General features: G+C 52.4%; 113 protein-coding genes, 1 tRNA gene, 1 other RNA gene and 1 pseudogene (2 of these 116 cut by a window edge). 37 read left to right on the top strand and 79 right to left on the bottom strand.

Going from position 1 to position 115343, the window contains the following annotated elements; translation table 11 throughout:
- Together CJO09_RS00895 and CJO09_RS00900 are read right to left on the bottom strand one after the other, a co-directional pair.
- Positions 1–1649, bottom strand: partial view of a methyl-accepting chemotaxis protein gene (locus tag CJO09_RS00895; protein WP_119440687.1) — the 5' portion only. 49 nt of this gene lie to the left of the window's left edge; the window shows 1649 of its 1698 coding nt (coding positions 1–1649); it begins with the start codon at positions 1647–1649; the stop codon falls past the left edge of the window.
- 146 nt (positions 1650–1795) lie between these two features.
- Entirely contained in the window at positions 1796–2542 is a 747-nt protein-coding gene (locus CJO09_RS00900; RefSeq protein ID WP_119441335.1) for a TOBE domain-containing protein, read from the bottom strand.
- 77 nt (positions 2543–2619) lie between these two features.
- Between CJO09_RS00900 and modA the strand changes: the two genes are divergently transcribed.
- Genes modA through modC form a run of 3 tightly spaced genes read left to right on the top strand, consistent with a single transcriptional unit; the run spans position 2620 to position 5187 of the window.
- Positions 2620–3390 carry a molybdate ABC transporter substrate-binding protein gene (modA, locus tag CJO09_RS00905; RefSeq protein ID WP_119440688.1) on the top strand — a complete coding sequence of 257 codons (771 nt, stop codon included), beginning with the start codon at positions 2620–2622 and terminating at the stop codon, positions 3388–3390.
- A 34-nt stretch (positions 3391–3424) separates the two neighbouring features.
- On the top strand, positions 3425–4108 hold the full coding sequence (gene modB, locus CJO09_RS00910) for a molybdate ABC transporter permease subunit (RefSeq protein ID WP_119440689.1): 684 nt from the start codon (positions 3425–3427) through the stop codon (positions 4106–4108).
- Entirely contained in the window at positions 4105–5187 is a 1083-nt protein-coding gene (gene modC / locus CJO09_RS00915; RefSeq protein WP_119440690.1) for a molybdenum ABC transporter ATP-binding protein, read from the top strand. The genes modB and modC overlap by 4 nt, the downstream gene beginning before the upstream one ends.
- A gap of 26 nt (positions 5188–5213) precedes the next feature.
- Here modC and CJO09_RS00920 read toward each other — a convergent pair whose 3' ends face one another.
- From CJO09_RS00920 to CJO09_RS00930, 3 genes are all read right to left on the bottom strand, one after another.
- Positions 5214–5657 carry a GNAT family N-acetyltransferase gene (locus CJO09_RS00920; protein ID WP_119440691.1) on the bottom strand — a complete coding sequence of 148 codons (444 nt, stop codon included), beginning with the start codon at positions 5655–5657 and terminating at the stop codon, positions 5214–5216.
- Positions 5635–8079 carry a mechanosensitive ion channel family protein gene (locus tag CJO09_RS00925; protein ID WP_119440692.1) on the bottom strand — a complete coding sequence of 815 codons (2445 nt, stop codon included), beginning with the start codon at positions 8077–8079 and terminating at the stop codon, positions 5635–5637. Before CJO09_RS00925 ends, CJO09_RS00920 begins: the two co-directional genes overlap by 23 nt.
- Positions 8080–8190: 111 nt before the next feature.
- A complete protein-coding gene (locus CJO09_RS00930; protein WP_119440693.1) occupies positions 8191–8388 on the bottom strand; it encodes a hypothetical protein in 198 nt (65 codons plus the stop codon).
- A gap of 144 nt (positions 8389–8532) precedes the next feature.
- Here CJO09_RS00930 and CJO09_RS00935 point away from each other — a divergent pair, with 144 nt between their 5' ends.
- The 3 genes from CJO09_RS00935 to CJO09_RS00945 all read left to right on the top strand — a co-directional run bounded on the left by CJO09_RS00935 (position 8533) and on the right by CJO09_RS00945 (position 11826).
- On the top strand, positions 8533–10182 hold the full coding sequence (locus CJO09_RS00935) for an FMN-binding glutamate synthase family protein (protein ID WP_119440694.1): 1650 nt from the start codon (positions 8533–8535) through the stop codon (positions 10180–10182).
- Between the two features lie 289 nt (positions 10183–10471).
- A tRNA-Met gene (locus tag CJO09_RS00940) sits at positions 10472–10548 on the top strand.
- Between the two features lie 144 nt (positions 10549–10692).
- A complete protein-coding gene (locus CJO09_RS00945; RefSeq protein WP_119440695.1) occupies positions 10693–11826 on the top strand; it encodes a tyrosine-type recombinase/integrase in 1134 nt (377 codons plus the stop codon).
- 109 nt (positions 11827–11935) lie between these two features.
- Here CJO09_RS00945 and CJO09_RS00950 read toward each other — a convergent pair whose 3' ends face one another.
- The 3 genes from CJO09_RS00950 to CJO09_RS00960 all read right to left on the bottom strand — a co-directional run bounded on the left by CJO09_RS00950 (position 11936) and on the right by CJO09_RS00960 (position 14587).
- Positions 11936–12193: a helix-turn-helix domain-containing protein gene (locus tag CJO09_RS00950; protein ID WP_245961192.1), complete on the bottom strand. Its 258-nt coding sequence runs from the start codon at positions 12191–12193 to the stop codon at positions 11936–11938.
- Between the two features lie 80 nt (positions 12194–12273).
- Positions 12274–12600, bottom strand: a complete 327-nt coding sequence (locus CJO09_RS00955; RefSeq protein WP_147404874.1) for a hypothetical protein — start codon at positions 12598–12600, stop codon at positions 12274–12276.
- Positions 12539–14587, bottom strand: coding sequence for a MobA/MobL family protein (locus CJO09_RS00960; protein ID WP_147404876.1), 2049 nt, complete (start codon positions 14585–14587; stop codon positions 12539–12541). Before CJO09_RS00960 ends, CJO09_RS00955 begins: the two co-directional genes overlap by 62 nt.
- Before the next feature lie 311 nt (positions 14588–14898).
- Between CJO09_RS00960 and CJO09_RS00965 the strand changes: the two genes are divergently transcribed.
- The 8 genes from CJO09_RS00965 to CJO09_RS01000 all read left to right on the top strand — a co-directional run bounded on the left by CJO09_RS00965 (position 14899) and on the right by CJO09_RS01000 (position 21134).
- Positions 14899–15195 (top strand): hypothetical protein, encoded by a 297-nt coding sequence (locus CJO09_RS00965; protein ID WP_119440699.1) that lies wholly within the window; start codon positions 14899–14901, stop codon positions 15193–15195.
- The gene (locus CJO09_RS00970; RefSeq protein ID WP_119440700.1) at positions 15192–15488 is read left to right on the top strand and encodes a hypothetical protein; all 297 of its coding nucleotides are present in this window, start codon (positions 15192–15194) and stop codon (positions 15486–15488) included. Before CJO09_RS00965 ends, CJO09_RS00970 begins: the two co-directional genes overlap by 4 nt.
- On the top strand, positions 15485–15994 hold the full coding sequence (locus CJO09_RS00975) for a hypothetical protein (RefSeq protein WP_119440701.1): 510 nt from the start codon (positions 15485–15487) through the stop codon (positions 15992–15994). Before CJO09_RS00970 ends, CJO09_RS00975 begins: the two co-directional genes overlap by 4 nt.
- A gap of 21 nt (positions 15995–16015) precedes the next feature.
- Positions 16016–17296, top strand: a complete 1281-nt coding sequence (locus CJO09_RS00980) for a hypothetical protein (protein WP_147404878.1) — start codon at positions 16016–16018, stop codon at positions 17294–17296.
- 17 nt (positions 17297–17313) lie between these two features.
- Positions 17314–19551, top strand: a complete 2238-nt coding sequence (locus CJO09_RS00985) for a DotA/TraY family protein (RefSeq protein ID WP_119440703.1) — start codon at positions 17314–17316, stop codon at positions 19549–19551.
- A complete protein-coding gene (locus CJO09_RS00990) occupies positions 19548–19799 on the top strand; it encodes a hypothetical protein (protein WP_119440704.1) in 252 nt (83 codons plus the stop codon). The genes CJO09_RS00985 and CJO09_RS00990 overlap by 4 nt, the downstream gene beginning before the upstream one ends.
- A 199-nt stretch (positions 19800–19998) precedes the next feature.
- Positions 19999–20349, top strand: coding sequence for a hypothetical protein (locus CJO09_RS00995; protein WP_119440705.1), 351 nt, complete (start codon positions 19999–20001; stop codon positions 20347–20349).
- Positions 20350–20366: 17 nt separating this feature from the next.
- The gene (locus CJO09_RS01000; protein ID WP_158582692.1) at positions 20367–21134 is read left to right on the top strand and encodes a DsbC family protein; all 768 of its coding nucleotides are present in this window, start codon (positions 20367–20369) and stop codon (positions 21132–21134) included.
- Positions 21135–21254: 120 nt separating this feature from the next.
- Here the strand turns inward: CJO09_RS01000 and CJO09_RS15580 are convergent, their stop codons facing one another.
- The 9 genes from CJO09_RS15580 to CJO09_RS01040 form a co-directional block, all read right to left on the bottom strand.
- Positions 21255–21416, bottom strand: a complete 162-nt coding sequence (locus CJO09_RS15580; protein WP_158582693.1) for a hypothetical protein — start codon at positions 21414–21416, stop codon at positions 21255–21257.
- A gap of 145 nt (positions 21417–21561) precedes the next feature.
- Positions 21562–22281, bottom strand: a complete 720-nt coding sequence (locus CJO09_RS01005; RefSeq protein WP_245961193.1) for a hypothetical protein — start codon at positions 22279–22281, stop codon at positions 21562–21564.
- Positions 22282–22546: 265 nt separating this feature from the next.
- The gene (locus tag CJO09_RS01010; protein WP_119440708.1) at positions 22547–23860 is read right to left on the bottom strand and encodes an ATP-dependent nuclease; all 1314 of its coding nucleotides are present in this window, start codon (positions 23858–23860) and stop codon (positions 22547–22549) included.
- Positions 23861–24351: 491 nt separating this feature from the next.
- Positions 24352–24825, bottom strand: a complete 474-nt coding sequence (locus CJO09_RS01015) for a hypothetical protein (protein WP_119440709.1) — start codon at positions 24823–24825, stop codon at positions 24352–24354.
- Between the two features lie 289 nt (positions 24826–25114).
- On the bottom strand, positions 25115–25321 hold the full coding sequence (locus CJO09_RS01020) for a hypothetical protein (protein ID WP_119440710.1): 207 nt from the start codon (positions 25319–25321) through the stop codon (positions 25115–25117).
- A 52-nt stretch (positions 25322–25373) separates the two neighbouring features.
- The gene (locus CJO09_RS01025; protein WP_119440711.1) at positions 25374–27182 is read right to left on the bottom strand and encodes an AAA family ATPase; all 1809 of its coding nucleotides are present in this window, start codon (positions 27180–27182) and stop codon (positions 25374–25376) included.
- A 99-nt stretch (positions 27183–27281) separates the two neighbouring features.
- Complete coding sequence (locus tag CJO09_RS01030) at positions 27282–27899, bottom strand: thioredoxin domain-containing protein (RefSeq protein ID WP_147404880.1); 618 nt, start codon at positions 27897–27899, stop codon at positions 27282–27284.
- A 424-nt stretch (positions 27900–28323) separates the two neighbouring features.
- A complete protein-coding gene (locus CJO09_RS01035; protein ID WP_119440713.1) occupies positions 28324–29340 on the bottom strand; it encodes a replication initiator protein A in 1017 nt (338 codons plus the stop codon).
- Between the two features lie 18 nt (positions 29341–29358).
- Positions 29359–29691 (bottom strand): MerR family transcriptional regulator, encoded by a 333-nt coding sequence (locus tag CJO09_RS01040; protein WP_119440714.1) that lies wholly within the window; start codon positions 29689–29691, stop codon positions 29359–29361.
- Positions 29692–29960: 269 nt separating this feature from the next.
- Between CJO09_RS01040 and CJO09_RS01045 the strand changes: the two genes are divergently transcribed.
- Positions 29961–30452, top strand: a complete 492-nt coding sequence (locus CJO09_RS01045; RefSeq protein WP_147404881.1) for a hypothetical protein — start codon at positions 29961–29963, stop codon at positions 30450–30452.
- A gap of 136 nt (positions 30453–30588) precedes the next feature.
- Here the strand turns inward: CJO09_RS01045 and CJO09_RS01050 are convergent, their stop codons facing one another.
- The 15 genes from CJO09_RS01050 to CJO09_RS01120 form a co-directional block, all read right to left on the bottom strand.
- Positions 30589–32253, bottom strand: coding sequence for an AlwI family type II restriction endonuclease (locus CJO09_RS01050; protein WP_218961004.1), 1665 nt, complete (start codon positions 32251–32253; stop codon positions 30589–30591).
- 72 nt (positions 32254–32325) lie between these two features.
- A complete protein-coding gene (locus CJO09_RS01055) occupies positions 32326–33351 on the bottom strand; it encodes a DUF7226 domain-containing protein (RefSeq protein ID WP_119440717.1) in 1026 nt (341 codons plus the stop codon).
- 5 nt (positions 33352–33356) lie between these two features.
- Positions 33357–35261: a Dam family site-specific DNA-(adenine-N6)-methyltransferase gene (locus CJO09_RS01060; RefSeq protein WP_119440718.1), complete on the bottom strand. Its 1905-nt coding sequence runs from the start codon at positions 35259–35261 to the stop codon at positions 33357–33359.
- Positions 35262–35265: 4 nt separating this feature from the next.
- Complete coding sequence (locus tag CJO09_RS01065; protein WP_245961194.1) at positions 35266–35577, bottom strand: XRE family transcriptional regulator; 312 nt, start codon at positions 35575–35577, stop codon at positions 35266–35268.
- 533 nt (positions 35578–36110) lie between these two features.
- Complete coding sequence (locus tag CJO09_RS01070) at positions 36111–36395, bottom strand: helix-turn-helix domain-containing protein (RefSeq protein WP_119441337.1); 285 nt, start codon at positions 36393–36395, stop codon at positions 36111–36113.
- 5 nt (positions 36396–36400) lie between these two features.
- A complete protein-coding gene (locus CJO09_RS01075) occupies positions 36401–36751 on the bottom strand; it encodes a type II toxin-antitoxin system RelE/ParE family toxin (RefSeq protein ID WP_119440719.1) in 351 nt (116 codons plus the stop codon).
- Positions 36752–36969: 218 nt separating this feature from the next.
- Positions 36970–37674, bottom strand: a complete 705-nt coding sequence (locus CJO09_RS01080; RefSeq protein WP_119440720.1) for an ion channel — start codon at positions 37672–37674, stop codon at positions 36970–36972.
- 142 nt (positions 37675–37816) lie between these two features.
- Positions 37817–38017 (bottom strand): YjfB family protein, encoded by a 201-nt coding sequence (locus tag CJO09_RS01085; protein WP_114420537.1) that lies wholly within the window; start codon positions 38015–38017, stop codon positions 37817–37819.
- Between the two features lie 93 nt (positions 38018–38110).
- On the bottom strand, positions 38111–38725 hold the full coding sequence (locus CJO09_RS01090; protein ID WP_119440721.1) for a trimeric intracellular cation channel family protein: 615 nt from the start codon (positions 38723–38725) through the stop codon (positions 38111–38113).
- Positions 38725–39033 (bottom strand): PepSY domain-containing protein, encoded by a 309-nt coding sequence (locus tag CJO09_RS01095; RefSeq protein WP_147404883.1) that lies wholly within the window; start codon positions 39031–39033, stop codon positions 38725–38727. Before CJO09_RS01095 ends, CJO09_RS01090 begins: the two co-directional genes overlap by 1 nt.
- Positions 39034–39097: 64 nt before the next feature.
- Entirely contained in the window at positions 39098–40423 is a 1326-nt protein-coding gene (locus CJO09_RS01100) for an extracellular solute-binding protein (RefSeq protein WP_119440723.1), read from the bottom strand.
- Positions 40424–40431: 8 nt separating this feature from the next.
- The gene (locus CJO09_RS01105) at positions 40432–41685 is read right to left on the bottom strand and encodes a D-amino acid dehydrogenase (RefSeq protein WP_119440724.1); all 1254 of its coding nucleotides are present in this window, start codon (positions 41683–41685) and stop codon (positions 40432–40434) included.
- Positions 41686–41752: 67 nt separating this feature from the next.
- A complete protein-coding gene (locus tag CJO09_RS01110) occupies positions 41753–42790 on the bottom strand; it encodes a CDP-6-deoxy-delta-3,4-glucoseen reductase (RefSeq protein WP_114420532.1) in 1038 nt (345 codons plus the stop codon).
- Between the two features lie 27 nt (positions 42791–42817).
- Complete coding sequence (gene parC / locus CJO09_RS01115; RefSeq protein ID WP_119440725.1) at positions 42818–45124, bottom strand: DNA topoisomerase IV subunit A; 2307 nt, start codon at positions 45122–45124, stop codon at positions 42818–42820.
- A 40-nt stretch (positions 45125–45164) separates the two neighbouring features.
- Positions 45165–47129 (bottom strand): DNA topoisomerase IV subunit B, encoded by a 1965-nt coding sequence (locus tag CJO09_RS01120; protein WP_449289819.1) that lies wholly within the window; start codon positions 47127–47129, stop codon positions 45165–45167.
- A gap of 131 nt (positions 47130–47260) precedes the next feature.
- Between CJO09_RS01120 and trxA the strand changes: the two genes are divergently transcribed.
- From trxA to gdhA, 3 genes are all read left to right on the top strand, one after another.
- Positions 47261–47587: a thioredoxin TrxA gene (trxA, locus tag CJO09_RS01125; RefSeq protein ID WP_119440727.1), complete on the top strand. Its 327-nt coding sequence runs from the start codon at positions 47261–47263 to the stop codon at positions 47585–47587.
- Positions 47588–47666: 79 nt separating this feature from the next.
- Positions 47667–48923: a transcription termination factor Rho gene (gene rho, locus CJO09_RS01130; protein WP_114420528.1), complete on the top strand. Its 1257-nt coding sequence runs from the start codon at positions 47667–47669 to the stop codon at positions 48921–48923.
- 140 nt (positions 48924–49063) lie between these two features.
- Positions 49064–50404 (top strand): NADP-specific glutamate dehydrogenase, encoded by a 1341-nt coding sequence (gene gdhA / locus CJO09_RS01135; protein ID WP_119440728.1) that lies wholly within the window; start codon positions 49064–49066, stop codon positions 50402–50404.
- Positions 50405–50479: 75 nt separating this feature from the next.
- Here the strand turns inward: gdhA and CJO09_RS01140 are convergent, their stop codons facing one another.
- Positions 50480–54031, bottom strand: a complete 3552-nt coding sequence (locus tag CJO09_RS01140; protein WP_119440729.1) for a YhdP family protein — start codon at positions 54029–54031, stop codon at positions 50480–50482.
- 97 nt (positions 54032–54128) lie between these two features.
- Between CJO09_RS01140 and glnE the strand changes: the two genes are divergently transcribed.
- Complete coding sequence (gene glnE / locus CJO09_RS01145) at positions 54129–56906, top strand: bifunctional [glutamate--ammonia ligase]-adenylyl-L-tyrosine phosphorylase/[glutamate--ammonia-ligase] adenylyltransferase (protein ID WP_119440730.1); 2778 nt, start codon at positions 54129–54131, stop codon at positions 56904–56906.
- Positions 56907–56916: 10 nt separating this feature from the next.
- Positions 56917–57576 carry an epoxyqueuosine reductase QueH gene (locus CJO09_RS01150; protein WP_114420524.1) on the top strand — a complete coding sequence of 220 codons (660 nt, stop codon included), beginning with the start codon at positions 56917–56919 and terminating at the stop codon, positions 57574–57576.
- A 34-nt stretch (positions 57577–57610) separates the two neighbouring features.
- Here CJO09_RS01150 and clpB read toward each other — a convergent pair whose 3' ends face one another.
- A complete protein-coding gene (gene clpB / locus CJO09_RS01155) occupies positions 57611–60208 on the bottom strand; it encodes an ATP-dependent chaperone ClpB (RefSeq protein ID WP_119440731.1) in 2598 nt (865 codons plus the stop codon).
- Between the two features lie 83 nt (positions 60209–60291).
- On the opposite strand from clpB, the gene CJO09_RS01160 reads away from it, so the two are divergent.
- A complete protein-coding gene (locus CJO09_RS01160; protein ID WP_119440732.1) occupies positions 60292–61200 on the top strand; it encodes a LysR family transcriptional regulator in 909 nt (302 codons plus the stop codon).
- A gap of 157 nt (positions 61201–61357) precedes the next feature.
- Positions 61358–62086, top strand: a complete 729-nt coding sequence (locus CJO09_RS01165) for a helix-turn-helix domain-containing protein (protein WP_119441338.1) — start codon at positions 61358–61360, stop codon at positions 62084–62086.
- Between the two features lie 13 nt (positions 62087–62099).
- On the opposite strand, the gene CJO09_RS01170 is transcribed toward CJO09_RS01165, so the two are convergent.
- The 9 genes from CJO09_RS01170 to CJO09_RS01210 form a co-directional block, all read right to left on the bottom strand.
- Positions 62100–62342, bottom strand: coding sequence for a hypothetical protein (locus CJO09_RS01170; protein ID WP_119440733.1), 243 nt, complete (start codon positions 62340–62342; stop codon positions 62100–62102).
- Positions 62339–62608, bottom strand: coding sequence for a lipoprotein (locus CJO09_RS01175; protein ID WP_119440734.1), 270 nt, complete (start codon positions 62606–62608; stop codon positions 62339–62341). Before CJO09_RS01175 ends, CJO09_RS01170 begins: the two co-directional genes overlap by 4 nt.
- On the bottom strand, positions 62605–64122 hold the full coding sequence (gene ccoG / locus CJO09_RS01180; RefSeq protein WP_119440735.1) for a cytochrome c oxidase accessory protein CcoG: 1518 nt from the start codon (positions 64120–64122) through the stop codon (positions 62605–62607). Before ccoG ends, CJO09_RS01175 begins: the two co-directional genes overlap by 4 nt.
- Positions 64123–64161: 39 nt before the next feature.
- Positions 64162–65070 (bottom strand): cytochrome-c oxidase, cbb3-type subunit III, encoded by a 909-nt coding sequence (gene ccoP, locus CJO09_RS01185; RefSeq protein WP_119440736.1) that lies wholly within the window; start codon positions 65068–65070, stop codon positions 64162–64164.
- The gene (locus CJO09_RS01190) at positions 65063–65263 is read right to left on the bottom strand and encodes a cbb3-type cytochrome oxidase subunit 3 (RefSeq protein ID WP_114421936.1); all 201 of its coding nucleotides are present in this window, start codon (positions 65261–65263) and stop codon (positions 65063–65065) included. Before CJO09_RS01190 ends, ccoP begins: the two co-directional genes overlap by 8 nt.
- 2 nt (positions 65264–65265) lie before the next feature.
- Positions 65266–65925 (bottom strand): cytochrome-c oxidase, cbb3-type subunit II, encoded by a 660-nt coding sequence (ccoO, locus tag CJO09_RS01195; protein WP_119440737.1) that lies wholly within the window; start codon positions 65923–65925, stop codon positions 65266–65268.
- Positions 65926–65936: 11 nt separating this feature from the next.
- The gene (gene ccoN, locus CJO09_RS01200) at positions 65937–67442 is read right to left on the bottom strand and encodes a cytochrome-c oxidase, cbb3-type subunit I (protein ID WP_119440738.1); all 1506 of its coding nucleotides are present in this window, start codon (positions 67440–67442) and stop codon (positions 65937–65939) included.
- Between the two features lie 61 nt (positions 67443–67503).
- Positions 67504–67707: a cbb3-type cytochrome oxidase assembly protein CcoS gene (gene ccoS / locus CJO09_RS01205; RefSeq protein WP_119440739.1), complete on the bottom strand. Its 204-nt coding sequence runs from the start codon at positions 67705–67707 to the stop codon at positions 67504–67506.
- Positions 67708–67711: 4 nt separating this feature from the next.
- Positions 67712–68677: a P-type ATPase actuator domain-containing protein gene (locus tag CJO09_RS01210; RefSeq protein WP_119440740.1), complete on the bottom strand. Its 966-nt coding sequence runs from the start codon at positions 68675–68677 to the stop codon at positions 67712–67714.
- Between the two features lie 104 nt (positions 68678–68781).
- On the opposite strand from CJO09_RS01210, the gene queF reads away from it, so the two are divergent.
- Positions 68782–69606 carry an NADPH-dependent 7-cyano-7-deazaguanine reductase QueF gene (queF, locus tag CJO09_RS01215; RefSeq protein ID WP_119440741.1) on the top strand — a complete coding sequence of 275 codons (825 nt, stop codon included), beginning with the start codon at positions 68782–68784 and terminating at the stop codon, positions 69604–69606.
- Positions 69607–69631: 25 nt separating this feature from the next.
- Here the strand turns inward: queF and CJO09_RS01220 are convergent, their stop codons facing one another.
- Genes CJO09_RS01220 through orn form a run of 7 tightly spaced genes read right to left on the bottom strand, consistent with a single transcriptional unit; the run spans position 69632 to position 76207 of the window.
- The gene (locus CJO09_RS01220; RefSeq protein ID WP_119440742.1) at positions 69632–70924 is read right to left on the bottom strand and encodes an MFS transporter; all 1293 of its coding nucleotides are present in this window, start codon (positions 70922–70924) and stop codon (positions 69632–69634) included.
- A 48-nt stretch (positions 70925–70972) separates the two neighbouring features.
- Positions 70973–71548 carry a CDP-diacylglycerol--glycerol-3-phosphate 3-phosphatidyltransferase gene (pgsA, locus tag CJO09_RS01225; protein WP_119440743.1) on the bottom strand — a complete coding sequence of 192 codons (576 nt, stop codon included), beginning with the start codon at positions 71546–71548 and terminating at the stop codon, positions 70973–70975.
- A 15-nt stretch (positions 71549–71563) separates the two neighbouring features.
- Entirely contained in the window at positions 71564–73387 is a 1824-nt protein-coding gene (uvrC, locus tag CJO09_RS01230; RefSeq protein ID WP_119440744.1) for an excinuclease ABC subunit UvrC, read from the bottom strand.
- Positions 73350–74396, bottom strand: coding sequence for a beta-N-acetylhexosaminidase (gene nagZ, locus CJO09_RS01235; protein ID WP_119440745.1), 1047 nt, complete (start codon positions 74394–74396; stop codon positions 73350–73352). The genes uvrC and nagZ overlap by 38 nt, the downstream gene beginning before the upstream one ends.
- A gap of 17 nt (positions 74397–74413) precedes the next feature.
- Positions 74414–74833, bottom strand: coding sequence for a holo-ACP synthase (gene acpS / locus CJO09_RS01240; protein WP_119440746.1), 420 nt, complete (start codon positions 74831–74833; stop codon positions 74414–74416).
- Position 74834: 1 nt separating this feature from the next.
- Positions 74835–75644 (bottom strand): 2-(1,2-epoxy-1,2-dihydrophenyl)acetyl-CoA isomerase PaaG, encoded by an 810-nt coding sequence (gene paaG, locus CJO09_RS01245; protein WP_119440747.1) that lies wholly within the window; start codon positions 75642–75644, stop codon positions 74835–74837.
- Positions 75641–76207 carry an oligoribonuclease gene (gene orn, locus CJO09_RS01250; protein WP_119440748.1) on the bottom strand — a complete coding sequence of 189 codons (567 nt, stop codon included), beginning with the start codon at positions 76205–76207 and terminating at the stop codon, positions 75641–75643. Before orn ends, paaG begins: the two co-directional genes overlap by 4 nt.
- 47 nt (positions 76208–76254) lie before the next feature.
- On the opposite strand from orn, the gene CJO09_RS01255 reads away from it, so the two are divergent.
- Both CJO09_RS01255 and rsgA read left to right on the top strand, forming a co-directional pair.
- Positions 76255–77502 carry a M48 family metallopeptidase gene (locus CJO09_RS01255; RefSeq protein WP_119440749.1) on the top strand — a complete coding sequence of 416 codons (1248 nt, stop codon included), beginning with the start codon at positions 76255–76257 and terminating at the stop codon, positions 77500–77502.
- Positions 77503–77520: 18 nt separating this feature from the next.
- Positions 77521–78423: a ribosome small subunit-dependent GTPase A gene (gene rsgA / locus CJO09_RS01260; protein WP_119440750.1), complete on the top strand. Its 903-nt coding sequence runs from the start codon at positions 77521–77523 to the stop codon at positions 78421–78423.
- A gap of 19 nt (positions 78424–78442) precedes the next feature.
- On the opposite strand, the gene CJO09_RS01265 is transcribed toward rsgA, so the two are convergent.
- From CJO09_RS01265 to CJO09_RS01290, 6 genes are all read right to left on the bottom strand, one after another.
- The gene (locus tag CJO09_RS01265; RefSeq protein WP_245961195.1) at positions 78443–79126 is read right to left on the bottom strand and encodes a CoA pyrophosphatase; all 684 of its coding nucleotides are present in this window, start codon (positions 79124–79126) and stop codon (positions 78443–78445) included.
- A 141-nt stretch (positions 79127–79267) separates the two neighbouring features.
- Positions 79268–79654 carry a 50S ribosomal protein L19 gene (gene rplS / locus CJO09_RS01270; protein ID WP_114421945.1) on the bottom strand — a complete coding sequence of 129 codons (387 nt, stop codon included), beginning with the start codon at positions 79652–79654 and terminating at the stop codon, positions 79268–79270.
- Between the two features lie 221 nt (positions 79655–79875).
- Positions 79876–80169: a hypothetical protein gene (locus tag CJO09_RS01275; protein WP_119440752.1), complete on the bottom strand. Its 294-nt coding sequence runs from the start codon at positions 80167–80169 to the stop codon at positions 79876–79878.
- Between the two features lie 183 nt (positions 80170–80352).
- Positions 80353–81282, bottom strand: a complete 930-nt coding sequence (locus tag CJO09_RS01280) for an electron transfer flavoprotein subunit alpha/FixB family protein (RefSeq protein ID WP_119440753.1) — start codon at positions 81280–81282, stop codon at positions 80353–80355.
- A 2-nt stretch (positions 81283–81284) separates the two neighbouring features.
- A complete protein-coding gene (locus CJO09_RS01285; RefSeq protein ID WP_119440754.1) occupies positions 81285–82034 on the bottom strand; it encodes an electron transfer flavoprotein subunit beta/FixA family protein in 750 nt (249 codons plus the stop codon).
- A 36-nt stretch (positions 82035–82070) separates the two neighbouring features.
- Positions 82071–82994, bottom strand: coding sequence for a histone deacetylase family protein (locus CJO09_RS01290; RefSeq protein ID WP_119440755.1), 924 nt, complete (start codon positions 82992–82994; stop codon positions 82071–82073).
- 10 nt (positions 82995–83004) lie between these two features.
- On the opposite strand from CJO09_RS01290, the gene mltB reads away from it, so the two are divergent.
- Positions 83005–84213, top strand: a complete 1209-nt coding sequence (gene mltB, locus CJO09_RS01295) for a lytic murein transglycosylase B (protein ID WP_119440756.1) — start codon at positions 83005–83007, stop codon at positions 84211–84213.
- A gap of 1 nt (position 84214) precedes the next feature.
- On the opposite strand, the gene cysM is transcribed toward mltB, so the two are convergent.
- The 14 genes from cysM to gyrA all read right to left on the bottom strand — a co-directional run bounded on the left by cysM (position 84215) and on the right by gyrA (position 99394).
- Positions 84215–85129, bottom strand: a complete 915-nt coding sequence (cysM, locus tag CJO09_RS01300) for a cysteine synthase CysM (protein WP_119440757.1) — start codon at positions 85127–85129, stop codon at positions 84215–84217.
- Positions 85107–85517 carry a ComEA family DNA-binding protein gene (locus CJO09_RS01305; protein WP_245961196.1) on the bottom strand — a complete coding sequence of 137 codons (411 nt, stop codon included), beginning with the start codon at positions 85515–85517 and terminating at the stop codon, positions 85107–85109. Before CJO09_RS01305 ends, cysM begins: the two co-directional genes overlap by 23 nt.
- 150 nt (positions 85518–85667) lie before the next feature.
- Positions 85668–86663: an ADP-glyceromanno-heptose 6-epimerase gene (gene rfaD / locus CJO09_RS01310; protein ID WP_119440758.1), complete on the bottom strand. Its 996-nt coding sequence runs from the start codon at positions 86661–86663 to the stop codon at positions 85668–85670.
- Complete coding sequence (rfaE1, locus tag CJO09_RS01315) at positions 86660–87589, bottom strand: D-glycero-beta-D-manno-heptose-7-phosphate kinase (protein WP_119440759.1); 930 nt, start codon at positions 87587–87589, stop codon at positions 86660–86662. Before rfaE1 ends, rfaD begins: the two co-directional genes overlap by 4 nt.
- Positions 87586–88815 (bottom strand): lipopolysaccharide assembly protein LapB, encoded by a 1230-nt coding sequence (lapB, locus tag CJO09_RS01320; RefSeq protein ID WP_119440760.1) that lies wholly within the window; start codon positions 88813–88815, stop codon positions 87586–87588. Before lapB ends, rfaE1 begins: the two co-directional genes overlap by 4 nt.
- A 41-nt stretch (positions 88816–88856) precedes the next feature.
- On the bottom strand, positions 88857–89177 hold the full coding sequence (locus tag CJO09_RS01325; protein WP_119440761.1) for a LapA family protein: 321 nt from the start codon (positions 89175–89177) through the stop codon (positions 88857–88859).
- 148 nt (positions 89178–89325) lie between these two features.
- The gene (locus CJO09_RS01330) at positions 89326–89688 is read right to left on the bottom strand and encodes an integration host factor subunit beta (RefSeq protein ID WP_114421909.1); all 363 of its coding nucleotides are present in this window, start codon (positions 89686–89688) and stop codon (positions 89326–89328) included.
- A gap of 5 nt (positions 89689–89693) precedes the next feature.
- Positions 89694–91412, bottom strand: a complete 1719-nt coding sequence (gene rpsA, locus CJO09_RS01335) for a 30S ribosomal protein S1 (protein WP_114421908.1) — start codon at positions 91410–91412, stop codon at positions 89694–89696.
- Between the two features lie 121 nt (positions 91413–91533).
- The gene (gene cmk, locus CJO09_RS01340) at positions 91534–92208 is read right to left on the bottom strand and encodes a (d)CMP kinase (protein WP_119440762.1); all 675 of its coding nucleotides are present in this window, start codon (positions 92206–92208) and stop codon (positions 91534–91536) included.
- Positions 92205–93545, bottom strand: coding sequence for a 3-phosphoshikimate 1-carboxyvinyltransferase (aroA, locus tag CJO09_RS01345; RefSeq protein WP_119440763.1), 1341 nt, complete (start codon positions 93543–93545; stop codon positions 92205–92207). The genes cmk and aroA overlap by 4 nt, the downstream gene beginning before the upstream one ends.
- On the bottom strand, positions 93542–94435 hold the full coding sequence (locus CJO09_RS01350; protein ID WP_119440764.1) for a prephenate dehydrogenase: 894 nt from the start codon (positions 94433–94435) through the stop codon (positions 93542–93544). Before CJO09_RS01350 ends, aroA begins: the two co-directional genes overlap by 4 nt.
- A 13-nt stretch (positions 94436–94448) precedes the next feature.
- Positions 94449–95534: a prephenate dehydratase gene (gene pheA / locus CJO09_RS01355; RefSeq protein WP_119440765.1), complete on the bottom strand. Its 1086-nt coding sequence runs from the start codon at positions 95532–95534 to the stop codon at positions 94449–94451.
- Between the two features lie 12 nt (positions 95535–95546).
- Positions 95547–96674: a 3-phosphoserine/phosphohydroxythreonine transaminase gene (serC, locus tag CJO09_RS01360; RefSeq protein WP_119440766.1), complete on the bottom strand. Its 1128-nt coding sequence runs from the start codon at positions 96672–96674 to the stop codon at positions 95547–95549.
- Complete coding sequence (gyrA, locus tag CJO09_RS01365; protein ID WP_119440767.1) at positions 96674–99394, bottom strand: DNA gyrase subunit A; 2721 nt, start codon at positions 99392–99394, stop codon at positions 96674–96676. The genes serC and gyrA overlap by 1 nt, the downstream gene beginning before the upstream one ends.
- 328 nt (positions 99395–99722) lie before the next feature.
- Here gyrA and ompA point away from each other — a divergent pair, with 328 nt between their 5' ends.
- The 4 genes from ompA to ssrA all read left to right on the top strand — a co-directional run bounded on the left by ompA (position 99723) and on the right by ssrA (position 102231).
- Complete coding sequence (gene ompA, locus CJO09_RS01370; protein ID WP_119440768.1) at positions 99723–100304, top strand: outer membrane protein OmpA; 582 nt, start codon at positions 99723–99725, stop codon at positions 100302–100304.
- Positions 100305–100371: 67 nt separating this feature from the next.
- On the top strand, positions 100372–101121 hold the full coding sequence (gene ubiG / locus CJO09_RS01375) for a bifunctional 2-polyprenyl-6-hydroxyphenol methylase/3-demethylubiquinol 3-O-methyltransferase UbiG (RefSeq protein ID WP_119440769.1): 750 nt from the start codon (positions 100372–100374) through the stop codon (positions 101119–101121).
- Entirely contained in the window at positions 101121–101789 is a 669-nt protein-coding gene (gene gph / locus CJO09_RS01380) for a phosphoglycolate phosphatase (RefSeq protein WP_119440770.1), read from the top strand. Before ubiG ends, gph begins: the two co-directional genes overlap by 1 nt.
- A 77-nt stretch (positions 101790–101866) precedes the next feature.
- Positions 101867–102231: a transfer-messenger RNA gene (gene ssrA, locus CJO09_RS01385) on the top strand.
- Between the two features lie 107 nt (positions 102232–102338).
- Here the strand turns inward: ssrA and CJO09_RS01390 are convergent.
- The 4 genes from CJO09_RS01390 to CJO09_RS01410 all read right to left on the bottom strand — a co-directional run bounded on the left by CJO09_RS01390 (position 102339) and on the right by CJO09_RS01410 (position 105677).
- Positions 102339–102554 (bottom strand): transposase, encoded by a 216-nt coding sequence (locus CJO09_RS01390; protein WP_425454084.1) that lies wholly within the window; start codon positions 102552–102554, stop codon positions 102339–102341.
- On the bottom strand, positions 102547–103788 hold the full coding sequence (locus CJO09_RS15665; protein ID WP_218961005.1) for an ISL3 family transposase: 1242 nt from the start codon (positions 103786–103788) through the stop codon (positions 102547–102549). The genes CJO09_RS01390 and CJO09_RS15665 overlap by 8 nt, the downstream gene beginning before the upstream one ends.
- A gap of 80 nt (positions 103789–103868) precedes the next feature.
- Positions 103869–104933 (bottom strand): alkene reductase, encoded by a 1065-nt coding sequence (locus CJO09_RS01405; RefSeq protein WP_058880599.1) that lies wholly within the window; start codon positions 104931–104933, stop codon positions 103869–103871.
- A 441-nt stretch (positions 104934–105374) separates the two neighbouring features.
- Positions 105375–105677, bottom strand: a complete 303-nt coding sequence (locus CJO09_RS01410) for a putative quinol monooxygenase (protein WP_007182542.1) — start codon at positions 105675–105677, stop codon at positions 105375–105377.
- A gap of 63 nt (positions 105678–105740) precedes the next feature.
- Here CJO09_RS01410 and CJO09_RS01415 point away from each other — a divergent pair, with 63 nt between their 5' ends.
- Together CJO09_RS01415 and CJO09_RS15910 are read left to right on the top strand one after the other, a co-directional pair.
- The gene (locus tag CJO09_RS01415) at positions 105741–106754 is read left to right on the top strand and encodes a GlxA family transcriptional regulator (protein WP_119440771.1); all 1014 of its coding nucleotides are present in this window, start codon (positions 105741–105743) and stop codon (positions 106752–106754) included.
- An 18-nt stretch (positions 106755–106772) separates the two neighbouring features.
- Positions 106773–107228: pseudogene (locus CJO09_RS15910) on the top strand (hypothetical protein); the annotation flags it as partial.
- On the opposite strand, the gene CJO09_RS01425 reads toward CJO09_RS15910, so the two are convergent.
- Genes CJO09_RS01425 through CJO09_RS01435 form a run of 3 tightly spaced genes read right to left on the bottom strand, consistent with a single transcriptional unit; the run spans position 107117 to position 108048 of the window.
- Positions 107117–107488 (bottom strand): helix-turn-helix domain-containing protein, encoded by a 372-nt coding sequence (locus CJO09_RS01425; protein WP_119440773.1) that lies wholly within the window; start codon positions 107486–107488, stop codon positions 107117–107119. The pseudogene CJO09_RS15910 and the gene CJO09_RS01425 overlap by 112 nt on opposite strands.
- A 19-nt stretch (positions 107489–107507) precedes the next feature.
- Entirely contained in the window at positions 107508–107798 is a 291-nt protein-coding gene (locus CJO09_RS01430; protein ID WP_119440774.1) for a type II toxin-antitoxin system HigB family toxin, read from the bottom strand.
- Entirely contained in the window at positions 107782–108048 is a 267-nt protein-coding gene (locus CJO09_RS01435; RefSeq protein ID WP_114419620.1) for a hypothetical protein, read from the bottom strand. Before CJO09_RS01435 ends, CJO09_RS01430 begins: the two co-directional genes overlap by 17 nt.
- 104 nt (positions 108049–108152) lie before the next feature.
- Between CJO09_RS01435 and CJO09_RS01440 the strand changes: the two genes are divergently transcribed.
- From CJO09_RS01440 to CJO09_RS01450, 3 genes are read left to right on the top strand one after another with little or no spacing between them, the layout of a single operon-like run.
- Positions 108153–109112, top strand: coding sequence for a TAXI family TRAP transporter solute-binding subunit (locus CJO09_RS01440; RefSeq protein ID WP_119440775.1), 960 nt, complete (start codon positions 108153–108155; stop codon positions 109110–109112).
- Between the two features lie 20 nt (positions 109113–109132).
- Entirely contained in the window at positions 109133–111157 is a 2025-nt protein-coding gene (locus CJO09_RS01445) for a TRAP transporter permease (protein ID WP_119440776.1), read from the top strand.
- Positions 111157–111594, top strand: coding sequence for a DUF1850 domain-containing protein (locus CJO09_RS01450; protein WP_119440777.1), 438 nt, complete (start codon positions 111157–111159; stop codon positions 111592–111594). The genes CJO09_RS01445 and CJO09_RS01450 overlap by 1 nt, the downstream gene beginning before the upstream one ends.
- 7 nt (positions 111595–111601) lie before the next feature.
- Here CJO09_RS01450 and clcA read toward each other — a convergent pair whose 3' ends face one another.
- Positions 111602–112924: a H(+)/Cl(-) exchange transporter ClcA gene (gene clcA / locus CJO09_RS01455; protein ID WP_119440778.1), complete on the bottom strand. Its 1323-nt coding sequence runs from the start codon at positions 112922–112924 to the stop codon at positions 111602–111604.
- A gap of 86 nt (positions 112925–113010) precedes the next feature.
- On the bottom strand, positions 113011–113760 hold the full coding sequence (locus tag CJO09_RS01460; RefSeq protein ID WP_218961006.1) for a TRAP transporter large permease subunit: 750 nt from the start codon (positions 113758–113760) through the stop codon (positions 113011–113013).
- A 213-nt stretch (positions 113761–113973) separates the two neighbouring features.
- Between CJO09_RS01460 and CJO09_RS01465 the strand changes: the two genes are divergently transcribed.
- Together CJO09_RS01465 and CJO09_RS01470 are read left to right on the top strand one after the other, a co-directional pair.
- The gene (locus CJO09_RS01465) at positions 113974–115197 is read left to right on the top strand and encodes an ATP-grasp domain-containing protein (RefSeq protein ID WP_119440779.1); all 1224 of its coding nucleotides are present in this window, start codon (positions 113974–113976) and stop codon (positions 115195–115197) included.
- A 17-nt stretch (positions 115198–115214) separates the two neighbouring features.
- Positions 115215–115343: the beginning of a hypothetical protein gene (locus CJO09_RS01470; RefSeq protein ID WP_218961007.1), read on the top strand. It continues 1905 nt past the right edge of the window; 129 of the gene's 2034 nt are visible here — the first part of the coding sequence; the start codon lies at positions 115215–115217; its stop codon lies off the right edge, out of view.

A 115343-nucleotide genomic window follows, 5' to 3' on the forward strand; every position in this document is an offset into this window, starting at 1 on the left:
CGCTCCTGTAATCGAGCCGCCTGCTCTTTCATTGACTGGCTCGCTGCGGCGGTCTGTTCTACAAGCGACGCGTTTTGTTGCGTGACTTCATCCATTTGCATCATTGCATGGTTAATTTGTTCTACACCGGAAGCTTGTTCGTTCGACGCCGCGGCAATTTCCGACACAAGTTCGGTGATTCGCTGTACATTCCCCACAATACCTTGCAATGTATCGCCCGATTTCTCAACCAACTGCGAGCCGTTTTTCACCTTTCCAACGCTGTCGGTAATTAACGCCTTGATTTCCTCGGCGGCAGTGGCACTGCGTTGAGCCAAATTCCTGACCTCGGTTGCAACTACGGCAAAGCCCCTCCCCTGATCACCCGCTCTGGCTGCCTCGACTGCCGCATTCAAAGCCAGCAGGTTGGTTTGAAAGGCAATGCCGTCAATAACCGAGATAATCTCCAGAATGCGCTCACTGCTTTTGTCAATTTCACGCATGGCCGACACCGCCTGCTGAACCACTTGCCCACCTTCCTGTGCGTTGTCGCGGGTTCCAAACACAAGCTGATTCGCCTCCTGGGCATTATCAGCATTATTTTTTACTGTTGACGTCATTTCCTCCATGCTGGAGGCTATTTGCTCGATGGAAGATGCCTGCTCAAGTGTGCGTTGCGACAAATCGCTACTGCCACTGGCGATCTGGCCAGACGCCGTACCAACTGAAAGCGCGCTGCTGCGTACATCTCCAATAATTTCAATGAGTTTAAGTCTCATTCCATCCATGGCGCGCAAAAGGTCGCCGCCCTCATCCTGGGTCTTCACCTGAATATCAACCGACAAATCACCCTGAGCCAGGCGCCGTGCTACTTCGCGCGCCTGACTCAAAGCGCCTCCCAGGCGCCGGTAGACAAATATCAGCGACAACGCCACCAACAGCACCATTGCACCCAATGCGATCAGCGCCCAGATATACGCCAAACGCTGTTGCGCCTCAGCCTCATCAATATATGCCTGCGTTCGATCTTCAACCATGACATAGAACGCATCAAGCGGCTGCATCACGCGCGCTGCTTGCTGATAGTAATCTTCGCTGAATAGCATCGCTTGCGCTTTCACCAGATCGGTTCTTGCGCTGCCGCTAAGGTCGTTATCGGTACCGTTCACTTCGGAGCCCAATCCTTCAACCAAGGCAATGGCCTCTGTTTCAAGCTCTGCCAAAGCGTTCGATAATGCGAGCGCTTTATTCAGCTCATCAAACTCCTTTTCCACGAAACCCGCATCACGAAACATATCGAGCAATGCAACCTGTGAGTCGGAATTGGGGCGCGGTTGCTCTCCCGCCGCCACGAACTCCCAGTAAATACGGTGATACTCTTGCGGACGCGGCTTGTTGCCATTACGAATCGCAATAACATCGTTGTACATTTGAAGAAATTTTGGATCTGCTGTTACCACATAGGCCTGTGCAAATCGTGTGAGATTCACCGAGCTTTCACGCATCTCATCGGCCAGCATAAGCGATTCGCGTTGCTGCTCCTGGGCGGCACGAAGTTCGGTCGACACTGCGCCGTAGTAAGTCAGCGCAAAAAAAGTTACTAATGCCAAGCCTAGATTGATTACAACCAAGACAATGAAAATGGTCTTGATACGAAGATTTTGCAACATAAAAACACCTGCGATTCCGGTCGGTTATTAATCGTTGCAAAGCAAAACAAGCCTCTTACTTCCAACGTCTTAACCGGTTATCGTCTGCCAGCAAGAAAAATTTATGGCAAAACGCAGGTAACAAAATGAAACTGTTTAAAACATGTTCAAGGTAAGGCCACAACAACTGCCGCCGGGTCAACCCGGGCCCACGCAGTTTGCCCAACCTGCAATGCTGGCCCCCCACTCTGAAAGCCAACCAAAATGGCGCCGCTGCCCAAACGCATCGATACTTCCGCTTTCTTGGTCGTAGCAGATACGACCTCGATCCGCCCGGCCAATATATTCTGCGTGTCATCGGCTGGGTACGCCGTTTGAACCGGCACTGCTGTTGCTTTACACAATGCCAATACCCTTAAACCCGGCTCCAGACCGAGTAGCTGCGCACTCTCGTGCGTTATCAGAGCGTGCATTAACATACCGTCGGACAGCGCCAACTGAACGCTTTGGCCCTGCTCACCTGGCACGAGTTCACGCACCGTGCAAACCCATTGATTCCGCATGCTGGTTCTAAGACCAAACGTTACATGGTGGCCTGTATCCGAAGCCTGTTGCATAGCAACCCGACGCACCTTCGCAAAATAATCGAAAGCCTCCAGCACCTTGCGCCCGGCAGATGTCAGTTGCGCCCCACCCCCGCCACTGCCACCCACTGCCTTTTCCACCAGCGGCGTGCCGGCCAGGTTACCCAGCGTTTCAATGGCCTGCCAGGCTGCCTTGTAACTGATGCCGGCGTCCCGAGCCGCCTCTGAGATAGAACCCACGGCATCGATACGGCGCAAAACGTCGATGCGCTTATCGGTAATGTCATGCCCTAACGCGGCATCCAGCCTGAATGTTGGTGAACTCTTCATACGTAACTTGCCAAACGAAAACGTTACCGGTAGCATACTCGCTATTCCATTATTGAATAGCGTAATCTGAAATAAAAATGTGTGTCCGGCTGAAAATAATACGCGCTTCTTTAGTTTTGGCGAGTCTGCTTGTGAATGGTATCGCACACGCAGCAACGGCTAACATCGCTGTGGCAGCCAATTTTGCTGCACCCGTGAAAGAAATTGCTCAAGCATTTGAGAGCGAAAGCGGACACCATCTGACCATCTCTGCGGGGTCAACCGGCAAGCTGTTCTCGCAAATTCAGAACGGCGCCCCGTTCGATGTTTTTCTGGCAGCTGACACAAAAACACCCGGAAAGGCGGAAGAAGCCGGTTTGTCAGTGCCCGAAACACGTTTTACCTACGCAATAGGGAAACTGGTGTTATGGAGCCCGGATCCCGGCTTGGTAGAAGATGAAGCATCCGTGCTAGAAACTGACCGATTCGAGCGTATTGCCATGGCTAATCCCAAAGTTGCACCATATGGCCTGGCCACCGAACAGGTCATCAAGAAATTGGATCTGGTCGACACCTTGAGCGAAAAATGGGTGTTCGGACAAAGCATCGGCCAAACGTATCAGTTCATTGCCAGCGGCAATGCTCCTTTAGGGTTTGTGGCGTTATCGCAGGTGTTCAACCGGGGCAAGATTCAATCAGGTTCAGCATGGATTGTTCCCGAAAATATGTACACGCCATTGGCACAAGATGTCCAACTTCTTAAGCACGGCCAGAATAACGCCGCCGCCACCGCGTTTATCGCGTTTCTGAAAAGCCCCACCGCGCTCGCAATTATTGAATCTTTTGGTTACGGTTTGCCGGAACGCTAACGCAACATCGCTTTGAACACAGCTTTTTTCTACCATGCCACTCGATCCGCAAACCTGGTCCGCTGTTTACCTCACCTTGAAACTGGCAGGGTTAACAACCGTTTTGCTGTTGATTCTAAGCACCCCCCTGGCCTGGTGGTTATCACAAACGCAATCGCGCTGGCGCGCTCCCATTAGCGCATTGGTAACGTTACCGCTGGTGTTGCCACCCACTGTGCTGGGTTTTTATTTATTGGTGGTGATGGGGCCGGCAGGCCCGTTGGGCCAGTTAACCCAATACCTAGGCTGGGGCTTACTGTCGTTTACCTTCACAGGCCTGCTTATAGGCTCACTGATTTTTTCTCTGCCGTTTGCCGTACAACCCATTCAACACGCCTTCGAATCCATCGGCCCGCGCCCGTTGGAGGCCGCAGCCACGTTGCGTGCCAGCCCCGTAAATGCTTTTCTAACCGTTGCCCTGCCCCTGGCGCGCCCGGGCCTGATTACCGCCGCCATTTTGACCTTTGCTCATACTGTGGGGGAATTCGGTGTTGTGTTGATGATAGGCGGTAATATCCCCGGCCAAACGAGCGTGGTGTCCACCCGAATATACAGCCATGTTGAAGCCATGGAATACAGCCAGGCACACTGGCTGGCGGCCGGCATGGTGATATTTTCGTTTGCGGTGCTCATGTGCTTGTCGCTTTTCAAGCGCAAAGGGTCGGGGGTTATTCGATGAGCCTGGTGCAAAACCATATCCGCCTGACACTGCCTCGTGCCGACTTCCTGCTCAACGTTGACCTTACCTTGCCTACAACCGGAATTACGGTCCTATTTGGTGTTTCGGGGTCGGGGAAAACCAGCATCTTGCGGTGTGTGGCCGGCCTGGAACGCGGAAAAGGTTTGGTACGCATGGGGGGTGATGTCTGGCAAGACAACGCCCGCAAACTATTTCAGCCCACCTGGAAACGCCCAATAGGTTACGTTTTCCAGGAAGCCAGCCTGTTCGAGCACCTGAACGTACAAGGCAATCTTGAATACGGCTTACGACGCTCAGGCAAAAAACACGATCGGCACGCGTTGGATGAGGCGGTGGAACTATTAGGTATTGCTCATCTATTGCAGCGTGCGCCCCAGGCCCTGTCGGGCGGCGAGCGTCAGCGCGTCGCCATTGCCCGCGCACTGGCCGCCCACCCTCAGTTATTGTTGCTCGACGAGCCGATGGCCTCGCTGGATTTGGCGCGCCGCCACGAAATTTTGCCCTGGCTTGAGCGCCTGCGCGACCAATTAGCCATTCCCATGCTGTATGTTACCCACTCGTCCGATGAACTAAGCCGCCTGGCTGACCACGTTGTGGTGATGGACAAAGGCCAGGCCATTGCAACGGGCTCAGTAGAAGATATTCTGACCTCAACACAATACCCGGCACTGACGGGCGACGAAGCCAGTGCGGTTCTAAGTGGCGTGGTTAAGGAAAAGGAAACTCAATGGCATTTGGCCAAAATTGCTGTTCGCGGCGGCCTGCTATGGGTGCGCGACGATGGCTTTAATATCGGGCAAGTCGTTCGTCTGCGCATTATGGCCAGGGATGTCAGCTTATCCACCAACACCTCCACGCACACCAGTATCCAAAATCATCTTCAGGCCACGGTTGAGCACATTATTAATGACATTCACCCGGCCCAGAAACTGGTGCGCCTGAACTGCGCCGGCCAAGCCCTGCTTGCGCGCATCACCAGCAAAGCAGCCCACGATCTTGGGCTGACTACAGGCAGCACAGTATGGGCTCACGTGAAGGCCGGGGGTGTGGGTACTTAACAGGCGTTATTCACACCCACCCACATTCAGAATACCAGCCGCATGGCAATATGCTCAATGCCCGCTTCCATATAAATACCGCCCTCTGCTTGAAAACCCATGTCTTCATAGAAGGAACGGGCATGGTACTGGGCCGACAATTCAACCCCTGGCAAACCTTGTTGTCGGGCTTGTTGCATAAGTGCCTGCATTATCTGTCGGCCAATACGCCGCCCTCGCCACACCTTCAATACTGCCACCCGGCCAATATGGCCATCTGGCAATAAGCGCCCGGTACCCACTGACTGACCGTCTTCAGAATAAGCAACAACATGAGTTGCAACTGCATCGAATTTATCAAGTTCTAACTCTGGCGGCACGTGTTGTTCAACAATAAATACGTCGTGCCGAATCGGCATGGCATCTTGCCGGCACTGCTGCCAGACTCCAACCACAACACGAATAGACTCAGGCACCAGATTTTCTTTCATGTACGGGCCCATTAGACAATTCTTCTTTCACCGCTGAACCCTGTGGAGGGTAGTCCAGCGTTTCGCGCATCTCGGCCTTATCTTGCCAAGCGAAATCGGGAAATGGCAACTTGCCTTCTTCTCTCCATTGATGCACCTGCGCTTCACTGGCCTGCACTCGATCGGCGTCCGGCAGGCTATCGGCAGCGTTGTAATGCACCATCGAGGGCACGGCGAGCTTGGTGCCCGCCTCACTCACAATCTGCATCATGCGCAAATAGATATCTTCACGAATTCCCAGGTATTCGGAATAATCAACCGACATCACATAAGCAAAGACAGAAATATCAAGTGAATGGGAGCCGAACCCACCAAACCGAACCCGTAAAGGGTCAGCTGCAACCTTGGGATGACTTAACAGCATCTTGCGCAATTCGGCCAAAACATAGCGCAATTGATCCGGCGTGGTTTCATAACGCAAACTAATGGTCGGATTCAAAAACATGCTGTCGCGCTTTGCATAATTTTCAATCTGCATATTTGAAAACTCGCTGTTCGGAACCGTAAGCAAAGTACGATCAAGTGTCCTAATTCGAGTCGAGCGCATCCCGATAAACTCTACCGTGCCGGTTTTGTCTCCGAACCGGCAATAATCGCCCACTGCAATCGGCTTATCGAAATACAAGGTAATGCCGGATATAAAGTTCTGCAAGGTTGACTGCGCAGCCAGCGCAACGGCCAAACCACCGATCCCCAAACCCGCCAAAACACTTTGGTAAGGCACTTGCAACACATCGGCCAGCATCAAAATAGCAAACACAATGACAATAATACGCAGAATCCCGGCAATAAAGGACACCAACGTAATATTGTTTCCTTTCAGCGTTTCAACATTACGAATTCTGGCCGCAACTAGCTTGATAGTCAGCAATGTCAGGACCATGAGCGACAAGACAATACATGACCAGCTAATCGTTACCAACGCAACTTGAACCAGATCAGGAAAGCTGAGCACACGATCAGCCAGACGCAATGCCACCCCCAGGCTAAACACCCGAAACGACCACAAGAAAAAACCGCGAACGACCGGGCCATGCGCATCGCCACCACTTCGCTTCAGCACGCCGTAAAAAAACAAATTCACCAATTTGCCAACTGCGTAAGCAACCACTAATGTAAGCAGCAACCCCAGCCACTGCCACAATTCCATGACACCAACAGGCCGCACAAAGGTAGGACTCATTTCACGGATTGCATCACGCGTTCTGAAATAAAGACTTTCAGGCTGCGCTTGAAGCTCAATAATATTGTTGGCGGGCAGATTATCCAGCGCCGCATACAAACTACGGATAGTCCGAAGCGTATCAGGCGTAAATTGCCATATGACGCCCTCTTTCGTTAAGACTGGGCCAATAGCAATGCGGCCTAACGGATGTTCGAAAAAAACATACGGCTCGGAACGTATTGGATTGTCGGGCACCTCCTGCCAGGTAATGGCACCCAACCGACGCAAAGACCTGTAAACATACCGGGCTAAACGCGGCCCTTCATACTCACGCGCCAGTGCCGATAAATCAGCCATATTTAGGGTTTCCATAGCGCGCTCTGCACCATCAACACCGCCATAGCTGAAGGAACGTACCAAAGTTTTGAGGGTATCGCGGGGCGAAAGCAAATCACCACTGCGCCCACCGAGTAAGCTTGCATGTGCAGCCTGGGCACGCATTAATACATCTTCCAACAAGTCAATTGGCAAAGCCTGAATGAACCAGTCGCCGTTTCTGCGCAAAAACTTCAGGTCCAGCGAGACCGATGTCCCGGCTTGATTAAGAGTGGCCGTAAACGTGTCGGCATTATCATCAGACTGAATCTCCCACACTCTGAAAGTCATGCTATTTACAACGTTAAACAACAAACTGGTGTAATCCAGCTCGCTTATCGTTTGCCCAGGAAGCGTTGAAAAATCAATAAAATGTGAAGCCTCACTTTGCAACTCCATACGACCTGGTCCGACAGCATTCATTACCGCAAGAAAATGATAGAGCGTCATTGCGGGCGACGACTGGTCTATGGAGTAACCCATAAACTCGTTATCGTCAGATACCCGTACGGCGGTAAGCCATTCTCCGGTTCCGAATCTGGCAGTAAAGGTTCGACCATCGCCGGCCATAATGGCCACGAAGGTGCCCTCACGGCCGCCCTCACTCCAGGTACCGTGTAACTCTTGACCTAGCGCACTTCCTTTTACGGTGCCACCGAACAGCGGATATTCCCCGCTGACCTGATCTCCTGTTTGTTCCAACGTAATACGCGCTGCGCGATGCCGCCAGGTACTATCCCACTCGCCCGACCAATTCGCCGCAACGGCCTGAGCAGACCACAAGAAAAACAGGAAGAAAAAGAAAAAATATAGCAGGATCTGCCGATTCAAAAATACAGTCATTACTTGCCGCTAATGTTCATATACGGCGCAACTATACTTTAATACGCATTAAAATAACGACGAAAGCAAGAATCAACGTACGTCGAATGCCGCCCTGACAGAAGCATCCTATTAATCATTATCCGACGGGTCATCATCCTCATCGGCCTTCAACAAATCGGCATGATGGTCACCCTGATAGCGCAACACCCTTCGCCCCCCTTCAGACGTGCCCTGGTCAAAGACATCGTCGGTTGCATCCAGCAACCAATGCGCCGTGCGACGGCGCTGATGATACATACGTAAATTAAGAAGCTGGAAACGGTTCACATCGGTCTCCTGATTAGATAAGCCAAGTGCCCCGAGTGCACGCAAAACAGTTTGTTAGCCTACGCTATTACACATGAAGATGACAACACTTTCTGCTATGGTTAGTACCTGCCGCGATTCATACTGCCTGCTTCGGAGTACCGCATGAACAAATTTCTTACCCGCCATACCGCGTTTTATATTGTTATTGTGCTGGCCCTGTTCTTTTCCTGGCTTGCGCTGGTGGTACATTTTGCCTGGTGGCCGGTTGCGCTTGCATTCATCGGGCTCACAGTTCTGGGCATTTACGACCTGAATCAAACACGTCATGCCATTCGCCGCAATTACCCCGTTATCGGCAATCTGCGCTATTTGTTCGAATTCATCCGCCCCGAAATTCGCCAGTACTTTATAGAAAGCGACAAAGACGAACTACCGTTTTCCCGCGCCGAACGTTCGTTAGTGTATCAACGCGCCAAACACGACATAGACAAACGACCGTTTGGCACCCAAAACGACGTTTACGGCAACGATTACGAATGGATCAACCATTCCATGGTGCCCACGCATCTGGCCGACACCAATTTCAGAATACAAGTGGGCGGAGAAAACTGCACCCAACCCTACGCCATGTCGGTGCTGAACATTTCAGCCATGAGTTTCGGGGCGCTATCGGCCAACGCCGTACGTGCATTGAATAAAGGCGCGCAAATAGGCGGTTTCGCGCATGATACCGGCGAAGGCGGTATTAGCCTTTACCACCTGGAACACGGCGGTGACCTTATCTGGAATATTGGCTCCGGCTATTTCGGCTGCCGTGATGCCCAAGGCAATTTCTCGGAAGAGGAGTTTACGAAACGCGCCACGCAGCCGAGCGTAAAAATGATTGAACTCAAGCTGTCGCAAGGGGCTAAACCCGGCCACGGCGGCATGCTGCCGGCGGCAAAAGTTACGCCGGAAATCGCCCGCGCAAGGGGTATCCCCGTTGGCGAAGACTGTATTTCTCCCGCCCATCACAGTGCATTCTCTACACCCGTTGAAATGATGGAGTTCATCGCCCGTCTGCGCGAATTATCCGGTGGCAAACCTGTGGGTTTCAAAATGTGTATTGGTCACCCCTGGGAATGGTTTGCCATTGCCAAAGCCATGCTGAAAACAGGTATTACGCCGGACTTTATTGTGGTCGACGGTGCAGAAGGCGGTACCGGCGCCGCCCCCATTGAGTTTGTTGACCACGTGGGTACCCCACTGCGTGAAGGGCTGCGACTGGTACATAACACCCTGGTTGGAGTTGGCCTGCGCAAGAAAATCAAACTGGGCGCATCGGGCAAAATCATCAGCGCTTTCGACATGGCACGCATTATGGCACTGGGCGCCGACTGGTGTAACAGCGCCCGTGGCTTTATGTTCGCGGTAGGTTGTATACAAGCCCAGGTTTGCCACACAGGCCAATGTCCAACCGGCGTCACAACCCAAGACCCGAAACGGCAGGCCGCTATCGTGGTGGGAGACAAATCGGAACGGGTAGCCCATTTTCACGACAACACCCTGAGCGCACTCGGAGAGTTACTGGGTGCCGCCGGCCTGACCCACCCTGGCGACCTGCGCCCGCACCATATTGCGCGGCGCATTTCGAACCTGGAAGTTCGTATGCTGTCGGCCATTTTCCCCGATATGCATGAAGGTGAAATTCTGGAAGGCAAATTCCGCCAAACGATCTTTCGTGTGGGCTGGCCCATGGCGCAGGCGGAATCATTTGAACCCTTATACAGCCTAAGCGAAGCCATGTCGGAAATTGATGCGCGAGCAGCATAAACCTAGTAGAAACACTAGGTTGAAGACAGGCAGCGGTAGCGTTAAATTGAACTTACTGCCCCATAGGGGCGGTTCCACCGCTCTCCGAAGCGGTGCCCACACCGGCCCGCAAAGCCGTGTGTCAACTGCCGCAAGGGCAGTAAGGCCTCACCAGAAGGTGAGGCCTTTTCATTGGATGGCCGTCAAAGAATCTGCGTCAAGTAAAGCACCCCCATAGCGCCAATAAAATTTTTTGCTGCGACTCACGTAACAACGAAAAAACTTATGGTATAGTAGCGGTCTTCCGAGCGGCGCATTAGCTCAGCTGGTTAGAGCGACGGAATCATAATCCGCAGGTCCCCTGTTCGAATCAGGGATGCGCCACCAAATTTCTAAAGCCCTGATTTATCAGGGCTTTTTTCTTTTTTGAAAGTACACAAAAGAAAATAAATACGCGGCCTTTATGCCAAGAAACTGACAAAGTACCATTGTTCGCACTGCATTTTTAAAACAAACATAGGTGTGCACCATATGGGAACAATTGTAAAAACAAACGCTGGCACTTTCCTTGGCCGAGTTCGTATGAAAGGGTACTCACTTGCCAGAACATTTGATGATCGGACTGACGCACGAGCTTGGGTTCAAAAAACCGAAGCATCGATTGTTAGCGGTCACTATCGTGACGACAAACGCGCAAAGCGCATTACACTTGGCGAGCTGCTAGAAAAATACCGAATTCATGTGGCGCCTGCCAAAAAAGGCGGCGAACAAGAAGTGCGAAAACTGCTTTTTTTGGAAAAGCAATCATTCTGCTCGATCCGTCTAGCAGAGCTGCGGCCCATACACTTTATTCAGTATCGCGATCGTCGTCTTAAAGAAGTGAGGCCGGCGACAACAAAAAATGACTTGGCGGTCCTTTCGGCCGTCATCAATCATGCGCGAAAAGAATGGCAAATCTATCTACCTGAGAACCCGCTTGAGTTAGTCAAAAAGCCGACTGTACGTAACTCGCGGACACGTACTCTCAGCGAAACCGAGGTGCATTGGTTACGCCAGGCTATGGCTCCCCGAGAATTCAGCCACACGCCCGATGGCCGCTTTGCGTGCCAACGTATCGGCCCGGAACTATTATGGGCGTTTGAGCTTTCGATTGAGACAGGCATGCGGCGCTCGGAACTCCTAGGCCTGCGCTGGGAAGATGTACACCTAAGCCAAACTGGTTTCTGCTGGGTACGAATCATTGACACAAAGAACGGTGAAAATCGGGACGTTCCGTTGACTCTGGCGGCCGAAAGCGTTATGCGGGAAGCCGCAGTACGGCGCGACAAGAAGAGCATAAAGGTGTTCTCCATGAGTCCGAATGCACTTCGCCTTCGCTGGCTTGATGCGCTAGAGCGAGCCAAAAAACTATATGCTGAGCACTGCCAGGAAGCTGCAGCCCAGCCGGTCTCGGCAGTGTTCGAAGACTTACGCTGGCACGACATTCGCCATTCCGCGATCACCCGATTGGCCAGCTTAGTCCCTGACAGTTTAGAGCTCTCCAGAATCAGCGGACACAAGACTTTGAGCATGCTACGCAGATATTACAACCCTTCGGCCGCCGACTTAGCTGGCCGATTGAACCGGCCACAACTGGAAAAACTAAAAGAATTTCAAGGTGAATAAATGAACACAACCTTGCATCAGACAGGCTTATCGTTCCGATCTGAGCTGCCAGAAACTTTTCTTTCCACTCTAAGGCCAGCCATACTCGGCTCACGGGCGAACGAAAAGGTCAATCAATCGATGCAAGCGGGTACATTTCTTCGTCCAAGTCCTTGGCAAGGCGCTTGAGCGCCTTGCCCTGGCGAACTAATTCCGTTTTATGCCAGCGAGTTACAGTGCTTTGCAGGACGCGACGCTGGTTGCCGACCTTTTGATGCAGTTTCACGACGCCGGATTTGACCAGCTTGGCCATGTAGGGCCGGCTAACTCCGGCCAGTTGCGCCGCCTGCTCTATGGTGAGAACCTGGTCATTATTGTCAATAGTCATATTTTGCATCGTAGCAAATGATCGAAATACTGCTAGGCCAAGTACTCGGGAAACCCAAACTTGGCCTAGTGCGAGGTAAATTAAAGATTGTTGTGATTTTCACCTGTTAGGACAAGCAGCATGCTGTGCCTAGCCTCATTTGCTTCAAAATCATTTTTGTACCGGCCTGCAATCAAAAATATTCGGTCGTCCGAAGTTTCTGCCCAAACACTGGCGTCACGCACCACAAGCCGCATAATCGAATGCAATGCGATGTATGCAACATTTGATGGTTCCAGTGCCACGTCGACGTCATTCAATACCCGCACGAATGAGCCGAATACCTGGGGCTCCAGTGAATCGGGATTAGGCACCACGTGGCTTTGTATGGGCTGTTTTTGTGGTTCTAGTTGAAATCCTTGCGTCATTTTTTACTCCTGGTTGCTGGGTTCTTGGCCGCGCTGAAGCGACCTGGTGGGGGTTGATCATCCGTGCAAATGACCCTTTGCCTCGCACCGAGGGAGCCTTGATCGTCTGCATCAAAAACCTCGTGCGCTGCGCCTGCAGCGCGGCCGCGACTTTAGCTTGCGCTTCTGCTCGGCGAGCCTCTTCCAGTTTGGTTTTTCGGTGGGCTAAAGCCTCCGCCTTTGGCAACCATTTCTGCAGCTCCTCCAACTGGGGCTGGACCTCGGCTTTCCATTTGTGCTGCGCCTCGCGCTTAACATGTGCGTGAAGTTCTGCGTAGGTTCGGCGCAACGCCGCGAGCATTTGCTTTTGCTCGGCAATCTGGACCGTCAATGACGCCTTGGCTTGCTCGATTTCTTTTTTCTTCTGTAGTGACCAAAGTCGGTTCATCTCGGCTGGATCGGCCAGTTTTTTGGCCAACGAATCGAGCTGTGTCTGCAGTTGCTGGACACGATCGAAAACAGCCTGCCCTTGTTCGTTCACCGTCGCTGTTTTTTGCTGAACAACGATATCAGGGGCCTGCTGCTTTAGCAGGTTAATACGGGCACGAATTTCCGCAGGCGTTTTCGTGTAGGCCCACGTCGGAACTGCCTCGATTTCAACCGTTTTGGTCGAAAGCAATTGACGCGCTGTGGCCAGGATCACATCCACTTGGTTCACCAGATCTTGCTTCTCGGCAAGGTCAGTCTCGGGTCGCCTGTCAAGGGAGGCTGAGTGTGCTAACTGCTCGAGTTTCTTGCTGATTTCAGCTTGGGCATGTTCGCGCCTTTGCTCGATGGACGGCAGTGCCTTTTCCGCCAAGCGGTCGAGCCTGGCCAGCTGTTTTTCGTATGTTGTAGCGGTTCTGTCTAGTTTCGACGCAGAATCATGCACCTTTGCGACCTGGGCGACGACGTCTGGCAGGCCTCCCAGGCCTAGCCAGGCTAGCAGCCTGTGAATGAGAATTGCGGCCACGGTAATGTTCTGCGCGGCGGTTATTTTTCTCCAGTCGAGCCACATGTTTGCCGTGGCTTTTCGTTGCTCCAATTGCTCAACCAACGACACCAAATTTTTATAAGGTACCCAGCGATTTAGAGCCTCTTCCGTTCGCTCCTCGAGCAGCGTCTGTAGCCGCTGAGTGAGCAATTTCAAACGTCCAATTCGGCGATTGATGCGAGCAGCCTGAGAATTGTGTTCGGCAACAAAATCGCCCCTGTTTGACTGTCGGCCAGTTCTTTTAATACGACCGGCAGGACCTTGGTGTTTAGTGGGCACTTTCTCAACGCCCCGCTTCTCAAAACTGGCATGCTCAACAGTGTGCTGGATGCCCGCCACGGCAAGATGTTTATTAACCAAAGAGGCCCATAACGGCCGTGCCCATTCCGCCGTGTTTTGAAGCTTGTTCCGACGGCAGTGGATTGGGTCCAGTTCGCGGACATTACGGCTTAGTGCGCCGGTTTCTGCATCAACTTTGCTTGTTGTTAAGAGCAAGTGAGCATGGTAATTGCCGTTGTTTTTCTCCCCGCCTCGCCACTTATCCTTGATGAAAAATTGGTCTTTATTTTCATTAAGATAATCGTCGGAAAAAGCTTCCGGCCGGTGTAGAAAAACATCAACGCCAACCCCGTATTTTTTTACGACTTCTTGCGCAAACTCTGTGATCAAAGCGGCTCGCTGGTTGTCACTAAGTAGATACGGAAGAGCAATCACTGCCTCCCTTGCTGGGATGGCTGCGGCCTTGCGGTCGTGGACGTCTACTCGCGCCCAGAATGTCTCTCGATCCTCTCTCTTTCCGCCGGGCAAATAGACCTGGTCGAAGGGATTCATGACATCAGTTTTCCGGCTGAAATCGAACACCTCACCGGTGCGTTCGCAGGTAATTTTTTGCCCAGAACGGTACGCAACCCGCGCGGCCAAAGGCGCGTCGAGTCGGCGCATTGGCTTCAAGGAAAAATGGATTTCAGTTTGCACTGGAGACACTCACTTACGGAAAAGCAACATCGTCAAAAAATAAAAACGTAGCAACCCTCACCTTCGTCGTTTTGCCCGTCCGGCCAGGACCGCACGCCAACTTGTTTGGCTCTAAGTGCGCACTTCGTGGGCCGTTACAAGCGGCGAACACTTTCGAACAAGTATATTTTTCAGTCGCCGAAGGTCAAGAAAACCGAGGTCAAAATTTTCATCCAAAGAAATTTTCCCTAAATGAAAATAAAGCTTTCCAAAACCTTGAATCTCGTTTTTAAAACGATATTCTCAATACGTTACTTAGAGAGGGAGAATCAATGGATCCGAATCAACTCGAACGAGAAATCGATGAATACAAGAAAAAAATTAAACAGATACGAGAAAGAAAGCGCGTTGAACTAGCCAAGATACGACGCGAAGAAATTAGGAGAAGAAAGAAGGAAGAGGATCGCCGAAAAGTGTTGCTCGGCGTTGGCTTGATTGAGGCGATGCGCCACGGTCGCATTACCGAAAACCAAGTTTTTCAGTTAATCAACGAATCGATTACCAGGCGAAACGACAGAGAGTTCCTGGGTCTCCCCGTTGGCGAAAGTAACGTGGAGGTCGAACCATGAAGTGGCATAAAGCTAGGATTTACGACAGAACAAAAGAAAAACAACGAGAACCATACTATATCGACGAGCACATCCAGGCTCAGCTAAAAATTTTTAAAAAAGAAGGTCTAGCAGGCCTTCTTAAAAAGCCGTTGGACATTGCAGAATGCCTAGCCGTGGCCTTGTTCAAAGGTCTGGGTGATGCACTGGTTCGCGGCGTTCAGATAATGCTCATGTTTTTCGTGCTCACGATGATCATTAGTGTTTCGTTTAAATCTTTCGCATATTTACTCAACTGGACCTATGGCTCATGAACAAGAAAATCCTCATATCGGTTCTAGTGTTTCCTTCAGCTTTAGCCGCTGCCCCTTTGCCTGATGGTGATCAACTTTGCGTTGACTTAAAAGAAAGCAATACCCGTGCAATTTCCCAGGCCCAAACAGCTGTCGAAGAGGACCCTTTTTTTGAAGATTTAAGCCAACAAAGAGAAGCGGATAGGGAGTGCATGCTCGATCTGTCAAAAGAGTTGGGTGGTGCAGTGAGTGCAGATAGCTACGGTCTTGGCGCAATCATTGACGATGTGTTCAAGCAAATCAGTGAATCAATGTGCAATGTGACCAATAACAATGCCCGAAACCATGAGGGCTACGGCGGTGCTACGCCAAGTTATGTGCCGGCAGCCGCTTCCCAACAAGCGATGCCAGCGCCTGTCCCGACCCCACCACCTGTTGTTGGACCAAGTAGCAATTCAAACTCCAATGATGTCTGGTCGCGACTTAGCGAGGCGATGTCTGGTCGCTCCAGCCAACAATCTCAGTAATAAGATAAGGACACATTAACTATGTCTAAGAACTTGATCTCAACCGCACTCGTGTTGCTTGTGCCATTACTTTGGTCCGGTCAAGCCAATGCAATTAAATGCACGCTGTCTCAGGATTGTGTGATAGCAATAGATCGAGCGAGAAGCTCAATCAATACCAATATCGACCAAATGGACTCCAATATCGCGCGCGAGGTGGATAAAGCCCGAGTGGATATTATCAACGCCCTGGGTCGCCAAACAAGTTCGCTTTCGGGTCAGACTGCCCAAGCGGTTGAGACGCAGACACGGCATGCGGAAGAGCTAGCAAAAGCGGGTCGAAAAATAGACTCAATTATCAAAAGAAGTAATGTAACGTGCGGATCGGCGAGCGGCTCACAGTCATCGTCAATGACGATGGTTTCAAGAAAACAAACGACAGAGCCACTTTCAACAGGCTCAAAAATACCGCCGCGCCTAAAAAAGGCATGGGATCAATCAGATCCAAATGCGTCAGTTTTACCACCTTTCGATCAAAATGTTGCTGCGGCTGATTTCGGCTTTGGTAGTTGCCAGGGCTTTGCCGGTGACCCAAATTCGATGCGCGGCCAACTGTGTCGCAGTGTCCAGGGGCTGCAAATTAAAAGCAATAAATATGCGGATGCGGATATCCGGGCCGAAACGTTGTTTCACGGCCCTCAAGAGAAAGAAAAAGGCCGAGTTCAATTAACGGTGACAGCCCAGCATAGTAGCGCTGAACGGGATGCGCGAAAATCGATCCTCGCCTCATTGTCACAACCAGTACCACCGCCGGGGGTTCGGCCAACCGCACTTGCCTCGCCCGAAGGCCTCGCTTACGTTGGCCAACTAACTGAGCATCAGGCCAAAATGTCGTTAGCGACCGAGCCAATACGCGATTGGGATGTTGCGACTACTGCCTCGCCCGAAAGCTTCGAAACACTACGAGCATTGCTAAACGACAACATTACGGCAGTATTTTTGGAAAAAAAATTAAATAAAGAGTTCCCAGAATGGGCGCAGGAAGGTGTTTCTCCACTTCACCTGAGCGCGCTTCAAGTTGAAAAACGAGCGGGCAATCCTGACTGGTACACATACATGGCTGGCGCCGATGATGTTGCCAAATCTGCCGAAGTGCCGCTTATTTTGGCTGAGCAACAGAGACTACTTTTCTCGATTCTCCTCGAGCTGAAGAAGCTGAACGTGGTTAATGGTCAGCAACTGGCCGAAGACGTCCAAGAAAACAACATGCCGCGTCTCGAACGGCTAGCCGAAGCAGCCAACCGAACCATACGTAATCAATAAATAATAAAGGTGCCCAAATGGCTAGAAGTCGTGCCCTTTTCCTTATTCTTTTTTTTCTCACGGCCTTATTGCCAGCAATCGCGTCGGCCCAGCTTGCTGAAGGGATCGGCACGACTTACGACGAACTGATCCTGGCGTCGCAGAGTGACGGTGATCATTCTCGCCAGATTTTAGGCAACTTGTTATCAGATTTTGCTGACAACCCCTTTATGGCTGCCGGACGCCCGGATACGCTCTTAGGCAACCTTTTCTTCCTGTTCAACAGTGGCATTTTTATTGTTGGTACGGTGCTTCTAAGTTACTTCATTCTTGCTTCGGTAGCACAAACAGCGCATGAGGGGGAGGTCCTAGGTAAGCGGATTAATGGGCTGTGGGTACCCATTCGCGTCACCCTTGGTGTATTTGGCATGCTGCCCGTCTTTGGCGGCTTCTCGTTAGCCCAGGCGGTTGTGATGTGGTTCGTGATTCTGGGTATTGGACTAGCTAACATCATGACAAGCGCCGTGATCTCAGATACCCAAAAATTTAATGCGCTGATTCCACCGCCGGGGTTGAGTTCACCAGGGCCACAAACCGCTTTTTCCGCCGATTTGATAAAGAATATTTTCAAGATGAACGTATGCGCAGCAGCTGGTCGCAAACATCACGAGAACATGACCTGGTCGCTGAACAGAGCTCCTGTGGTTCAATTGAAAGAGACATCCGACGGCCACTTATTATCCGCACGGAACACTAGTTGGGGTGTCGATTGCGGCGAAGTCTTGCTTGAAAGAGGCCTACTTCGAGAAGATGGGCTGCTTGAAATTGGGTATCGATCGGCCGCCGTCGACTATGACTCAATCAACTCTATCGCCTTAGCCGGTTACAGCACAAAACTTCAGCAACTAGACCTTATCCAGCAGATAATGACAAATGAGGCCGCTCGATTCGTCGAAGCCCATTGGAATGGCGAAAGAAATAATTATCAGCTTGACCTGAGTCTTTTTGAGAAGCTAGCCAACGATGCAAATTACGATGTTTCTAATGCGATTCAGCAGTCAATCAACGCTACTGATGAAGCCGGTGCGGCCCAAAAAACGGCTTTGACGCAAAGCGCGACAGAAGCAATCAGCCAGGGCGGCTGGATGGCCCTGGGCAGTTGGCATAGCACCTACGCTGAAGTTCAGGCAGCACTTCAAACGGCGTCACATTACGGTCAATTAAAAGAGCAGCCGCTAATCATTGAACGAAGCAGAACAAGCACAAGTACCGAACGACTCATCGACATTGCAGATCATTATCTTAACCAGCCCGTCCCAGCGACAACCAAGAGTGACGGTCAGTTTAAAACTGATCGGTCACCAGGCAGGTGGTTAACCACCTGGTTGTTTAGCGCTGCCGCTGGCGGAACTGGGGGAAGTGGCATGACAAACCCAATAACGTTAGCAAAATCAAGCGGCGATATGATGATAAATTCTGCGATTGCCGTGTACTCAGTCACGACTGTTTTGGAGAACATTCCGCTCGGCGTCGGCAAGAAAGCACTTGATCTGATTGGTGCTGTTCCTGGCGTCGGTACCTTCGGTGGCATGGTTGGCTCCCTGTTAAGCGACGTCCAAACACTTCTTCCAGTTGTGGCTATCTTGCTTTTAATTATCGGCGGAGTCCTATCGATTTACGTGCCACTGATTCCGTTTTTGACCTGGTTTGCGGCTCTTGTCGGTTATTTTGTCAGTGTCATCGAAGGCTTAATTGCCGCGCAAGTATGGGCATTTGGCCACTTGAGCCTTGATGGGGAGGGTATGGGTCAGAAAACAGAGAAGGGATATCAATATCTCTTCAACATGTTGCTAAGACCACCTTTGATGGTTTTGGCCTTTTTCTTTGCAAGCGCTCTTTGTATTCTGCTTGGTACGTTCCTGGTTGATTCGATTCGCACAGTAATTGAAAACGTTCAAGGAAACAGTGCCACTGGTCTAATTTCGATTTTAGGTTTTTTAATCATTTTTGCTATCCTTTTACTAACACTCATTTCGACCTGTTTCGATATGATTTTTGCCCTTCCAGACCGAGTAATTGCCTGGGCCGGTAGCGGAATGGAGTTTGTGGCAGGCCGCGAAATGAGTGGAAAAATTGAAGGACAAGCCCAGGCAGCCGGGCGTTGGGCTGGGGGTGCTGCTCACTCAGCTAACCACGCAAGAACGACGCTGAATGCAACAAGAGCTCGAAACCGACTTCAACATCAAGTAAACGACTCGAACAAGGACCAAAAATGACACATAAACAGGCAAAACGAACCATTCTTTCAGCCAGCATTTACTTGCTCGGCATTTATTTGTTGGTGGTGCCTGCTTTTATATGCCTCTGGATCTTCGTGGCAATGCAGCGAAGTGCTGGCTGGCTCGATATTTTGGTTAGTTGTGGCCCGGCTGCGTTGTTCATCTTATGCTGCTTCGGCCTTCGCAAAAATACCAAAAAGATCGATCAAGCACACAAAATTGTTATGACTGGACAACAAAGCTAATAATTACACGAATTTGCACATAATTGCACATTTCAGCACACCCTCGGACCGCTGAATGTGCAAACTTGTGCAAAGTTAGCACAACAATAATATTTAGTATCAATAGCTGAAACACTCGATATTTTGAGTGTCAGTTCTCTTTTTTGCGACCAAGCAAATTAAGTTACAAAAATAATTACGTTTGACTATTGGACGCAAAATGAAATTGAAAACTATTATTCTCATCCCCGCTGTATCACTTTTTGTAGCCGGCTGCGGAAGTTCTGGCCCATCTGAGGGCGACATCGAAAAACATGTCCGCGATGCATGGAAACAGCAAGTCAAAATGTTGTCTCTATTTGCGGGGCCAGAGGGAACAAAGAAGGCCGAAAACGCAATTAAAGATGTTTCGCTAGAACAATGTGAACCACACGAAAACGAGCAAATTTATCAATGTAAAGTTTCCGTCACGATTGAACTAGACGGGAAAAAAGATACAAACGTAATCAAACCTTTTTTCAAAAAAGAGTTTGACGAATGGGTGCCTGTCGGCAACGTCCTGAAAGACTGATTACTGGAACAAGAACAATGCCGAAACAAGCAACGTTAGTAGCATTTTTAATGCTTGCCTTCTACGGAAAAACAGCCGGCGCGGTTAATTTTGATGCGCTAGTCAATGCTGCGGTACAAACCGCCACCCAAGAAGTGACCAAAGCAATCGGTTCTAATGATGCAAGCAATGTCATTGGCCAGGTAGTTGGATCGGCAACCGCCGGGACCAACGAAAAGCCTGGTAACTGGCCAACGAAGTTTGTGTGGTATCCCTATGACAAGATGGCGCCGCAGCCTGTTAATACTGGCAAAGTTCGTAAGTTTGACCATCCTGAATGGTTAGATGGTCTTGATTTTGATAGTCTACCTTTTCAACATGCGATTGTGCGAGTTCGCGGTGATGGATCGAAAAAAATGGCGATCTTCTCTGATCCACATTGTCCCCACTCCAAGACTCAAGAGCGAGATTTGAATAAATATGACAACGTGACGATTTATACATTTGTAGCACCACTACTAGGCGCAGATTCTGAACCTATGGTTGAGCAAATTATGTGCCAACCAAACAACCAAGCTCGCGCACAGGCATGGGACAATTGGATTCTTAATGGACAAAGTCCACAAAAAACGTCCTCGTGCAGTACTTCTTCTCAGAAGATCATTAATTCCTTAAAAGGGCTTAGATCTGCCGAGGGTGATACATATCACTCAATTTCACCAACGTTAGTTTTCTCGAATAATATTGCTTTTCCAGGTGCAATTCCCGCTTATGGGCTAAAAGAAATGATTGACTTACTACACTAGTAGAAGACAAATCTATATCTACAGAGCTTATACAGTTTTGAGTAGACGAAGTCATGCGCTCACAACTGATAAGTTCTGTTACTTACATTTTCAATGCTTAATCGACAGTGATTAGCCGTCTTAATGCAATGTCGTTGCGCCATTCACGCCGGCTCCCGTTTTCCAGTTAAACACCAACCGTCCGAATACCCATTCAATGTGAAGGTCGGTCGGCTCTTCAAAGCTGTGGTAGGTAAGTTCGACGGCTTTCTCGAATAGCTCTTCGCAAAATTTTTCGTTCATGGCAAAATTTTCGCCTTAAAAAATCATGGGCGCTATTCGTAGTTTCCGAGTATTGATTTCATCAACGGCTTCACGTTAGTGCATCCAGTTTTGCATATCCATTTTGACGGGAAGCGGCTATTTTGAGCCGTTGGCGATCGACCCTTTAGGCTGGATTCAAGGTATCGCACGGTGCTAGGGCTTCGCGTAGCCTGTCCTTCATTGAATTGTTCATATCGACGAACCACTCGGGTTTGAGTTCCGACGCTGCAGCCATCGCTTTGGCCCAATCCGGCATCACGTGCGAGTTCTGAAGAGCGTTGCGAGTTTCAGCAATAGCGGCTTGCGGATCAATGGTCGCCTGAAAGACACCTGCGTTGTTCAATGTGTCGAAGATCACCCCACCGATCACCGACTCACACTTCGTGATGATGTTCAGCACGTATTTATCGAAGGTATGGAAAGTCTTGATCTTTGCTGGATTCGTAGCGTTGTTTTGAAAACTCGGTTCCGCGATGAGCATCGGGAAATCACCGGCCACGTGACAGGCGGACGTGATGTTGTATCCGCGATGGACGATGGCGTTCCTCAGGTACTTGATGTATTCGTAATTCGACTCGCCGTCCTGAAATCCTGGGAAGACAAATCGCGCATACAACTCAGTCTCGAAAGACTTTGGCGGTAATGGTGTCGGCTCACGCATTAGCTCAGTTGCGGACAACAGGTTTTGGAAATAAGCGCTGTACTGCACGCGCATATCAGTGTGCATGATCGTGGTGAGTGGTGTGCGAAACGACAAGGCTGCGCGCAGCGCGGTCTTCCGTGCCGTCATGTACCAAGTCAACGCGTGCAGCATATCGCGAGTTTCGAGGCTCAGTGTCGTCATACGCATTTCAGACGAATGATCATGCTTGGGCATTGTACTCGTAATTTGTTAACCCGTACACTCACCTAGCATCTTCGGTCGGCATGTAAGTCATTCGGGGCGTGCCAATCCCCGCGATCAGTGACAGCATTGGGTCGACAAAAGTCATCGGTTGGAGACCGGTTTCGACCCTGAGCGGTCTCGTTAGCTGCGGAAACAGAAGCTTAACCTTTGAATCTAATTATCTGCGCGGCTTTTTGCGAAGGTCGGGTAGAATGATGAGAGGTTAGCCCGCTCTTTGCGCAACGGGCTCAAGAAGAAGCCGTTCAAAATCCGCGTGATGTGGTGTCGTGGTTTCAAGCATTGTGACGATCTTCTCAGTTAAATCGTTCTTGTTGTACTCAACGCCTCCACGTGATACCCGATCGCCACGAATATCGAGCTCTCCAGCACCTGGAAATATCTTGTCAACCAGTACAGGGGGATAGAAGTGCTCAATACCGTTCAATGGCCACTTGACTATGTTCTCACGAAGAACCCCCATCTTCTCCAGCTGCTCAGGAAGCGAGGCTGAATGAACAGCATCCAGAACTACGAATATTCGATCTCGATAAGGACTTCGTTGAATGTCTGTCAGCAGACCGCCAGCAATTGTTAGAACTTCTTTAATTCGAGAATCCGAGTTCGCTGAAATGACGCTTAGCTGGGAGTTTGGAAATCTGAGACTTGTCGCTCGCTCAATGAAGAGGTGATCGCATTTTCCCTCTACAAGGAGGATGGCAGATGGGAGGTAGAGCGTTTCGAAGCGGTTACCCAAAAGAAAAAAGTGAACTTTGTTTAGCTCTCCTAGCGTTGAAACCGGCTTCAAGTCAATCTCATCACCTTGTTTTGATACAACGTAGTTGTTGCCAATGTGCCGCCGGTCCAAAAACACAGTTGAATGCGTCGCGAAAACTATAGTTCGGATTTTGGGGAAGTACTTAGCACGATATTCGCGGTCGAAGAGAAAATCTGCGAGCATTCCCTGTGCCTCTGGACTGACACCTAGTTCAGGCTCGTCGATTAGGAACGTGTCGCAGTCGTTGCTAAGTAGACTAGTCAATAACGTTGCGATCAGGCGGAACCCTGAGCTTGTGTAGGAGATGTTGTGCCCGTCGCAAGAGATATATTTCTGGGACATCGAGTTACCAGGAACTGTCTCCTTTATTTCCATCCGGGTTCCGAGAAGTAGTTCAACAATCTCGACCAACGTGTCACGCTGAGAGTCCGTTAACTCGGCAATTGCTTGCTGAAGATTGATTGGCGAGTTGTCGATGTTCTGTTTTTGTTGGTTCCACTGATTCAGGAACTCGCGATGACGCTCGTTTTTTATATCTCTTTTTGGAGTGAAATAGCCAAGGAGGTTGAAGTTCTGATAGCGCGCTGGGCCAAGATATGACGCGGTTGCCCCCCATTGTTGAGTGAGAGTTTTGAGTAGGAACGACTTTCCGCAATTGTTTCGGCCGACCAACACAGCGTAATCGCTATCGCGGATTTTTTCTAGTAAATCCTGGGCATTCTTCGTAAAGCGAGTGTTTGGACGCTGATCATATTGGTACATGAAATTTCCTCGAACATTGTAGGTAGGCTAATGTTTCTCTCGGTGCACTGGTTGAAGTCTCTAATTTCATAGACATGGCAATGCATGTCCGGAAATCGAATCGCGAGCGTGTGAATGACTACGTCATCTAGGAATGTTATGAATAACATTGCGATGTTTGTAAGATGTTGAGTACCCTGCGGACCGTGACCATAAGGGATAGTTTGTAAGAAAAACTACCGAAAGATGTTGTCGGCAGCAAGGCAATTGCTATTCCGACAATGTCAATAGCCCAGTCAATCACTAACTGCTTTCTCCCATAGGCCCCACGTAATGGATGTCGCAAACTCTACGTGTTGTTAAGTCCCGACATTGAGTGGGAGGTCCGCTATTTGGCGTGCGCCTCGAACGGCCGCTCCTGGCCGATGGCAGAAGTTTCGATTACATCATGTAACCGTTGGTCTGTCACTCTCACTGCAAATGCTAGGATGTTTGGACTGATTATGGTTCGGTCAGCTTAAGCCAACCATACCATCCGACATTGACCTTTGCCGCTGACGTTCCATTTCCAGCTTCCGCTCATAAGCCACATTATTTTGAATTCTGATTTGTTCTGCACGTTCTGCAACGTGCTTGTTAAGAAAACGCTGTGACTCGTTGTATTTTCGCCATGAACAAATAGCCCATAATCCAATGACTAGAGGTGAAACTATGAACCAGACAACCATGATAAGAAACAAAATTTCACCTAAATTGCCCATAAAATTGTCAAAGTTTGCAAATAGAAATGACACCCTACGTTCAGTGAACACAAAACTCATAAGTACGCCGGCGATACAAAATGGTATGGATATAAAAAATAAAATAGATGATTGGACGGTATAAAGGACATTAGTAGCGGCTTTCCTAATTTTTTTAAATTCATCTTTTGAAACAACCTCTTTGACAAGTTCAAAGTCCTCTGCTTTGTGCTTCCCTTTTTCCATATCACCCCCCAATTCCTCATTCAAATAATACTTAAAAAATGATATCAAATATTGACATTTAAAACCGAAATAGTATAATTAAAAATATAGTACATTCCTCTTGCTCAGTAGGGATTGAAACAACATGAACGCATGTTCAAAATGAGTTTTTTGTTACCCTTTTTCTGTAGGGATTGAAACAACTCTTAGCCTTATATGGCTTCAAAACTTTATTTATTACCCTTTACGAGCAGAGGAAAAAAGGCCACAGTTTTTACTGTGGCCTTTTCTTTTATTATTTATTTATTTTTCAGTATCTTAGGGATTTATCTATTTCAATGGCCAAGTCCTGAGCCAACCATAACAAAGATTCCTGGTCGCGGCTTCCCATTTCAATGAAAGACTGGTATCCATTTCCGCTTAAAGAGATCAGCAAAGCGCGTAACTGAGAGACATTTTTCGCCAGCTTATCGTAATCGTGCACATCGATTTTGACTTTAAAATTTCTGTTTTTCATATCAATATATTTTTTATCTAAAAAAGAAATATAGCATCGTTATCGATGTGGACTATTGCATAAGCAACGCACCCGGACGTTCTTTCGCTTGGCGTGCCAGCAACCTGATTGCTGTACGTTTTAGCTGCCGTGAGGAAAGCCCCGCCAACAACTTCCTATTTTCATCCTTAAGCTCAATAGTCCCGTCCGGCAAACCCCATTCATGCGCCAAATCGGCCAAAATGGAATTGATTAACGCGGCTTTATGTTCTGGCCCTGGCGCCGGAAAGAGGACAGGATTTAATCGATCAAGCAACGGCGCAGGAATAAGTTCCAGCGAATTTGCCGTGGCAACGTAAAGGCAGTAGCTTAAATCCACTTCGGTCATCAAGAATGAGTCTAAAAAACTACGCGAGTTAGTTGGCTCCAGAAGGTCTAGCAAAACAGCCCGTGGATCCCCGCTATTTCCTCCCCCCGCGCCGAGTTTATCAATTTCATCAAGCACAAAAAGGCATGATGCGCTGCCTGCTGCACATACTTTTTCGACAATTAATGAAGGCCGAGCACCGCTCCAACCTCTGGTCAATCCACGGAAAATTTTGTTGTCAGGCATGCCAGCACAATTAATTTTCGTGTTCTCAACGAGTAGTTTTTCACCCAATCTTTGGGCAAAACGTGTTTTGCCACTGCCGGGAGGGCCAACCAATACCAATGGCGAAAAATTAAGCTTTCGCGAACCGAGGGACGCCCGAGCCAGCAGTTCTTCAATAACCGTCTCAATGGCGCACGTGGCCCAAGGAAACTCGGTTTTTAACTCGGCTTCAATTTGCCCGATTTTCTCAGCTGAGGGCAATCGCGCAACAGGCATTGGTGACCGCAGTTTTTCAAATTTTTTTAAAAAAGCGGCGTCGTTTTTTTCTTGGGTTTCAGGAATCTCGCCCCTTACCAAAATTACCTTATCTGTAGAGTGCTGCCTCAGCATATTCTGACCATGCTCCTCTGCGGGATTCTCAGCCAACGCAAAACGCTGGGCCACGCTGAAATGCTGCTGCTCTGCTGCCTCACTTAAATGGAACAAAAAAGTCTTAACCACTGACCGCTCGCGCTCGAGTTGTTCGGATAAGTGCTCAGCACGTTCTGGATCGACATATTCATTCATACAAACAGCTGCTGCTTGATTGATGAGCCACGACCAAATTGGCTCTAACCAGGCTAGTTGGCTGTAAACGGAACGTGCACGCGCAGGCCACAGCGATTCATTTTCTTCTTTATTTTCTTGCGCCGGAAAGATAAATCTACTCTCAAAATCATTTTGATCCTGATCGAATACTTTAATTGCTAGGATAAAGAAAAGAACAATACAGTCAATTTCTGCTTTAATTTCTTCGAGCAACCATCCCTCCAGACCCCGCTCTCGGACTCGCGGAAGATTGATCAGATGCATCATTAATTCTTCGGCCGGCTTCATTAAATCCCGAAAAACTGCTCCTATGCCGGGTCGGACATGAATCGACGGTAGATAGCCGCGTGGTCCACGAATAATTGTGTATCCAGCGTCATCCAATAATTGTTTCGTTTCTGAGTACACAGCAATCGGGTCACCCGCCAAACATGCTAGATCCCACCATTGTTGGGCTTCCGCTCGATTACTCGATCTAGTGAACCATTGAGCAATGCAACGAGCATTTCTGGCTCGAGTAATCTTGGCTAAACGATGGTCAGTAACTGAATGGAGCCATGTTCGTAGATCATGCAAGTAACCAGGCACATTCGGACAATCGTAGATCATGCGAAGGAACTCATTACCAAAAAATGATCTACGATCCGGCCATTTGAAACCTGCTGTTTGTTTTTTCTGCTCGAGAAATTTGTCGTAACTCATTTTTGTTTTCCCTGTAAATACTCACCTTTCCTACTTCCCTGCAAAGTCTCACCTTTGCAGCTCGGCAAAGCACTTAAAAACTCCGAAACCCCACACAAACTATGGCTGGTAGTCAAGTAGGAATTCAATATCGTCTGCTGGCAGTGGGCCTGGATGCGCCAAGTCATTTGAAAAAATCAAAGTTGGGGCGATGTTCCGATAAAGCCCTACACTGCTTCTCAATTGACCAAAACTTGCTCTTATTTTTTCCCCATTATTTGCTCGACAGTCTGTAATAACCTCGGACTCTTCCCCCTGAAGAACGAGCGATTTCCATGCAGCGACACGCTCCTCATTTGTCGAACGGCAAAATACTTGCTGAACCTGCGACTCTGATTTTTGTCCGCCAATAAAAGCGGCCGGAAAGACGTGTATTGTCACGTCAGTCAATTCACTCAGCTGCTCAACAGCTTGCTTCGTGTATGGACAATTTGGGTCACCAAAAAGCGCCAATTGACGTGATCCGTCGCCTTTTATTTCTTTGATAGAGAGCTCAAAGGGCAGGGTGCTGAAATCAAGCATTTCGCGCGAATCCCAGCCAGGCACGTCAACCGACGCGGGTGTAATTTGCGCCTGTACTTGTCCAAGAAAAAGCAACGCCAAAGTAAAAAACAACTTAATGCATTTAATAATCATTTTCTTCCTTTCAGTTTCTCGCCTATCTAGTTCTACTGCCAAACAATGCCGCCTAGGCGGCTCGTTGCGCAGGGGGAGCCGCGCCCAATGGGCGTGGGGGACAGGCTACTGTCCCCGGGGGTCGAAGGGCCGGCAAAGCCGGACAGGGGGCAGCAGCCCCGGCCCTTATCTGCGTTTCGCCAGTATTTATTTTTGCTACTCATCTTGCGCTCTACTCTCTGTTAAATATTTAGTTAAAGTGTTAAGGCGCGCGCAGGGGTTAAACGTTGGTTTAAGCCTTTATCCATGCGCCTTACGAGTCTTTTTTTGCCCCCGTAACCGCGCACCCTGCGCCCCTGTAACCGCGTAGAAATGCCCCCGTAACCGCGCACCATGTGCCCCTGTAACCGCGTAAAAATGCCCCCGTAACCGCGTGCCTAGCGCCCCTGTAACCGCGCGCCTTAGTCTACTTATCCACAGGCATGATTTAGGCTTTTAGTGAACGACGCGCATACTTCCTTTGATCCTTCAAATAGAACTTCACCATTTTCACTTTCCCCCTCCCCGACGCCAAAAACTGCAGTCTGTATTCAGGTAACGCATCAACTTTAATGACATCCTTGATCTTTTCTTCGAACCGTCTCAATCGAACCACGCGACTGCCCATCTTGGACCTCAACTGCTCAAGGCCTATGGACCACTGCGCTTGACGCCCGCAATGCTTTCGGGCAATCTCGTAGAGCCTTCGCTCGAACGAGCCAAGCGAGAAGTATTCAGGTGATACCGTTAAAACCGTTTTCTTTTGTATACAACTGAAGAACCAATTTGAAAGCGTGATCTCTACCATTACAAACGGATTGAATGCATTTCTAGCTATCACCGTCCAATCATCGATAAAGCCGACCTGGCGTACCGCACGCGCTTTTTCATCGTGTGTTTCCACTGTGATCAATGTTTCTTTTAATCGCTTAAGACTATCCCGGAGTCGCAAATAGTCGTCTCCCCTGGTGCCTCTTTCTGTGCATCGCAAGAAAGACCGCGCACCGAAACGTACTGTACGGTTAGAAAGGGGAAACCCAGCGTTAAGTGCTGCAGTAATTTGGCTCACGCAGTAAACAAGTACAGCTTTATCATGCATCGTCGCCCGGCCTAGAACACCGCCACTGACCTCCAGCACGGTTTTCTTGTCGGCGCTCGTCCACCTCCAAATTTGGATGTCTTTTTTCTCAAGCGTAAACAACGGCCACTCAAGCGTCCACATATCAATTTTGAAAGAGAAGTCAACAATGTCAGCAACGAAATAATCAACTTCGCTCGGTGCATCGCGGGCCTGCACGTTCGATGTCAAGGTGGCAATAGCCCTTTGCTCCATTTGCCTTGCTCTATCTGCGGGTGATAGACACAAGGCCTCTCTTGAATCTTCAGGCACCCTAAAACAGTTTTCATCTGATGTATTTCGGTTAACCGCCGATGCAGGCTCACGCTCTGGTTTCGTACGAAACATGTGTCCGCAACCCCTGCCCTAAAAAAGCCCCTCATCATCCTTGCGCGGCCGACCTCGTCGTTTTTTTAAAGGTTGTTCATTGATAACTTCTTCAGCCCTGCGTGTGCCTTTCAACGAAGCCCTCAACTCTCCTGCTGCCCAACAGTTTCGCCTGCCAAAAGGTCCCGATCGAACCGGCTTTGGTAACAAGCCAATGGTGACGTAACGTCTAAGTGTTTGCTTGGTGCAACCACCGAACAAAATTGCAACTAAGTCAGACGGAACCAGCGAATCGGCTGGCAACGACTCGATTTCCTTGAGAACAAGACCCGCACCTGAAATTGCGTCAGACATACTAGTGAACTTTTTCATAACGATTCCCAACTTTTTTGCTTTATGTACTGTTGTTAATCGTAAATAAATTCCATAAAATAAGGAAGGACGCGAAATTTTATACTTTTAAGTACTTACTATTAATTATTCCTATGTTTGCAAAAAATCATGTTTCCTCTCATGCAGCCCAGTCTGAACGTGCTACTACCAAAAAAATGGGGCGACCTCGAAAGGACGATAGCTTACGAACCCAAAAGCAACTACTTGAGCAAATCACGCTACTTCGGTCTATTCAATTGCGGGCTAAGATGAGCAATCCTGAGATGGAGAGGGCGTTAAAAGCCCATCGACGAATCGGTTTAAACGATGGAAATCAAGGCAAGTACTGGCGCCGATGGTCTAACGGCGAGTACCTATGCTCGCCCGCTAAACTTCGAGAGATTTGCAAGGTCGCCCGCAAACGCGGCTGGCTTAGTGACGATATAAAAATGCCTGATCTAATCCGATTTACTCCTGCTCAATGGCAAAGAATAGTTGAACGTGAAGCAAAAATGGCTGCCAACTATCGTGACGCAGTCATTGGTTTGACAAGATATCGGGACACTCTGAAACGTATTCTAAAAGAAGGCCATGATTTGGTAGATGGATACAACAGTAACCGGATCGAACAAGAAACAATTGAAATAGAACCAGCTTTTGTGACAACGGAGAGTATTGAGAACGTATTCAATGAAGTTCTTGCCAAAATCGAGCGAGTAGGTAGCTGGGAGCTACATTCAACTGTGCCGCTACGTATATAGAAGCCAAATGATTGCCTCCGACTTGGAAATAGTGAAGCTTTCGTAAAGTCTTACTTACATGTCCACCCTAGTCGCCCACCACCGTCATTTGAACGTATGACTACCGTTTCAAATACAGTATAGAAATTGATAAGGTCTAGTGCAGAAGCCGATTTATTGTTCGCTGTACAACGTCGGCAATTTCATGCTTCCAAGCTGGCGCCTCATGTTTTATTCGCAAACTACCGCACTGTTCAAGCAGCTCTCGAATAAGGGCTACATCGACCTGTCCTGAAACAAACTGCGCCTCAAAAACGTCTTTAAACTGCATTAAGGTAACAGGGATGATATCCAGCCGCATTTTCTCATCCGTATTGGTATACCAAACACCAATGCGGAAGGTTTCAGCGGTATTGGAGTCAATTCTGTTGGCAATGAACAAACCGTAGACTGGTTTACCCGACGTCTCTTGGTAAGTGGTTACCAGATCCGCCACATGACGTCTTACCGACTCCCCTTCCGCTGCTTCCTGGCGCGAATTGGCTGTCAGCGTAACCTCTACGACCAACACAAAATTATCAAACTCAAAGATCAGATCCGGACCGTTGCCTGGGGCAGTACCTACCGGCAAAAAATCCTGATCGATCTTAAAGCGACGAGCCTCGTAAGGCTTGTTAACCAAGCTATTAATTGCCAAAAACGCGCGCCACAACACCCACTCGAAGTATGCAGGAGCTTCGGATTTCGGTACTTCGATTTCTTCGCCATTGGATAAAGTTCTTCTGTTGCGGCGAGCGATGATCAGTTGCATGTAAGCAACTATCTCTTCCCATACCTCTGCCTGCCGCGCAGCGTAAACTTCCTCATTCTCCTCAGCCAGAAGCGCTTCAATTTCATACCGAATAATCTCAATATCAGCTGGTGTCTCGGTCGATCGATCACTAACGTCAAACGGAATACCTCGTTGACTTAGTTGTGCCAACAAATCTGTTAGTACGGCCAGTGCCGAATCCTGGTTGTCTGTGGGCAAGGCCGCACCATTGCACAACGTATTGAAATAAGCTTGGTTAGACTCTGGAATATCAGTTTCAGCAACCAGCCGCTCTATGAACAAATGCTTCTCCGGCACTAACGAAAGACCACGCCCTTTGCTTTGAACAAGACCCGTCGCCTTTAGATATCGAAAATTTGCGTCCGCATAATCATTAAACGTCTGCGTTTTATAAGAACCCCCACCTGGTTTGAGTATGTTTTTTGCGGTAGCCTCAAGCTCCTCACGGTCAAATTTATTTTTATTAAGCGTTGAGGCGGCCCTTCTTTCCCGAAAATCCAATACTTTATCTGCAATTAGGGCCAGTTCATTATCAGAGCTTGTAACTTGCACCACCGTCGCCATCTCGATGAAGTTCAGACGACTTTCGCCGGTTTTACGCTCAAGCTCAAGCATTACGGATAAAACATGCTTCAACGGCGAAAAAACAGAGCACTCAAACTCACCCTCTAAAACTGACGGAAGATAATGCGCTAGGAGTGCCCGCAAAAAACATTCCTGCATAGCAGGAACGCTTTCTGCCCTGATAAGACGCCAGCCATTCGGCGTAATTGAATCAACCGGGCCCACATCGTTTTGTACTAGATCATCAATGTCTGGTACGCGCGGAAATAGGAATCCGAGTTTAGTGAGTGCGGAACGCCATTTCCGTCCGACACTATTAGTATCGTCTCGACCCAAGGCCACGATACCGTGCTGACCCAGCAAATTACGAAATGCAATATCCTGAGCAGTTCCTCGCAAATTACCTTGAAGTGAAGATGTAGACAACGCAACAAGTCCGTCCCGTAAGCGGAACGGACTGCGAACGGTGGTGTTGCCAAGATGCCATGGTTTCAAAAGTCATCTTCCATTAAAACAAGGAGAGAAATCACCAAGGAGTGACGCAGCATCATGTCGACACTCAAAGTTTGCAAAATCGTCTGTCCATTCATAAGCAATAACTCGATCCCTTGCTAAGTAATCAAGCAACCATTCGTCTTTTTTAGCTATACCATGATTAGTTACAATACAAAGCCGTGCATTAGGCTCTTCATAAATATAACGATATTCATAAAGTTGCGACACCGCTTTGCGAATCTGCGAAAGAAAATTAGCCCCCTCGGCATCAACCGACTTCATCTCATAAATTATGATATCGCCCCGATTATCAGAATAAAGGTCAATATGCTCATTGGCATAAGGTTCGAGCCCTCGATCATCAAGAAAGGAAGACTTTGCATCCACAAGTTGCCAATGAATTTGATTGGCGCGTTCGAGCTTTTGTAAATTAACATCCACGCGGATGCTGCCCTGCCCTGCCGTTGGAGGCAAAGAGGGTAACGACTTCTTTAGGTTGCGCCCAGTCAGGCTCCGAGTAGATGTTATCGACTTTTTAACTAAACTGCCCACATATTTTTTTACGTGGTTTTTATTACTAGATGATTGCAACAAACCGGCCTCACACAAATAACTTATAAATGTGTGAAAGCGCCGGTCGGCAGTACTCTCCGCCCCAGGATAAAACACTCGAAACCATCGCTTCAGTTGAGCATCGTTTGGATGGTGTTGGTGGATGTAGCAAAGCGCTTCATAAAAAACGGGCGTTTCCAACAGGCAACGAGCTAAAAAGTCGATGCGTGCAGCACGACTGGACAGCGAAGCAAACTCTTTACCCAGTGCGGTCAGGACAGCGTTGTTGTGTCGATTTACAATTAACCCTAAAACTTCAGCCGCATGACGGTAATAACGCCCCTGCCGACCGTCCGAGTCGAGACCAATAGCAGCTTCAATCTCCTCGTCAGCTCGTTTCCCGTTGGCTATGGCGATCGCTACTTGCCCCACCTGCTCTAAGCGATCCGCCTGCGGAAAGTCAGAGGTTGCCACCATAAGTGTCAGAACCCTACGAACAGATATTCTTGGGCTACGTTATTATTATCACTAATCTTGTGCCCTTGGTTACCGAACGAATAACGATAGTCCATTGGCACAACTTCGACATGGCGTTTGTGCTTTGCCATGATAGTAACCATCTCATCCAAAGTCGGCTGGCTGTTTGATGAATAAGACACAACAAGCACACTATCGCGAAATCGCTTAAACAACAAATCAAAGGCCTCAGCAGCTCCTTTACGAGAAGAGAACGGCGTTGGATAGGACTTGAATTTTTTGGTCACAGTGTGCTCTTGAATCTCGAGACCTTTCCAATCGCGCGCCAAACCTTCAACAAAATGGTACCGACGCACGTACTCATTGTCTGATAACGGTGAGTAATAAGGCGGATCGATATAAACCAATCCAGACTCCTGCCGCCGCAAGGTCATAGCGTCGCCGTTTCTAGCCTTGTTCTTTTTCCCATTATCAAAAACTGCCGCATTAACCATTTTCACAGCTTCCAAGAACTGGTCTCGGAAAGACATTAACAAGTCTTTACGTCCGTCATCATAACGGTAGCCAATATAGGTAAAAATTCCACGCGGACGCTTCTTCAGGCACGCACGCACTAACGAAGACATCGCAATTGCTCGTTTATAAGGGTTTCTAATCGCTCTGATGTTGGCGCGCAAAATATCGATTAGCCGATTATCTTCATCAGAAAAGTAAAGGCCCTTGAATTTGGTCTCGACAAAGCCATCCACGGGCCGTCTAGGCTCACACAATGCCAAGGCCTCATCCACTCCTAGCGTGATGTCATTGTTCTCAATCATCGCCTTGGCAAAGGTAGATGACATTGCCATATAGTCGTTACTGATAACCGACTTCCCCTTCGATTTCAGCATATAACCTACAATACCGGAACCGGAGAACAGGTCTACCGCTGTTTCGAACTCAAACTGAGAAGCTACAGCCCAGATTTCGGACAATAACTTGTTTTTGGATCCCATATAGCGAGTCGGCGGATATAGTAATGTTTGCTTAGATAACGGGGCTGGAACCAGGCGAATATCAAACGTCGGCTTCGGCGGCACCGTTACGATGACATCTTCACCAATTCGCCCTTTTCCATTACAAGAAATATGACGTTTGGTTTGTATAACTTCGATGAAGAAAGCGCTATATTGTTCATGCACCAATGGATGGTTTGAATTGGTTAAAATGACATGGCAGCCCAGTTCATGCAGGCGCTTAACCTCGGCAGCAAGCTCAATATGATCTTCTTCGTAGAACTGATCCTTGGTATAGCGCTTAAAGTCAGCATACTCTGACACTGGTAAATACGGTGGATCAAGAAAAATGAAGTCACCAGGTCGTGCTTGTTCTCGCAATACGTCTTTATAATCTCCACAGAGAATAGTCGTATTTTGCAATAAACGGGAAGCCGCCCTCAATGTACTCTCATCAAGTACTTTAGGATTTTTGTAACGCCCGAACGGAACATTGAACTGCCCCTTTTTGTTGACCCGATACAATCCATTGAAGCAGGTACGGTTCAAAAAGACAGTCCGTGCAGCAGCTTCAGCACTTGAGAGCTTTGTCCAATCTTGAGCACGAACGCTATAAAAGACCTCCTCAGTGTTTTGGTACAAGCGAAGTTTTGCCAAAACCATTTCAACGTCACTTGCCACCGATCGGTACAAGTTAACTAATTCCGGATTGCTATCAGCAATCACACCACCAACTGGTCGCACGGCAAAGAAAAGCGCCCCTCCACCGAAAAATGGCTCGATATAACGACCATATTTCTTTGGCATCTTAGGAAGAATTTCTCCCAATAACTGGGTCTTACCCCCAGCCCATTTTAAAAGAGGACGACAATCCTGAACGCCCCTGTGAACAACCAACTCTTTTTGAGCTAACACAACTTTACTCCATCGGCAATTCTGTTTGCTTGCTACCGCCAAACCGTCCCTTGGCTGCCCCTCCGCGCGGTTTTTTTGGTTCAATCTCGAGGCTATTGAGAATTGAGCGGAAGTCCACCTTTTTATCTGCCATTGCGCCAAGCAATGCCGCAATGACCGCAAGATGCGATGGGACCTCGCCAAACTTGGCGTAGTTAGTCACAGAATTGCGATGCATTTTCACCAGGTCGGCGAATTCCCGAATATTGAGTCCAGCCTTGCCAATCTGGCGCTGAAATTCATCATAGGTCATGGCGCTAGAAAATATAAGTTTCATACAGTATAACATCCTCAACAAGCTTTCATCCACAGATTAATGTTTTTTGCAAATAAAATAATGTGTAAATTATTTAGCTATAACAATTATTTCTAACGTAGAAAAAACATATTTATTACATTCCTGACCCAACACTCATTAATGTACGAATAAGGCCATTTGCTTATACACTTTTCTACGAGATACACCGTAAAAAAACTTTATCATCGATAACTGTACGACTCTTGCCCAGATCGAACCTAGGAGAGTAACCAATTAGTGTCACGGACGTGACAAAAAAGAACCGAAAAAATGTTGCGTATTTAGTTTCATGTACTCGTTATAGACGACTATTTGTTGTTTTTATTCTTTCTTAGGTTTATAGTTACCTGTACGCAGTGAATCAACGTACTTTAGAAATCATAATCCGCAGGTCCCCTGTTCGAATCAGGGATGCGCCACCAAGAATATCAAGCACTTACGCCACCTTTAACCGGGTGGCGTTTTTTGCTTTCTGGTTAAATTTCCACGGGGTATCGAAGCACAGGATGCAATCACCCAAGCGCTTCTATCACCGCATCTGGATTACGTTCAATCACGTTCAAAAGCACCAGTGCTGGTCCGCGTGGCGTCCTGTCACCGCGTTCCCAATGCCGCAGCGTTGCCGTGGAAAAACCAAACCGTGCCGCAAACTGCTCTTGCGTCATACCCACTTTGGCGCGCACGGCCTTCACATCCACCGATCTGGGCCGATGCACCCTGACACCGATCTCTTTGCCACGCGCATGCTCAATGGCCTCTTGCAGGCCCTGCTTAATGCTGTCGAATGCTTTGCTCATCATTATCATCCTTTCCAAATCTGTACCAACAAATCGACCAAGCCGGCCAATTCGCTGCGCTCAGCTTTACTAAGGTTTTCCTTGTCACCTTTGGCGAACAAGGTCAACAGGTAAAGCGGCATGACATCATCATGAAAATAGTAGATGACTCGTACGCCACCACTCTTGCCCTGACCGCCTCGGCGCCAACGAAGCTTGCGTACGCCGCCCGTGCCCTGCATCAAGTCGCCCGCTTTGGGGTGTTCAGCAAGATAGCTGATTAAGTCGGAACGTTCATCCTGGCTGAGAAGCTTGTCGGCCAGACGAATGAATGAAGGCAACTCCGCAATGCCGTTTAAAGTCAGATTATAATCCATTGGATTAGTTTCGTGCAGAATAATAATGCATTACCACTTCATGTTACAGGCACATAGATGCGATCATGCAAAGGTGTCTTCAGTAGCGTCGGATTTAACGACCAGCTGTTTCCCGGCTCGGCTGGTGTCCCAAATACTGTATTGGTGAATCATAATCCGCAGCTCCCCTATTCGAATCAGAGTTGCGCCGCCAAGAATATCAAGCACTTACGCCACCTTTAACCGGGTGGCGTTTTTGCTTTCTGACGCTCGTTAATCCCATGCACCAGCGCCGTAATATAAGCAGTAAAAATAGGGAAAGTCGTCATTCCCACCACGGCCAACACCGCAGTGCAAATTTTCCCCACAGCCGTAACTGGAATAATGTTCGACCCCACGGTGGTGACTGTCATGGAGGCCCACCAAAGCACATCCGGATAGGATTTCACCAGTGGGTTCACGCCCGATTCGAATGCGAAGAAAATGAGGGTTTGAAAGTAAGCTATGGCAATGAAGATGGCCAAATAAATAATCAGCAAACCGGAAATGAAGCTGTTCACCGCCATTTTCACTAATATCGCCAGTGCAAAACCTCCCCGGATAATAGGCAGAAAATGAATAACGTAGAAAGCTTCGCTGGAAAGGTCGACGGAAAAGTAACCTAAAAGAAAGGCATACGGTATCGACAAAATAATCAGTACGAAATTCCTGCCAAAGAAACGCAAACGGTTGTGCGCAATAATGAATTGCAGCAGGAAGTCCAGCAAAAAGTAAATACACACACCAAACTGGATTTGGTCATAAATGGAATCGCCTACAAATGCGGCATTACTAAAGGCCTCAATCGAGATACTTGCAATCAATAAAACCGAGGCCAATACACCAAAAATATTCAGCAATTGAATTGTTTTGTATTTCCATGGAGTGCCAGCGTGCGTTGTCATGCAATAAGTGGGCGTTGTTAAGAATTATTAAAAAACGAGTTCGTTGCTAGATACCGACTCAAGACAAATCAGATATTAAACGCAAAAAAGACCGAAAACCCCAAAAGCGGTTTTCGGTCTTCCCTACTTCTTCTGAAGCAACTTACGCTGTTACATGCAAACGCGTTCCAACCGAACCACTATTCGCCAACTTGGGTTCAAGCGGCGACATAATCTGTTCAACCATTTGTTTCTGGTTATCCAGCGTTTTACGCAACAACGCAATTTGCTGATCCTGCTGGGCGCTGGCGTTTTTCAACCCCATGTATGCGCTGACAGCAGATTCAACTGACGAAAGTTCCATAAAAAACTCCCTTGATACGGATGGCCAGAAATGGCACCCTTAAGAGGTAACGGCCAGACCACCCATAATCTTTAGTGCCACCACGCCCAAAAACTAATCCCAGCGCTGATGATACGAAAAAATAGGCAAATGCCACTGAAACCGGATAGCCAGCAACCGCAGCACTAAACCGAAAGCAAAACACACCAGCGCATTCAACTCAAAAGCCACATCGAGCGCACGCAAACTGAGGAACAGCACGCAAACCGCCAGCGAAACACTGGCATACAGTTCTTTACGAAAAACCACGGGGACCTGATTGCACAATACATCGCGTATCACCCCGCCGCTAATGCCCGTCATCATGCCGGCAATAATAACCACCACAATGGGGTAATTGTGCTCCAGCGCTACATTGCAACCAATTAGCGAAAACGCAATCAGCCCCATGGCATCCAACAGCAGAAACAACCGCTTGATATGGTGCAGGTACCGGGCGATTAACGTGGTAATTAATCCGGCCGATACAACGATATAAACGTATTCAGGATGCTGTGTCCAATGCACGGGGTAATGACCCAGCACCACATCACGTAAAGTGCCACCGCCCAGGGCCGTTACAAAAGCAATAACCGACACCCCAAACACATCCATATTGCGACGCCCGGCTGCCAGCGCACCCGACATGGCTTCAGCCGTTATTGCAACCAGATAAATGACCAACAACATTAACTTTCTTTTTCTTCTTCTATGAGCTTACCGGTAACTGCGTCGACTTTAATCTCCCACTCTTGGCCTTTCGAATCAAGAATCGTGACTTTATAAACGTAATTGCCACGATTGTTTTCCAGTTCGGTATCCATGATACGCCCACGCCGCGCTTCCAGCGCTGTTTGATTCAAGCCATCGAAAGGTTTGATGATACCGTCACTGGCCAAACGATAAGCTTCGTCTACACGTACGTCATCGGCTTGAACCAAGCCACTGATCAATGTGAAGATCGTACCAACCACCAGCTTCATTGTTATTGTTTTCACGAACAGGTCTCCTTGGTATTTGAAAGTAAAAGGCCGCCCTAACGGCGGCCCTTGCTGACACTGTTTATTTACCCTGCATAATGCGGGAAGCCTCCGATTTGGCAGTGGTAAGCGCCGTCACAGCAGGATACTGCCCACCGAGCGCTTCATCCAGCTTTTTGTGAAACATTTCGCGAATTTGCGGGTAATTCTTTATTTTGAACCCACGCCCTGTTTCAGAGGGCGGCTTGGCGTACACGGCAACCAGGTCACGCCAGGGTTCAATACCGTGATCTTTGTAATAAGCTTCACCCGTTTGCTCGAACGCTTGCTTGGTTAATGGCAGAAAACCCGTTTCCTGATACCAGCGGGCAGCGTTGTCGGGCTCCGCCAACCAGGCCAGGAACTTAACGGTTGCCTTGTGCTCTTCATCGGTATGTCCGGACGTTGCCCAAAGGCCTGTCCCATCCAGGAATGGACTACCCGGTGCTTTGGTAACCTGCGGATAATACGGCAAACCTGTTAAGCCGAATTTCAATGTATCCAACTCAATGAAACGGCCGATATTGCTGGACTCAGACCACAATACGGAACATTCATCTGCCGCAAACAGGTCTGGGGCAAATACGTTGGGTTCCGGGTCAACAAGCAGCTCGGAGCGAACCCAGGCAATCATTAATGACAGATGTCGCACGAACGTGGTGTCGAATGTGAACGCAGCCGATTGGGCTTTTGTACCGTTGTCGGCCGACGTGAAAAACTGATTATTGACTGCGGCCAGATTTTCCAGATTCACGGAAACGGATTGATCGGTAATGGCCGGACAATTACGCGTGGCTTTATTTGCCAGGTCGACCAGCTGTTCCTGCAAGCCGTACCACGAACGCTGTGGAACCGCCGGAGACATGCCGGCTTTTTCGAAAGCGCGGATGTTGTAAAACATAACCGGCACATCGATCATATAGGGAAACGCCAGCAACCGACCACGTGCGTCACGCATGCTTAAATTCTGCGGTGCCACAAACCACTGGGCATGCTTAATAGGATATTTCGCCAGCAAAGTGTGCAATGGCGCAATGTGTTTCTGGGCGGCCAAGGCTTCCGGATTGCGATTGTCGTCAATTTGCACCAGATGCGGTGTTTTCTGTTTATCCCTCACCCGTTCCAGCAAGGCCGGCTCGATTTCACGCGATGTATTAAACGTTTTGATCTCAACACGAACCTCGCTTTGTTCACTATTGAAGTCGTCAACCAAATCGTCGAAAACCGCCTGGTTATGGGGGATAAGCGAAACCCAAACCTGGACGTCCGTTGCCGCTTGCGCCGCACCAAACCCCAAAACCGACACTAGCATTGCAGCCAGCCGCGTACGCAACAACCTGGGCGTACGTTCAAACGCGTGTAATTTCATACCGTGAATCAACCTAGAAAAGGGAAATCGGGCTCGGGCGTTTGGCCCGAAACAAGGTCGGCCAGTACACGCCCCGACCCCACGCCCATGGTCCAGCCCAACGTGCCGTGACCGGTATTCAAATACAGGTTGGAAACGCGGGTACGACCGATTAAGGGCACATTCGAGGGGGTGGAGGGACGCAAACCCGACCAAAAAGCAACATTATCAAAATCAAGGGCACTTGGAAATAGCTCGTGCGCCAACACAACAAGGTTTCTGCAACGGTTTGTATTCAAGGAACGACTATACCCGGCCAGCTCGGCCGTACCGGCCATACGTAAGCTGTCGCCCAATCGGCTGAAAACAACCTTATGTTCACTGTCGGTCAGGCTGACGACAGGGGCTGCATCAGGATTCACCACTTTAAAGGTAGCCGAATAGCCCTTGGCCGGATACACCGGGCAAGACACCCCTAGCGGGTTAACCAAATGCGGCGTAAAGCTGCCCAAAGCCGCGACATAAGCATCGCCCGTGATCGTGTGAAAAGTCCCGTCGGGGTCTACCACCTCAACCCCGGTCACCTTACCGCCGTCAGCCATGAGCCGATTGATTTGGGTTGAGAAACGAAACTCAACACCGGCCTCTTCGGCTTTCTTTGCCAACGCGGTGGTAAATAAATACACGTCGCCGCTTTCGTCCAGCTCGGTGTAATCGCCCCCGACAATGGAATCGGCCACCGGTGAAAGGGCCGGTTCAATTTGCAATACTTCTTCTTTGCTCACAATGCGGCGATCGAGGCCGTAGTCACGCATATACCCGGCCGCCTGCTGGGAGGCGTCGAACTGTTCGCTATTACGGTAAAAATTCAAAATACCGCGACTCAGGTGGTTGTACTCAATGCCCAGCTCTTCGCGCATGCCTTTCAGGGTTTGCAAGCTATATTCAGCCAGCGCCACCATCGGGCGAATATTCTTGGGCACCCGCGCCGCGCGACATTCAAGCAAAAACTGCAGCCCCCATGCCCATTGGCGCCAGTCGGCCTGCGGACGGAATGCCATGGGCGCGTTGTCTTTAAGCAACCACTTCAATAACTTCATGGGCGTTTGGGGGTTCGCCCAGGGTTCAGCATAAGAAACCGAAATCTGGCATCCGTTGGCGCGGCTGGTTTCCTGCGCCGGTCCGGGCTGGCGGTCGATCACAACCACGTCATGACCGGCCTGCTTCAGCCACCAGGCGGAGGCAACGCCGATTATTCCACTACCCAGTACCACGACTTTCATGAACGCTCACCTTTAGTCAATTCAAACGACGGGCCCTGTTTCCCGCAGCGGACACCACATTAAAGCGTTATTTGTGCGTGTCCGCCTGCGAGGTAAAGGCGTCCGCATAGAACTCATTGTCAGGCAAACCTGCCTGCCGGGTAAAGTCTTTACGCGCCGCTTCCACCATAGCCGGTGCGCCGCAGGCATATACCTGGTAGCCCGACAAATCGGGAATGTCTTCGAGCACGGCCCGATGCACAAACCCGCTACGCCCTGTCCAGTTATCTTCCGGCAGAGCATCGGAAACAACCGGCACATACCTGAAATCAGGTAAAGTTTCAGCCCATTGCCGTGCCAGCTCGTTCATATACAGATCACCCGGGCGGCGCCCGCCCCAATACAACACGACCGGGCGAATATGACCCGTTTGTTGCATGCGCTCTACCAGCGCCTTAATAGGGGCAAAACCGGTTCCGCTGGCAAGAAACACAACCGGCTTGTCGCTGTCTTCGCGCAAGAAGAACGAACCCAACGGACCTTCCACACGCAAGATTTCCCGCACTTTCATGGCCGTTTCACCGACGCCAAAAACGTGGTCGGTAAAAACACCACCCGGCATATGCCGAATGTGCAACTCCACCATATTATCGTCAGACGGCGGGTTCGCCATGGAATAACTGCGCCGCTCGCCGGATTTCAAAATGAACTCCAGATACTGACCGGCGTAATAGCGAAAAGGTTCAGCCGGCGGCAATTGCAACTTCACCACCATAACGTCATCACGAACGCGCTCCAAACCCATCACACGTGACGGCATTTTGCGAATCTGGATATCGCCGGCCATGCGGATTTCCTGCGCCTCAATCACCATATCTGAATCAGGCTTGGCCTGACAAAACAAGGTATAGCCGTCTTTCAATTCTTCGGGCGATAAAATCTGCGCGGGCGCGGAACCGGCCTCAAACCGACCTGACACAACCTTGCCTTTGCACGTTGAGCACGCGCCCGTGCGACAACTGTAAGGGAGAATAATATCGGCTGCCAAAGCGGCATCCAGCACCGTTTCGCCGGGCGCGACCGGGAATGTATGACCTGTAGGTTGAACCGTTACCGTAAAACTCATTGTTGTCATTACCTGCAATTTAATAAATTAGGCACGCCGCAGCTGTGGTTGTTTAACCTTCACGGCCAATGAGCGGCCTTTACGCGCTCGCTTGCCTGTATACACTTCCATTTCCGCCGCATCCAATACAACATCCGTTTGTTTATTACGGTAAACACCGCTCAAACACACGCCGGCCGGGCTAACCGCACTCCACTGTTCAAGACGGTCACCCGAATCGAGTCCCATCAGGATCGTGCCGCGACCGCCCCCTGAAAGCGTCTTGAATTCGGATAAATCGACAATCAGAAAACGCCCTTTACGCGTTAACATCGCCAAGGCCTTGTCGGTTCCCTGCAAGCCAATGGGCTTAAGCATGGCATCGCCTTTTTCCAGCGTAACAAATTGCTTGCCCGCTTTCTGACGCGTCGTCATGTCTTTCAGTTTTGCCATGAAACCATAACCCGACTGTGTGCCCAGGAACCAGGCTTGCTCGGCGTCGCCGGCCACCATATGCACCACTTGGGCGCCCTGCTCCAGGTCAATAAGCGACGTCACAGGCTGGCCATCGCCGCGGGCCGACGGCAAACCGGCAACCGGCACGGTGTACACCCGCCCGGTTGACGATAATGCCACCAAATTATCAGTGGTTCGACACTCGATAGCGTCATACAGGCTGTCACCCATTTTGAAGTTGAACTGCGCAGCATCATGGCCATGCCCTTGACGCGCACGCAGCCACCCTTTTTGCGACACAATCACCGTGACCGGCTCGTCGACCACTTTGGTTTCCAGCACCGCCTTTTCAGCCTCTTCAATCAGGGTACGCCGATCATCGCCATACTGTTTGGTATCGGCATCAATCTCTTTGATAATTTGGCGCTTCAAGGCCGACGGGCTTGCAAGCAGCGCCTCCAGGCGACCTTGCTCTTCTTTCTGGGCGGCCAGTTCTTTTTCAATTTTGAAACCTTCCAACTTGGCCAACTGGCGCAAGCGCATTTCCAAAATGTCTTCGGCCTGGCGTTCGGAAAGGTCGAATCGCTCCATCAGTGCGGGACGCGGCTCATCCGACTCGCGAATAGTCTGAATCACCTCGTCAACATTCAAGTAAACCACCATACGCCCTTCCAGGACATGGATACGGTCAGTTACCTTGTCGAGACGATATTGGGTGCGCCGGGTGACCGTTTCGGTACGAAAACCCAGCCACTCAGCCAAGATATCGCGCAACGCACGCTGACCCGGACGGCCGTCTGTACCGATACACACCAGGTTAATCGACACATTGCCCTCAAGGCTGGTTTGCGCCAATAAGGTGTTCACAAATTCGTCACGATCAATACGGCTGCTCTTGGGTTCAAAAACCAAACGCACCGCGGCCTGCTTGCCCGACTCGTCGCGAACCGCGTCCAACAAACTAAGCATTAACGCCTTGGTTTGTTGCTGGTCGGCCGTGAGCGATTTTTTACCCGTTTTCACCTTGGGATTCGTGCGGTCTTCAATCTCTTCCAGAATCTTCTGCGACGACGTACCGGGCGGCAATTCAGTGACGACCAATTGCCATTGGCCCCGCGCCAACTCTTCAAATTGCCAACGCGCTCGCGCTTTAATAGACCCTCGACCGCTGCGATACACGGCGGCGATGTCCTCCGGCGGCGAAATAATTTGCCCGCCCCCTGCAAAATCAGGGCCGGGAATCATTTCAAACAATTCGTCATCAGGTAATTTGGGGTTACGCAACAAAGCCACGCAAGCCTGCGCCACTTCACGCAAATTATGCGAAGGCACTTCGGTGGCCATACCAACCGCAATCCCCGAAGCCCCGTTCAGCAACATAACGGGCAAGCGCGCAGGCAGTAACTGCGGCTCTTTCTGACTGCCATCATAATTGGCAATAAACTCAACCGTCCCTTCGCCCAGTTCGTCGAGCAAGATACGGGAAAACGGCGTTAAACGGGCTTCCGTATACCGCATGGCAGCAGCGTTATCACCGTCGCGCGAGCCAAAGTTGCCGTGTCCGTCGACCAAGGGATAGCGCAGTGAAAAGTTCTGCGCCATCCGTACCATGGCATCGTAAGCCGCCTGATCGCCATGGGGGTGATACTTACCCAAAACATCGCCCACCACGCGGGCCGATTTCACAGGCTTGGCGCCCGGCCCCAAACCCATGGCGTCCATGGCATACAAAATACGACGCTGCACGGGCTTCTGGCCATCGGCCACATCGGGCAACGCCCGCCCCCGCACCACTGAAACCGCGTAATCAAGGTACGCCTGTTCGGCGTAAAGACCCAGTGTTAGCTGTTCGCCGCCTTCATCACTATCAAATAAACCTACTTGTGTGCTGTCCATAATTTCCTGCTAAGGCTGTCGTACAAAGTGAGTCGTGAGGCCGTTACACATCCACATCAGCCAGGTTGCCTTTTTCCTCCAGCCAGGCTCGGCGTTGCGCCGATTCGCCCTTGCCCATCAACATATCAAACATGTCGACTGTCGCTTCCATACCTAGATCACCGTAGCTCACCGCCACCAAACGACGCGTGTCGGGGTTCATGGTGGTTTCCCACAACTGTTCGGCACTCATCTCGCCCAGACCCTTGAAGCGACTGATGCTCCAGGCCCCCTCACGTACGCCTTCCGCGCGCAATTTATCTTGCACCGCTTCCAGCTCGCCATGATCAAGACAATACAGTTTACGCGCGGTACGCTTGCCTTGGGCGGGTACGTCGACCCGGAATAGCGGTGGCCTTGCCACGTAAACATTCCCCGCCTCGACCAGACGCGGAAAATGGCGAAAGAACAAGGTCAGCAGCAACACTTGAATATGCGAACCGTCAACGTCGGCATCCGACAAAATACAGACCCGCCCATAGCGCAAACCCGACAAATCCACCTGATCGCCCGGGCCGTGGGGGTCGACCCCGATTGCCACGGAAATATCGTGAATTTCGTTGTTGGCAAATAACCGGTCGCGGTCAACTTCCCACGAGTTCAAAACCTTGCCTCGCAAAGGCAAAATAGCCTGAAAGGTTTTGTCGCGCCCCATTTTTGCAGACCCACCGGCCGAGTCACCCTCGACCAGAAACAACTCAGTGCGTTCAGGATCGTTGGATTCACAATCGGTTAGCTTACCTGGTAGAACGGCAACGCCCGAACTTTTACGTTTCTCAACTTTCTGGGCCGAGCGCGCGCGGGCCTGGGCCTGACGAATGGCGCTTTCGGCCAATTTCTTGCCGGCTTCTACATCGGCATGCAGAGTCAGTTCCAGTGCGTTTTTTACATAGGCGCTTACCAGCCTCACGGCATCACGACTATTCAGGCGCTCCTTGATCTGCCCCTGAAATTGAGGGTCGAGAATTTTCGCAGACAGTACGAAGCTGGCCCGCGCAAAGACATCTTCAGGTAACAGCTTCACCCCTTTAGGAATCAGGCTATGCAGTTCTGCAAACGATTTCACTGCATTGAACAAACCATCACGCAGCCCTGCTTCATGTGTGCCGCCCGCTGGTGTCGGGATCAAATTTACATAGGACTCTCGCACCACAGGGCCTTCAGCCGACCAGACAACGGCCCAGTGCGCACCCTCACCTTCGGAAAATGTATCGTCGCCCGCCTCGGCATACCGCTTGCCTTCAAACAGGGGCACAATCCGTTCGGCTTCGCCTAACGCCTCATTCAAATAGCCTTTTAAGCCGTCGTCGTACTGCCACTCACGCGTTTCACCGGTTTTTTCAATGGTCAGCGAAACTTTGACACCACTAAGCAATACCGCCTTGCTGCGTAACGAATGCACCAGGTCGGCGGCGGGAATGACGGCGGAATCGAAATACTTGGGATTGGGCCATACGCGTACGCGAGTGCCCGAGCGGCGCTTGCCGACCGAGCCTTGCAGCGCCAGGGGTTCAACCACATCACCATTCTGAAACGCCAGCCGATGCGCCTGAGCATCACGCCAGACGTCCACCTCAAGACGAGTCGATAACGCATTCGTGACCGATACGCCGACCCCGTGCAACCCGCCTGAAAAGGCATAGGCCCCGCCCGCTTTCTTGTCGAACTTCCCACCCGCGTGCAAGCGCGTGAAAACTATTTCCACCACCGGCACCTGCTCTTCCGGATGCAAGCCCACCGGAATGCCACGGCCGTCGTCTTCAACCGAAATACTGCCGTCGGTATGCAGCGTGACACTGATTTTGCCACCGAACCCTGCCAGCGCCTCATCGGCCGCGTTATCAATGACTTCCTGAATGATATGCAGCGGATTTTCGGTGCGCGTATACATGCCCGGCCGCTGCCGGACCGGCTCCAGGCCTTTCAAAACCTTGATGGACCCTTCGTCGTACTGTGGTGCGTTCGCCAAATGACCCCCTGAAATCGAACAAATGAAAAAACCGTATTTTGCCTGACTTCGCGCGACTCAGTAGTCAGGTTAAGCGGGCTAATGTTATGCTTAGTATAGTTTTTTCAGTAACCTGAACTTTTTCTCACATCATGAGTAACCTCATCAAAACCGTAACTGACGCCAATTTTGAAGCCGAAGTGCTTCAATCCGATGTTCCCGTCCTGGTCGATTATTGGGCTGCCTGGTGCGGCCCGTGCAAAATGATTGCACCACTGCTCGACGAAGCTGCACAAACCTTTCAGGGTCGTGTTACTATCGCGAAACTGAATGTCGACGAAAACCCCGACGTCCCCGCCAAATATGGCGTACGTGGCATCCCAACGCTCATGCTGTTCAAAAACGGCGAAGCGGCGGTTACCAAGGTAGGGGCCATGTCAAAGTCGCAACTGAACAGCTTTCTTGAAGAAGCTCTGTAAATAACCCTTTAATTTTGTCTTGCGCGCAGGCCTGTCTCGGCCTGCCATCAACGCATAACTTCCCTTCTCTTTTCTCTCCATGCATCTCACCGAACTTAAAGCACTGCACATTTCGCAGTTGCTCGAAATGGCCGCCAGTCTGGATATCGACAATGCCAGCCGTTTACGCAAACAGGAAATCATGTTTGCCATCATGAAACGGCGCGCCAAGCAAGGCGAACAGATTTTCGGCGATGGCGTTCTTGAAGTGTTGCCCGACGGCTTTGGTTTCCTGCGCTCGCCTGAAACTTCGTACCTGGCCAGCACCGACGACATCTACATCTCCCCCTCCCAGATACGGCGTTTCAACCTGCATACGGGCGATTCAATTGAAGGGGAAGTGCGCACACCGAAAGACGGCGAACGCTATTTTGCCTTGGTGAAGGTCGACAAGGTTAACGGAATGCAGCCTGAGGCCATCAAACACCGCATTATGTTTGAGAACCTCACGCCGCTGCACCCCAACCAGACCATGACGCTGGAACGGGATATTAAAAGCGAAGAGAACGTTACCGGTCGTATTCTGGATATCTTCGCCCCCATGGGTAAAGGCCAGCGCGCACTTATTGTAGCCAGCCCCAAATCAGGTAAAACGGTGATGATGCAGCACATTGCGCATGCCATCACCACGAACTACCCCGAAGCCTATGTGATTGTTTTGCTGGTCGACGAGCGCCCGGAGGAAGTGACCGAGATGCAGCGCACGGTTCGCGGTGAAGTGGTGGCCTCCACCTTCGACGAACCCGCCACCCGACACGTTCAAGTCGCTGAAATGGTTATTGAAAAAGCCAAGCGTCTGGTTGAACTCAAAAAAGACGTGGTCATTCTGCTCGATTCCATCACCCGCCTGGCGCGCGCCTACAACACCGTTGTGCCGTCATCAGGCAAAGTGCTTACCGGTGGTGTCGATGCCAACGCGCTGCAACGCCCCAAGCGCTTTTTCGGCGCGGCACGGAATCTGGAAGAAGGCGGCTCGCTCACCATTATCGGCACCGCACTCATTGAAACCGGCAGCCGTATGGATGAAGTCATCTATGAAGAATTCAAAGGCACGGGCAATTCCGAAGTACACCTGGAACGCCGCCTGGCCGAGAAACGGGTCTACCCGGCTATTAACTTGAACAAATCGGGTACCCGTCGGGAAGAATTACTGATTAAGCCGGAACTTTTACAAAAGGTTTGGGTGCTGCGCAAGTTCATACACGACATGGACGAGGTAGCGGCCATGGAGTTCATCCTGGATAAGATCCGCGCAACCAAAAATAATGCGGAATTCTTCGAGATGATGAAAAAATAAACTCATCTCCACTCTCTCAAGCCTCTCTTTCGAGAGGCTTGCTGCATCATAAGCCCGGCGATAACGGGCAAAAAACAATTTTTCTTTAGCCACTGTGCCGGTATTCTCGTGGCCGACACAAAACTACAGAGCAAAAACGAATGAAACTACCCAGTCTTAACCAGTTCCTGGAGCAACTCCAGGTGCGCGACCCGCATCAGCCTGAGTTTATGCAGGCGGTCAGGGAGGTCATGGCATCGCTGTGGCCATTCATCGAACAAAATCCGCAATACGCGGAACAGGGCTTGCTGAACCGTCTTGTAGAACCGGAACGCGTCATTCAGTTTCGTGTGTCCTGGGTCGACGACAAAGGCGAAGTGCAAACCAACCGGGCATTCCGTGTTCAACACAGCTCGGCCATTGGTCCCTACAAAGGTGGCATGCGCTTTCACCCGTCGGTGAATCTCTCCATTCTGAAATTCCTGGCGTTCGAGCAAACCTTCAAAAACGCCCTTACCACGCTGCCCATGGGCGCGGGTAAAGGCGGCTCCGACTTCAACCCGAAAGGCAAGTCCGACGGGGAAGTCATGCGGTTTTGCCAGGCGCTCATTGTTGAACTGTATCGCCACCTTGGGCCCGATACCGATGTCCCTGCAGGCGACATCGGTGTGGGCGCACGCGAAGTGGGTTACATGACCGGCATGATGAAAAAACTGTCGAACTCGGCCGCCAGCGTATTTACCGGTAAGGGCCTGGCGTTCGGCGGCAGCTTGATCCGTCCGGAGGCAACGGGTTACGGCACAGTCTATTTTGCTGAAGAAATGCTCAAACACGCCGGGCGCTCACTTGACGGCATGACCGTCTCCGTCTCGGGTTCGGGCAATGTGGCCCAGTATGCCATCGAGAAATGCATGCAAATCGGTGCCAAAGTCATTACCGTGTCCGACTCCGACGGTTGCATCGTTGATCCGGCCGGCTTTACGCCTGAAAAGCTCGCATTGCTCATGGAGATCAAAAATAATCGCCGTGAACGCCTGGCCACGTATGCCAAAGAGCTGAACCTGACGTATGAACAAGGCAAGCGTCCGTGGCACGTTCCAGTCGAAGTCGCCATGCCCTGCGCCACCCAGAACGAACTGGAAATCGACGACGCCAGGACACTCATCAACAATGGCGTTCGTTGTATTTCTGAAGGCGCCAATATGCCCACCACAATAGACGCAGCCGATCTCTTTATCGAAGCGGGTGTGTTGTATGCGCCGGGCAAAGCCAGCAACGCGGGCGGGGTTGCAGTGTCAGGCCTTGAAATGAGCCAAAACTCGGCACGCCTGTCATGGCCGCGTGAAGACGTTGATGCCAAATTACACGCCATTATGCGAGACATCCACCAGAACTGCGTGCGCTACGGGCAACGCGGCGATACAGTGAACTATGTCGACGGTGCCAACATTGCGGGCTTCGTGAAAGTTGCCGATGCCATGTTGCAGCAAGGCGTGTATTAAGTAAAAGGAATACACGTGACTAAACAGATTGGGTTGGCCGGTGGTTCATAACACCGCCAGAAGGCCAACCCCTTCTTATTTGAGCTCACGCAATTGTGGATCGGCCCAGGTTCCGGAAACATCGTAATGGACCGTCATTGCTTTGCTAAGCGGTGCTTTCAAAAGCCATTGCGTCAGGAACGCCCCCACACCCACAATCGGGTTAATGATACCTGCGGCCACCGAAGCGCCACTCATGTCCAGGTTGGGCACCACCATCGCCTGTAAATCGAGCGTTTCATTCACCACATTCACGTCGCCACCCAGGCTGATTGTGCCCACTGCGCTATTCACACGAAAGTTATTGGTACTCATCACGCCGCTTTGAATTTGTATCGAACCTTCCAGTAAATCAAAAGGGAAACCTTGCGCAAACGCCCCTTCTGGATTCGCATCGAACGACAGAATCCGCTGCAAAGACTGCAATGACAGTAACTCCAACACGCGGGCCGACCTTGAATTCACAGAGCTTAAACGCCCTTTCTCCAACTTAACGTTCAACTGCCCCTGCAAGTCAGACTTCTGAAAACGCCACGGCAGATTATTCCAGGTGAGTGTGCCTTCAACATAACCATGGCCGCCGGTTACCGCCCGCTTCAACCCCACATGGTCAAGAAACCGCCCCAGGTCCTGAACGGCCAATGAGGCATTTAACGACAAACCGCGGTTGCCACCGTCCAGCCGCCATACGCCTTTCCCATTTAGCGTTGCACCTGTATTCTTAATTTCCAATTGATCAATATTCAGAACCCGACCGGCACCCGAGGCTGAACCATTGAGTGTCACGGCGCCCACACTTTCGCCATACACCACCAGGTCGTCCACCGTTAGATTAAGAGACGGTATTTTGAAATCTTCAAATCGTGACTCCGACGGCGGCTTGATTTCATCTGTCGTTTCGGGGGCATCCGGGTTCCCTAACGCCAGCCGGGCAAACTTACCCTCAAGTGACGCCGGTTTGCCCAAGACAGGTTCACGCCACCATAACGTACCGGCAGTCTGGCTGGAACTGATATCCAATCGCCATCCATCGGGTTGCCTAAGCGGCGACAACGTTAACGTAGCCTTGGTCAAATCAACATCCTGCACACGCAAGCGATCAGCCTGAATACGAATTTGATTGAGTGCCGGCAACAAGCCCGGGGACGCTGAAGCTTCCTGAGACGGGGAGTCCATCAAGGCCAACCAGGCATCCAGATCCAGCGCGGGATACCGGACGTCAATGTTCATTCCTGCATCAGGAAGCGACAGTGGTTGATTCAACGCCATCACCGCGCGGTTGAAATACGCTCCTTTCACGGCCGGATCGCGGCGCATGTCCATGCGAATGTCGTTACCAATACGTACTTGCAACTGAGCGCGCCCTTGCCCCAGCGGCGCCCACTGTGCCTCAAGCTCCTTGCTCTCATCGGCAAATTTGCCTAAAGGACTGGGCAAATCAATACGCATGCCCTTCAGGTTCGACGTTAAGGCGATATCGTAACGCCCGGCCGGCGTACGCTCGACCTCAACCCGATAAGCAGCCCGCCCCTCCAGGCCCACGTCATTACTTAACCCGGCGAAACGGGCAATAGCTTGGGAACTTGCTTCGCCTGCAATCACAAGGTTCTTGTTATCACCTCCCAGCCCCCCTGAGATGGCCAGTGCGCCTCCCAAAGCAGTTGCTTTAACACCCTGCGAACGAATGCCGGTGTCTGAAAAATCGAGCTGACCGTTCACTCCTGACATAACTGGCATAACGGAATCCAGTTGGAACGTTCCACCATTGAACACGACGGACCCCGACACCGTTGTTTCGTCGGTATCGTAAAGTGGCACATTCAGCCATAAAGGCACATTCCAGGTGCCGTCGGCACGTGCCTCGTCCAATGCATTGTCCAGCAGTCCGCCCAGCGGCGAATGTCGATTTAACGCCAGATACGCGGTGGCCGGCGCTGATGATTGCCCCTCAACCGACAATATGGCGTTGTCTTCGATATTGGGGATACGTGCCAATACCCGATTAAGGGCAATAGCAGGGCCGTCGCCCGGCGTTACGCTACCCGCGTCGGCCTGCACACGAAGATCAACCCCGGTTAACGATGCCAAGCCGTTCAACCCCTCCAGGCGCGGCCACCCCAGACTATCGGGTGTTGAGGGCACATAATCGATAATGGCGTCCTTCAGCGGGCCGCCCACATAAAAGTGCCCTTTCTCCGGCTCGTCGCCAAATGGAAAAGCAGCCAGATCACCACGCAACACAAACCCGGCACCCAACAACTGGCCCTGCACCAAGCCGGTAGACATCCAGTCGCGCGCATCGGCATCAACTTCCAGCGGCAGATAACGATGAATGGCATTCAAGCTGGCCCGGGCAAAGCGACCCTGCGTTTCCACCGCACCCAGTGACAGGGCCGGATCGTCATGCCAATGCCCCTCAAAGGAGACATCCATATCGGCATTGACGATGCGGGCGGCATGTAAATCAAGCCGCTTTAGCGCGCCCTGTCCATGGCTTAACTTTCCCCCCAACTGGATATCATCAAAAGCCAGTGGGCTGCTGAAGATCGACGGCATGTCGACATCCATGGCTTGCAAACGCAAGCCAAAAGCCAACTGCGTTGTCTCCGGGCTCAACGTTGTACCGCCAAGAAGAGGAAGCTCGCCCTGGGCAAAAACACGCATATCGTCTAACTTGATTCGGGCGTTTTCGGCACCACTCCACTGGGCATTCATGACTTTTGCGTCAAGCATCACCCGCGGTGCCTGATTACGCTGCGCTTCCACCCAGGCCTGCGTCGACACCATGGCACTTTGCAGCGTTTTTGGCACGTCAGCCCACGGCGCCCAGGCCACAGAATTCATGTTTTGCATGTCTGCATAAGCCCGAACCCTCCAGGCGGGCAATGAGCCCATGTGCGCAGGCATTGCTGCAGTCGTTAAGTCTTGTTCGAACTGCAATTCAACCAATAATTCCGCTGAATGCATCAGGGATTGTGCGCCGGCTCGCACACGCGCCTGATAGGTGCGGCCATCCCCTTCGAACTGGATATAAACGTTTTCCAATGACAATACCGGGGCATTGCGCAACTCGTCTTTCCAATGCACCGTTGCCTGCGACAGTACCAGCGATTTCTGGCCCAGTAACCATTGCAGCGCCGGGGGCGGCGTTTTCTCATTATCATCGCCATCAAATATATCGATCTCTTGCCCGAGCACCCAAAAATTATTTTGCGAATCACGGCGCACGTCCAGTTCCAGGCCTTGGGCCTGCAAGGTGGAAAACTGAACCTGCCCACGCAACAGCGCGAGCCAACTCAGTTGGGCACGCACGCGGGGCAGGCTAAGCACCGGGTCATTGCTGTTATCGTGAATACGCAAACCGGTTATGTCGAAGCTGGGATTCAGGCCTTTCCAATCGGCCTGCAACCGCTCCAGGGAAACCTCTCCCCCCATCGTCTGCGATAGTTGCTGCTCAATAGCGGGACGCCAGGTATCAATGTTAGGCAATATCCCATAGCGCAAAATGAGAATGGCCGACGCCAAAGCGAGATAAATGAACAGGGCCAGCCAACCCAGCCAGCGTAGTATTTTAGGAAACGAACGCACGAAATCCCTGATTAACCTAACAACATGACAAGCGCGTTTTGCGGTATCTTGTTCGACTTATACCCGAATTTTCTGGTTGCGTCTTACACGTTTTAGCATGAACCACACTACGCCGATAAAAACTGCTTCCCGTTGGTCGGGGGCACTGCGACGAAAGCTCGCAGGCAGCCCCGAGTTTGAAACCTGGCTTGAACAAGCCGCCCAAGACCCGGTTACGCCCGCCCGCATCGACCAATGGTTTCTGGATGCCACACAGGCCGAGTCGGCCGAGGCCATTGTACCGCTTGATACGCTGCGCAAAGCGCTGCGCGAAATCCGTAGCCAGGTGTTCTACACCATCCTTGTGCGCGACCTGGCAAAACTGGCCGATCTCAAAGAAGTCGTTAAAGCCATGTCGTATTTGGCCGACCTGGCGATTGCACAAGCCTATCGCACGGTCGCAACGGAACTGGCTGAAATTCATGGCACACCGATTGACCCAAGCACCGGAAAACCCCAGGAAATGCTCATTCTGGCAATGGGAAAACTGGGCGGACGTGAACTCAATGTCTCGTCTGATATCGACCTCATTATGCTGTACGAAGAAGAAGGCGAAACAGGCGGGCGGCGCAAAATCAGCCATCACGAATTCTATGGGCGCGTAACGCAACGGATGATGCCCATTCTTTCGGAACCTGATCAGTATGGCGTCGTTTTTCGCACCGACCTGCGCTTGCGCCCCGACGGCGACTCCGGCCCATTGGCCTGGAGCCTGGACGCACTGGAAAACTACTTGGTCACTCAGGGCCGGGAATGGGAACGATATGCCTGGTTAAAAGCCCGTGCGGTTCCTGCCAAAGCGTTCGACGACAGCGACCCGAAGCCGCAGCGTGCGCAATTGGAAGCGCTGCGCCGCCCCTTTGTCTACCGCAAATATTTTGATTTCGATGCGTTGTCGTCGTTACGCGCATTGCGCGAACGCATTCGGGAAGACTGGAACCGTCGCGCCACCCGGCGCAACGGTATCGACGCCACACACAATATCAAACTGGGCGATGGCGGAATCCGGGAAATTGAGTTTGTGGTGCAACTGAATCAGCTTATTCGCGGCGGGCGCACGCCTTCGCTACAAAAACGCAATCTGCTGAAAGCTTTGAAGCAACAGTTTTCGGCCGGCATCATTGAAGAAACATTGTCGCGCCGCCTCGAGGAAGCGTATTTATTCTTGCGTCGCACAGAGCACCTTCTTCAGTACCGTGAAGACGAACAAACACACCTGTTGCCACACAATCCCGAATTACGTGAAGAACTTGCCTTTGCCATGGGCATGGCCGGTTCCGAGTTTGAGGAAACGCTGAATGCACACAGGGCTTTCGTAAATGGCACATTCCGCAACGCCTTTCGCATCGCAGGAATGGGCGAATCGCAGGAAGAGGAAAACGACAATCCCACCATGGATACCAGCCCCGATGAGCTGGAAGACGAGGTCAAAGCCTATTTTGGTGAGGCCAGCGAATCCGTTGCCCAACGGATTCAGGCCTTGATGAAAAGTCATCGTATCCGCAGCCTGCCCACCAGCAGCCGCAAACGCGTTAAAACCCTGCTACCTGCCATGCTGGAAACCGCGCACCGAACCAGCAACCCCGAACAAACCGCCATCCGCCTGTGCGATTTAGTGGAGCAAATCGCGCAACGCAGCCCGTATCTGGCCTTGCTTGCCGAGTATCCCGAAACGCTTGCACGGGTTGCCCGAATTATTGGTGCCAGCCCCTGGGCGGCGCAATACCTGCGTCAATACCCACTCCTGCTCGACAGCCTGATCGAATGGCATTCGCTCATGGATCCGCCCAATTTCAACGAACTGGCACAACAGTTGCGCAGCGAACTCGACGCCTGCCTGCTGCCTTCGGGTCAGCCCGATGTTGAACAGCAAATGAACTTAATGCGCGATTTGCAGCGCCAGATCAGTTTTCAATTACTGGCACAAGACCTGGGCGGTGTACTAAGCGTTGAAAAGCTGGCCGACCAGCTATCGGCGCTGGCAGATATGCTGTTGAACGAAACCATCGAGCGTGTATGGCCCATGGTGCAACCTAAAGAACAGCGCCACCAGCCCGTCCCTCCCCATCACTTTGCCGTCATTGCCTACGGCCGCCTGGGTGGCAAAGAACTCGGTTATGCGTCCGACCTCGATCTGGTGTTTCTGTATGACGACGAGCGCGAAGACGCCGCCGAAACCTACGCGAAGCTGGGGCGACGAATGGCGTCGTGGCTTTCAACCATGACGTCATCCGGCCGCCTGTACGAAATTGACCTGCGTCTGCGACCCGATGGCGATGCCGGCGTACTGGCGGTTTCCGTTGATGCATTCGAACAATACCAGCTTACCCACGCCTGGCCCTGGGAGCATCAGGCCATCACGCGGGCCCGCTTTGCCGCCGGTGACCCCGTCGTTGGAGAACGCTTCGAAGCCACGCGTCGTAAAGTATTGCTGCTGGAGCGCGACCCTGCCACGCTTTATAAAAATGTGAAGGAAATGCGCAGCAAAATCGCGGCCGGCCATCCAAACCGCAGTGAACTGTTCGACCTGAAACATGACCGGGGCGGCATGGTGGATATTGAGTTTATTACGCAATACCTGGTGCTCAGCCACGCCCGCGAACACCCTGTATTACTGGAAAACCTGGGCAACATCACCCTGCTGAAACTGGCTTCCGAGGCAAAGCTTATTCCGGCCGTACTTGCCCGGGAAGTCTCTGATGCATACCGGGTCTTTCGCAAAGCGCAACATAGCTTGCGTTTGCAGGGTGCCGAAGCCGCCCGGGTTTCCCAGGATGAGTTCGTGGTTGAACGCGATGCGGTCATTGCACTTTGGAATACGGTCTTACCGGATTAAAATACGCTTTATGAGTGATTACAAACGCCCCCAACTTCAACTACCCGACAACCGCAGGAAAGTGCTGTTGCATTCGTGCTGCGCGCCCTGTTCGGGCGAAGTCATGGAAGCCATGACTGCCTCGGGTATCGAATACAGTATTTTCTTCTACAACCCGAATATTCACCCCGACCGTGAATACGAGATTCGCAAAAACGAGAATATCCGCTTTGCTGAAGAACACAACATCGAGTTCATCGACGCCGATTACGACCGCGACAATTGGTTCGAGCGCGTGAAAGGGCTGGAAAATGAACCCGAACGCGGCGAACGCTGCACGGTCTGTTTCGATATGCGTTTCGAACGCACCGCGCTTTATGCACACGAGAACGGGTTCGATACCATTACCAGTTCGTTGGGCATTTCACGCTGGAAAGACATGAACCAAATTAATGGTTGTGGCGAGCGTGCCGCCGCCCGCTACCCTGACCTGGCCTACTGGACTTACAACTGGCGCAAAGGCGGCGGGTCGGCCCGCATGATCGAAATCAGCAAGCGGGAAAACTTTTATCAGCAAGAATACTGCGGCTGCATTTACTCACTGCGCGACACCAATCGTCATCGTCGTGCACAAGGGCGCGAAGCCATTGAAATCGGCGTCAAGTTCTACGGGCGCGAAGAAACGCTTTAAAAAAAAGCCCGCCTTTTCAGCGGGCTTTTCCCTTTTATTGCAATGTCCGTTCAAACACGAACTTGTCGTCGCGCCAATCCACGGGAATGACATCTTTGGGGCCGAAACGGCCTTCCAGAATCAACTTGGCGACCGGGTTTTCAATATGCTGCTGAATAGCCCGCTTCAACGGACGAGCGCCAAATACAGGGTCGAATCCCGCATGCGCCAGTTGCGCCAGTGCAGCATCAGACACTTCGAGCCGCATTTCGTGCTGTGCCAAACGCGCCTGCAAACGCTGGATCTGAATGCGGGCAATAGACTCAATATGCTTGGCCTCTAATCCGTGGAACACGACCACTTCATCAATACGGTTCAGGAACTCGGGACGGAACGAGGTCTTCAATTCTTCCCACACGACTTCCTTCACCACCTCGTAGGGTTGCCCCGCCATACTTTGGATATGATGCGAACCAAGGTTCGATGTCATCACAATCACCGTATTGCGAAAATCCACAGTACGACCCTGGCCGTCGGTCAGGCGACCGTCGTCAAGCACCTGCAAAAGCACATTGAAGACATCCGGATGCGCCTTTTCCACTTCATCCAGCAAAATCACGCTATATGGCTTACGACGTACAGCCTCGGTTAAATAACCACCCTCTTCGTAACCCACATACCCCGGCGGCGCACCAATCAACCGTGCCACCGAGTGCTTTTCCATAAATTCGCTCATATCGATCCGAATCATATGGTCTTCGGAGTCGAACAAGAAATCAGCCAGTGCTTTGGTCAACTCGGTCTTGCCGACGCCGGTGGGGCCAAGGAACAGGAATGAGCCATAGGGCCGTGCAGGGTCGGCCAGCCCGGCGCGGGAGCGGCGGATAGCGTCGGCCACGAGGCTCACCGCTTCGTCCTGCCCTACGACGCGGCGATGCAGATGGCTTTCCATACCCAGCAACTTCTCACGTTCGCCCTGCATCATTTTTGACACAGGAATACCGGTTGCGCGCGACACCACTTCAGCAATTTCTTCAGCGCCCACTTCCGTGCGCAACAAACGCGGCTTGTCGGACTTCTCCTGCACTTCGCCACTTCCCGCTTCCGCCGCCTTCAGGCGCGCTTCAAGCTCCGGCAATTTCCCGTACTGAAGTTCAGCCAGCTTATCAAACTGACCTTTGCGTTGCAGCTCGGCCATCTCGGCACGCGTGCGCTCAATTTCTTCTTTCACCGACTGTGAACCCTGCACAGCGGCTTTCTCCGACTTCCAGATTTCCTCGTAGTCGTTATATTCGCGCTGCAATTTCTCCAGTTCATCTTCAATGACTTTTAAACGACGCATGGAGCCTTCATCAGTTTCCTTCTTCACCGCCTCGCGCTCGATTTTCAGCTGAATAATGCGACGATCCAGCTTATCCATCACTTCCGGTTTGGAGTCGATCTCCATACGGATACGCGCGGCCGCCTCATCAATCAAGTCGATAGCCTTGTCCGGCAGGAAACGGTCGGTAATGTAGCGATGTGACAACTCGGCCGCCGCCACAATGGCTGGATCGGTGATCGCCACGCCGTGGTGAAGCTCATAGCGTTCTTGCAAACCGCGCAAAATAGCAATGGTGGACTCGACATCAGGCTCGTCTACCAGCACTTTCTGGAAACGACGCTCAAGGGCTGCATCTTTCTCAATGTACTTGCGGTATTCGTCCAACGTGGTAGCACCAATGCAATGCAACTCGCCGCGCGACAGCGCCGGCTTCAGCATATTGCCGGCATCCATGGCGCCTTCGGCCTTACCGGCTCCCACCATAGTGTGCAACTCATCGATAAAGACAATAATGCCGCCCTGATCTTGCGACAGCTCTTTCAACACCGCTTTCAGGCGTTCCTCGAATTCACCACGATACTTGGCGCCGGCCAGCAATGCAGCCAGATCCAGTGACAGCACCCGCTTGCCCTTCAGTGTTTCAGGCACTTCATTATTGATAATCCGCTGGGCAAGGCCTTCCACAATCGCCGTTTTACCCACCCCCGGCTCACCAATCAACACGGGGTTGTTCTTCGTGCGACGCTGCAGAATCTGGATGGTACGACGGATTTCGTCATCGCGGCCGATCACCGGATCCAGCTTCCCCTCACGCGCGCGCTCGGTTAAATCGGTCGTATATTTCGACAAAGCCTCACGGTTCGACTCCCCTTCCGGATCGCCCACCGTAGCACCACCGCGCACCGCCTCAATGGCGGTTTCCAAAGGCTTGCGTTGCGCGCCCGCTTCACGCAGCAAGCGGCCGGCTTCACATTTGTCGTCGACCAGCACCAGCAAAAAAAGCTCGCTGGCAATATAGGCGTCGCCGCGGTTCGAGGCTTCTTTATCAGTGCGTGCGAGAACCGATTGCAGCTCCCGCCCAATTTGTACATTCCCTGCCGAACCCGGCACTTGCGCCAAGGACTTGATGGCGGAACTAACCGCCGGCGCCAGTCGATTCACCGCCACGCCCGCTCGCGCCAGCAAACTCCCCGCCCCGCTGTCGGTGTCCGCCAGCAAAGCCGACAGCAAGTGCAACGGGTCGATATACTGATTATCGTTCTGAATTGCAAGACTTTGCGCATCGGCAAGGGCTTGCTGAAATTTGGTTGTTAGTTTGTCGAATCGCATAGTCTTCTTTCAAAATTAAGGCTGAGCATCTGCTCGAATAATGATTAAATAAGGCCGCAGCGCAGCATTTCAAGATGTGAAAAATGGATAAATTCAAACAACTGGAAAGTTTTGTGTCGGTCGCGACACTGGGAAGCCTTTCGGCCGCCGCCCGGGCCGAGGGGGTTGCCCCCACGATGATGGGGCGCCGCATGGATGCGCTGGAAAAACGGCTGGGGGTGAAATTGCTGGTGCGTTCGACCCGGCGTTTGTCGCTGACCACGGAAGGCACCGCCTTCCTTGAAAAAGCCCAATCCATTCTGAAAGAACTTACCGAAGCCGAGAGCCAGGTGGCGCAAGGCAGCGCCCGCCCCAGTGGCGAACTGCGCATCAGCGCGCCTGCGGGGTTTGGTCGGCGACACATCGCCCCGCTGGTACCGGCTTTTTTGCAACGCTATCCCGAAATCAACATTACGCTCGACCTGACCGACCGACTGGTCGACCTGATTGAAGAACGTTACGATTGCGCCATTCGAATCGGCGACCTGGATGACTCGCAGTTCATCGGGATGCGCCTGGCGGATAACCGCCGCGTCATTGTGGCCTCGCCCCATTACCTCAAACACTTTGGCCGCCCCCGTACCCCCGACGACCTGATCCAGCACAATTGTCTGTCGTTCGGCAGCCAGGGAAATCAGTCGAAAGGGTGGTTGCTTCAACACAACGGTAAAGTGAGGGCGTACAGGGTCAAAGGTACCCTTACCAGTACCGACGGGTCGGTTTTGCTGGAATGGGCGCTGGCCGGTTGTGGGTTGGCATGGCGATCGCTGTGGGAGGTACGGCAAGAAATTGAAGCAGGCCGTCTTGTAAGTGTGCTCGATGAGTACGCCGCTCCCCCAAATGGTATTTTTGCCATTCTTACAGAACGCAAACATCAACCCCGACGCCTGCGGGTCTTCGTGGAAATGCTGAAAAATACCTACGCCCAGCCCAGCTATTGGGATGGGCACTAGGCCGTTCGTACTCATCACATTTGATGCGAAAATAATTTGCATAAGGTGTCAATCGTTACACAAACATGTACAATTGCCGTCAGGTCGTTCCATAAGCTTTTTGCACCGTCATATAAGCCCCCCTCTTTACACGGCCCGCCCAGGCGCCACGATGTCTATGCAGAAACGAATTCCTCTGACACCAGACTCAAGCCGTTGCTCAACCTGTATGTTGAACAACCTATGCCTGCCCGTGGGCATGTCAACCATTGATATCAGCCGTTTCGAAGAAGTAGTACAGGAACGTTTACGCATTCCAAAAGGCGAAAGCCTGTTCGAAGCGGGCGAGCGCGCCGACGCCATTTTCGGCATTCGGGTGGGGTCACTCAAAACACAACTGGAAGACGCTTCGGGCCATGTGCAGGTAACGGGCTTTCTATTACCAGGGGAAATCGCCGGGCTCGACGGCTTTCTGGAAGGCCACCAGTTATCCCATGCGGTTGCACTGGAAGATACCGAAGTGTGCGTTGCTCGCGTGGATGAAATCGACCGCGTCGCGGCGCACATCCCGTCACTGCAGCAACAGTTACGGCGTCTGACCAGCACGGAAATGAAGCGCTCACACCAATTGGTCGTATCACTGGGCGTTTTGCGCTCAGAACAACGCCTGGCCGCCTTTCTGGTAAACATGTCACAACGGCTATCCATCCTGGGTTATTCCTCGTCTGAATTCATTTTGCGCATGAGCCGGGAAGAAATCGGGAATTATTTAGGCCTGACACTGGAAACAGTCAGCCGCCTGTTCTCCCGTTTCGCACGTGAAAACCTCATCCGCATTCACCAACGCGAAGTCAAATTGCTCGACCTGCCCGCGCTGCGCGATTTAGCCGGCACCGACTGCGGGTAACCCACCCTGTCACTCAACGATCAGGCAACTGATCGACCCCTTCCGACGGGGCCATGTACAGCGTCAGCGCACTCGACAACGCAGTCATAATCCAGAATAGAAAGAAGCCTGCTGTGTACACAACCTCGCGGCTAAAATGCATCGAGCCAAACACGGCAATATCCAGCGGATCAATTAATGCAAATACCGTGGCACTGCCCGCCCCCGCAAATAAAAACGAGGGCCACAGTATCCACATTAAAGAATAGCGACTCATGGTGATTGTCTCCTGTTATGGGCTGCCGTCTCGGCAGACGTGTTTTTAGCGTCCATCTCCGGCAACGGCGCATCTTGTATTTTTTGCACGACCAAACCTTTACGCTGCCCACCATCGTGAATCGCTTGATCACTGTAATAATGCACTGCCAGCACAATCGTTACCACGCAGCCCACCAAGGTAATAAACGGGCCGGCCATCAAAATCCAGGGCCAGGGCTCTTTCCACCACGGGCGCGTGTCAGTATGGTTGAAATCTTGTTTCATTGCGGGACATAAAAACTGGTTTGCTCAACAAGCTGCGCGCCTGATCCAGAGGCCGACTCGGCACTGGCGACGAACGAAATACTGTGCACGCCGGGGCCGGCCTGGTCTGCAGGCAAGCGCACCAACACAGGCACCAACCGATGGCTGCCACCCGCTACTTCAATTGTGCCGGTGGGTTCACCTGTGGCAGCCAGCAATTCAAGCCCCGGCAAGCCATCGGCACGCAATGTAACGGTAAGCGCTTTATCATCCGTGTTCATAATCTGCAAGCGATAAACATTCTCGATTAAATTGCCTGGAATCTCGCGACCCAGGCTGCCGCGATCGCGAATGATATCCATTTTCAGCGTTTCGCGGGTGAACAACGAGAAAGCGAATCCTGCTGCAATAACTGCCATCAGCCCCATATAAAACAGCACACGCGGCCGCAAAACCCGCTTACGTGCTTGCGACTGGGTAAGGTCTTCTGTTATGGCGGCACCCGAGGTATAGCGAATCAGGCCTTTCGGGTAACCCACCTTGTCCATCACCTGATCACAAGCGTCGACACAGGCGCCGCAACCGATGCACATGTACTGCAAGCCATCGCGAATATCAATGCCCGTTGGGCAAACCTGAACACACAAAGTGCAATCAACGCAATCACCCATGCCCGCTTCTTTATGATCAATTTGCCGTGAGCGTCCTCCTCTGGGCTCACCCCGTTTGTAGTCGTACGTCACGACAAAAGTGTCGTCATCGACCATCACGCTTTGAAAGCGGGCATACGGGCACATGTATTTGCAAACCGCCTCGCGCATGAATCCTGCGTTACCCCATGTGGCAAAAGCATAAAACAACATCCAGAACCACTGCCATGGGCCAAGCGAAAAGGCGATTAAATCGGCGCCTAACGCACGGATGGGCGCGAAATAGCCAATAAAAGTAAAACCTGTCCAAAAGGCAATAACAATCCAAACGACATGTTTGGCCGCTTTCAACCGAAATTTGCGCCACGACCAGGGTTGACCGTCGAGCCGAATGCGCGCCAGGCGATCGCCTTCAATTTTTCGCTCAACCCACATGAAAATTTCGGTATAAACCGTTTGCGGACACGCATAGCCACAAAACAATCGCCCGGCAATGGCGGTAAACAAAAATAGGGCAAATGCCGACAAAACAAGCAAGACGGCCAAGTACACGACGTCTTGCGGCCACAGCACCATGCCGAAGATATAAAACTTACGGGCACCCAAATCGAACAGCACCGCCTGACGATCGCCCCAGGTTAACCAGGGCAGACCATAAAAAATGGCCTGTGTGAACAGCACCATAATGACGCGCCAGCGGGCATAAAGCCCGGTCACCGCACGCGGATAAACCTTACTGCGAACATCGGTAAGCGCTTTCTCAACCTGGGGTGAAACCCCACCCCGACGCGGCGCAGGCGTCACCTTGGGAGGCTGCCATGCGGGTGCGGCACCCTGACCCGTCTGGGTCAAGTCCTCCGACTGAGCAATAGGTTTCTTATCCATGTGCGCTCCTGCTTGAAAACGCGACGATATACGGCCTGGTTAACGCGGAGAGTTTGATCGCCCCCATACCCAGGCCGCCAACATACGAATCTGTTCAGGAGTCAGCACTCCCTCTTGAGCCGGCATCTGGTTATCGCGACCATTCAGAATAGTGTTCACAATCACATCCGCCGAACTACCATAAAGCCAGACGTCATCGGTAAGATTTGGCGCGCCCAGCGCCTGGTTACCCTTGCCGTCAACACCGTGGCACGCCACGCAATTATTCTCAAAACCTTGCTTTCCTCTTACGACCTGCAACGGATCACTGGCCAGGCCGGAAAGTGAACGAACAAATTGCGCAATATCCGCTGCCTGATTCGCACTGACTTGTGCGCTCATGGGCGGCATCACACCGTGACGCCCTTTGGTAATCGAAGTCATGATTTGATCGGGCGAACCACCATAAAGCCAATCTTTATCAGTTAAGTTCGGAAAACTGACCGATCCACGCGCATCCGACCCATGACATTGCGCACAGTTATTCAAGAATAGACGCTCACCAATCTGCCGGGCCTGCGGGTCGGCCGCGACCTGCTCAATAGGCATGGCCTCGTAACGCGCGTAGAACGGACGAATACGTTCAGACAACGCTTCTTGCGACTGCTTAACTTCCTGAGCCGTTGAGTAATTCAAAATCCCGTTAAAAATACCCAGGCCGGGATACAAAACCAAATAACCCACGCTAAAAACACATAAGGCCAGATAAAACACGGTCCACCAGCGCGGCACGGGATTGTTCAACTCCATAAGATTGCCATCCCACACGTGCCCGGTGTTCTTGGCTTCTTTCACTTCCTTGCCCAGCCAGCGACGCTGGGTAAACAGCAACCAGACACAGAAAATAATTCCCGCCGCCGTCATGATGGCAATGAAATAAGCCCAAAAACTGCTCACGAAATCAGTCATGAGAATCCCCTTTTTCTTGCGTGCCAGGTGTCTTTTTCTTGTCGTTGCTCAGGTTGTCTTCATCCGGCTGCATAAACGGCAGCATGGAAGCGTCTTTGTTGGCTTTCTTGCGGCCTTTTGAGAAGGCCCACACCACAATGGCAAGAAAGGTGACCAACGCGACCAACGTGACAATACCGTTAACAATACCCATGACTATCGGCTCCCTTCCGCAACAGCGCGCGCCGCAGCCTCACGCCCGGCCACACCCAGACTTTGCAAATACATCACCAGGGCATCTTCTTCGGTTCGATCTTGCAATTGCTCCGGGGCTTGTGCAATTTGCTCGTCGGTATAAGGCACACCAATCGCCCTTAAAGCACGCATGCGACCCTGCACATCGACCCCTTCGACCGAGTTATGTTGAAGCCAGGGATAAGCAGGCATGTTTGATTCGGGTACCAGGTCGCGCGGATTGCGCAAGTGAATACGGTGCCATTCGTCGGAATAACGGCCGCCGACACGGGCCAGATCGGGCCCGGTGCGTTTTGAGCCCCATAAAAACGGATGGTCGTACACAAACTCACCGGCTAACGAATAAGGACCGTATCGCTGCACTTCCGATTGCAGCATACGAATTTGTTGCGAGTGACAACCCACACACCCTTCACGAATATAAATATCGCGCCCAACCAGTTGAAGCGCTTCGTAGGGCTCGACCCCTTCCGTCGGTTCCGTTGTAGAGTGCTGAAAGTAAAGCGGCACAATTTGCACCAGGCCGGCGAAGCTCACCACCAGAATACTGGCAATAATGAGCAACCCGATATTGGTTTCCAGTGTTTCGTGACTGAAAAACTTTTTCTTTTGATTGGCCATTCATCTACTCCTTAAGCCGACACCGGGCCTGTGACAGGTTTATCGGAAGGCGGCCCCACGAGCTCCGGCTGGGTGCTGTCAGGGTTATACAGATAAACCACCGGGTTGGGCTTGTCCTGCCCCTGCAACGTCTTCCAGGTGTTCCAGGCCATCACGAGCATGCCGGCCAGAAAGAAGAACCCACCCAGCAAACGAATGGCGTACAACGGGTACGTTGCCTGCAGTGCTTCAACAAAGCTGTAAACCAGAGTGCCGTCTTCAGCCGTGGCGCGCCACATTAACCCCTGCATGACACCGGCAACCCACATTGAGGCGATATACAGCACCACCCCGATCGTGGCCAGCCAAAAATGCAGCTCAACCTGTTTGGGACTGGCCATTTCCGAGCGGCCATACAAACGTGGAATCATGTAGTAGAAGGAACCAAAAATAGTCATCGCAACCCAACCGAGCGCGCCCACGTGCACGTGCCCCACTGTCCAGTCGGTGTAATGTGACAAGGCATTCACCGTACGGATCGACAGCATTGAGCCCTCAAAAGTCGCCATGCCGTAGAAAGACAAGCCTGTGACCAGGAACTTCAAAATGGTATCGGTACGCAAGCGGTGCCATGCACCTGATACGGTCATGATGCCGTTAATCATGCCGCCCCATGACGGTGCCAGCAAAATCAAGGAAAAGATCATGCCCAGTGCCTGGGTCCAGTCGGGCAAAGAGGTGTAATGCAAATGGTGCGGGCCGGCCCACATATAGGTAAAAGCCAGCGCCCAGAAATGCACAATAGACAGGCGATAAGAATAGATTGGCCGGTTCGCCTGCTTGGGCACGAAGTAATACATCATGCCCAGGAAGCTGGTGGTAAGGAAAAACCCCACCGCATTATGCCCATACCACCACTGCACCATGGCATCTTGCACACCCGAATAAACGGAATACGATTTCCACATGGAAACCGGGATTTCAATGTTGTTGAAAATATGCAGGATGGCGATGGTTAGGATATATGAGCCAAAAAACCAATTGGCCACGTAAATGTGCTTTACACGACGTTTAAAGATGGTGCCGAAAAACACGACGGCGTAAGCCACCCAAACCAGGGTGATCAGAATATCAATCGGCCATTCGTATTCGGCATACTCTTTGGTGCTGGTATAACCCAAAGGCAAGGTTAAAAAACCGGCCAGCAAACAAACTTGCCAACCCCAGAACGTAAAGGCCGCCAGCTTATCGGAGAACAAACGCACCTGACAGGTTCGCTGCACCACGTAGTACGAGGTTGCAAACAAAGCCGTACCGCCGAAGGCAAAAATCACGGTATTGGTATGAACCGGGCGCAAACGCCCGTAACTAAGCCACGGCGTATTGAAATTCAAATCGGGCCAGATCAACTGTGCCGCGATAAGAACGCCTACTGCCATGCCCACAACCCCCCACACAATGGTCATGACGGTAAATTGCCTGACCACCCCATAGTTGAAGGTTTCTGGCTGCTTATCCCGCGTGCCGGAATTGCCCATAAAAATCCCCTAAAACAAAAAACACATGATTAATTTCTAACTTTTTGTCGGCTTGACTTGTTTATTCGCTGCTATCACGTCGTGACTCTTTCTCTTCTTCTCGCTCTTGCATCTTGGGTTCCGGCGTATCGTTATCCTCCAGAATTGATCGCGCCGCCTCGTCGGTATCTTCAAACTGCCCTGAAAAAATGGCCCACCAAAAAGCGGCACCGATTAACACGACCAATATGAGCGAAATAGGTAACAATAAATACAGCGCCCCCATTGGCCTAACCCTGAACGGCCCGGCCCACCCACACGCCGGCCAGTTCACGGGATTGTCGGCGATACAAACGCAAAGCATTTGCCGCTACGGCAAGCGACGACACCAGCATGGTGATCGCCGCCAACCAGGGTTGCACATAACCCAATGCCGCTAAAGGTGTAAGCAATAAGTGCCATATCATGGAACCATACAAATTCTGATGCGCTACCCGCGTTGTGTCTTTGGATAATTGTTCAAGGTGGCGGGAAGAAACCTGTTGACGCTGGTACAAGCTTGCGTGCGCGGCGGCAATAGCCGTAGGCACCGACATTGCCAAGGCACACGGGCAACTGATTACCAGCAAAGCAACCGTCACCGCTACGGCATGTTCCGGTGCGAAAACAAACCAATATGCCCCCGCCAGCGCGGCCAAAGTAAGTTGCGCAACGGTAAACCAAAGCGCAATACGGTCGGCACCCGCCGACAAAGCATGGCGTAATGATTGAATATTTTCATGAAAAGCGCCGTGCGCCATGGTTTGTTGCGCGCAAAACTCCAAGTAGCGTGCCGTGAGCAGGAAAGCCACAAACATAGTGACCGACTCAAAATACACTTCACCGTGGTTGACCCAGGTAGCGTAAACGCTGGGAATAAACGCCGCCGAAATGCCCAAGGCAACGGGGACATCCATGGTAATAACACGTGAACGGGAACGACCCAGAGCCCCTTTCCAAACCGGCCAGGCGCAATACAAAATGACGGGTACCGTAAGAACCAGACTTAACCAATTCAGCAAAACAATGGCGTCATCGAGGAATAATTGGTTTTCAACCGACATGGGTTGATTGCGCAAGTAACCGGGAAACGCAAACATCATGACCTGCATCATGCCCAACCACGCCAAACCCAACCGTGCCACCATGTGGCGTCGTGCATTTCGGTCGGCCGGTGCCATTGCGACCGGAGGGGCGAATAAGGACATTACGGACATGACAAAACTGTACCTGATAGTAAGCTTTAGTTCATTGATTTAAATCAAGCACAGTAAAATGTTCACATGACTGTCGCAATTTTCCTACCCTTTTTCAAAATAAAATGTCGTCTTCCCCTTTAGATCAGGCCCCCCTTGGGCGCGATGTCGCCTATCCAACACATTATGACCCCAGCATTCTTTTCCCGGTTAACCGGGAAACCAACCGGGCGCAGCTGCCCTTCATCCCGAACTGGGCGGGCGCGGATATCTGGCATGCGTACGAAGTGTCTTGGCTTAACACACGCGGCAAACCAATGGTGGCCATGGCCCGTTTTATTGTGCCGCATAACACCCCCCACATTATTGAATCAAAGTCCTTCAAACTCTATCTAAACAGCTTTAACGAAAGCCAATTCAACTCAATAAGCAGTGTGCAACACCATTTGGAAAAAGATTTATCGGCAGTAGCAGGCGGGCATATTAAAGTGGCATTAACTGACTTACACGAGATTCAAACCATACAATGTGCCCCGCTGGAGGGCTTGAATATTGATGGAGCCGACGTCGACATTGAACACTACCAACCCAATGCGGGCCTATTGAAGTGCACAACAAACCCTCAACCGGTTAACGAAACACTTACGTCCGACTTATTGAAATCAAACTGCCCGGTCACCGGGCAACCCGATTGGGGCAGCCTGCAAATCCAATACAAAGGCCCCCAAATCGATCAGGAATCATTGTTGAAATACATTGTGTCGCTACGCCAACACACAGAATTCCACGAGCACTGCGTGGAAAAGATTTATTGCGATATTTGGCAGGCATGCCACCCTGAATTTTTATTTGTATATGCCTGCTATACGCGCCGTGGAGGTTTGGACATTAACCCATGGCGCAGCAGTGAGCCCCTGGTATTTGAACCGACCCGCACGCCACGCCAATAAGTTTTAAGATAGAAGCGGGCGTTGGTTATGCGGGCGCCGCCCCGGTGGCTTTGCGCTGAGCGACCGTATGGCCGATAACCAAGGCAACCACCGCAGCAAGCGCGAAAGTAATGGCAGCACCCACCCACGGGCCCTGACGGAAACCGGCGTCGAGCAGAATACCGAATACAACCGGGCCAATGGATGCACCGACATCCATGCCCGAATACACCAACCCGTATACCGTGCCGGTTGCCCCTTTGGGTGTCACGCTGCGCACCAGCATGTCGCGCGATGGTGCCGCAATACCAGCGCAAAAACCACCTAACCCGACCATGACAATGGCCAGCCAGGGATGCAACATACCCGACGCCAACAACACCAGAATGAGACCGGCAAGAATCAAAGACCCGGCAACTGTCATTTCATTGCGGCGGCTTGCGCCAACCAGAAAACCTCCGGCAATCATGCCAGCCGCAGACGCCAGCATATAGCCCGACAATGCCGTGCCGGCCAAGACTTTATCAATACCGTACACCTGCCCCAGCATGGGAATGGTAAAGCTTTGCACCGCTGAAAGCGACATGGTTGAGCACGTGAAGAAAAAGAACGCACCCCACAAAACAGGCTGCTTAATTAAAGTCACAAAGGTTTCGGCAACCGATTTCGACGCCAAGGATGCCGGGTCGCCTTTATGGTCGACAGGCGCGCTGATTTTGCGCCCGACAATATTGCGCCCCGAAAGCAGATCGCGCCCCAACCAGACAACAACCAAAATGACACCCAGCAAAGCCGCCGCACCAAAAGCGGCAACACGCCAATCGGCCATATAAATTAACGCCGACATAAACACCGGGGTAAGCGCCCAACCCAAGTTCCCCGTGAACCCGTGCGTGCTGTATGCGTGGCCCAAACGATAGCGGCTTATCCGGTGGTTAATAATGGAATAATCAACCGGGTGAAAAACAGAATTGCCTACCCCGCCAATAAAGGCCGCCAATAGCAATAAGGCGTAGCTGTTCGAAAACCCGATAAGTACGCCGGACAACACGAAACAAGCCAAACCAAAATGCAAGACCGGGGCGGGGCCGATACGGTCGACAATAAAGCCGGACGACGCCTGGCCCACACCCGACGTTATGAAGAAAACGGAAACCAGCAAACCCAACTGGCTGTAGCTGAAACCGAACTCATTGGCCAGAGACAAAAACAAGGTTGGGAGAACCAATTGGAAAAAATGCGAACCGGCATGTGCGGCGCCAATCAAGCTAATGATTTTCCAATCGTTTTTTTGAACCTGGGGGCTATCGGGAATATCTTCGACGGTAGTGGCAACCATAATCTTCTACATTCGGCTAAACGCCTGCTGCAACGATGCCTGGCAGGCTCAGGAAGCGCGCTCCCGGATTTGCGGCCAGGCGCGGCGCAGGTAATAAAACATCGACCATACGGTGAGAATGGCCGCAACTATGATCAGTATACTGCCTACCTGCATGGATGACACCCCGAACAAAGACTGACCATACAACAAACAGGGAATCGCCACCATTTGCGCAGCTGTTTTAAACTTACCCAGCCAGTGTACCGCCACACTGCCGCTGGCGCCAATTTGTGCCATCCATTCACGCAGGGCCGAAATGGTGATTTCACGGCCGATAATAATAAGCGCAATGAAAATATCAACCCGTTGCAAATCGAGCAGCACGAGCAAAGCCGCGCACACCATGAGCTTATCGGCGACCGGGTCGAGAAATGCGCCGAACGCCGAAGTTTGGTTCCACCGCCGGGCCAGCCAGCCATCGAACCAATCGGTTAACGCCGCCACAATAAATGCCGAGGCGGCCAGCGTGTCACGCAATGCCTCTCCCCCCAACCATCCGGCAGGAAGGTAAAACAGCGCAACGACCAGCGGGATCAACGCAATCCGCAGCCAGGTCAGAATCATCGGTGTGTTCAATGGCATAGTCGTAATACTAACTTATCGCAGCGCATAATAGATGCGCTCGGCCAATTCGGCTGAAATACCATCCACCTGGCATAAGTCGTCGATGCTGGCTGCCGCCACGCCCGACAGCCCGCCAAAACGCGCCAACAACTTCTGGCGGCGTTTAGCGCCGACACCTTCAATTTGCTCCAACCGTGAAACATTGCGGGCCTTGGCCCGCTGGGCCCGCATTCCGGTAATCGCAAAACGATGAGCCTCATCGCGAATCTGCGCAATAAGCATTAACGCCGCCGACTCTTTCCCCAATGCAACCGGTTCCCGATCGTCGGCAAAAACCAACGTTTCCAAACCCACACGACGACCCTCACCTTTCGCCACGCCCACCAAAGTGGAAATATCCAGACCGAGTTCGGCAAATACTTGTCGCGCAATGCTGACTTGGCCTTTACCGCCGTCGACCAGTACCAAAGACGGCATGGGCGCCTGCCCATCGGCAACACGTGAAAACCGGCGCGTTAAAACCTGCCGCATTGCCGCGTAGTCGTCGCCCGGCGCGACTCCGGCAATGTTATAGCGACGATATAAAGAGGTTTGCATTTCGTGATGTTTGAACACCACACAAGACGCTTGCGTGGCCTCACCGGCAGTATGACTAATATCAAAACACTCAATATACAAAGCGTCCAATGCGGTTTCGTCGGTTTCCAGCCCCAGGGCTTCAGCCAGGGCACGGGTTCGTGTTACACGAGCGCCCGACTCCGTGAGCATACGGGCCAGTGCCATTTGCGCATTCTTCTGGGCCTGTTCCAACCATGATCGACGCGTGGCTTGCGGCCGTGTCAGCACTCGGGTACGCACGCCCAACTGCTCCTGCAGCAATGCAACCAAATCGCTATCAGATAACGCATGGGAACAAATCAACAAGGGGGGTAACGGACTATCAAGATAATGTTGCGCCACAAATGCCGACAAAATTTCACCCGGCTCATCGTCCTGCGTGTGCGTTGGGAAAAAAGCTTTATCGCCTAAGTGACGTCCGCCACGCACCATAGCCAGATTCACGCAAACTCGCCCTCCGGCAATGGCCACGGCAATAATATCGGCATCCTCATCGCCGATTTTCTCCATAGTTTGTTGCTGCAGAACGCTGGCCAATGCCGCCATTTGGTCGCGCAAAACGGCGGCCTCTTCAAACGCCAGGCGCTCGGACGCCTCTTGCATGCGCCCTTCCATGTCGCGCATCACGTCACCGGCTTGCCCATCAAGAAATCGTACCGCACGATCAACATCATGCTGATAGTCTTTAATGGAAATCACGCCCACGCACGGTGCCGAACACCGACCAATTTGATGCAACAAACAAGGGCGCGACCGATGCGCATACACGCTGTCTTCACAAGTGCGTAAACGGAACACCCGCTGCAAAATCTGGATAGTCTCGCGCACAGCCCACGAGTTCGGATAAGGCCCGAAATACCGCCCCTTGCCGCTTGTGGTGCCCCTGTAGTAAGCAATGCGGGGCGCTTCATGCCCGGTAATTTGCAAATAGGGATACGATTTGTCATCGCGAAAAAGAATGTTATAGCGGGGCCGCAAACGTTTGATTAAATTGTTTTCCAACAACAACGCTTCGGCTTCCGTGCGCGTAACCGTGACTTCAACCCGTTTAACCCGCGCCACCATGTGGGCGATACGCGGGCTCGACAGATTCTTCTGGAAATAAGACGAAACCCGCTTTTTAAGATCGCGCGCCTTACCTACATACAAGACCTCGTCATTTTCATCCAAATGACGATACACGCCCGGCAAATGCGGGAGATCAGCCAGAAATGATTTCAGATTGAAGGTCTCGGGCATACTGATATCGTGACTGATGTTGTAAGGCATCCCAATTGGCACACGCAAAGCGCGGCGCTAGTTGACGAATGCGGGCAACCGCCTCGGCATGATTTTCAGGCTGCTCAAGCTGCTGTAAAAGCGTGTCGGCCAAATCGGGACGATTGCACACCAGCACCATATCGCATCCTGCCCCGAACGCCGCTTGCGCACGCGCCAGAATATCGCCCGCAACCGAAGCGCCTTCCATGGTTAAATCATCGGAAAACACCACCCCTTCGTAGCCGAGCTGCTCACGTAAAATATGCTGAATCCAGTAACGCGAGAATCCGGCCGGATGCGCATCCACCTTCGGATAAATAACATGCGCAGGCATCACCGAAGGCAACACCATGTCGCCCAGCCATCCATAAGGGGCGGCATCTTCACGCATGATTTCCTCAAGCGAGCGGTCGTCAACCGGAATCTCGTGATGCGAGTCAGCCACCACATAACCATGGCCGGGAAAATGCTTGCCGCATGCCGCCATGCCGGCCAGCATCAGCCCCTGAATCAAAGCGCGTGCCAACATAGCCACAACCTGGGGCTCACGGTGAAAAGCACGATCGCCAATAACGGAGCTCTGGCCGTAATCCAGATCGAGTACCGGCGTGAAACTTAAATCAACACCGCACGCACGCAGCTCAGCACCCAATACATAACCCGTTTCGGTCGCCAGGCGCATAGCTGCCAAAGAGTCATCCTCCCAGATTTCACCAAAGCGGCGCATACACGGCAGAGGCGTAAAGCCATCGGACTTGAAACGCTGAACACGCCCACCCTCGTGGTCGACCGCAATAAGCAAGGGTTCGTCGCGTACCGCGTGAATCTCGGCGCACAACTGCGTGAGTTGCGTTCGACTTTCAAAGTTACGTGCAAAAAGGATAACGCCGCCTACATGCGGATGACGCAAACGCGCTGCTTCGTGAGGCTCAAGACTCAATCCTTCCACATCGACCATGACCTGGCCAGGCGGCAACACCGCAACCATAATGCTCCCTTGGCCGCTCAGGCCGACTTTGACTCTACCAAAACAAATGCAATCACCATGTCTTTCTCATCGCTCACGGAAACATGTGCGGCACCAAAGCGCTCGGCGTACCAATCGGCCAATATACCGTTCAGCTTCACTTGCGGCTTGCCGCCTGGTGCGTTCAGGGTTTCCATACGCGTCCAGCTCATGGGGCTATGCAAACCCAGCCCGATCGCTTTGGAGAAGGCTTCTTTGGCGGCAAACCGCGTGGCCAGATAACGGGTTCCCCGCGCCGGATCACGCGCACGTCGACGCTCGAAAACCTGCAATTCGCCCGGGCCCAAAATGCGCTGGGCGAAACGTAAGCCAAACCGCTTGAAAGCCGCCTCGAAACGGCTGACAACGGCAATATCGGTACCTATACCAGCCACCGCACCCGGCATGCTCGGCAGCATATTAACGCCCCTTGAACACCGGCGTGCGTTTTTCCATAAACGCTGCAACACCTTCGGCGTAATCGTCGCTGTAACCCAAATCACGCATTAAATCACGCTCCAGATCCAATTGTTCAGCCAGAGTATGACCCAGGCTTTGGTTCAGCGCGTGTTTAGCCGCCGCCAACCCCTTCGTGGGCGCAGTTGAAAAGTGTTGTGCCAATTCATTCAGGCGATCTTCGAACGCGTCGTCGGCAACGCACTCCCAAATAAGCCCCCATTGCTCGGCTTTACGGGCGCTTATTTTCTCGCCCAACAAAGCCATGCCCATAGCCCGGGCCGACCCCACCAAGCGTGGTAAAGCATAAGTGCCACCCGTATCGGGCAACAAGCCCAGGCGACAAAACGGCTCGATGAAGCCGGCCGATTCGCGCGCGATGACAATATCGCCCGCCAAAGCCAGATTCGCACCGGCACCGGCGGCAACCCCGTTTACGCCCACCACGACCGGCATGGGTAACGCGCGCAAGCGTTTAACCAGCGGGCCGTAGTTCTTCTCGATACTTTCACCCAAGTCCACCCGTGCCTGACCGGGCTTGGCTACACGCGCAGATAGATCCTGCCCGGCGCAAAAACCTCGCCCCGCGCCGGTAATAACCAAGACCCGCGGAGTTTGCTTTTCAACGTGTGTCATGGCTTCACGCATAGCCTCATGCATTTGCGCCGTGAAGCTGTTGAGTTTGTCGGGGCGATTCAGCGTAATGCGCGCGATGCCGTTCTGAATCGACAACAGCACGCTGCTGTCGGAAAGAGAAATAGTTGTATCACTCATGAGGCAGCAGGGGTATCCAGTTTAAGAAAATGTTCACGATAGTGTTTGAGCTCATCGATTGACTCGTAAATATCGGCCAACGCTTCGTGACGACTTTGTTTAACGAAACTTTTGTACACTTCAGGCCTCCAACGTAATGCCAGCTCCTTCAAAGTACTCACGTCGAGGTTGCGGTAATGGAAGAAAACCTCCAGCCGCGGCATGTACTTGACCAAAAAACGGCGGTCCTGGCCAACAGTGTTGCCGCACAGTGGTGATTTTCCGGCAGGTACGTGTTGTGCCAAAAATTTCAACAAGGTCTCTTCAGCTTCTTGTTCCGTGATGGTCGAGGCCTTGACCTTGTCGGTCAAGCCGGTACGGCCGTGGGTCGATGTGTTCCATTTGTCCATCGCATCCAGAATTTCGTTGCTCTGGTGGACCACCATAACCGGCCCTTCCGCCACCAGGGTAAGGTCGGGTTCCGTAACCACCACCGCAGCTTCAATAATGCGCTCTTTTTCCGGATCGAGACCCGTCATTTCCAGGTCGAGCCATATTAAACGTTGTTCTTTATTAACCGCCATATAATCATCCCTTAAAACACCAATTTTCGCATAACTGTCCAGTGTCTATGTTCACCATTCTGTTTGTTGCCTTTCTGTTTGCCGATATCGTGACGCGCCTTTGGTTGGGCTGGCGCCAAATTCGCCATGTTCACCAACATCGCAACGAAGTGCCGGCTGCATTTGCCGACCGTATCAGCCTGCGCAGTCATCAACGAGCGGCCGACTACACGCACGGCAAGATCCAAGTCAGCATGATGGAAACCCTGGTGGACGCAGCCGTTCTGATAGGGCTTACCTTATTGGGCGGCTTGCAATTCCTGGATGTTGAACTGGCCCGCCTTATCGAGAATGAAATGGTGCGTCAATTGGCCCTTATCGGCTCTGTGGTATTAATTATGGGGGTGGTAAACCTGCCCTTTTCCTTATGGCGCAAATTTCGCCTTGAAGCACGTTTTGGCTTCAACCGAATGACACCCGCCCTGTTTTTCAGCGACCTGGCGAAGGGATTACTGGTTACCCTGATTCTGGGCCTGCCGCTGGCGGCCCTGGTCCTTTGGGTTATGGGTAACGCGGGCGCCAACTGGCATTGGTGGGCCTGGGGTATTTGGGTGGCTTTTAACCTGGCCATTATGTGGCTATTCCCCACCGTCATTGCACCGCTGTTCAACAAATTCACCCCGCTGGACAACCCCGAACTGGCTGAACGTATTCATAATCTGGCGAAACGTTGCGGCTTCGCGATCAACGGCTTGTTCGTCATGGACGGATCAAAGCGTTCGGCACACGGCAACGCGTATTTCACCGGCTTCGGCAAATCGCGTCGCATTGTGTTTTTCGATACACTGCTTTCAAAATTATCCGGCGAGGAAATCGAAGCCGTACTGGCGCATGAGTTGGGACACTTCAAGTTCAAGCATATTATTAAACGCATGGCCCTAAGTTTCCTCCTGGCCCTCATCTTCTTTCAGGTATTGGGATGGCTCTCGCAACAAGTTTGGTTTTACACCGATCTGGGTGTTATTCCGCAACTGGGTCGACCAAACGACGCGCTGGCATTGATACTGTTTTTCCTGGTTGTTCCCGTTTTCACATTCTGGGTTACGCCATTATTCAGTTTGTTGTCGCGGCGCGACGAATTCCAGGCCGACCATTTCGCCGCCCAACAAGCCAGCCCCGATGCATTGGTATCGGCGTTGGTCAAACTGTACGACGATAACGCGGCTACGCTCACCCCCGACCCCCTCCACTCCGCTTTCTACGATAGCCACCCTCCGGCGGCCATTCGTATCCAAAAACTGAAGTACGGTCTTTAAGTGCGAAAACCGAACGCCATGGGAAATGAAAAAGAAGTTTGTGGCCGGGTCGTCAGCGCGCACGGGCGACATTACACCATTGAGCTAACCGATGGTACCCAACGCACCTGTTTCCCGAAAGGCAAGAAAACCGATGCCGCCGTTGGCGACAACGTGCTCGTTCAACTGGAGGGCGAGGAAGAAGGGGTGATCGTCAAACGTCTTGAGCGCCGCAATTTACTGTATCGCTCAGACGACATGCGCACAAAACAGTTCGCAGCGAACGTCGACCTGCTGCTTATCGTCGTAGCAACCACCCCCGCCTTCTCCGACGACCTGGTGGGTCGCGCCCTGGTGGCCGCGCGGGCCGCCGGCATTGATTGTCTTATTATTCTGAACAAGGCCGACATACAAGAAAATTTAAAGACTGCACGTGAACGCCTTAAAGCCTTCTCAGCGTTCGACTTACCCGTTATTGAGCTCAGTGCGCTAAACGCCGATCAGGTCAACGCAACCTTGCTTCCGCATTTACGCGATAAAACCTGTTTGCTACTGGGGCAAAGCGGTATGGGGAAATCAACTTTGTTGAACACGCTTATTCCCAATGCAAAAGCGCAAACCCAGGCCCATTCTATTGCGCTTGATGCGGGCAAACACACCACCACCAGCACACGCTTATACGATTTACCCCAAGGCGGACATTTAATTGACTCACCCGGCTTCCAGAATTTCGGCTTGTATCACCTGAGCAATACCGAGATAGAAGCCGGGTTCGCCGAGTTCGCCCCCTACACAGGGCAATGTCGGTTCTACAACTGTTCCCACCGCCACGAACCGGGCTGTGCCATTCTGGAGGCGGTAAAAAGCGGTGCCATTCCGCCCTCAAGGCACGCGCTGTACGTAAGACTGCTTGCCGAGAATGAGGCGCAAGGCCGGTATTAACGACCAAAGGTAACGGCCTTTACAGTTGTTTATGTGCAGCGGCCAAATAATGATAGAAATTTCGCACCAATGCCGCCGTCGCGCCCCAAATAAAATAGTGGTTCCAGGGCATGGAAAAATACAAACGCTGGCGGCCGTCGGGTAATGTTGCCTGGTGAAGCTGATGATGCCGTGGATCCATTAAGTACGACAAAGGCGCTTCAAAAACCTCGGCAACTTCCGATTGATCGGGCTGCACGACAAAGCCAGGCTTCACCAACCCAATAACCGGCTGCATGGTATAGCCGGTAGACGTAATAAAACCGGGTTGCGTTCCAATCAGTTGTATGTGATCGGGCCCAATACCCACCTCTTCGTGGGTTTCCCTGAGCGCTGCGGCGATAACGTCAGCATCATGCAACTCAATTCGCCCTCCGGGAAAGCAGATCTGGCCGGCGTGCGACGTAAGGTGGTCCGTTCTGCGTGTAAACAAAACATGCAAACCGTTTTCACGTTGAATGAGAGGAAAAAAAACGGCGGCCGGAATCATACCGGAATGATCCGGCAACAATAAACCGGTTTCGGGGTCGCGATGAACCAAAAAATCTTTCGCAAAAACCGGTTCCACCTGCCACTCAATGTTCCGGCTAAATGCCTGCGCAATGAAGTCTGCCTGTAGTGCAGCGTCCGGCAAAGGATTCAAAACAACATTGGGAGCAATCACGGGTTGAGTTTGCGGGTCAAACGAAAGTTTGACAACAGGACGTACGCGACACGGAGGAATGGAAGGATTTTGCGACATAAACCACAAAAAAACAAAGGCACCGCCCGGGGTGCCTTTGATTAACTGGAGCAGAAAAAGTGCTTATTCAGCTGCTTTTTTGTCTGCCTTGCGAACCAGTTTTTCTTTAATACGCGCCGATTTACCCGAACGGTTACGCAGGTAGTAAAGTTTAGCACGACGGACGTCGCCGCGGCGCTTGACTTCGATGGAAGCAATTTGAGGGGAGTAAAGCTGGAATGTACGCTCCACCGCTTCACCCGAAGAAATTTTACGAACGATGAACGAAGAGTTCAAACCACGGTTGCGACGTGCAATTACAACACCTTCATACGCCTGCACACGCTTGCGGTTGCCTTCAACCACGTTTACGTTAACAACAACGGTATCGCCAGGCCCAAACTCGGGGCGGGGTTCACCATTGGTAAGACGAGCAATTTCTTCTTGCTCCAACTGTTGGATAAGATCCACGATAGACTCCATAAATCATCATGTTCAGGGCATGTTTGAATAACACATTTTTACGGCATGTTTAAACCACATGCTTTGTTTGTAAAAAGCCCAGCAGAGGATGAGGTTGCAAAGCCCACAATTATATAAGAGAAAGAAGAGTATGAAAAGCGGACATTTCTATTTAGCGTTGACAGCGGACATTTCTATTTAGCGTTGACATTTCTATTTCACTTTGACAGTTAAAAACCGCCTAAAGTACCCAGCCACATAAGACCCGGAATGGTTGCCCCCCAAACCACTACCAAAAAAACATCTGAAACCATTGCGGCACGGGTAAGCTTACCTTTGTTTTTGGTGCCGCCTGCATCAGTGCCACTGCCAGCATAGTGGCCGGACGGCGACGATTTCGAACGTGGAAAAGACGCCGAGGGTGTAAAGGGCCATTTTGATACGCCGGATTGATTCGGGCCGCGTGTTTGACGGCCGTTTTTCGCTGTTTCGGCGCGGTGGCCGTTATGTGTAAAGGAATTCATGCTTGCCTCGCTATTAAGCCTTTATTAAGCCTGTTTGAACCACATACAAACAGAAACTGAATAAAAAAATTCACTGTTGTTAAACACAGTATTCTTATACTGTATAAAACAACAGTGAATTTAGCAAGCACTTTTTCGTGCAGTAAATCGTTTGGTCGGGCTGAACCCGGCCGCCGGCACAATTTACAACGCGTCGGTAAGCTCAGGCACGGCTTTGAATAAATCCGCCACCAAGCCGTAATCGGCCACCCCGAAAATCGGTGCCTCGGCGTCTTTATTGATTGCCACAATAACCTTGGAATCTTTCATGCCGGCCAAGTGCTGAATGGCACCGGATATCCCTACCGCCACATACAACTGCGGCGCAACGATTTTGCCGGTTTGACCCACCTGCCAATCGTTCGGGGCATATCCTGAATCAACCGCGGCACGCGAAGCGCCCAACGCGGCACCCAGCTTGTCGGCCAACGGCTCAAGAATTTTGAAGTTTTCCGCGCTGCCCATGCCACGACCACCGGAAACCACTGCACTGGCACCCGCCAGTTCCGGCCGATCACTTTTCGCCAGTTCGCGTCCCACAAAAGACGACAAGCCCGAATCGTCGACTGGGCTGACCGACTCAACCGCCGCCTGCCCACCCTCAGGTGCAACGCCGTCAAAGGCTGTCGTACGAACCGTAATCACTTTCACCGCATCGCCCGACTGAACCGTTGCAATGGCATTACCCGCATAGATAGGACGTTGGAACGTATCAGGGGCATCGACCGAAACAATATCGGAAATTTGAGCAACATCAAGCTTGGCGGCCACACGTGGCGCCACGTTCTTGCCTGAAGCAGTCGCCGCAAACAAAATATGAGAATAATCAGAGGCCAGGGCCAGTACTTGGGCTGAGGCATTTTCAGCCAACCCCTCGGCCAGCGATGCGCCATCGGCCAACAAAACTTTGGCCACGCCTTGCGCCTTGGCAGCCTGATCAGCCGCTGCCTGGGCGCCTTGACCCATTACCAGCACATGGACGTCACCACCCAACTTCGCAGCCGCCGCCAGGACGTTATAGGTTGCCCCTTTCAACTGGGCATTATCGTGTTCAGCAATCACCAGAATCGACATAATTACACCACCTTCGCTTCGTTCTTCAGTTTATCGACCAACGCCGGCACATCAGCAACCACCACACCGGCGGAACGCACAGGCGGTTCAGTCACTTTCAATGTCTTAAGACGGGGCGCGACATCGACACCCAACTCATCAGGCGTAAGAGTGTCAATGGTTTTTTTCTTCGCCTTCATAATGTTGGGCAGCGTGACGTAACGTGGTTCATTCAGGCGTAAATCGGTTGTAACAATGGCGGGCAGCTTCAAGGAAATCGTTTCAAGACCGCCGTCAATTTCACGGGTGACTTTTGCCGTGTCGCCCGAAACCTCGACTTTGCTGGCAAACGTAGCCTGGGGCCAATTCAACAACGCAGCCAGCATTTGACCGGTTTGGTTGGCATCGTCGTCGATTGCCTGCTTACCCAGAATCACGAGCTGCGGCGCTTCTTTTTCAACAACGGCTTTCAACAGTTTCGCAACCGCCAAAGGCTGCAACTCTGCGTCGGTTTGCACTAAAACAGAACGGTCGGCACCAATGGCCATTGCCGTGCGCAAGGTTTCCTGACATTGCTGAACCCCGCACGACACTGCGACCACTTCCGTTGCCGCCCCTTGCTCCTTCAGGCGCGTTGCTTCTTCAACAGCAATTTCGTCGAAGGGATTCATAGACATTTTGACGTTGGCGATATCAACGCCGCTTTCATCGGATTTCACGCGTACCTTGACGTTGTAATCAACCACACGCTTGACGGGCACCAAAACCTTCATCGAGCAGTTCCTCCGGGGGATTAAAATTTTTCCATTTTACAGCTTAGCCAATGCCTTGACATGGGCAACCGCGCTGCGTCCAAGCGCAGACAAGTTGTAACCACCTTCAAGAAAGCTAACGACGCGACCCTGCGCCGACGCCTCAGCCTGTGCCACAATTTGTTCGGTGATCCAGGCGTAATCGTTTTCCACCAAACCCAGCTGAGCCAATTCGTCTTCCCTGTGGGCATCGAACCCAGCCGATACAAAAATAAACTCGGGTTCAAAAGCCTGCAAGCGCGGCAGCCAATGATCTGAAATTAATTTTCGAACCACCTCACCGGTTGCGTAGGCCTCAACTGGTATGTTTAACATATTTTCTGATTTTTTTTCAGTGTGTACGTTAGGAAATATCAAATTCTGATAAAAGCTGCACATCAACACCCTTGAGTCACTCGCAAACATTTCTGCGGTCCCATTCCCATGGTGTACATCAAAATCGATAATAGCGACTTTTCCAAGATTATATTTTTCAAGTGCATACGCTACAGTTACACCAATATTATTCAAAAAACAGAACCCCATCGCCTGGTCGGGTCGGGCATGATGACCCGGGGGACGAACCGCACAAAATGCGTTCTGCGCCTGTCTGTTCATAATTTCATCCACCGCCGTTAATCCAGCTCCGGCCGCTGCCAGCGATGCGGCCAACGTATGGGGATTCATATAGGTATCCGGATCAACCTCAAAATACCCGCTCGACGGTACATGTTTTTTCAAGAAATCCAGGTGTGCGTGGGTATGAACCCGCAGTAAATCGGACTCGCTCGCCTCACGCGCCTCACATGATCGCAGCAACCCCGCAATCCCACTAGCCAGAAACTGGTCATTAATCGCATCGAGGCGTTCAGGACACTCGGGATGCCAGCTACCCATTTCGTGCAGATGACAGGCAGGATGAGTAATATATAGGGTCTGCATAAGGAAGATTATGTTCAAAGCCGTAAAAGTATTGCAAGCTTCAATCGTTATGGTTCTGGCGGGATGCGCCTCGGCCCCTAACGTCGCAACCAGCCAGGCACAAAGCCCAGACACTGCTATCCATGACAATCCGGCATCGGCCGGCCCAGCGTCTGAAACAATCACCACTTTGGCATACGTCGCACCACGCGCAGCAGAGGCACCGGCCATTCAGGCCGGCGGGTCAATTAACCAGGCCAAGGGTTTTACCGACGCCAACGGAAGGTTGCTGCCCGACATTCAGGCCTACGCCAACGAAGTATCACAAACCAGAAACGTCCCGCTGAACCATGTTACGCGACTCTTGCAAGCCGCTCACTATAACCCAAAGGTTGCTCGGCTGATGACGCCGTCTTCGGGGCGCATAAAACGTAGTTGGGTCACTTATAGAAAACGTTATGTGGAGCCGGTGCGAATTAACCAGGGCGTGAGTTTCTGGCAAGAGCACCAGGCGTTACTCGACGACACCGCAAAGCGTTACGGCGTGCCGGTATCGGTCATTGTTGCCATTATCGGCGTTGAAACGCTTTATGGTCGGTATACCGGAAGTTTTGCCGTTCTCGACGCGCTGGCCACCCTGGGCTTCCGCAATCCCGACCCGAACCGGCCTGAACGCAGCCAATTGTTTCGCGACCAGTTGGCAGACCTGATTGAACTGGACTGGAAAAAAGAACTCGATGCAATGAACGTGACGGGTTCATTTGCGGGTGCCATGGGCCTGCCGCAATTCATGCCGGGCAGTTTGCGGCGTTTCGCCGCCGACGGCGACCGGGACAGTAGAATTAATCTGCACCACAGTGTTGCCGATGCTGTCGCGTCGGTTGCCCGATTCCTGCGGCTGCACGGCTGGGAGCCCGGCCTGCCGGTTTTCGCACCGGTTACTGTGCCCGCCAACGCGGCCAAATGGGTCGATGGCGGCCTAACGCCCAATCTAACTTGGCCTGAACTTAACAAAGCCGGTTTCCAGGCGCGCGCCGGGCACGAGAGCGACGCCTGGACACGCCACCCCGTCGGCGTGATCGACCTGTTGGATGAACCACGCAACCTGGCCGAATACCGGGTTGCTACACCTAATTTTTTCGCATTAACCGAATACAACCGCAGCTATTTCTATGCTACTTCGGTGGCTGAACTGGCTAACATCCTGGCTGATCGCATGGGCTACGGGCGCGCATTTTGAGTTAGTCGGCGGGGTTAAAAACACCCGTCGACAAATAACGGTCGCCGCGATCACACACAATAAACACAATGGTCGCGTTTTCCACCCGCTCTGCCACGCGCAACGCAGCGATCAGCGCGCCGGCAGACGATATACCGCCGAAGATCCCTTCTTCGGCGGCCAAGCGTCGCGCCATGGTTTCGGCTTTCGATTGTTCAATCAGTTCGAACGCATCAACCTTCGAGGGATCATAAATCTTCGGCTGATATGCGGTTGACCATTTACGAATACCCGGAATTTGCGACCCCTCGGCCGGCTGCGCACCGATAATTTGAATATCGGGGTTCCGGCCGCGCAAATACATGCCAACCCCCATAATCGTTCCCGTTGTACCCATTGCGCTAATGAAATGGGTAATTTCACCCCCGGTTTGCTCCCAAAGCTCGGGACCTGTGGTGTCGATGTGCGCCTGGAAATTGTCGGGATTGGCAAATTGATCGAGCACCTTGCCTTTTCCTTCGGCCTGCATTTTCATCGCCAGATCACGCGCATATTCCATGCCGCCATCACTGGCTTTGGTAAGAATCAGCTCTGCGCCATAAGCCGCCATCGATGCCCGACGCTCAAGCGAAAGATTGTCGGGCATGATCAGAATCATGCGATACCCACGAATGGCAGCGACCATGGCAAGTGCAATACCTGTATTGCCGCTGGTTGCTTCAATGAGCGTATCGCCGGGTTTGATCTCACCTCGCGCCTCGGCACGACGAATCATTGAGGCCGCCGGGCGGTCTTTTACCGACCCGGCCGGGTTATTTCCCTCGAGCTTGGCCAAAATGACATTACCCCGCTCTTGCGCAAGGCTGCCCGGAATCCGTTGCAAGCGAACCAAAGGGGTATTTCCGATGGTGTCTTCAATCGTCATGTATGTTTTCATGGCGCAAATCATACACCTTGTTCGGACTGTTTGGCATGGTACCCGACCCCAAAGTAAGGCCGGCCGTTCGTAAAGCTGCGACCTTGGCCGGGCCGATACCCCGCACACGATCAGATAAGTCTTCAAACGACTCATAACTGCCGCCGCGCGCCCGCTCCTGAATGATAATACCGGCGGTTTTGGGGCCGATACCTTTCACCGTTTCGAGTTGCGCCAGCGTGGCGGCATTGACGTCGACCGCGTGCGCGGTGTTGGCATAAGTCGTTCCAAGTAATGCAAGGCACAGGCAAGTTCGGGACAACTGCTTGACCCACCCAGGCGCCGCAGCAGGCTCACGCCAGGTTATATCCGAAGGTTTGGCTACCGTTGACTCAGTAAAGGGATTCATGAAAGCGCTCCTGATAAGAAAAAACATCGGGGGATATCCCCGATGTTTGATCTTGCGTGAAAGCGCTCAAAACCGATACGGACCCGTCTGTGGTTTATCCATGCGTAAAGCTACGCACCCACAGGGGCAGACTGACGCCCACTGACGCGCTTATAAGCGCCCTTGCTCCAGCAGATACTGCATATATTTGGTCACACCAGTATGCACGTCGTGGAAAGGTTTGTCGTACCCGGCTTCCCGCAATTGGGTTAAATCGGCCTGGGTGTGACTTTGATAACGTCCTTTCAGGTCTTCCGGAAAGTCAATGTAATGAATAAGCTGTTGATCCACCAACTCCTGCAATGACAGCTCCGACTCGCCTTCAGCCATACGCAAGGCATTTACAACCGCGCACGCAACGTCATTGAAAGGCTGGGCCCGACCCGTTCCGCAGTTGAAGATGCCGGAAATTTCGGGATGCTCAAGGAAATACAAATTAACCTCTACGGCATCGTCTACATAAATAAAGTCGCGCTGTTGCCCTCCGTCGGGGTAGCCATCCCAGCCACCAAACAAGCGAACATGGTTCTCTTCTCGATATTGGTTGGCATTATGAAAGGCAACCGAAGACATGCGCCCTTTATGCTGTTCATGGGGGCCATACACGTTGAAGTACCGTAAACCCACCACCGGTGCCGTCAATGCACTTAAACGGCGGCGTAAAACCTGATCAAACAAAAATTTCGAATAGCCGTAAACATTCAGCGGCGATTCATACAAAATATCTTCAATATAACTGGGGCCCGCACCGTAAACCGCTGCCGATGAAGCATAAATAAAAGGCACCTTGGCCTGCTGGCACCACTCGAACAGCTCCAGGGTGACACGATAATTGTTATCCATCATGTATTGGCCGTTACGTTCGGTCGTGTCGGAGCAGGCCCCCTGATGAAAGACCGCTTCTATGCCCGACAACTGCCCCTTCAAAAGGCGCTCTCGGAACACGTCTTTATGCAAATAATCGGCAATGTTCAGGTTAACCAAATTAATGAATTTATCGCCGTCTGTGAGGTCATCAACAACCAAAATGTCACTGATGCCCCGTACATTCAAGCCTTTTACAATATTGCTGCCAATGAAACCGGCACCTCCGGTAACCACAATCATCTTAACTCTCCTACTGTTACCACCGACGTGCCCAATTTACCCACGGCAACGCCGCCGGCCCGATTAGCCCATGCTACGGCATCCTCCCACGACAACCCCGCAGCGCGCATCAGCGCAAGCGTTGCCAACACCGTATCACCCGCGCCCGAAACATCGAACACATCTTGAGCTGCCGCATCAACATGAAAACGCGATCCATCAAGAAACAACGTCATCCCTTGTTCAGAGCGCGTTACCAGTAGCGCTTCAAGTGCCAATTTATGACGCAAAGCCTGCGCGCGCATCTCAAGATCTGCCTCAGAAGACCAATACCCCACTGCCTCACGCATTTCCTGCCGGTTCGGTGTGATAATGGTTGCCCCTTTATAACGCTGGTAATCGTGCCCTTTGGGATCGACCAACACCGGGCGATTCGCCGCCCGCGCCATGTCTATTAATACATCGACATGGGCAAGCGCACCCTTGGCATAGTCGGAGAGCACAACCACATCATGATGCTGCAACTGCGCGGCAAACAATGTTTTTACCTGAGCCAGGCTGGCCTCGCCGGGATGCTCTTCGAAATCAATACGCAACATTTGCTGTTGCCGCCCAAGCACGCGCATTTTCAACGTGGTATGCAAAACAGGATCGGTAACCAAACGGGTTGCGATATTATCCTGCGCTGCCAGGTTTTCAATTTCAACCCCGGCCTCATCGTCGCCCACCACCCCAATCAGGGTGGTTTGTCCGCCCAATGCAGCAATATTGCGCGCCACATTAGCCGCGCCCCCCAAACGGTTCTCGCGGCGCGCAACATGCACAACCGGAACCGGTGCTTCGGGCGAAATACGCTCCACCTCTCCGAACCAATAGCGGTCAAGCATAATATCGCCCACCACCAACACTCGCGCCCGCGCTACTTTATCTTGCGGGAAGACCGTCATCTTATTTCCTCCAGGCGCCGGGGTGGATAGGTTTCCCACGCATTGCAACCCGGGCATTGCCAATAATAATTGCGTGCCTCGAAGCCGCATTGGGTGCAGGCATAACGATCTAAACGCTGACTGTGCTTATGAATAAGACTACGCAGCAGGCTGAGGTCGGCCTGAGCTACAGCCGTTGCCGCGGGGGAATCAGCTTGAGCTCGGTGATCAACCGCCAGTTCCGCCTCAAGAAGACGGTCGAGCCCCAGTAAAGACGGCGTCGAACGCAGCGCTTCCCTTGCAAAAGCCCATGCCGGACCATAACCTTCCTGGCTGCGCAGTTCACGAAAGACCAGATTGAACAAATCAAGCGATGGATACAAGGCGTAGTGCGACTTCAAGATAGCCAGGCCTTGGTCCGTATGGCCGGACTGGCGATAGTTTTCAAGAAGATCCGCCGCCACCAGGCCGGCGTAATCAGGGGCATCGGACAAAATCGATTCCAAATAAACCCGTTCTGGACCCGACTCACCTTTGGCACGACACAACGCTGCCCGTAATATGGCAATACGAGCCTGATATGCCGCCCCTTTTCGTTGCACTTTAAGGATTCCGGCCGCATTCTCTGCGGCATCAAGGGCAGTTTGTGCAACGTCGAGCTTGGCCGGCTTTTGCGACAACGCACTCAGCGCCTGTTCACACTGATAATGAACCAACTGCGGAACAGGCTCATCAACCAACGCAGTTAAACGCTTTACCGCCTCTATTGCCCGAGGCCAATCGTGCTCAGACTCATAAATTCTAATCAGGGCTCGCACGGCTGAAACGGCAAAACGTGTATGCTCCACCTGTAAGAAAGCCTCTTCGGCGCGATCAAGCATGCCCGCTTTCAAATAATCGTGCGCTATTTCATGCAATGCGTGCTCGCGCTCTGCTTGCGGTAAATCGGCACGCGACAACAAACTTTGGTGCACCCGAATCGCCCGTTCCATTTCACCCCGGCGCCGGAACAAACTCCCCAATGCAAAATGCAGCTCCGTCGTCTCAGGATCGAGCTTGGCCACCTCGACAAATGCATCAATTGCACGGTCGGGCTCTTCATTGAGTATAAAGTTCAGACCCTTGAAGTAAGAGTCGGGCAAACTGCGGGTTTCAGACAACATTTGCCGAATATCCACGCGCGCAGCAATCCAGCCCAAACCAAACAGAACGGGAACGGCAATGAGCCACCACGGTTCAAAATCCATGTATCAAGCCTTGTATATTGGAATCAGGCAGTAAAAAGGTACTACAGCGGTGCCAACGGTACGGCCGGCTCAGGATCCGAATGCCCCTGAACTTCCCGCGTTGCAAGGCTGTCCTGCAAGCGTTGAACCTCACGTTGGGCTTTTTTCAATTCCCGCCTGCGGCGCAGCGTGGCCGGCACGACAGCAAGCAGCGCAAACGCAATACCAATAACAAACGCCACCAGCATGACGACAATAAGTGGCACACCCGACACAACATGGTCACCATAGAAGCCGACCTCAACCGGATTCGTGTTCTTCAAGGCAAACAATAAAACAACGACAAAGATAATCAGTCGCAATGCCCATACGATATAGCGCATGACAATGGCTCCGCAAATATTTCAGTGATGACAATTGTAAAGGGAATTTATCGAGGGCAGCCGCCCGGACACATCTGAAATGAAAAAACCGGAACCATTGCGGGTTCCGGCTTCTTCGATACAGCAAATTTGCTTTGGCGTGCGTTAGCTAGCCATGCGCAATTTTCGTGTCGTACGACGTTGGAAAAAGTTCAGCTTTCTCTGCCTTGTTGCCGGCCTGTTCCTGCTCAAATGCCGCGTCAACCCGCTCACGCAGCTCTTTGCCGGCCTTGAAATGAGGAACCTGTTTACCCGGTACCATGACTTTTTCTCCTGATTTGGGATTACGCCCCACACGAGGCGCCCGCTTCGATAAAGAGAAACTGCCGAAGCCACGGATTTCAATGCGCTGGCCATCGGCCAACGCTTGAGTCATGGCTTCAAGCACCGTTTTCACAGCCAGATCGGTATCACGCAACGCAAGTTGCGGATACCGGGTGGCCAATAAGGCGATCAGTTCTGACTTAGTCACACCAATTAACCGTCGTCGCGTTGCTGGTCGAGCTTGGCTTTCAGCAATGCACCCAGATTCGTTGTACCGGACGATGCACTTGCCTCAGTCATACGCTGCAGTGTTTCAGCGGTTTCAGCGTTATCACGAGCCTTGATGGACAACTGAATGGAACGCGCCTTGCGATCAACGTTAATGATCATGGCTTCAACGCTTTCGCCTTCTTTCAATACCGTTGTGGCGTCTTCAACACGACCACTGGAAATTTCAGAAGCACGCAGATAGCCATCGACGTCGAGCGACAGATTGATAACAGCCCCTTTCGCTTCAACTGATTTGATCACGCCGGGAACAACTGCACCCTTGTCGTAAGTAGCAACGAAGTTGTTGAAGGGGTCGCCCTCAAGTTGCTTGATGCCCAGGGAAATACGCTCTTTATCGGTATCGATACCCAAGACAACGGCTTCGATCTCATCGCCCTTCTTGAAGTTGCGAACGGCTTCTTCACCTGTATCGGACCAGGACAGGTCGGACAAATGCACCAGACCGTCGATACCACCTGGCAAGCCCACGAATACGCCAAAATCAGTGATGGATTTGATTGCACCGCTAACCTTGTCACCGCGCTTGAAGTTCATGGCGAACTCTTCCCACGGGTTCTGGCGGCACTGCTTCATACCCAACGAAATACGACGACGATCTTCATCGATTTCCAGAACCATGACTTCAACTTCTTCACCCAGGGTGACGACTTTGCGTGGGTCAACGTTCTTGTTGGTCCAATCCATTTCGGAAACGTGAACCAGGCCTTCAATACCGTCTTCAACCTCGACAAATGAACCGTAGTCGGTGAGGTTGGTGACTTTACCGAACAAACGTGTACCTTGTGGGTAACGACGTGCCAGACCGATCCAGGGATCTTCACCCAATTGCTTCACACCCAGTGAAACACGGCTCTTCTCTTGATCGAACTTGAGTACTTTGGCTTCCACTTCCTGGCCAACGGACAGAACTTCAGAAGGATGACGCACACGGCGCCACGCCATGTCGGTAATGTGCAACAGACCGTCGATACCGCCCAGGTCGATAAACGCACCGTAGTCGGTGATGTTCTTGACGATACCTTTGACAACCGCACCTTCGTGCAATGTTTCGAGCAGCTTTTCGCGCTCTTCGCCCATGCTGGCCTCAAGCACCGCACGGCGCGACAGCACAACGTTGTTGCGCTTGCGATCGAGCTTGATAACTTTGAAATCAAGCGTTTTGCCCTCATAGGGCGTGGTGTCTTTAACAGGACGCATGTCGACCAGTGAGCCGGGCAGGAATGCGCGGATACCGTTCGTCATGACAGTAAGACCACCCTTCACTTTGCCGGTGATGGTGCCGTTAACCAGTTCGCCGGATTCCAACGCCTGTTCGAGCGACAGCCAGGCCGACAGGCGCTTGGCGCGATCACGCGACAGAATGGTGTCGCCGTAGCCATTTTCGAGCGAATCAATCGCAACCGAAACAAAATCACCTTCCTTGACTTCCAGCTCGCCCTGATCATTCAGGAACTCTTCCAGCGGAATCAAAGCTTCCGATTTAAGGCCGGCGTTAACAACGACGAAATTGTGATCAACACGAAGGACTTCTGCCGAAATAACTTCGCCAGACTTCATGTCTTGGGTTTTCAGACTTTCAGCAAAAAGATCGGCAAAGCTTTCGCCGCCAATAGCGGCTTCAGGGGTTAAAGTTGAGGACATTAAATTCAATCCATAGGCCAAGATGGCCGGTAAAAACACACCAAGGCAACCATTGCCCCAGTGGAGTTAAACATTGCCTGAAAAACTGAATACGTTGGAATAACGCGGCTTCCAGCTAAATTCAGGCCCCAATTTTCGACCAGTGGTCGAGTACTGCATTCACGGTTTCTTCAATGGTTAAATTTGAAGAATCAATGATGATGGCATCAGGTGCAGGTACCAGCGGTGCATTGCTGCGGGTACGGTCACGCTCATCGCGCGCCTGCAGATCCTCCATCAAACTAGAAAGGTTAGCAGAAAAACCCTTTTCCTTCAACTGCTTACAGCGTCTTTCAGCGCGCGCCGCAACATCGGCCACCAAAAATATTTTTAAAGGTGCATTTGGAAAGACAACCGTACCCATATCCCGGCCATCGGCCACCAGCCCAGGCAGCCGCCTGAATGCACGCTGGCGCTCCAATAGTGCCTGTCGAACCATACCGAAAGCGGCTATGCGGGAAGCGAACACACCAACGGGTTCCTCACGAATCGCTGCGGTTACATCGTGGCCACCCAGCCAGATCGCGCCATTATGAAATTGCACATCCAGGCCGGCGGCAATTCGTGCCGCTTCGGCTTCATCGCTGTCGGCCACTCCATTTTGCATGCAAGCCAGAGCAGTCAGACGATACAACGCACCACTATCAAGCACCGCCCAACCCAAATGCTGTGCCACACGCTGTGCCACTGTGCCCTTGCCGGATGCGGTCGGCCCATCAATCGCAATGACCGGAACATCTTGCGTATTAATCGTCATTTCACCAGTTTGCTATAGATGTTGAAATAATCAGGAAAAGTTTTGCTAACGCATCCAGGATCAAGAATAATTACCGGTACCGGACCAAACGCTGCCAGTGAAAAGCACATGGCCATCCGATGGTCGTCGTAGGTTTCAATCTCGGCCGCCCGCCAACTGTCGGGCGTTGCCGGAGGGGTAACGCTTAGCCAGTCCGGCCCAGACTCAACTTGCGCGCCCAGTTTGGCCAATTCAGTATGCATCGCGTGGATTCGATCGGTCTCTTTTACGCGCCAGCTTCCAATATTGCGCAACCGGCAAGGGCCGTCAGCGTACAGGGCCAAAGCAGCTGCCGTCATCGCCGCGTCGGGAATAAGGTTGAAATCTTTATCGAAGGCACGTAACCGCGCCCCCTTGGCCACACACGGCCCTGAAACAGAAACCGAATGCGCGCCCCAATTCACCTGCGCCCCCATTTCCTCCAGCGTTTGTGCAAAGGCAATATCTCCCTGAATACTGTCGGCACCCACGCCATGTACGGTAACCGGCCCGCCCCCAATTGCACCCAACGCCATAAAGTACGAAGCTGAAGAGGCGTCGCCCTCGACCATGATATCGCCCGGCGAAACATAGTGTGCGTCAGCCGGCACCGTAAAGCGGGACCAACCTTCACGTTTAACCTGCACGCCGAAATACGCCATTAAATTAAGCGTGATCAAAATATAGGGTTTCGAAATCAGGTCACCCTCGACCTCAATAACAAGGGGTTGCCCCATTCGGGCTGTAGCCAGCGGCGCCGCCATGAGCAAAGCAGTAAGAAACTGGCTGGAAACCGACCCCTTAACGCGCGTGAAGGGATTCACGGTTGTCTGCGCGGGTGAAATTTTCAAAGGCGGATACCCCGTCTGGCCCTCATATTGAATCCCGGCCCCCAGTTGCTGCAAAGCGTCGACCAGATCGCCAATCGGTCGTTCATGCATGCGCGGCACACCCGACAACCGGAAATCCCCCCCCATCAGGGCCAGTGCCGCAGTAAGCGGCCGAAACGCCGTGCCGGCATTTCCAAGAAACAAATCTGCTTGCCGGTTTTTAAAAACCGCCTGGCCTGTTACCCACACTTCGGTATCAGATACCCGCTGAAGCGTCAGGCCCAGCGTTTCCAACGCCGCCAGCATGACCCGGGTATCGTCCGAATCCAATAACCCCCGAATCCGCGTTTGCCCCTGGGCCAGTGCGGCCAGTAATAACACACGATTGGAAATGCTTTTGGATCCCGGCAGCGTCATTTGCCCGAACGCTTCAGTGGAAGGTGGCAACGCCAGACGACCCAACGCCTCTCTGACACCGGAAGAACTCATGACAAACCGCTCCTGCTACCCCAAAAGCGCCGCGCCAAGGCGGCGCGTTCAAGCATGTCGTAAAGCTTTTGCGCATCTTCGTCGCGCAAGGCCGACTCGGCCTCATCCAGCGTGACACGAAAATCCTTGAGCTCACGCAACACCGCTTCACGATTGGCCATAAAAATATCGCGCCACATTTCGGCGGACCCCGCCGCCACACGAGTGAAATCCCGGAAACCGGTTCCGGCCAAACCAAGACGCAAATCGGCGTCGGCGCAAGCTGCGACCTGCTCCATAAAAACAGAAGCCAGAAAGTGGGGCAAGTGGCTTACCGACGCCAACGCGCGATCGTGACTTTCCGGATCCATTAGTACAACCCGTGCCCCCACGGCTTCCCATAACTGCGTTAGCTGCTGACGCATCACCGCTGAGTTTTCAGGCAAGGGGGTGAGAACAACATGCCTGCCTTCATATAGGCCTGCTTCGGCAGACTCGGGGCCGGTTTTTTCAGCGCCCGCAATGGGGTGGCCCGGTACGAACTGCCCAACGCGCTCTCCCAAGGCTTCGTATGCCGCTTTCACAACATCGGCCTTGGTACTGCCTGCGTCGGTTAACAGCGTGCTTTCTCTCAAATGAGGGACCAGCCCACGAAACAAAGCCGGCATGGATCCCACCGGCGAAGCCAGCAAAATAACGTCGGCCTGCCCGGCCGCCTCTTCAAGCGATACCGCCTCGTCGATAAGGCCCAGGCGCCTGGCCTGCGCAAGCGGCCCTGGCCGCCGCCCCACACCCAGCACGCGCTTAACCCGCCCTGCTTTGCGTAACGCCGCCGCAAACGAACCACCAATCAAGCCCACGCCCACAATGGCCAAAACATCAATCGACGGGAAAGGCGGAGAATTTTCCATGCAATTCGCCCCGTTATTGCACGGGGTAAGAACCCAGCACCTTGAAAAAAGCGGCGCGTTTCTTCAAATCAACGAGCGTTGCTTTAACGGCAGGGTCGCTTTGATGCCCCAAAATATCGACATAGAAATAATATTCCCACTGACCGGTGCGCGCCGGTCGCGACTCCAGCCGCGACATCGACACGCCGTTGCGGGCAATCGGCTCCAACATGTCATAAACTGCACCGGCGCGGTTCGGTACTGCCAAAATAAGGCTTGTTTTGTCGTGACCGGACGGAGCGACGTCGTCGGCACCCACCACCAGAAAGCGGGTGCGATTATGCGGATCATCTTGAATACCCGGCGCCACAACTTTCAAATTCCAGGCCTCTGCCGCAGCCGCCCCTGCAATCGCAGCCACCTTGGCGTTCTCAGCCGCCACGCGCGCTGCTTCGGCATTACTGGACGCCGCATCGCGACTCAGTTGCGGATAGTGTCGACCCAACCATGCCTGACATTGCGCCAATGCCTGCGGATGCGCCATTACCGTGGTAATGCCGTCCATCGTCCCCGATTGCGTCATCAGGCAATGCTGAATACTGAGTGAGCGCTCACCCATGACCTTCAGAGAAGAGTTTAATAACAAATCCAGTGTTCGGCTGACAGCGCCCTCTGTGGAATTCTCCACAGGTACCATGCCAATATCCGCCTGACCCGATTCAACCGCGCGAAACACTTCATCGAAATTGGCGCACGGCATTTTTTGAACGGAATGACCAAACTGTTCTAAGGCGGCCTGCTCTGAAAACGAGCCTTGCGGGCCCAGATAAGCCACAATCAACGTGCGCTCCAGACCACGGCAGACAGAAATAATTTCACGCCATACCGACTCTATGCCCTCTTGCGTAAACGGGCCCTGGTTCAGTGATTGCAAATGGCGAATCAAGGTGGCCTCACGCTCTGGTTTCAGTACCGGGCCGGCGGCATCAAAAGCCTCTTTTACTTCACCAACTTGCTGTGCCGTGCGGGCACGCTGATTCAACAAAGACAAAATTTCCTTATCAATCGCGTCAATTACTTCACGCAACGGCGTCAAACTGGCCTGTAAATTTTTATCCATGGCAAACTTTTCTTATCCGTGGCGACGTTCAAACTCTTGCATGAAACTCACCAGCGCCTGCACGCCCTCAAGCGGCATGGCATTGTAGATGGATGCGCGCATCCCGCCTACGCTTTTGTGCCCTTTCAACTGGAACAAACCCGCCTGCTCGGATTCGGCCAAGAACGTTGTGTTCAATGCTTCGTTCGCCAGAAAGAACGGCACATTCATGCGAGAACGCACGCTGGGATGAACCCGGTTTTCATAAAAGCCGGAGGCGTCGATATAGTTGTACAGCGCATTGGCTTTTTGTATATTGACCTGTTCGATGGCGGCGACCCCGCCATGTTGCTTGAGCCACTTGAATACCAGGCCCATGACGTAAATTGCGTAAGTGGGTGGCGTATTGAACATGGAGCCCGAAGCCGCAACATTTGCGTAGTCGAAAGCCGAGGGGCAGTGCGGTAAAGCATGACCAATCAAGTCTTTGCGAATCATCACCAGCGTGACGCCGGCCGGGCCTGCGTTCTTTTGAGCACCGGCATACACCAAGCCAACATTGGAAAAATCAATGGGTCGCGACAATATGTGCGATGACGCATCCACCACCAACGGCACGCCTTTCGCACCCAAGGCATTCAGATCGGGCCAATTAACGAACTCCACACCACCAATGGTTTCATTGCTGCACAGGTGCACATAGGCGGCATCGTCGCGCAACTGCCATTGCGCCGGTTCGGGAAACCAAGTGAAAGCCGCCTGGGAAAGACCATTGATCACCGAAGCGCATCCGCTGCTGCCCGCCACGGCAACATCGCCGTAGCGCCGGGCCTCTTTGCACGATTTTTCCGACCAGATTCCCGATAACACGTAATCGGCCTTGCCCAAACCCTGACGACCTATCAGGTTCAACGGAATAATGGCATTTTCAGCGGTGGCACCACCCTGCATAAACAAAATTTCAAAATCATCGGGAACAGACAACAGCTCACGCAGATCGTCGTGGGCCTCATTGATGATTTGAAGAAAATGTTTGCCGCGGTGACTCATCTCCATAACCGACAAGCCACTGCCATGCCAATCGGTCATTTCCTGCGCAGCCTGCTCCAGCACCGGCAATGGCAGCGCTGAAGGGCCGGCGGAAAAATTCCAGGGGCGCATTAGCGATCCTCCGAATCCGAGTCGTTGGAATCATCGGCGGGTGAGTCGTTTCCGCCTTGATCGCCGGCATCCGTCGCATCGCTGCTATCCGCAGCGCTTGTGCCTTCGACGTCATCATTATCAACGTCGTCCAGAAGCTCGACATCGTCGACATCACTTTCCACAATACGACGCACGCCCGACAAATAGCTGTTTTCATCAACATTGATTAACGTGACACCCTGCGTGGCGCGACCCATTTCACGAATTTCAGATACACGTGTGCGAATCAACACGCCCGAATTTGTAATGAGCATGATTTCGTCACTGGCATGCACCAACACGGCGCTGACCATTTTGCCGTTACGCGCGCTGGCCTGAATAGCGATCATGCCCTTCGTGCCACGACCATGGCGGGTATATTCGGTAATAGGCGTACGTTTGCCATAGCCGTTTTCAGTAGCGGTAAGCACGCTAAGCGATTCGTCGTTCGACACCAGCATGGAAATAACGGTTTGCCCGTCTTCCAGCATCATGCCGCGTACACCACGTGCGGTACGGCCCATGGGACGGACGTCGTTCTCATCGAAACGCACGGCTTTGCCCGCATCGGAGAACAGCATAATGTCGTGCTTGCCATCGGTAAGCTCGGCACCGATAAGGTAATCGCCCTCGTCGAGCCCAACCGCAATAATGCCGGCTTTGCGCGGGTTGGAGAAATCAGACAACGGTGTTTTCTTAACCGTACCGCGCGACGTGGCCATGAAGACAAAGTGATCTTCGCTGAACTCTTTTACAGACAGCACCACAGTAATTTTCTCGCCTTCCATAAGCGGGAACATGTTCACAATCGGTCGACCACGCGAGTTACGCGACCCTTGTGGCACTTCCCACACCTTCAGCCAATACACGCGGCCGTGATCGGAGAAGCACAAGAGGTAATCATGCGTGTTGGCGATGAAGAGTTGATCGACAAAGTCGTTCTCTTTCATGGTGGTGGCCTGCTTGCCGCGACCGCCCCGCTTCTGCGCCCGGTATTCAGACAACGGCTGGCTCTTGATATAACCCGACTGCGATAACGTCACCACCATATCCATGGGGGTGATCAGGTCTTCAGTATCCAGTTCGGTTGCGTTGTGCTCAATTTCCGAAAGACGGATGTCTTTTGTGCCGGTGGAGAACTCATTCTTAATGGCAGCGAGTTCGTCGGCAATAATGCTGGTAATACGCTCAGGACGCGCCAGGATATCGAGCAAATCAGTGATCGTATCCATGATGTCTTTGTACTCATTAACGATCTTGTCTTGCTCGAGGCCGGTAAGGCGCTGCAGGCGCATATTCAGAATTTCCTGCGCCTGTGTATCGCTTAAACGATACATGCCGTCGTCTTGCAAGCCGAAGCCTTCGGGCAACGATTCAGGCCGGTACGCTACCCGACCGCCTGGTGTCTCACCCGCATCGGCGCGCTGAAGCATTTCGCGCACCAGCGAGGAATCCCACGAACGTGACATGAGCTCCTGGCGCGCCACCGGCGGTGTCGGCGCCGCCTTGATAATGGCGATGAAGTCGTCGATATTAGCTAGCGCCACCGCCAAACCTTCCAGCACATGGCCGCGCTCGCGCGCCTTGCGCAGTTGGTAAACCGTGCGACGCGTCACCACTTCCCGACGATGCGACAGGAAGTACTCAACAATTTGCTTCAGGTTCAACAAGCGCGGCTGGCCGTCGACCAGCGCCACAAAGTTCATACCGAAGGTGTCCTGCAACTGCGTGTGCTTGTACAGATTATTCAGCACCACTTCCGGCACTTCGCCGCGCTTGAGCTCGATAACAAGACGCATCCCGTCTTTGTCGGACTCGTCACGAATATCGGAGATACCTTCGATTTTCTTTTCGTTGACCAGTTCCGCGATGCGTTCCTGCAACGTTTTCTTGTTCACCTGATACGGAATGGCATCAACAATAATGGCTTGCCGGTTTCCCTTCTCAAGGTCTTCAAAGTGCGTTTTCGCGCGCATAATGACGCGACCGCGCCCCGTGCGATAACCTTCTCGTACACCGGAAACACCATAAATAATGCCGCCGGTAGGAAAGTCGGGTGCAGGGATAAGCTCGATAAGCTCATCAACCGTGCACTCGGGATTACGCAAACAATACAGGCAGCCGTCGACCACTTCCGACAAATTGTGTGGCGGAATATTGGTGGCCATACCCACTGCGATACCGGCACTGCCGTTCACCAGCAGATTGGGCAAACGCGAAGGCAACAGCAAAGGCTCCTGCTCACTGCCATCGTAGTTGGGGCCGAAGTCCACCGTTTCCTGATCTATATCAGCCAATAATTCATGCGCGATCTTCGCCAAACGGATTTCCGTGTAACGCATGGCAGCAGCGCTGTCACCATCGACCGAGCCAAAATTGCCCTGCCCGTCGACCAGCGGATAACGCAGCGAGAAGTTCTGTGCCATGCGAACAATGGTGTCGTACACGGCGGAATCACCATGGGGGTGATATTTACCGATGACGTCACCCACAATACGCGCAGACTTCTTGTACGCCCGGTTCCAGTCGTTGTTAAGCTCATGCATGGCGAACAGCACACGACGATGAACCGGCTTCAAGCCGTCGCGAACATCGGGCAGCGCACGCCCCACAATTACGCTCATCGCGTAATCAAGATAGCTGCGGCGCATCTCCTCTTCCAGCGAAATAGGAAGCGTCTCCTTGGCGAAGGAATCCATATAGTTTCAGTTCTTGAAGAAAATTAGGTTGGCTGACCCACTTTGGGCGAATGGCAAATTCTAGCACCTTCCAATCTTACCTTTGCCGTTGCCTAAAACCAACAATATCGGGGAACTTAAGGTAGAATTACGCACAACTGGACACGTCATGCCCATATAGGGGTAACGAACAACACGAAAATGCCGTAAGATTCGGCCTAACAAAGCATGAAAATCCAGTGCAATTCTTTGAACCAAACCATTGCATTGCTATACTGGTTACGTTTTTTATATGCGGCGGAGGTTCGCTGCGGTCACTTACCAGCATTAAGCTCAAACGAGGAGAAACATGAATAAACCCTCCAAATTCGCACTAGCCCTTGCTATTGCCGCCTTTTCGGCTTCCGGTGCAGTTTCTGCGCAAACCATCGACAACTGGCAGAATTCTTCTGGTGGCCCCGTTATGAACGGCACCAACGAATTGTGCTGGCGCGATAGCTTCTGGACACCCGCTACAGGCCTGCCCGGCTGTGACGGTGTACCCGTTGCTCAGCAAGAACCTGTTCAAGCACCTCAAGCAACGAAAGTTGTTCTGAACGCCGACACCTTCTTCGACTTCGACAAATCCACGTTGAAGCCTGCTGGTCGTCAAGTTCTGGATCAAGTTGCTGCTCAGGCACAAGGCTTGAATCTTGAAACCGTTATCGCTGTTGGTCACACCGACTCCATCGGTACCGAACAGTACAACATGGGCTTGTCCCAGCGTCGTGCCAACACGGTTAAAGAGTACCTGGTTAGCAAAGGTATTCCTGCCAACCGTATCTACGCTGAAGGCAAAGGTGAGTCCGATCCTATCGCCAGCAACGCTACTCGCGAAGGTCGTGCACAAAACCGCCGTGTAGAGATCGAAATTGTAGGTACCCGCAAGTAATTTGCGCGTATAACGCTACAATTAAGGGGTGCCCTCGGGCACCCCTTTTCGTTTTTTGGGCCGTAACATGACACAAACCTCTGCTTCCAATAATGCGTCCTCATCCAGCGCCACAACAAATAATGTCGACCCGGCCGAGCTGGAAAAATTCAGCGCGCTGGCATCGCGCTGGTGGGATCCCGAAAGTGAATTCAAGCCGCTTCATGCCATTAACCCGCTGCGCCTGAACTGGATACGCGAAACGGTAGGTTCACTCGACGGCAAAAACATTGTCGACGTAGGCTGCGGTGGCGGTATTCTGGCGGAAAGTATGGCCACCAGCGGGGGAAACGTTACGGGCATCGACCTGGCAAAGAAATCGTTAACGGTTGCCAAGTTGCATAGTTTGGAATCGGGCGTAAAAGTGAATTACGAAGAGATCAGCGCCGAAGACTTCGCTCACCAACATGCCGGCCAGTTCGATGTCGTCACATGTATGGAAATGCTGGAACACGTACCCGATCCGGCTGCTATTGTGCAGGCGTGCGGGCAAATGTTGAAGCCGGGTGGTTGGGCGTTTTTTTCCACCTTGAACCGCAATCCCAAATCATTTCTGTTCGCCATTGTGGGTGCCGAATACGTTTTGCGTTTGTTGCCACGAGGCACGCACAGCTACGAAAATTTCGTTAAGCCCAGCGAGTTGGCCCAGGCAGCACGCCTGGGCGGCCTGAAAGTGGAAAAAATGGCGGGCATGGAATACAACCCAATAACCGATATTTACAAGTTATCGCGCGACACCTCGGTGAACTACCTCATGGCAACACGTAAAGTCCTGTAATGCAAAAACTGATTCTGTTCGATTTCGACGGCACACTGGCCGACACAGCACCCGACCTGGCCGCCGCGGCCAACACCATGCGTGTGCAAAAAGGGCTTGAACCCCTACCCTACGAACTCTTGCGCCCGATGGCGTCGCAAGGCGCGCGCGGTTTATTGAAGGCCGGCTTAGATTTGGCGCCGGACCACCCCGAGTATGAAGAACATCGTATACGTTTTCTAAGCGAATACGAAAAACAAATGACCTCGCTCACACGACTTTTCCCTGGTGTGGGTGAGCTTCTGGCAACGTTGAAAGCCGAAGGATTTCAATGGGGCATCGTCACCAACAAGGTTGAATACCTGGCGGTTCCCATTGTGCGGCATCTGCAACTTGAAGCCGAGTGTGCGGTAACGGTGGGCGGCGATACCGCCGGGCATGCAAAGCCCCACCCTGCTCCGTTATTGTATGCGGCGGAAAAAACCGGATTCCAGCCGGAAGACTGCATTTACGTTGGCGACGATGAGCGCGATATTGTGGCGGGCAAAGCTGCAGGCATGCCCACTATTGCGGCGGCTTATGGCTATTGCCAGGTGGAAGATATTCCGCGCTGGAACGCCGATGCGGTAGTGGATTCAGCACATGAAATTTGGCCAGCTGTACAAGCATTGTTGCAACGGGTGGCTTAATTGGGGCGGCAGCGGGAACTTTTTGTAGGGCTGCACCTCTAACTTACTGTTATACGTTACAATCGTTATTCCACTAAGGGGTCGATCTGGCTTCGACGTGGGTCGCGAAACAGCGTAGGGCATGCCGAGCACCAGTTCGCTCGTAAATCCACTGGAAAAAATATAAACGCCAACGACGAGCGTTTCGCTCTGGCCGCTTAAGCGGTGAGCCGCTGCACTAGTTTGTCTTTGGGCTAGGTAGGGAAACCTACAGCAGCGTCATATACAAGGAATCGGCATTAGCTGGGTTACGAAGTTAATGCTTAAATCTTAGTGACTCGCCAAGGAAGGGCCCGTCAGCCGGCATGATCCGAGGTTAAAATTTTAAAATGGGTTGACTAAGCATGTAGAACTGCCTGCAGAGGTCCCGCGGACGGGGGTTCAATTCCCCCCGACTCCACCATTACAACTAGCAATTAAGCCCGTAACACCGCATAAACAAACGGTTTACGGGCTTTTTCTTGTCTAATCAATACGGCTCTACCCCATTAACGGGGGATCCAGTATTCACTAGACACGGTTAATCACACCGTTCCAACCGCATTGGGCCAAGACCCGCATGCGGTAATTCTCAAAGTTTCTAAACCCATATGCACGGCGTGAGAGCATTTCCATTTTAGTGTGGAAGCCCTCAGTGATGCCATTGGATTTGGTGAAGCGCCACATTCTCACGATCGGCTCCAGGGCTCTACCCCATAAACGGGGGATGCCGCATTCACTAAACACGGTTAATCACGCCGTTCCAACCGCACTGAGCCAAGACGCGCAGGCGGTAATTTTCAAAATTCCTGAATCCATACGCTCTGCGCGAAAGCATCTCCATCTTCGTATGGAATCCTTCGGTGATGCCATTCGATTTGGAAAAGCGCCACATACGCACAATGGGTTCTAGCCACGATATTAGCGTGTTTGCCAGCGCTTTTGCAGGGCTTTGTTCAAACTGGCGAATAAGCGCCAGGAACTTAGGCAGCATCTTGCTGGCCCGTTCTCGGTGCGTCATGCGCAGGGTCAAAAAGCCATTCAGTTGCTGCTTGGCAAAGTACAAAGCTTTAAGCACAGGCGATTGCGCCAGATACTGATGCAACCGTTCCTTTTGAACAGCAGACAGTCGCCAGTGATGACGGCGCATCAAGCTGAGCAGTCCCCGGTTCTTACGTCCCTCGGGGTCGTACTGCTGCCACAGCTTCAAAAAGTGCTGATTGACCAGGCGAATCACATGAAAGCGGTCAGCCACAATCATCGCGTTAGGAAAGTACTGCTGGGCAATCCGACGGTACGTCTCTGACAGGTCCATCACGATGACCCGCACATTCTCCTTACCCGGCAAACGCCTCAAATAACTGCGCAGACTCGCCTCTGAACGCCCCAACACCACATCAAAAACCTTGTGATTCTTCAAATCAACCAAGGTGGTCGCGTAACCCTTCTTACGGGTAAAGAAATGTTGCTCGACCGGTTCGGGGCGCAGCTCCAGCACCAGACGCTCAATGCCGTTGGCGCGCAGCCGCACTTCGAGGTCATTGGGCGACACGATGACTTTCTCCACCAGCAACATCACGATCCGGGTCTGCTCGGCCGGGAACAGTTGATCCCAAATCGCGTCGAGCCGGGTCATGGCCACGGTGATCTTCGCCTCGTCCAAAGTAGGATCGAGCTTGATCGCCTGCGGCAACATCTCACCCAGGAGATTCGGGGCACGCAGGATCGCGCGCAGTTGGTCGAGCACGGCCGACTCGAGTTCGGCGGCCGGCAGTCGCGGCAGGCCCGAGGCTCCCGCGTGCTCCTTGGCATCCCGCTGTGGCACGTAGTAACGGTAGCGCCGGCCATTCTTTTTGGTGGTGTGCCATGGTGAAAGTGCGCGACCGTCGTTGCCGAACACGATGCCCTTGAGCAGATAGGGAAACCGAGGCAACCTATCAATTAAAGATCGTGATGGCGCACAACACTCGGTAGACGCCATCGATTCACAGCTTCGCAAGATCGAAGGGCAGAGCCTTGGGTATAAAGTGGCTCGTTTCTTCGGTCTTCTGGGGCGGTGATTTACGCGACCTGCAGTGTCGGATAGTCTGTATAGCCCTTGGCGCCACCTGCGTAGAACGTGTTGGAGTCAGGCGCGTTCAGCGGTGCCTTGGCCCTGATGCGTGCGGGCAGGTCCGGGTTAGCCAGGAAGGCGGTGCCAAAGGCCACAGCGTCAAGCTTACCTTCGGCAATAGCTGCCTCTGCCTCATCAGCGCTGTAACCCATATTGCCCACCAACACACCCTTGTACTTTTCACGCGCTACGGGCATGACATCGGCCTTCTGCACGCCGAAGAAATCGGCGCGCATCACGTGCAGGTAGGCTAGCTTGAAGGCATTGAGCCTATCGGCCAGGAAGCCGATGAGGGCCAGCGGGTCGCTGTCTTTCATGCTGTTGAAGCTGTTGAGGGGCGACAGGCGCAGACCCACACGTTCGGAACCGATCGCCTGGGTCACGGCAGTGAGTACCTCGAACAGCAAACGTGCACGGTTTTCCAGCGATCCGCCGTAAGCATCGGTGCGCTGGTTGGGCGTGTCGCGCAGAAACTGGTCAATCAGGTAGCCGTTGGCGCCGTGTACTTCCACACCATCAAAGCCGGCGGCAATGGCGTTGCGTGCGCCTTGAGCAAACGCAGCCACGATGCCGGGAATCTCTTCGACGGTCAGGGGGCGGGGCACCGCGTGCGGCACCTTGCCTTGGGGCGTGTGGATCTCACCCTCAATAGCGGTAGCGCTGCTGGAGACAATGGGGGCACCATCGGCAGCGCCAGGGTAGGCTGCGCGGCCAGCGTGCCAGATCTGCATGAAGATGCGTCCGCCCTTGGCGTGCACCGCGTCGGTCACCTGCCTCCAGGCTGCAATCTGCGCGTCGTTGTAGATGCCAGGCTCATTGACGAAGGCCGATGTACCGGGCGCCACCATGGTGCATTCGGAAATCAGCAGGCCGCCGGTGGCTCGCTGGCTGTAGTACTCGGCCATCAGCGCGTTGGGCATGTGGCCAGCGTCGGCACGGGCGCGTGTCAGTGGTGCCAGAAGGATGCGGTTGGGCAGGGTGAGAGAACCTACTTGAAGTGGATTGAATAGCATGTGGATGAAAACCCAGATTAGTGAACAGAAAACAGTGGTAAAGCTAACATTATTCCCACGAACGAACCCGCAGGAACCCTAACCAGCCCGCATGGCCTGATGCTAGGGCGTTGATTTTCAACAAATCGCTCGATCGATCCGCGCTTGCGGACTGCGGACTTCCAATGGGCCGGAAATCTGGCTCGCCCAGACGGCTCTCGGTACCGACACGTTGCAAACAGTCGGTACTTCTCGATAACTACCCGACGAATCGGAACATCTCAGCTCGCCCTGATGTTGCCCGTGCTTGCTGACGCAGCTTGGAAGTTCTGGCTGCAATATTACCCCCCAATCGCTGTGGAAGGTAGCTCCCTGGGCAAGTGCAATTGGAGGGGGATCGCTGCGTAGGGCCGTGTGCCCCCCCCTCCTGCTGCGTGACCTGATTGGGTCAAGGCCGGGTTGTCATGCAGGCAGTTTGGCTGCAAGCAGTTCGACCTTCTCGATATTGGGCGGAGAACTGAGCAAGGTCGCGGCGTTGGCCATCAAGGCCGCGGCGATCTGGCCGTTCAGATGTGCTTGGCGACCTGCCTCATCGGCAAAGGCATCGAACACACCGAACGTCGAAGGGCCAAACTTCAATGCGAACCAGGCAGTGGTGCCGGACTCGGCGTTGGCGAGCGGCAGTGCGCTGGCCAGGAAGTCGGCAAGCGCAGCCTCCTGGCCGGGTTTGGCTTCGAGGCGAACAAACAGGGCGAGCTTGGTCATACTGTAATCCTTTGGGTAAATGGGTTAGGTGAAGGGATCGACGAGCCTGCAGTTTAAATCTTCATGACAGCCATCTCTATAGGCAATAATGACAACTTTGATATCATTGTTGCCATGAAACTCCACATCCTTGTTTGTGATGGCGTGTTTGATCTGGGGCTTGCGGCGCTCACTGACACAGTGGGCTTGGCCAATGCGATGTCGGGCTCGCTGCCACAGGCTCCCGCGCACATAGAGCTCACGCTGGTGGGCGTGCGGCGTCGCATCCGAACTGCGCAAGGCTTGACGGTCCCCGTGGTCACTGCGCGTGGTGTGCCGGAACCAGACGTCGTGCTCGTGCCCGCGTTTGGTGACAAGATGCCTGACACGCTCTCGGCTCGGCTCACACGCCCCGACGTGCCCGATGCGGTCGCCATGCTACAGCAGTGGTCCACCGCTGGCGCGCACCTTGGTGCCGCCTGCTCCGGTAGTTTCTTGCTTGCAGAGAGTGGCCTGCTTGATGGACATCGTGCGACGACGTCATGGTGGCTGGGGCCGATGTTTCGGCAGCGCTATCCGAACGTCACGCTGGACGAGTCACGCATGATCGTGAACTCGACACGCTTCACTACCGCGGGTGCCGCTTTGGCCCACGTCGACTTGGCCTTGCGCATCATCCGGGGGCGCAGTCCGGCGCTGGCGGCCCTAGTGGCACGCTATCTGCTGGTCGAGGCACGCAGTTCGCAAGCCGAGTTCGTGATTCCCGACCACCTTGCGCATGCCGACCCGATGGTGGAGCGCTTCGAGTGCTGGGCCAGACGTCGGCTCGCGAAGGGGTTCTCGCTGGCCGAGGCGGCCAGCGCCGCGGGCACAAGCGAGCGCACCTTGGCGCGGCGGCTGCAAAGCGTTTTGGGCAAGACACCGCTGTCGTATTTCCAGGACCTGCGCGTGGAGCATGCCGTGCATCTCTTGCGCACCGGAAACGCGAGCGTCGACCAAGTCGCCGCACAGGTCGGGTACTCGGATGGGGTGACCCTGCGGGCCCTGTTGCGCCGCAAGCTGGGCCGGGGTGTCAGGGAGTTGCGACGCGGTGGATGACCAGAGGTTGATGCCAAGTACAAGTCCCTCCATCCGTCTGCCAGCTCACCAAATGGGCCGCAGCGCGACGACCTGTACCAGATGGCCGCCTACCTGGGGCGCTTCCAGTCTCCTACCGGAATGTCGACCTGGGGCCTCTTGGCTTACCCCTTCGATCCATCAAGACCAGTTCTTTGGTCATTCCAACGGTCACACCTGCCGCTTGGTCCGCAAGAGCTTGAGGTTCCGTTCATCACTTGCGGGCTGTGTGATGCCTCTACACGTTTGGCCAAATCTTTTAATTCACGCCCTTTTTTTGTTTGGGTAATTAGTGCATTGAATATGGGCTGTTCCCCGCAGAAACCAAACTCAGTGTGCGACGATCATCCTGCAGCCGTCTCCGCAATCAGCACATCGGCCGGGATACCCAGACTCTTGTGCAGTCTGCGGATCATGGCCAGCGTCAGCGGGCGCTTGCGGCTCAGAACTTCGTAGACTCGGTTACTCTTGCCGATGATCGGCTCAAGATCTTTGACGGACAGACCGCTCTGATCCATTCGGAATTTGATGGCCTCCACCGGATCAGGCGCAGTAATGGACACGTGCTTAGCCTCGTAGGCTTGGACCAACGTGGCAAGGATATCCAGGCGATCACCCTCCGGCGTGCCCAGATCAGGGTCGGACTCCATCAAAGCCGAAATCTCTTTGAGCGTGGCCTTGTAGTCTGCTTCGGTGTGGATTGGGCGGATGTCCATATTTTTCCTCTGTGGCCGGTCAGGCCATTTCAACGGTTTCTGCGTCCACTACGTCGTACTCCTTATGGGTCCCGACGAACTTCACGTAGACGATCTGCAACTTGTACGCAACGGCCACGATCAACCGGTAGTCATTGCCTTTGATGTTGAAGACCACGCGACGGTTCTTCAGCACACTTGCGCTGCGGTACTGAGCCTTGATATCAGCCGGCTGAGTCCAGGCCGCATTCTTGGCCTCTTCGTACCAAGCCTTGAGCGGCTGCTCGGCGTCCGGATGGCGCTCGCTTGAATTACTACCACCGCCCCCCACGGCGCAGCCGCTCCAGTTCCATCTGGTTCAAACGCGCCGCCTCGTACTCCGCATAGGCCCGCTCGTCAGACTCATACCGCCCTTCGTAAATGCAACTTCGCGGATTCCTCTGGCATTCGGGGCTTCCCACAACCGAGCCCGGCCCCATCGCGCGCTCGCCCGAGAAAGTTGGCCCACCCGATGAACACCCTGCCGCCACAGCCAGAATACAGATTGCCGCGCTATACCCGCCTAACTTGTTAAGAACCATTTGATTTGCCTTTTAACGATGCCAAGGTCATTGTAAATGCGCCCGCGGCTTTCCAAACGTGAAATAATTAAACAAAAAACCCACACTTCAAAAAGGAGACAATCATGGGAAGAATAAAATGGCTTGCCACCGCCGCCCTTGCGTTAAGCACGGCCTTATGTGGCCCCGCCATGGCACAAACGCCGCAATTTATTAACGTGCTAACCGGTGGACAAAGCGGTGTGTATTACCCACTGGGTGTTGCCCTGTCGCAAATTTATGCGCAAGAAATCCCCAACGCCAAAGCCACGGCTCAAGTAACCAAAGCATCGGCCGAAAACATGAACCTGCTGCAAGCGGGGCGTGGGGAACTGGCATTTGCATTAGCCGATACGGTGTCAGAAGCATGGAACGGCTCGAAAGAGGCCGGGTTTGCCAACAAGTTGGATAAACTGCGCGGCTTATCGGCCACTTACAACAACTACGTGCAAATCGTCGCTAACGCCGATTCGGGCATTCGCTCCTTGGCCGACCTGAAAGGCAAACGCGTTTCAGTCGGCGCGGCACGTTCGGGTACCGAGTTGAATGCCCGGGCCGTCTTTAAAGCGGCCGGGCTTTCGTACGATGACCTGGGCAAGGTTGAATATCTGCCTTTTGGCGAGTCGGTTGAGCTTATGAAAAACCGTCAGTTGGATGCCACACTGCAGTCCGCAGGTTTGGGGGTGGCATCCATTCGCGATTTAGCCACCGCGGTTGAGATTGTGGTCGTGCCGGTTCCTGTTGAAACCGTGGAAAAGATCGGGAATGCGGCTTATCAGCCGTCTGTCATACCGGCCAATACCTACGAAGGCCAAACTCAGGATGTACAAACGGCGGCGATTCCCAATTTCCTGGTGACGCAGTCCGAAGTTTCCGACGACCTGGCCTACGCGATGACAAAAGCAATGTACGAGAACCTAAGCAAGCTTGCCGCCGCCCACAACGCAGCCAAGGCCATTAAGCCTGAAAATGCCGTGAAGGGAATGCCGGTGCCAATTCATCCGGGTGCGGAACGCTACTACCGTGAAGTGGGCATTATGAAGTAACGCCGGCGCCGTCGTACAGCATGAGTTCCTCTCCCCGGTCCGCTATTGCTGATATCCCGCGCAGCGTGTTCTGGGTTGCGCTGGCGTTTTCGGCGTTCCAAATCTACATGGCGGCTTTCCACCCGCTATCCAGCCTGGTTATACGGGCAATACACGTAGGGTTTGTCGTACTGCTTATTTTCATGCTGGAGCCGGCCGCCACTTCACGGGGCGGCCGTTTTTTCAGTTGGGCTTTGGGTGGCATTGCGTTCGTTTTGAGTCTGTATCACTGGGTTTTCGAAAGCGACTTAACGGCGCGTGCCGGCATGCTAACCCCCACGGATACCTTGGTGGGCGTTGTACTACTGATATTGGTTTTTGAAGCGGCCCGACGCATGATGGGGTGGGCACTGCCTTTTATTTGCGGCCTGTTTCTTCTGTATGGCCTATTCGGTGAATACTTGCCCGGCATGCTACAACACCGGGGCTACGGGTTCGACCAAATCATCGGAACGTTAAGTTTTGGTACGGAAGGCATATACGGCACGCCCACATACGTATCGTCCACCTACATTTTCCTGTTCATTCTGTTTGGCGCGTTTCTTGAGCAAGCGGGCATGATTACGCTGTTTACCAACTTTGCCATGGGCATGGTTGGCCATACGCGCGGCGGCCCGGCAAAAGTCTCGGTCATCAGCTCAGGCTTCATGGGCACCATTAATGGCTCCGGAGTCGCGAATGTAGTCACAACCGGGCAGTTCACTATTCCCTTAATGAAGCGCTTTGGCTATGCCCCTGCTTTTGCGGGCGGTGTCGAGGCCACTTCCAGCATGGGGGGGCAAATTATGCCGCCGGTCATGGGGGCTGTGGCGTTCATTATGGCTGAAACGCTAAACGTACCCTATATCGACATTTGCAAGGCGGCGCTTATTCCCGCACTTCTGTATTTTGTCACTATTTTCTGGACAGTCCACCTTGAGGCTGGGCGCAAAGGCCTGCATGGGTTAGACAAAAAAGACTGCCCCGATCCATGGGCTGCGCTTAAAGAACGTTGGTATTTGCTGCTCCCTCTGCTCGGGTTGGTCGCACTGTTATTTTCAGGCTACACCCCAATGTTTTCCGGCACTATTGGCTTGGCGCTTACCGTTGTCCTCATTTTCGGCGCGGCCATAGTACAGGGCCTAAGCCGGCAAAGTATGCGTTATCTTTTCTGGGTACTACTGGCCTTTGCGTGCGGGGGCTTCCTGGAATTTGGCGTCATCACGTTCTTTGTCGTAACGGCAATGCTGGTGGCGTTGTTGTTAATCAGCAAAAAAGAGACGAATGCCTTGCGCCTGGCCGTTGAGGCCCTGGTAATGGGCGCCCGTCATGCCTTACCGGTTGCCATTGCCTGCGCTCTGGTCGGAGTCATTATCGGCATTATTAACTTAACGGGGGTGGCCACCACTTTGGGCGGATACATTATCAGCATAGGCCAAGGCAACTTGTTTTTAGCCTTGCTACTCACCATGCTGACTTGCCTGATTCTAGGGATGGGCATACCCACTATTCCCAATTACATTCTCACCAGCTCACTGGCTGCGCCCATTTTGCTTGAATTGGGGGTGCCGCTCATTGTCTCGCACATGTTCGTGTTTTATTTCGGCATCATGGCCGACCTCACGCCGCCCGTGGCGTTGGCTTGCTTTGCCGCTTCGCCGATCGCCAAAGCGCCGGGGCTGCAAATCAGTGTTCAGGCACTTCGTGTTGCCGTGGCCGGATTCATCATGCCTTATATGGCCGTATATGCGCCGGCGCTCATGTTGCAAGGAGACGGCGGCGCCACGGCAGTCATGTATATCGTGGTAAAAGCGTTGCTGGCCATTGGGCTGTGGGGAGCGGGAGCCATCGGCTATTTATTTGGCCCGCTCGGGTGGCTTAGCCGCGTTATCGCTATTGCGGCGGCCACTTTACTGGTTGTTGCCGCCCCCATTACCGATGAAATCGGCATTGCGCTTTGCGTTGGTTTTATTATCTGGCATGCGTGGCGTCACCCAGAGAAACGCATGCACCCGGAGTCGGAGTAATGTCGGGTGTTGCTGCACTTGGTGTCTGCTTTGCCCTGGCAGGTCTCCCTTCTTTACCCCCCTTATTCGTTCCCGTTACGGAATTCACACTTGCCTGGACCCACTCTATTGAAAAAGTAAGATGGGAAGAGGATTATGCCGTCGAATCATTCAATAACAAGCTGGGTGCCCGACTGGTGGCCACCCAAGCGCGTATAAAAGGATCCGCCGCAGGAATGGAACCGCCCGAAAAAGCGGTGTTGCATAATGGCTGGTACGAATACAAACCAGCGAAAACGTACCCCTCCACCCTTCGCCTGATGCGTTCAAAATACGTGCCCGACTATCGTTGGTGCCAAAAAGAACAATGCCTGCCGCTTTCGGCTGTCATGCCCTCGGACGGCGACGTGACCCTGGTGTATGCATGCACAGAACATAACACCGCTCAAGGTGAATGAGCCCGGGTCATTGCCCTGTTTGTGCCCCGGCAACTTTTAAACGGTCCTGCTCCAGCGTGCGCTCTAGCAGCGCCTCGTAAATCGGCCGCCCACCTAACCATTTTGCGCAAATGTGGGCACACAGGCAGGTTATCGCCAAAGGCAACAATAATTGGTACGTTCCGGTGAGCTCAGCCACCAGAATAATGCCAACCGTGGGCGCGTGTACCGATGCGGTAAACAAGCCTCCCATGGCGGCAATGCCGAACGCAACCGGGTCGACTCCGGCATGAGGAAACAGTATTTCAACCATGGTGCCGCAAGCCAGGCCAACGCACATTGCCAATGCCAGAATAGGCGCAAAAATACCACCCGGCACCCCAGAGGCGTAACTGGCAGTCGAAGTAAAAAACCGCACAACCACCAGCAGCAGCAACATCCATAAACCCGGTGAGTCGAAGTTAAAACGCTGAATCATGTGCTCCCCCCCGGTTACCGCCATGGGAAATACCATGAGCAAAGCACCCACAACCAGGCCCACAACAGCAGGGAAAGCATAGGGCACGCGAGCATGGCAAAGCGCGGCGAGCTGAGCCGCACCCAACAAACCACGATTCAACAAAACACCCAAGGCGCCCAGTAAAACCCCTAAGGGAATGAACGCCAAAAGCAACGGTAATGACACACCTTCGCCATGCAAGGTCATACTTAAGTCCGGCGCTACGCCGCCCACCCACTCCGTCATGACAGTGGCCATAACGCAAGCGAGCCCCACCGCGACATAGTTCCGAAAAGAGAACGGAAACTGTCGACGCATTTCTTCTGCCACGAACACCATGGAGGCAACCGGGGCGTTGAATGCACATGCCAGACCGGCACCTGCGCCGGCTGCCAGAAGCCCTTTGCGTTCCTGCACCAAAACACGAAATTTTTCGGACAAACCGGCGGCAATAGCCGCGCCAATATGAATCGTTGGGCCTTCGCGCCCCAACACCAGACCGGATGAAATAGACAGAACGCCGCAGAAAAACTTAATGGGCAAAACGCGCCGCCAGCGCACAACCCGTTTACCCTCCATGGCGCCCTCAATTTCCTGAACGCCACTCCCGCCTGCTTCGGGTGCGAATCGCTTAACAATGAAAACACAGAAAACCGCGACACTCATGGTGACTAGCGCACCAACGGCAATACGCGCCGCCCCTTGCAACTGGCCGCCCAACCATTGCGGCCACTGAGAAAGCCAATCAATCAGTTGATGGAAATAGCCCCCCACCACACCAACGGCAATACCAATAACAAGAGCGATAAAGAAATAAACTGCATCGGCATACCGGCCGTCTGGATTAGACATTTTGAAAGAGCCCGCAAGCTTCCGAAGAAAACGGGCTTATTCTGACTGAGTCGTATCCAGACGGCAAGCCAAATACCAGGCTATGCTCACAAACCGAGCTTTCTAGGTAACCACAAAACGATTTCCGGGAACAATGCCACCAATACAAGGCCAATCAACTGCAGAATCACGAAAGGAATAATGCCCGCATAAATGTGTTGCATGGTCACACCGGGTATCTTCGCCCCCTTCATGTAGAACAAGGCGTACCCAAAAGGCGGTGTCAGATAAGAGGTTTGCAGATTAACCGCCAGCAAAATGGCAAACCAAACCAAAAAGTCGCTTTGTGCAACGTGACTACCCAAGTCCATTGTTTCCAGAATGGGGGTAAAAACCGGCAAAATAATCAGGATAATTTCGATCCAGTCGAAAAAGAAACCCATCACGAAAACAACAAGCAACATTAAAACCAGAACACCTACAGGGCCGATCCCTAAGTTTTCAAAGAACTCGGCAATAATGTCGTCCCCGCCCAAAGAACGGAAAACGTAAGAAAATGCCGTCGCGCCCAAAAAAATCATAAAGAGCATAGCGTTGATTTTGGCGGACCGCACCAGTACATCTTTCATCACTGAAAATTTCAAATTCCGTTTCGCCGCCGCAAGCAGTATTGCACCGAAAGCTCCTACACCACCGGCCTCAGTGGGGGTTGCCCAACCAAAAAATATGGAACCCAGCACCAACACAATCAGGAAAACCGGCGGGATAAAGCTACGGAAAATCAAAGACCATAGTTCGGCGCTGTCGGCTGGCGCCTCATCGGCATGCATGCGCGGCGCCAGCTTAGGCTTGACCATGCAAACAACAAAAATGTAACCATGTACAAGGCCGCGAGCACCAGCCCTGGAAACAAGGCACCCATGAACAAGGAACCCACATCGCATCATCGAGTTCCTCCTAGGAAACAAGACATCCCAGCCTTAACCCTGTATGCTAAACAGGAACCGGCTCGCCTACGCCCGGTTCCGGGCCACCTGTTGCCAGCCGGCGAACATTTAAGGAGGTCTCATATGGAAAAAGACCCGAATAAGGGATTTATTGCGGTGCTGGGCTGGAGCCTGCGCTGTATTGATGCGCTCGAAAATTTCGACCGGCGCTATATTGTTGTCGCCCCACCCTGGGCTGAAGATTACGCCAAAGAACATAATATTCCGTTTATATCCTGGGATTTCGAGCGTCTTAACGATCGCTCTTATGAATTGGCGATTACGCTGCAGGAAATGGGCGTCGATGTCGCTGTACCGCTATTCGAGGAAACGGTGGAATGGGCCGGGGCCGTTAACTCCGTTTTGCTCGACAACCCCCGCTTGCTGGGTCAGTCGATGTTGTTCCGCGACAAATCGCTCATGAAGCGTCGCGCACAATTAGGCGGTATCCGCGTTGGCATTTTCGAAGAAGCCATGGATCGAAACGACGTGATCCGGTTTCTGAAGCGGGTAAACCAAACCTTGCTCAAGCTTGACGGCGACCCAAACGACCCTATTCACTTCAAGGCATTCGATAAGGCCGGCTGTTTGGGACATCGTGTTATTCGTACGGCCGACGATGTCGCCACGATTTCCGATGACGAGTTCCCCGCTTTAATGGAAAGCCATCTAAGCGGCTGGGAATTCGCAGTGGAAGCCTGGATTAAAGACCGAAAAATCCAGTTTCTTAATATTTCCGAATATGTCTCGCTAGGCTACTCTGTATTCGTGCCGGCCACCCCTGAACTGGAAAAGTGGCGTGGCCGCATTACACAGGAAATAGAAAAGCTTATTGAAGTGTTTGATATCGATTTCGGTTTTATTCACCCTGAATACTTTGTTACGAGCGACGGCACCATGTATTTTGGCGAAGTGGCCTATCGTCCGCCCGGCTTCAACGTATTTGAGCTGCTTGAGCGGGTTTACGAATTCAATGGCTATCAGGCACTTGTCATGGCGTTCGACCCGAAAACAACGCAGGAAGAGCTTGACGCGTTTTTCCCCACACCGGTTGAGGATGCCAACGGCCACGCAGGATGCTTTGGCGTTTACCCACGCCGCCGTGTAGTGAGCGAGCTTGCCTTGCCCGACGAAACCGTTAACGATCCGTATTTCGAGTTTCACGAACTGGTGCCGCCGCTTGAGCAAAAGGTTACAAAACGCTCGGCATTTGGTACACATTGGGGGCTGATCTATTTCCACGGTGAGGATCCGCACCGCCTGCGCGACCTGCTTAAGGCACAAGAAGATCTTGATTTCTATGTTTAAGGGTAGTGTTTTGCCACATGGGTAATCCGCTTTACACAACGGAATCGGCTCAAAGCCCTTCCACAGCAGTTAATCCGGCATCTCTCGACTCGATGCTTTCCAAGTTCGACCACATGTTGTCGCAACTTGAAAAGGCTTCGCTTGTT

Source organism: Neopusillimonas maritima, from assembly GCF_003576595.1.
Lineage (GTDB): Bacteria > Pseudomonadota > Gammaproteobacteria > Burkholderiales > Burkholderiaceae_B > Neopusillimonas > Neopusillimonas maritima.

Excerpts from the sequence above, each read along its gene's own strand:
- CJO09_RS00900 (WP_119441335.1), bottom strand. The coding sequence starts at position 2,542 with ATGAAGAGTTCACCAACATTCAGGCTGGATGCCGCGTTAGGGCATGAC.
- modA (WP_119440688.1), top strand. The coding sequence starts at position 2,620 with ATGTGTGTCCGGCTGAAAATAATACGCGCTTCTTTAGTTTTGGCGAGT.
- modB (WP_119440689.1), top strand. The coding sequence starts at position 3,425 with ATGCCACTCGATCCGCAAACCTGGTCCGCTGTTTACCTCACCTTGAAA.
- modC (WP_119440690.1), top strand. The coding sequence starts at position 4,105 with ATGAGCCTGGTGCAAAACCATATCCGCCTGACACTGCCTCGTGCCGAC.
- CJO09_RS00920 (WP_119440691.1), bottom strand. The coding sequence starts at position 5,657 with ATGAAAGAAAATCTGGTGCCTGAGTCTATTCGTGTTGTGGTTGGAGTC.
- CJO09_RS00925 (WP_119440692.1), bottom strand. The coding sequence starts at position 8,079 with ATGACTGTATTTTTGAATCGGCAGATCCTGCTATATTTTTTCTTTTTC.
- CJO09_RS00935 (WP_119440694.1), top strand. The coding sequence starts at position 8,533 with ATGAACAAATTTCTTACCCGCCATACCGCGTTTTATATTGTTATTGTG.
- CJO09_RS00945 (WP_119440695.1), top strand. The coding sequence starts at position 10,693 with ATGGGAACAATTGTAAAAACAAACGCTGGCACTTTCCTTGGCCGAGTT.
- CJO09_RS00950 (WP_245961192.1), bottom strand. The coding sequence starts at position 12,193 with ATGACTATTGACAATAATGACCAGGTTCTCACCATAGAGCAGGCGGCG.
- CJO09_RS00955 (WP_147404874.1), bottom strand. The coding sequence starts at position 12,600 with ATGACGCAAGGATTTCAACTAGAACCACAAAAACAGCCCATACAAAGC.
- CJO09_RS00965 (WP_119440699.1), top strand. The coding sequence starts at position 14,899 with ATGGATCCGAATCAACTCGAACGAGAAATCGATGAATACAAGAAAAAA.
- CJO09_RS00970 (WP_119440700.1), top strand. The coding sequence starts at position 15,192 with ATGAAGTGGCATAAAGCTAGGATTTACGACAGAACAAAAGAAAAACAA.
- CJO09_RS00975 (WP_119440701.1), top strand. The coding sequence starts at position 15,485 with ATGAACAAGAAAATCCTCATATCGGTTCTAGTGTTTCCTTCAGCTTTA.
- CJO09_RS00980 (WP_147404878.1), top strand. The coding sequence starts at position 16,016 with ATGTCTAAGAACTTGATCTCAACCGCACTCGTGTTGCTTGTGCCATTA.
- CJO09_RS00985 (WP_119440703.1), top strand. The coding sequence starts at position 17,314 with ATGGCTAGAAGTCGTGCCCTTTTCCTTATTCTTTTTTTTCTCACGGCC.
- CJO09_RS00990 (WP_119440704.1), top strand. The coding sequence starts at position 19,548 with ATGACACATAAACAGGCAAAACGAACCATTCTTTCAGCCAGCATTTAC.
- CJO09_RS00995 (WP_119440705.1), top strand. The coding sequence starts at position 19,999 with ATGAAATTGAAAACTATTATTCTCATCCCCGCTGTATCACTTTTTGTA.
- CJO09_RS01000 (WP_158582692.1), top strand. The coding sequence starts at position 20,367 with ATGCCGAAACAAGCAACGTTAGTAGCATTTTTAATGCTTGCCTTCTAC.
- CJO09_RS15580 (WP_158582693.1), bottom strand. The coding sequence starts at position 21,416 with ATGAACGAAAAATTTTGCGAAGAGCTATTCGAGAAAGCCGTCGAACTT.
- CJO09_RS01005 (WP_245961193.1), bottom strand. The coding sequence starts at position 22,281 with ATGACGACACTGAGCCTCGAAACTCGCGATATGCTGCACGCGTTGACT.
- CJO09_RS01010 (WP_119440708.1), bottom strand. The coding sequence starts at position 23,860 with ATGTACCAATATGATCAGCGTCCAAACACTCGCTTTACGAAGAATGCC.
- CJO09_RS01015 (WP_119440709.1), bottom strand. The coding sequence starts at position 24,825 with ATGGAAAAAGGGAAGCACAAAGCAGAGGACTTTGAACTTGTCAAAGAG.
- CJO09_RS01020 (WP_119440710.1), bottom strand. The coding sequence starts at position 25,321 with ATGAAAAACAGAAATTTTAAAGTCAAAATCGATGTGCACGATTACGAT.
- CJO09_RS01025 (WP_119440711.1), bottom strand. The coding sequence starts at position 27,182 with ATGAGTTACGACAAATTTCTCGAGCAGAAAAAACAAACAGCAGGTTTC.
- CJO09_RS01035 (WP_119440713.1), bottom strand. The coding sequence starts at position 29,340 with ATGTTTCGTACGAAACCAGAGCGTGAGCCTGCATCGGCGGTTAACCGA.
- CJO09_RS01040 (WP_119440714.1), bottom strand. The coding sequence starts at position 29,691 with ATGAAAAAGTTCACTAGTATGTCTGACGCAATTTCAGGTGCGGGTCTT.
- CJO09_RS01045 (WP_147404881.1), top strand. The coding sequence starts at position 29,961 with ATGAGCAATCCTGAGATGGAGAGGGCGTTAAAAGCCCATCGACGAATC.
- CJO09_RS01055 (WP_119440717.1), bottom strand. The coding sequence starts at position 33,351 with ATGGTGGCAACCTCTGACTTTCCGCAGGCGGATCGCTTAGAGCAGGTG.
- CJO09_RS01065 (WP_245961194.1), bottom strand. The coding sequence starts at position 35,577 with ATGAAACTTATATTTTCTAGCGCCATGACCTATGATGAATTTCAGCGC.
- CJO09_RS01070 (WP_119441337.1), bottom strand. The coding sequence starts at position 36,395 with ATGAGCAAAGCATTCGACAGCATTAAGCAGGGCCTGCAAGAGGCCATT.
- CJO09_RS01075 (WP_119440719.1), bottom strand. The coding sequence starts at position 36,751 with ATGGATTATAATCTGACTTTAAACGGCATTGCGGAGTTGCCTTCATTC.
- CJO09_RS01080 (WP_119440720.1), bottom strand. The coding sequence starts at position 37,674 with ATGACAACGCACGCTGGCACTCCATGGAAATACAAAACAATTCAATTG.
- CJO09_RS01085 (WP_114420537.1), bottom strand. The coding sequence starts at position 38,017 with ATGGAACTTTCGTCAGTTGAATCTGCTGTCAGCGCATACATGGGGTTG.
- CJO09_RS01090 (WP_119440721.1), bottom strand. The coding sequence starts at position 38,725 with ATGTTGTTGGTCATTTATCTGGTTGCAATAACGGCTGAAGCCATGTCG.
- CJO09_RS01100 (WP_119440723.1), bottom strand. The coding sequence starts at position 40,423 with ATGAAATTACACGCGTTTGAACGTACGCCCAGGTTGTTGCGTACGCGG.
- CJO09_RS01105 (WP_119440724.1), bottom strand. The coding sequence starts at position 41,685 with ATGAAAGTCGTGGTACTGGGTAGTGGAATAATCGGCGTTGCCTCCGCC.
- CJO09_RS01110 (WP_114420532.1), bottom strand. The coding sequence starts at position 42,790 with ATGAGTTTTACGGTAACGGTTCAACCTACAGGTCATACATTCCCGGTC.
- trxA (WP_119440727.1), top strand. The coding sequence starts at position 47,261 with ATGAGTAACCTCATCAAAACCGTAACTGACGCCAATTTTGAAGCCGAA.
- rho (WP_114420528.1), top strand. The coding sequence starts at position 47,667 with ATGCATCTCACCGAACTTAAAGCACTGCACATTTCGCAGTTGCTCGAA.
- gdhA (WP_119440728.1), top strand. The coding sequence starts at position 49,064 with ATGAAACTACCCAGTCTTAACCAGTTCCTGGAGCAACTCCAGGTGCGC.
- glnE (WP_119440730.1), top strand. The coding sequence starts at position 54,129 with ATGAACCACACTACGCCGATAAAAACTGCTTCCCGTTGGTCGGGGGCA.
- CJO09_RS01150 (WP_114420524.1), top strand. The coding sequence starts at position 56,917 with ATGAGTGATTACAAACGCCCCCAACTTCAACTACCCGACAACCGCAGG.
- clpB (WP_119440731.1), bottom strand. The coding sequence starts at position 60,208 with ATGCGATTCGACAAACTAACAACCAAATTTCAGCAAGCCCTTGCCGAT.
- CJO09_RS01160 (WP_119440732.1), top strand. The coding sequence starts at position 60,292 with ATGGATAAATTCAAACAACTGGAAAGTTTTGTGTCGGTCGCGACACTG.
- CJO09_RS01165 (WP_119441338.1), top strand. The coding sequence starts at position 61,358 with ATGCAGAAACGAATTCCTCTGACACCAGACTCAAGCCGTTGCTCAACC.
- CJO09_RS01170 (WP_119440733.1), bottom strand. The coding sequence starts at position 62,342 with ATGAGTCGCTATTCTTTAATGTGGATACTGTGGCCCTCGTTTTTATTT.
- CJO09_RS01175 (WP_119440734.1), bottom strand. The coding sequence starts at position 62,608 with ATGAAACAAGATTTCAACCATACTGACACGCGCCCGTGGTGGAAAGAG.
- ccoG (WP_119440735.1), bottom strand. The coding sequence starts at position 64,122 with ATGGATAAGAAACCTATTGCTCAGTCGGAGGACTTGACCCAGACGGGT.
- ccoP (WP_119440736.1), bottom strand. The coding sequence starts at position 65,070 with ATGACTGATTTCGTGAGCAGTTTTTGGGCTTATTTCATTGCCATCATG.
- CJO09_RS01190 (WP_114421936.1), bottom strand. The coding sequence starts at position 65,263 with ATGGGTATTGTTAACGGTATTGTCACGTTGGTCGCGTTGGTCACCTTT.
- ccoO (WP_119440737.1), bottom strand. The coding sequence starts at position 65,925 with ATGGCCAATCAAAAGAAAAAGTTTTTCAGTCACGAAACACTGGAAACC.
- ccoN (WP_119440738.1), bottom strand. The coding sequence starts at position 67,442 with ATGGGCAATTCCGGCACGCGGGATAAGCAGCCAGAAACCTTCAACTAT.
- ccoS (WP_119440739.1), bottom strand. The coding sequence starts at position 67,707 with ATGGGGGCGCTGTATTTATTGTTACCTATTTCGCTCATATTGGTCGTG.
- CJO09_RS01210 (WP_119440740.1), bottom strand. The coding sequence starts at position 68,677 with ATGTCCGTAATGTCCTTATTCGCCCCTCCGGTCGCAATGGCACCGGCC.
- queF (WP_119440741.1), top strand. The coding sequence starts at position 68,782 with ATGTCGTCTTCCCCTTTAGATCAGGCCCCCCTTGGGCGCGATGTCGCC.
- CJO09_RS01220 (WP_119440742.1), bottom strand. The coding sequence starts at position 70,924 with ATGGTTGCCACTACCGTCGAAGATATTCCCGATAGCCCCCAGGTTCAA.
- pgsA (WP_119440743.1), bottom strand. The coding sequence starts at position 71,548 with ATGCCATTGAACACACCGATGATTCTGACCTGGCTGCGGATTGCGTTG.
- uvrC (WP_119440744.1), bottom strand. The coding sequence starts at position 73,387 with ATGCCCGAGACCTTCAATCTGAAATCATTTCTGGCTGATCTCCCGCAT.
- nagZ (WP_119440745.1), bottom strand. The coding sequence starts at position 74,396 with ATGGTTGCGGTGTTGCCGCCTGGCCAGGTCATGGTCGATGTGGAAGGA.
- acpS (WP_119440746.1), bottom strand. The coding sequence starts at position 74,833 with ATGCTGCCGAGCATGCCGGGTGCGGTGGCTGGTATAGGTACCGATATT.
- paaG (WP_119440747.1), bottom strand. The coding sequence starts at position 75,644 with ATGAGTGATACAACTATTTCTCTTTCCGACAGCAGCGTGCTGTTGTCG.
- orn (WP_119440748.1), bottom strand. The coding sequence starts at position 76,207 with ATGGCGGTTAATAAAGAACAACGTTTAATATGGCTCGACCTGGAAATG.
- CJO09_RS01255 (WP_119440749.1), top strand. The coding sequence starts at position 76,255 with ATGTTCACCATTCTGTTTGTTGCCTTTCTGTTTGCCGATATCGTGACG.
- rsgA (WP_119440750.1), top strand. The coding sequence starts at position 77,521 with ATGGGAAATGAAAAAGAAGTTTGTGGCCGGGTCGTCAGCGCGCACGGG.
- CJO09_RS01275 (WP_119440752.1), bottom strand. The coding sequence starts at position 80,169 with ATGAATTCCTTTACACATAACGGCCACCGCGCCGAAACAGCGAAAAAC.
- CJO09_RS01280 (WP_119440753.1), bottom strand. The coding sequence starts at position 81,282 with ATGTCGATTCTGGTGATTGCTGAACACGATAATGCCCAGTTGAAAGGG.
- CJO09_RS01285 (WP_119440754.1), bottom strand. The coding sequence starts at position 82,034 with ATGAAGGTTTTGGTGCCCGTCAAGCGTGTGGTTGATTACAACGTCAAG.
- CJO09_RS01290 (WP_119440755.1), bottom strand. The coding sequence starts at position 82,994 with ATGCAGACCCTATATATTACTCATCCTGCCTGTCATCTGCACGAAATG.
- mltB (WP_119440756.1), top strand. The coding sequence starts at position 83,005 with ATGTTCAAAGCCGTAAAAGTATTGCAAGCTTCAATCGTTATGGTTCTG.
- cysM (WP_119440757.1), bottom strand. The coding sequence starts at position 85,129 with ATGAAAACATACATGACGATTGAAGACACCATCGGAAATACCCCTTTG.
- CJO09_RS01305 (WP_245961196.1), bottom strand. The coding sequence starts at position 85,517 with ATGAATCCCTTTACTGAGTCAACGGTAGCCAAACCTTCGGATATAACC.
- rfaD (WP_119440758.1), bottom strand. The coding sequence starts at position 86,663 with ATGATTGTGGTTACCGGAGGTGCCGGTTTCATTGGCAGCAATATTGTA.
- rfaE1 (WP_119440759.1), bottom strand. The coding sequence starts at position 87,589 with ATGACGGTCTTCCCGCAAGATAAAGTAGCGCGGGCGCGAGTGTTGGTG.
- lapB (WP_119440760.1), bottom strand. The coding sequence starts at position 88,815 with ATGGATTTTGAACCGTGGTGGCTCATTGCCGTTCCCGTTCTGTTTGGT.
- CJO09_RS01325 (WP_119440761.1), bottom strand. The coding sequence starts at position 89,177 with ATGCGCTATATCGTATGGGCATTGCGACTGATTATCTTTGTCGTTGTT.
- rpsA (WP_114421908.1), bottom strand. The coding sequence starts at position 91,412 with ATGTCCTCAACTTTAACCCCTGAAGCCGCTATTGGCGGCGAAAGCTTT.
- cmk (WP_119440762.1), bottom strand. The coding sequence starts at position 92,208 with ATGACGATTAATACGCAAGATGTTCCGGTCATTGCGATTGATGGGCCG.
- aroA (WP_119440763.1), bottom strand. The coding sequence starts at position 93,545 with ATGAGTTCTTCCGGTGTCAGAGAGGCGTTGGGTCGTCTGGCGTTGCCA.
- CJO09_RS01350 (WP_119440764.1), bottom strand. The coding sequence starts at position 94,435 with ATGGAAAATTCTCCGCCTTTCCCGTCGATTGATGTTTTGGCCATTGTG.
- pheA (WP_119440765.1), bottom strand. The coding sequence starts at position 95,534 with ATGGATAAAAATTTACAGGCCAGTTTGACGCCGTTGCGTGAAGTAATT.
- serC (WP_119440766.1), bottom strand. The coding sequence starts at position 96,674 with ATGCGCCCCTGGAATTTTTCCGCCGGCCCTTCAGCGCTGCCATTGCCG.
- gyrA (WP_119440767.1), bottom strand. The coding sequence starts at position 99,394 with ATGGATTCCTTCGCCAAGGAGACGCTTCCTATTTCGCTGGAAGAGGAG.
- ompA (WP_119440768.1), top strand. The coding sequence starts at position 99,723 with ATGAATAAACCCTCCAAATTCGCACTAGCCCTTGCTATTGCCGCCTTT.
- ubiG (WP_119440769.1), top strand. The coding sequence starts at position 100,372 with ATGACACAAACCTCTGCTTCCAATAATGCGTCCTCATCCAGCGCCACA.
- gph (WP_119440770.1), top strand. The coding sequence starts at position 101,121 with ATGCAAAAACTGATTCTGTTCGATTTCGACGGCACACTGGCCGACACA.
- CJO09_RS15665 (WP_218961005.1), bottom strand. The coding sequence starts at position 103,788 with ATGGCGTCTACCGAGTGTTGTGCGCCATCACGATCTTTAATTGATAGG.
- CJO09_RS01405 (WP_058880599.1), bottom strand. The coding sequence starts at position 104,933 with ATGCTATTCAATCCACTTCAAGTAGGTTCTCTCACCCTGCCCAACCGC.
- CJO09_RS01410 (WP_007182542.1), bottom strand. The coding sequence starts at position 105,677 with ATGACCAAGCTCGCCCTGTTTGTTCGCCTCGAAGCCAAACCCGGCCAG.
- CJO09_RS01415 (WP_119440771.1), top strand. The coding sequence starts at position 105,741 with ATGACAGCCATCTCTATAGGCAATAATGACAACTTTGATATCATTGTT.
- CJO09_RS01425 (WP_119440773.1), bottom strand. The coding sequence starts at position 107,488 with ATGGACATCCGCCCAATCCACACCGAAGCAGACTACAAGGCCACGCTC.
- CJO09_RS01435 (WP_114419620.1), bottom strand. The coding sequence starts at position 108,048 with ATGGTTCTTAACAAGTTAGGCGGGTATAGCGCGGCAATCTGTATTCTG.
- CJO09_RS01440 (WP_119440775.1), top strand. The coding sequence starts at position 108,153 with ATGGGAAGAATAAAATGGCTTGCCACCGCCGCCCTTGCGTTAAGCACG.
- CJO09_RS01445 (WP_119440776.1), top strand. The coding sequence starts at position 109,133 with ATGAGTTCCTCTCCCCGGTCCGCTATTGCTGATATCCCGCGCAGCGTG.
- CJO09_RS01450 (WP_119440777.1), top strand. The coding sequence starts at position 111,157 with ATGTCGGGTGTTGCTGCACTTGGTGTCTGCTTTGCCCTGGCAGGTCTC.
- clcA (WP_119440778.1), bottom strand. The coding sequence starts at position 112,924 with ATGTCTAATCCAGACGGCCGGTATGCCGATGCAGTTTATTTCTTTATC.
- CJO09_RS01460 (WP_218961006.1), bottom strand. The coding sequence starts at position 113,760 with ATGGTCAAGCCTAAGCTGGCGCCGCGCATGCATGCCGATGAGGCGCCA.
- CJO09_RS01465 (WP_119440779.1), top strand. The coding sequence starts at position 113,974 with ATGGAAAAAGACCCGAATAAGGGATTTATTGCGGTGCTGGGCTGGAGC.